This window comes from Phaeobacter italicus (assembly GCF_001258055.1).
GTDB lineage: Bacteria > Pseudomonadota > Alphaproteobacteria > Rhodobacterales > Rhodobacteraceae > Phaeobacter > Phaeobacter italicus.
This window is the reverse complement of sequence record NZ_CVRM01000031.1, coordinates 1-113050: the sequence shown is the minus strand read 5'-3', so window position 1 is coordinate 113050 and position 113050 is coordinate 1. Positions and strand designations below refer to the sequence as shown.

Sequence of the window (113050 nt, the reverse complement as noted above, 5' to 3'; positions counted from 1 at the left end):
GGTTCGACCATTTCGGCCAATGGTGGCCAATTCTTCGTCTGATCGCGACAGACCCCGAAAACGGCAAGGGCCGACCCGGCGGGTCGGCCCTTTTCCAATCCCGTAAGGACATGCGCGCTATGCCCAGCGGGAAATTCCAGTCTGCAGAACACCCGCACGGCGGGGGGCAAACAACCTGGCCCAGAACGCCCGCATCGCGCGGCCGCGCTCTTCATGTGCGCGTTCCATGGCCTGTTTCACGGCAGCAGTGGCTGTACATTCCATTTCTTCGGCCTCCATTCAGATCAACATCATTAACTTGACCTCAATATGATCCCTTACACACAGGCTGACAAACGAGACTTTTCAGAAGGTCAGTTAAGTATTACTTATGTGATATGTCTGATCGTCTCCCCCCTCTCACCGCCCTTCGCGCTTTTGAAGCAGCGGCCCGCCACATGTCCTTTGCCCGTGCGGCAGAGGAGCTGAATGTCACCCCTGCCGCCCTTTCGTTTCAGATCAAATCTCTGGAGGAACACCTCGGCACGCCTGTTTTTCGTCGGCTGAACCGGGCAGTCGAGCTGACAGAGGCAGGGCAGGTTCTGGCCCCCGGCACTTCAGATGCCTTTCAGGCGCTCAGCACAGCCTGGCGCGCAGCATTGCGGCTTCAGGACGAAGGCGCGCTGACCGTGACCGCGGGGCCTGCCTTTACCGCCAAATGGCTGGCGCCACGGTTTTATGAATTTGCTCGCGCCCACCCAGAAATCGACCTTCGGTTCTCAGCCAGCCTGCGGCGCGTTGACCTGGCCCGGGATGAGGTAGATGTTGCGATCCGCTTTGGATATGGGCCCTATCCGGATGTCTACTCGATGCGCCTGCCAGAGGAGTGGGTCATGCCGGTCATGACACCGGACATGGCACGCCAGTATGGCACCATCGAGGCATTGAAGAGCGCGCCGTTCATCCATGACGATTCGCTCAATTTCATGAATCCGCGACTGGATTGGCCCGCGTGGTTCCGCGCCGTCGGAGAGAGTTTTGAGCCCGCGCATGGCGCGCGGTTTTCGAACGCGGATCATGCGGTTGATGCAGCCCTCGCCGGGGCCGGCGTTGTTCTTGGCCGAAGGGCCCTGGTGGTCAAGGATCTGGCTGAGGGGCGCCTGGTTGCACCGTTCAAAACAGCCTTGACGGGCAAGGCGCATTTCAGCTTTCTCTGCCAGAAGGGGTCAGAAAACCGCCCGCAAATCGTGGCATTCCGCGACTGGATCGTGGCCGAAATCGAAAAGACTGCCGCCGTTTCCGAGGGGTTGAACATCGTGCCTGTGGTGACCGAAGAATGACCCGCCAACGCGCAACAGCCATCGGCTTTATCGCCGTCCTCCTTTGGGCGCTGCTTGCAGTGTTGACTGTTGGGACCGCCCCGGTTCCGCCACTGTTGCTCAATGCCATGTGCTTTACCCTTGGCGGCGGGCTTGGCCTGATCTGGTGCTGGCGAAGCGGTGGGTTGAGCCAGCTGAAATATGTCCCATGGCGTGTCTATGCCTTTGGCAGCATCGGGTTGTTTGGTTATCACGCGCTCTATTTTTCCGCGCTCCGCCTTGCGCCCGCAGCCGAAGCCGGTCTCATTGCGTACCTCTGGCCACTGCTGATCGTCTTATTTTCCGGGCTACTGCCAGGAGAGACGCTGCGGGCGGGGCATCTATTGGGAGCAGCTCTCGGCTTTGCTGGCGCGGCGACGATCATCACCGGAGGCGGCGCGAGCTTTGATCCTGCCGCCTTGCCCGGTTATGGGCTTGCACTTCTTTGCGCGCTTACCTGGTCAGGATACTCGGTTCTGGCTCGCAGGCTTGGTTCTGCACCAACCAGCACCGTTGCCGTGTTCTGCGTTGTGACCGCCCTGGCCTCATGGATCATGCACTTCGCGCTTGAGGAAACACTGTGGCCGCAGGGCGCGCTCGGATGGGGCTCGACCCTGGCGCTCGGACTGGGACCTGTTGGCCTGGCATTTTACGTCTGGGACATCGGCGTCAAACAAGGCGACATTCAAATGCTCGGAACCAGCTCATATGCTGCGCCCTTGTTGTCGACACTGGTCTTGGTTCTGGTTGGCATTGCCAGCCCCTCATGGACGCTCGCGATTGCCGCCTGCCTCATTACCGGCGGAGCGCTCCTCGCCGCTCGGGCAAGTGCGACCAAACCTGCCTGACCCTGCTATCTGTCCCATGCAAAAGGGCCATCAGCCGCGCTGATGACCCTTCACCTATCCTTCGTCTGTTTTCAGGGTGCACAGCCTTTCGGATCAGCCACCCCGACAGATTGTCAAAGCCCGCGCCTTAGGACGCTGTGAGACGCTCGATCTCTTCCTTCAGCTTCAACTTCTGCTTTTTCATTGATGCGATTTCCAATCGATCCGTCGAGGGCGATCGTTGGGCGTCTTCGACTACCATGCTCAGGTGCTCGTGTTTTTTCTTGAGTTCGGTCAGATGCGAGCTGAGGCTCATGTCATTCCTCCTTGTGAGCGTGTTGCGTACAGAACGAGTGGATCATAAGAAAATTGCGCTGTCACGCTGCAGGCGCATATATTTTGTCGCAAAACCGTCAAATAGGCGTGTCCTCGCCGATCTGCCCTGAAATCACATCCATACAGAGGGGCGCGCTCGTCGCATCACTTCGGCCAAGGCAGCGCGGCCCCCTCTCTCAGAACAGCCCGGATTTCAGGAACATAGCTTTCACGATCATCGGTGTGCCGGGCCCCTTCGTGCAGGACAAGCGGCGAATGCAAGCGAAAGTTGGCCCGCCCGCCTTTGCGCGCCCGCAAAAGCACCAGCTCCGCACCACGGCCAACCCGCGGGGAAAGCGGCAGCACCTCGACTGACCCCAATCGACCCAGACAGGCTGCAAGCATTTCCGGCAGGCGATCGGCCCGCTGGATCATATGCAGATAGCCCTTGTGCGCCAGCCGTCGGGCCGCAGCATCGAACCACAACTCAAGCGGGGTATCACCACCCAAAGCAATCTGCCGACCCGCATCCTGAGCCGGACTATGCGCGCCTGCCCGATAATAGGGCGGATTGGCAATCACGTGATCGAACTGCTGGTGTCGCAAATCAACGGGCAACGCGGACAGGTCGCCCTCAAACACTGACAGATCTGCTGCATTCAGCGCGGCATTGCGTCGCGCCAGATCGGCGTAATTGGCCTGCAGCTCCAGACCGCTGAGCGCCAACCCCGGCACCCGCGCCGCGAGGCACAGCAGCGCCTGCCCGCCCCCGCAGCCCAGTTCCAACACCCGCATACCCGACCGCGCAGGCACAGCCGCCGCCAACAACACCGGATCAACCCCGGCACGGTATCCCTGGCGCGGCTGCAATAGGCGAACCCGCCCGCCGAGGAAGTCATCCTGGCTCAGCTCTTCAGCAGAAAATCCGGCCATCACCGCAATGGAATTTCATTATCACGCATCACGCGTTCAGCCTGTGCATGATCTTCTTCCCGCACCATCAATCTTCGCGGGAAAATACCGATACCACCTTCAAGGATGCTCATATTTACGTCTATTTGAAAGCAGTCTATATCCTCTCCCTCAAGAAGGGCGGTGGCAAAGGCCATGATGGTTGGGTCGGTGCTGCGCAAAAGTTCCTTCATAGGGATGGATCTAAGGGCAAGGCCCGCGCCTTGTCGAGCCTTGCAAGCGGGAAAACGATGAATCAAATCCTGACGCAAAAGCCGCACGATATGCTGGCCGCGACACTCAGCGAAGAAATGGCAGCGGTTAACACGCTGATCCGGACGCGCATGGCGTCAAAACACGCGCCTCGCATTCCCGAGGTGACAGCCCATCTGGTCGAGGCCGGCGGCAAACGCCTGCGCCCGATGCTGACCCTCGCCGCTGCCCGCCTGTGTGGCTATAGCGGCGACAATCACGTCAAACTGGCGGCAACGGTGGAGTTCATCCACACCGCGACCCTGCTTCATGATGACGTGGTAGACGAAAGCGGCCAACGACGTGGCCGTCCGACCGCAAACCTGCTGTGGGACAACAAAAGCTCGGTTCTGGTGGGCGACTATCTGTTCGCCCGCAGTTTTCAGTTGATGGTCGAAACCGGTTCTTTGCGGGTTCTGGACATTCTGGCGAACGCCTCCGCCACCATTGCGGAAGGTGAAGTGCTGCAAATGACAGCCGCAAGTGACCTCGCCACGGATGAAGACATCTACCTGCAAGTTGTCCGCGGGAAGACCGCAGCGCTGTTTTCCGCCGCAACCCAGGCAGGTGGCGTCATCGCCGAGGCCAGCGAAGCGGAAGTTGATGCGCTTTATGCTTACGGGGATGCGCTCGGGATTGCGTTTCAGATCGCGGACGATCTTCTCGACTATCAAGGCGACAGCTCTGCAACCGGCAAAAACGTTGGTGACGATTTCCGCGAGCGCAAGCTAACGCTGCCGGTCATCAAGGCAGTTGCACAGGCCACAGCCGAAGAACGCGCTTTTTGGGTTCGCACCATCGAAAAGGGTCGGCAAGACGAGGGTGATCTGGATCACGCGCTGGCACTGATGGACAAATACGACACGCTTGGCGCAACTCGCCGTGATGCAATGGCTTGGGTGGCCAAGGCGCAGGATGCGCTGACTGCGCTTCCAGAGGATCCCATCCGTCAGATGCTGCATGATCTGGCCGACTATGTGGTGGCTCGTCTCGCCTGACCCAGTCCCTGGGGCAGGCACAGAAATCCAAAAAGCCAGCGCATCTGCGCTGGCTTTTTCGTTTGGAATTGTGGTCGTTCAGCGCAGCAACCGGCCCGCCCGCACCCACCATTCTGGATGATCAGCAAGCACAGCAGCACGTGCTGCACTTGCCGTTGCATCGTCGGCATAGAGACCATAGCAGGTCGCCCCCGAACCCGACATTGCGTGAAACAGTGCAGGCGTTGCAGCCAACGTCGCCAGCGCCTCGCCGATTATCGGCTCCAGGGCGACGGCTGGACCTTGAAGGTCATTGCGTTGCGCACGCAACCAATCAGCCAGCGCCTCTGTGGTTTGCCAAACTGGCAGCACATCTGCCATCGCAGGATTGTGACGGTTCTCCATCGCCCGAAAAATCGCGGGTGTCGCGACAGACACACCCGGATTGACCAGTACAATCGCGCAATCGGGCAAGGGCGGTAGCGCGTGCAACTCTTCCCCGATCCCCCGCATCCGCTGTGTTCGCGGTGTCATGCAAACCGGCAGGTCCGCCCCAAGCGAAAGCACATCTGCGGTCTCCGGCAGCGGCAGATCCCACACCTCACACAAAGCCCGAAGGGTTGCCGCCGCATCGGAGGACCCCCCGCCAATGCCCGAAGCCGGCGGCAGGTGTTTTTCCAACGTCAGCACCGCGCCCCGGCCAGCAGCAAACAGTTCAGCGGCCTTCATCATCAGGTTGCTGCCGTCCGTCGGCACCCCTGCCGCCATCGGGCCAGCCACCTGTAGGCTCAGCCCATCAGCGGGAGAGGCAGAAATCCGGTCTCCGATGTCAGCAAAGCCAACCAGCGAATCCAGCAGATGATATCCATCTGCACGCTGGCCGGTGACATGAAGGGTTAGATTGATCTTAGCGGGGGCAAAGGCCTCAACCGTCATTCGCAACCTTCAGCGGCTCGGCGCCTTCTTCCAGGAGAACCGCATCCAGACCGATCTCAAGCTTTCGGCGAATGCGTTCAGGGTCGGCCTCGCCGTCTGTATCTTCAGGGTCGATAAAGGAAAGCGCGCGTTTCCACTGGAATTCCGCTTCGCGGGCCCGCCCGACAGCCCAGTAGACATCACCCAGATGGTCATTCACCACCGGATCCACCGGCATCAGCTCGACGGCGGTTTCCATATGCCCCACCGCATCCTCGTACCGGCCAAGGCGGTAAAGCACCCAACCGAGGCTATCAACGATGTAGCCTGCATCTGGACGGGCGTCGACGGCCCGCTCGATCATCGACAGCGCCTCATCCAGCTTGATCTGCTTTTCCACCAGAGAGTAGCCAAGATAGTTCAGCACCTGCGGCTGGTCCGGACGGATTGCAAGAGCTGCGCGGAAATCGGCCTCTGCCTGGTCCCAATTCTTGAGCCGCTCATGACAGATGCCACGGGCATAAAGCAGGAACCAGCGGCCATCCTGTGCCTCGTCAATCAGGCCAAGGGCTGTGTCATAGGCCTTCACCGCACCGGCATAGTCCTCTTGCTGGCGCAGCAGATCGCCGAGGTTGGTGTAAACCGGCGCCTCGTTGGGGAAGTCGCGGGCAAGTTGCTGAAGCACTTCTGCGGCGGCATCCGGCTTCGCTGCACGGCGCAACGCCTCTGCCCGGCCCAGTTCAGCGGCGTGATAGTCCGGGTGGCCACGGGGCACCATCTTGTAGAGATCAATCGACAAGGCATAGCGGCCCAGCTTGTCGAACAGTTCAGCCGCCAAAAGGATCGCATCAACGTGATCTTCGCGCAGTGCAGCCGCAACACGGGCATACATCAGCACGTAGTCGTCAGCCATCTCCCCATTCAGCGCAGCCCCCATGGTAAAGAAAACCTCTGCGATACCGTCGCGAGGTGTGGCAGCCAGGGTGAAGGGCAGCGTCTCTCCCGCGTGCAGACGGTCCGACAGAGCCGTCAAACCAGGATCCAGCTGCCCGTCAAAAGCATCCGCCATGACCTGCAGCGCCTGCTCGTTTCGGCCAAGCTGAGACAGGATTTCCAGTCGCGCGATGACAGCCCGGCGGGAGGTATTGGTCAATTGACCATCGTCAGCTGCAAACAGCGCCTCAGCGCCTTCGTAGTCCCCGACAGAGGCAAGCGCCAAGGCACGGTGATATCGGGCAAAGAGGCCAAGACCGTCTTTCTTTCCCAGTTCATCAAACTGTGCGAGCGCGGCGCTGACGGACCCAGCCCCAAGATGCGCCCACCCCAAAATCAGTCCATCGACCAAACCGTTGATCTCGTATTGCGCGCCTTTGCGGTCGATGATGGCCTGAAAATCCTCTTTCAGGACTGTATCGGCGGCCATCACGATATTGGCGACCTGGCTGCGCGCACCCAATTCCCACAGGCGCGCGGCAACGGGCGCGGCACCTGCAACATCACCAAGGGCCAGTCGGGCAAATACCACGTGCTCCATCAGCAACGGATTTTGCGGATCCCTGACCAAAGCCCGGTTGTAGTAATCTGCCGATGCCTCGAAATCACTGTCGAGCGTTGCCGCCCGTGCGGCCAGATATGACCCCGCAAGACCATCCGCCTGCGCGATGGATGGCAGGGGCAAAGCGGCCGCAAGCGCGGCGGCACAGGTCAGGCTGCGAAGAACTGGGACGGGCACGCGGGGCCTCCTTCTTGGTGACTGGTCTATTTCTGCCTCGGTCCAAAGCGTAGAACGCCACCCCCTGACACGCAATGGGGCAGCCCGAAGGCTGCCCCCATATTACCGGCAATTCCTTGCCGAAACCATTCGCGCGGCGATCACATGTTCGGGTAGTTTGGCCCGTCACCACCTTGGGGCGTCGTCCAGGTGATGTTCTGCGACGGATCCTTGATGTCGCAGGTCTTGCAGTGAACGCAGTTCTGGAAGTTGACCACAAACTCTGGTTTGCCGTCTTTTTCGACCACTTCATACACACCCGCCGGGCAATAGCGCTGCGCCGGTTCCGCGTATTTCGGCAGGTTCACCTGAATCGGTGTATCCTGATTGCCAAGGCGCAGGTGGCAGGGCTGGCTTTCCTCGTGGTTGGTGGCCGCAAATGCCACGTTGGTCAGGCGGTCAAAGGACAGGACACCATCGGGCTTGGGGTAGTCGATCGGTTTGTGCTGATCTGCAGGCTCGGTCGCCTCAGCATCGTTCTTGCCGTGACCAATCGTTCCGAACAGGGAAAAACCAAATGTGTTGGTCCACATATCCAGACCACCCAGCATCAGAGACGCAGTCAGCCCCCACTTGGACCACATCGGTTTGACATTGCGCACCTTCTTGAGGTCCGCGCCAATCGCACCGTCGCGCACGCTGACTTCGTAGGCGGCCAGCTCGTCGCCCGAACGCTCTGCCTTGATGGCGTCAAAGGCCGCTTCCGCGGCGGCTTTACCGGACAGCATGGCGTTGTGGTTGCCCTTGATGCGCGGCACGTTGACCATACCCGCAGAACACCCCAGAAGCGCGACGCCTGGCGCCACCAGCTTGGGCATGGACTGATAACCGCCTTCGGTGATCGCACGGGCGCCATAAGCGACGCGTTTGCCACCCTTCAGCAGCTCTGCCACCATCGGGTGATGCTTGAAGCGCTGGAACTCCATGTAGGGATAGAGATGCGGGTTCTTGTAGTTCAGGTGAACCACAAAGCCGACATAAACCTGATTGTTGTCCAGGTGGTAGATGAACGAGCCACCGCCAGCATTGGAGCCAAGCGGCCAGCCCATGGTGTGGGTAACAGACCCCTCTTTGTGCTTGGCTGGATCGATCTCCCAGATCTCTTTCATGCCAACGCCGTATTTCTGCGGCTCCTTGCCATCAGACAGGCCGTATTTGGCGATCACTTCCTTGGACAGCGAACCGCGCACCCCCTCGGAGAGGAACACGTATTTGCCATGCAGCTCCATCCCCGGCTCGGTGTTGGGACCGTAGGAGCCATCAGCCTCCAGGCCGAAGACACCGGCAACCACGCCTTTGACTTCACCGTTGTCGCCGTAAACCAGCTCGGAACAGGCCATGCCGGGGAAGATCTCGACACCCAGCTCTTCCGCCTGCTCTGCCATCCAACGGCAGACATTGCCCATAGAGACAATATAGTTGCCGTGGTTGTTCATCAGCGGCGGCATGGGGAAATTCGGGATGCGGATCTGACCCGCTTCACCCAGCATGTAGAAATTGTCGTCCTTGACCGGCACGTTCAGCGGTGCGCCTTTTTCCTTCCAGTCAGGGATCAGCGCATCCAGACCACATGGGTCAAGCACTGCCCCTGACAGGATGTGCGCGCCCACTTCGGACCCTTTTTCCAGCACCACAACCTGCAGGTCGCTGTCCAGTTGCTTCAGTCGGATCGCAGCAGACAGACCAGCCGGGCCTGCCCCAACGATCACAACGTCGTATTCCATTGCTTCGCGTTCAATCTCGGCCATAGAAGGCTCCTTAGGCTGTGGCTCAGGACCAACCCATGCGGGCTGTGCGTCCTTGGCGTAATTTTCTTTCGCGGTTGCTTAGCGGGTGGCAGAGGTTCTGGTCAATCCAAACTCTACGTTACGGTGATCTAGAAACCTCAATTGCGACAAATGGTGCGTCAAATATCGTCATTTGGCGTTCTGTTCCCGTCTTTGGTCAAATCCGACGGCCGATCCCCCATCAAATACCGTGGCCCCTGCCCGTTTTGGGCTACCGCATCGTCGGGATTGTACAACTTGCAATTGGGCAGAGACAGGCAACCGCAGCCGATGCAGCCATCAAGATTGTCCCGCAGACGCTCCAGCGTCTCGATTCGGGCATTCAGATGATCGCGAAACTGCTCAGACAGGCGTGCCCAATCGGCCTTTGTCGGCGTCCGCCCACCCGGCAGACTTTTGAGAAAACCGTGGATCTCTGGCAGCGAGAAGCCAAACTTTTGTGCAACCATGACAAAACTCAGCCGCCGCAGGTCGGCGCGATGGAACCGCCGCTGTCCACCTGCATTGCGCCAGGGCTCAACCAGCCCCTGCGCCTCGTAGTAGCGAATTGCCGACACTGCGAGCCCGGTTCGCTCTGCCAGATAGCCGATCGACACACCTGCTGATTTCGCCATGACAGCCTCCCGCTCTACTAAAGATCTGTAATATAACGTCTATTCCCTATTCACCTGGCGCTCAAGAAAATGCTTGATCTCAAGTTAGGTTGAGAAATTAGCCTACAGGCAATCGATCCAAACTGACAAGCATCGGAGCCTGATATGACTGTACGTCTTGAACACGCAAACATCACTGTGACCTCGCCAAAAGCCACCGCAGCCTGGATGCAGGATGTGTTTGGCTGGACCATCCGCTGGCAGGGGGAGGCAATCAACGGCGGCTACAGCCTGCACGTAGGCGAAGCCGACAGCTACCTGGCCCTCTACTGCCCGCCAGAGCCACTGGCAAAGGCCCCAACCAGCTATGGTGTAAACGGTGGGCTCAATCACATTGCCGTTGTGGTGGATGATCTGGATGCGGTCGAGACACGTGTGCGCGCGGCCGGTTTCACTCCCGGTGAGCATCACGATTATGAGCCGGGTCGCCGGTTCTATTTCCGCGACCGCGACAACATCGAATTTGAGGTGGTGGAATATGATGCTTGATCTTCTCTGGCACAGCAGTCGCCCCCGCCGCGTTCTGCCCTTTCGCATCGAACAGACCCAGTCCGGCACGCATCTGCAGTCCAACAGCCATATCAAGGCGCTTCGCGTCCGGCAGCCGATTGCTGCATCGCTTGGCAAGATGTTTGCCACGCTGCGCCGGTTTGATCCGCGACCACGGGTTTCGCGCCACGGCTGGACGGGCCGCAGACCCGTCCCACCGCATGGCTAGGCCCACGACATCCGGCACACACCAACGGTCAGGGCGGCAGGTTTTCGCCCTGCCACAACCACGGCTGACACCATGCCCGACAGCTGGGGGCAGACCGTAAGTCGGTGCAGAAATGAGGCGATTTCCGCCGGCCTAAGCGAAAACGCTGTGGACAGTGCCTCTGGCCCCCTTGCAATCGACCGCCAGATTAGGTCAGGTATTTGGGACACAACCGGTTTGTCCTGCTGCCGTCACGGCGGTGGGACAACCGGTTTTCCTATAGACGCGAACCGCCAGGGATGCTGGCAAAACCTGACACGCTATTCTGGACACAGACATGGAAAAGATCCCGATGACCCCCACGGGTCACGCCGCCCTTGAAGCAGAGCTGAAAAACCTGAAGTCGGTGGAACGCCCCGCCATCATCCAGGCCATCGCCGAAGCCCGAGAGCTGGGCGATTTGTCCGAGAACGCTGAATACCATTCTGCGCGCGAAAAGCAGTCCTTCATCGAAGGCCGCATCAAGGAGCTGGAAGGCATCCTGTCGCTCGCAGATGTCATCAACCCGGCAAAACTGAGCGGATCGATCAAATTCGGCGCCAAGGTGACTGTGGTTGACGAAGACACCGACGAAGAAAAAACCTGGCAGATTGTTGGAGAGCATGAAGCCAATATCGAAGCCGGTCTTCTCAACATCAAATCCCCTATCGCCCGTGCCTTGATCGGCAAGGAAGAAGGCGACAGCGTCGAGGTCCGCACCCCGGGCGGGGAACGTTCTTACGAGATCCTGACGATCGTCTACGCCTAAGGCGTCTACACCCGTTGATGCCCGACACCAGCATCGGGCATCAGCACATTTCATCTGGCCCGTTTCCGAGCAACCGTTATGACCCGTTCCAACGCCACCTCTGCACCGCCGCCAACCAGTGCTCTTGAGAGCCCACCGGATCGGCCGGTTATCGGCGGGATCGAGGCGGCTGCCATCGGCATCAGCGCGATCTGGTTCCTCGTGGTTGTTGCGATCTACGTGCTTGGCGGCGATAGCCAGACGCCTGCGCAGGAACCAGCCAGCTGGTCCGATCATGTGCTTCTGGCCTCCGCCATCCTGCTGCCCGCCTTGTTGATCTGGGTCGGCGCTGTGGCGCTACGCTCATCTCAGGTGATGCGCGATGAATCCCAGCGCCTGCATGCCGCAATCGACGGGATGCGAAAGACCTATATCACCCACGCCCAGCAAGCGGCCTCTGTCGCCGAACCTTCGGTCACCCAAAAGCTGGAGGAAATCGCTGCCGCGACCCGCAAGACGGAAACCGCGCTCGCCACATTCCAAACCAGCCGACGCGACCGTCCGATCCCGGGCATGGCGATGCGCCCCAACGACAGCAGCGAAGCAACCGATCAGGGGCTGTTGGCGCTCGGCACCACGGCAGAGGATATAGCGGCCCCGCTGCCCTCTGCCCAGCTGATCCGCGCTCTGAACTTCCCTGAAACAGCCGAGGACGAAGAGGGCTTTGCAGCCCTGCGCCTCGCACTTCAGGACCGAAAGGCCGCACAGGTCATCCAAGCGGCACAGGATGTTCTGACCCTGCTCAGCCAAGACGGCATCTATATGGATGACCTGCGTCCTGACATGGCTCGCCCGGAAATCTGGCGCCAATTTGCCCAAGGCACCCGCGGGCGCGCCGTGGCGGCTCTTGGCGGCGTGCGTGATCGCAGCTCTCTGGCGCTGACCAATGCGCGCATGAAACAGGATCCGATCTTCCGCGATGCCGCGCATCATTTCCTGCGACGGTTCGACCAGATGCTTGCCAATTTCGAGGAAGAGGCAACAGATGCCGATATCTCGGCCTTGGGCGAAACACGCACAGCACGTGCGTTCATGCTTCTGGGCCGGGTTGCCGGAACCTTTGACTAGCCTGCTGCTGCGCTACATGCCAAAGCTCGCATAGGGAATAAACCGAACGGGTGTTCCAGGCGTGATATCAACCGCCCCATCAGGCAACTCGACCAGCCCTTCGGCCCAGCTGAGTGAACTGACGCGACCCGATCCTTCGGATTTGAACACCTCGACCTGACCGTCGCGCAGGCGCGCGCGCAGATACTCGCGCCGCCCCGGTTTCTTGCGCTTGCTGAACGCGGCTGGCAGCTCAAATCCTTGCGGCACCTGCCAGTCCGCCCCAGCCATGAGCCCCATTGCGGGACGGGCAAAGATCAGCGTGCAAACCATAGCAGCAACCGGATTGCCAGGCAGGCCAAAGACCGGCGTTCCCTGCCACATCCCAAGGGCCAGAGGCCGCCCCGGTTTCAGTGCGATACGCCACTGCTCCATTGCGCCATGCTCGCGCAGGATGGCCGACATGTGGTCTTCATCCCCCGCAGAAGCCCCGCCGCTGGTGAGGATCACATCAACACGTTCCGCCGCAGCGTCCAGATGCCCCCGCAACACTGCCCGGTCGTCCTCTGCTTTGCCGAGATCAATGGGCTCGAATCCCATTGTCGCCAGCAAGGCCAGCAGCATGGGCCGGTTCGCGTCAAAGATCTGCCCGGCAGCGGCAGGCTCTCCCGGCTCGACCAGCTCATCACCCGTCGACAGCACACCAACGCGCAGGGGTTTGCGGACCGCAAGATGTGAGACACCCGTCGCCGAGGCCAGCGCCAGGTCCGCAGGGGTGACAACGCGGCCCTTGCTCAGGATCACATCGCCCTCTGCTGCGTCCTCACCGGCCTTGCGCGTGTTGGCCCCTTGTTTCAGCGGCCCGTTGAACGCGATTTTCGCACCATCACAGGTCACATCTTCTTCGAGAATGACCGTGTCCACCCCTTCTGGCAGGGCAGCCCCCGTCAGAATACGGATCGCATATCCCGCAGGCACAGCATGGTCGTAGGTTAGCCCAGCAGCCGCGCGACCAGCGACCAGCGGCAAGACTTGCGCCCCGTCCGCGGCAGGCCCGGCAAATCCGTATCCATCCACCGCGGTATTCGGTTGCGGTGGATTGGACCGCCGCGCGACGACATCTTCCGCCAGCACCCGTCCCAAAGCCAAGGAAAGCGGCAGGGTTTCAACCGCCGTGACAGGATGCAACCGATCCCTGAGATGAGCGAGCGCGTCATCCACAGGCGTCCAATCCACACCCGCAGGCAGGGCGAAACAATCATTTCGCAAGGGCGGCGGTGCTAGGGTCATGTCTGCCTCTGTTGTTGCCAGACGGGCCTGCCGATCCAGGAGCTGACCACACCCAGCGCCAAGGATCCATGCTTCTTCCTTGGCCTCGGAACTGGGCGCGTCGAAAAGGGTGGAAAACGCCCGTTCATCCAAGCCCGACAAGGCCTGCGACAAAAGCCTGACCTGCACCTTGTCGCGGATTTCTTCCGCCGCACCGTTCGCAAGCGCCTGCTTTACCGCCCCCTCGATCAATCCCGGCCAAACCTCGGCAAAAACCAGTTGCGCGCCGTCAATGTCCTGAAACGGCCAGACAGCGGCCTGATGGCGCTTGCGCAACCGCTCAAGCGTCGGCAACCCCATCAGGAGCTGGCTTCCAACCGTCGGGTTGAAGAACAACTGAAAACAGGAAGACGCGGCCTTGGCAACGAGATCCGTTTTGCGCCGCTCTGCCACGAGGTCATAGATGATCCCGGACTTGCGATAGGGAATTTCTGGCCAGGAGTCTTCGCTCGGCTTCCCCCAAAGAGGCCCCGCACCCGGAAAGGCGCGGTTGATTTCGGATGCCACAGCAAAGCGGTTATTCTGCCCCTTCTCGTCATCTGTAATGCGCTGCGACACCCACTGCCAAACCGCAAATGGGTCATCCTGTCCCGTCAGCTGCCTTGCAAATCCCTTGGGGTAGCCAAAGGGGAAATCAAACCCCGCCAGGACCTTTCTGCCCGCAGAACGTTCAGATGCAAAGAACATGTCCAACCAGGCCTCGGCTTCAAGCCGGGTACGACAGTAGACCTGCTCCACCGCAAGGCCCGCACGCGCAACGCCAAGCCAGATCGCATCCTTGCTTTCCTTCACAGGCTTTCGCGTCGCCGCAGACCAATCGGCGATGAGGACCGTATCAAACACTGTCAAAGCTCCAGTTCCTGCGCGATGAAATCCGCAATTGCTGCCGTATCGTCCAGATCAAAAACCGGTCGGTCCAGCTCCAGCGGGCTATCGCTCGCGACGGCACGGATACTGGTGTCCTTCGGCGCAATGAGCGGCTGACCTGCTTCTTGCCGGTGGGCTTCGATCTTGGGGTGGGCCTCTCGCTTGAACCCCTCGACCAGCACCAGATCCACGGGTCGCAGTCGCGCCAGCAACGACTCAAACGATGGCTCGGGCGCGCCACGCAGCTCTTGCATGATCGCAACCCTGTTGGGAGAGGCCAATATCACCTCGGACGCCCCCGCCGTGCGATGGCGAAAACTGTCGGTTCCGGGGTGGTCGACATCGGTGCTGTGGTGGGCATGTTTCAACGTCGACACCGACAGGCCCCGCTCGCAGAACTCGGCGACGAGCCGCTCCATCAATCCGGTCTTGCCGCAGTTTTTCCAACCGGTGACACCGTAAATCTTCATTTCAGCAATGCCTCGGCACGGGCCAGATCCTCTGGCGTGTTCACATTGAAAAACGGATCAAACGGCTCTGCCTCAAACAGCGCCTCGCGACCACCGTGCTGATCGGTCCATAGCACCACCTTGCGCAAGCCGTTCTGCAGCGCGCCCCGCAGATCCTCGCGCAGCTCCACAGGCCAAAGCCCGAACGTCGGGTGCCGATTTACACGACGCCCCCCGCCCGATTTCAGCGCCTCTTCGCTTGTGCGCGGAGTGGTCGCCAGCACCAACGGATAACGCTGCCCCTCAGCCGCAGCCAGCAGCCGCTCTGCCAGATCCTGCGGAAAGAATGGCGTGTCAGCCGCAACAGTAACGATGGACGACGCCCCCTGCTCAGCGGCCCAGTCGAGACCTGCCAGAACCCCCGCCAGAGGACCAGCAAATCCGTCAATCGTATCGGCAATGACCGGCAGGCCAAGATCATCAAACCGCTGTGGGTCGCCATTGGCGTTTAGCGCGAGACCTGCGACCTGGGGTGCGATCCGGTCGACCACACGGGCCAGCAGGCTTTCGCCCCCAACCTGAAGCCGCCCCTTGTCGCCGCCGCCCATCCGGGTGGCGAGACCGCCTGCGAGGATTACGCCGAGGGGTTGGGTCATTTGTGGCCTCCTTCACAGGCATAGGCTCCAACGAACAGCCATCTGCATCGCTGCACTATTCCTTGCAGCGCATCAGAGACGTCGGACACCCCGCTCAAGATAACTTTCCGTGATACCGATCTGCCCATGACAGAAACCCCGAACTCCGCCGCGACCGGTCCCCCAAAGCGGAACATGGCCCAGAAGGCCAGAACACTCAGGACGAAGAATGATCCAAAGACCATTAGCGCCAGGTCAAGCGGGCTGCGTGCGTGGTCGCTCATTCAATGCCCCTGCGTCCGGCAAAATGCCGGGCAGCGCCCGTCCGCCCCCATGGGCGGGCGCTTCGCTTCCGCCCGCGGAACGGCTCTGCCCTTTGGTTTATTGAACCAGTCATGTTCCCGCACTCTTCCGCCGGTGTTTCTTGTCCTCAACCGGCGCGTCCTTGGGGTCCATGTCGCGCACCAGCCGTTCCTCCCCCGCAAGACAGACGAAACGCTGGCCGCGCATCCGCCCGATGAGCGTCAGGCCCACTTCCTGCGCGATTTCCACGCCCCACGCGGTAAAGCCTGAACGGGACGCCAGAACCGGGATCCCCATCATCGCGGTCTTGATCACCATTTCGGATGTAAGCCGCCCCGTCGTGTAGAGGATTTTATCCGACACATCCGCGCCGGTGCTCTGGATCCAGCCTGCAATCTTGTCCACCGCATTGTGGCGGCCCACGTCCTCCATGTAGACCAGCGGTCGATCTTGCTGACACAGCACGGTGCCATGAATGGCGCCCGCCTCCAGGTACAGCGACGGCGTGCGGTTGATCTTGTGCGCCAGCGCATAAAGCCAGGAGGTCTTCACCTCCACCTCAGGCAGGCGCACATCCTCCAGCCCCTCCATCATGTCACCAAAGACAGTGCCGACCGCGCAGCCCGACGTCCGCGTCTTTTTCTGGAGCTTCTCTTCATAGGACGTTTCGATCTCGGTGCGCACCACTACCGTTTCCAGCTCTTCGTCATAGTCGATACCGGTGATCACGTCGTCAGCGCGCAGCATGCCCTGATTGCGCAGAAAGCCAAGAGCAAGATACTCCGGATAATCCCCAATCGTCATCGCCGTGACGATTTCCTGTCGGTTCAGATAGATGGTCAGCGGGCGCTCTTCGACCACGGAAATTTCAGCCACCGCACCGGTGTGATCAAGACCTTTGACCCGCCGGGTCAGCCGTGCGTTTGTTGGGTTCGGCGCGATCAGATACTCGGCCACAACCGCAGCCTGATCTGCGTTTTCATCCATCATCGCCAATTGCAAACCTCCACCCACAGGCCTATGCCAATTGGGAACAACCTAGGACCAGATCATGGCAATCACCACCACGAAATCGGCATTTTGGAAGGGGTTTCGCGACGGCGCGCCCTTCCTGTTGGTGTCGGGACCATTTGGGCTCCTGTTTGGCGTTCTGGCCGCCGAAGCAGGACTGATTGTCCCCGAGGCGCTGGTGTTTTCGCTCTCTGTCTTTGCCGGTTCGGCCCAGTTCACGGCCCTCCAGCTGATGCAGGAAAACACGCCGACACTCATCATTCTGGTCTCAGCGCTCGCGGTGAACCTGCGGGTGGCGATGTATTCCGCATCCCTCACCCCCTATTTGGGAGAGGCCCCGCTTTGGCAACGCGCCTGCGCCGCCTATCTGACGGTTGACCAATCCTATGCCCTGTCGATTGTTCAGTTCGAAAACAACCCGCAGATGACCCTGTCACAGCGGCTGGCGTATTTCTTCGGCACCAACGGCTGCGTCGCGCCCGGCTGGATGGCGGCAACATTCATTGGCGCACTTCTGGGCGCACAGGTGCCTGACAGCTGGGGCCTCGACTTTGTGCTGCCACTGGCGTTTCTGGCGATGGTCGGCCCGATGCTGCGCACACCTGCGCATGTGGTCGCCTGCTTTGCCGCCGTCGCGACCGCGTTGCCCGCGACCGCCCTGCCCTACAACCTCGGCCTGATCGTTGCGGGTATGGTCGGCATGATGGCAGGGGCACAGGCCGAACTCTGGATTGAACAGCGCAAGACAGGAAAGGACGCAGCATGACACAGGCCCCTGACCCCACGCTGCTGTGGACCATCATCATCGGACTGGCTGTCGGCAGTTTTGCCCTGCGTTTTGCATTCATCGGGCTCATGGGCGGGCGCACGATGCCTGCCTGGCTGATGCGGCATCTGCGTTATACGGCGGTTGCGATCATTCCCGCATTGGTCGCCCCGCTCGTTGCCTGGCCCACCCCCACTGGTGGCACCCCCAGCCTGCCGCATGTCGCGGTCGCAGTGGCGGTTTTTGCGCTCGGCTATCTGACCCGCAATGTCCTGATCGCGATGGGGGCGGGCGCCTGTGGGTTTCTCCTGCTGTTCCTGTTTCATTGACGTTGCGACGCATAACGCAAAACAAAAGCCGCAGGACGACCTGCGGCTTTGTCATTTCAAGCATCTCACCATCATGCTTCTTCGGGCGGGACGGTCAGCTGCCAGCGCCTGCATTCAAAAGCGCATTGTTCTTTTCCAACCCTTCTTTCAGGTCCGCGCTGTCATTTTCGCGGTAAACTTGGGTGGAAACACCCGGAAGGGCTGCAAACTGTTCGGATAGTTTGCCGGGATAAAACGTGGTCTCGATCGACTCGAACCCCGGAATCTGCGCCAGAACAGACGAGGTCGCATTCGAGCAGAACGCCCCCGCAACACGGCCGTTGCGCGTCACCAGTTGATAGGCGAGCTGCGCTTGCTCCGGGCTGACCTCAACGGTTTGAACAACGACGTGATGGGTGCTGCGCGCATGTGACCCGCGATAGGCACGTTCAACCGCAGGCGTGATCCCGTAAAGGACATCATCACGCTCCGGCACCACATCAGCATAGAAAGATCCGGCAGGATCGAAAATCACCCGCTCAGAGGCATTCACCATCAGGGAGGTATGCGCGCCCTGACCCGTGCGGTTGTTGATCATGGTATAAAGCGTCAGCGACGGCGGGCCGTCGTGACGATAGGCCACTCTCTGCAACGTGGCATCATCTGCGTTGGGCTGTTGCGGCGCGGCACAGGCCACCAGCGCACCACACAGCAGCACCGCTGCAGTGGTGCGCGTCAGGCCAGCCACAGACCGGGCCCCCAGACGCCCCAGGCGATCCGAACCGGCCACGCGATCAGGTCGCGAAGATCGCCAGGAATACGGTAAAGATCGCCACTGCAATGCAGAAGCGCGTGGTGAATTTCAGGAAGCCTTCATAGGTCTTTTCCTGAACAGTGATGTCCATCGAACCGTGCTTGTGTTCAGCCATGTGTCCATTCCTATTCGCGTATGTTTGCTTGCTGGATACTGGATTTCGCCGCCACTGTCACCACGTCAATCGGGCGCATCCCTGCCAAAACTGTCGCGGTTTTGGCCTGCGCAGGTGGGATACCCGTACCCCCAGCGCCACGAGAGCCCGCTGCAGGGCCCACCTGCGAATCGAACAGCGCCGTAGACGGCTTTGCTGACAGTCCGGGCAAGCAGTGGATTGTCCTGCAATTGCGTCTCTACGCAGCGGCGCAGGCTCTGATCGGCGTCAAGGCGCGCCTGATAGCTTTGGACGGAGTCCCTGGCCTGTCCGGCAGCGTGATAGCTGCGATCGTGACGGATGCAGCAATGCTCAAACGGAGGGCCGTTGCCAGACCGTGACAGGTGTCGCCACAACTGGGACAACCCGCCGCTGCAGCCATCGGTCGTGAATGGCGAGGGTTCGTACCCCTGCGCCGCCATCACATCGTCCAGCAGCTGATACGCCGGGGCCTCCAACTGGCCCAGCCAACTGTCCTGTCCCCAGGCGACATCTGCTAGGAAACCACAGATCCCCGCGACCAGCACAGCTGACTTCACCCGTCTGACACGCTCAGCTCTCAGGCGCATCGCTCTCCAGATCAGAAACAAGCCGGAACCCGATCCGGTTGGCAGGCGCGGCTTCGTTCTGCTTTGGCAAGGCGCGCAGCATCACATTCAGTTGGCTCACGTGTTGCACCAACTGGGTGCGCGCGCCGCTGGTGTCAGAGCCGTAGTAGGTGATCATGTCGGGATCAAAATAACCCATGCCTTCGATCCGCATCACACCGGCGTCGCCACCAGCAAAACCCATCGCGACCTCGTGTTCGCTGTCCAGCTGCTCTTCGAAATTCTGGATGTATAGGATCAGCCGTTCATAGGCCCAGCGAGCCGGGCTCTTGCTTTCAACCGGCTTTTTCAGCTGCTCTGGCAGGGGCTTCAGCGGATGGCAGGCTTCTGGGTCTGAATGGACCTCGTGAACACATGGCAGGATCGCATCTTCTGCCGCTTCTGCGCTGGTTGCGATTTCATCGGACATGGTGTCTCCCCCGGTGACGGGGCAGATCACCCCTTACGCTGATAAAGCCAGGCCCCGTCATCCCGTCGGACGCGATCCACCTGACCGATATGATACAGATGATTTACATGGGCCACCGCCTCTACCAAGGCAAGACCATATTCCCCCGCACCAATCTTGCGCTTGAACAGAGGCGCAAAACACTCTGCCGCGCTGCGGGGCTCGTCCAGATGGTCAAGAAGCCGCGCAAGGGCTCCGTGATGATTGTCAATCAGCTGCGCCATGCGGTGTGGCAGACCAAGAAAGGGCAGCTTGTGCCCGCCCAGCGCAAGGTGATCGGGCCGCGCAAGCGGCGCAAGCCGTTCGCAGGCTTCCAGCCATTCAGCCACCGGGTCAGCCATTGGTTCGGTCGCGTAGACCCCGATATTGGGGCTGATCGAAGACAGGATCTGATCACCTGTGATCACCAGATTGTCATCGCGACTCCAGAATGTTGCGTGCTCTGGTGCGTGGCCGTTGCCCATGTGGATGTCCCAGTCGCGACCAGCCATACGCAACACGTCGCCCTGTTTGATGCGGGTAAACCCTAGCGGCATCGGATAGACCGTATCGGCAAAATTGAACGGCCGCTCTGCCACCCGTGCGTCATAGATCGCGGGATCCATACCCGCGCTGCGGTAGAACTCCAGCGTCTCTTCTGGCCAGCTTTCCTGCACATCAAGCGTCAGCATCCGCGCAAACAACCAGGCGGTGCGCGTCGTCACCAGTTCTGCACCATGTTCAGACTGAAACCAGCCAGCATTGCCGACGTGATCGGGGTGGTGATGCGTGACGACAACCCGCCTCACAGGCTTGCCGCCAAGCGGACCAGCCATCAGCCGCTCCCAGATGCGGCGGGTTTTGTTGGACGACATGCCGGTGTCAACAATGGTCCAGCCATCACCATCGTCCAGCGCGTAGACGTTCACATGGTCCAGCTTCATCGGCAGAGGCAGGCGCATCCACAGAACGCCGTCGGCCACCTCGATGGCCTCGCCCTCAGCGGGCGGTTCGCTCCACGGGCCGTCGGGGCGTTCGCTGCTCATCCGTCAGCCAGTTCATCCAGGGTCAGTGCGCGCGCGCCATCTGCACCCGCCTGCGCATGAGCCAGCAGGGCTGCGTGCTCTGGCAGCATCCGGTTGATGTAGAAGCGGGCCAATTTCTCACGTGGACCACCGACATCTGCCATCGCAGCCGCCAGATGATAGTGCCCGCCCAAGACGCGTGCAAAAGCATGCAGATACGGAACTGCCCCCGCGAAACGTTCGTCCATATTGCCCTGCGCCGTAAGCCACTCTGTCGCCTCGCGCAGCGACTCGCAGGCCTGCCAGACCGCTTCGGCCATGTTTGGATGGGTGGTGCGGGCCCGTTCGGCCTGCTCTTCGATCTCATCGATCAGACGGTGCGCCATGTCACCGCCGTCCATCATCTTGCGCCCCACCAGATCCATCGCCTGAATGCCGTTGGTGCCTTCGTAGATCGCGGTCACACGGACGTCGCGGTAGAACTGCGCTGCGCCGGTCTCTTCAATAAAGCCCATGCCACCGTGCACCTGCACCCCGGTTTCTGACACGCGCATCCCGGTTTCGGTGCCAAAAGCCTTGGCAATCGGCGTGAGGAACGCCGCCCGCGCAGCCCAGTCCTGCGCACCGGTTGCCGTCTGCATGTCGATAGCCTGCGAACACGCCAGCAGAATCGCGCGCGCAGCGAACAGATCGGCCTTCATCTCCATCAGCATCCGGCGCACATCGGCATGATCCACGATGGTGCCAGAAGCAGACTTGCCCTGTTTGCGCTCCAGTGCGTAGGCCAGTGCCTTCTGATAGGCCGCGCCTGCAACGCCCACGCCCTGACCCCCGACACCCAGACGGGCGTTGTTCATCATGGTGAACATCGCCGCGAGACCACCACCCGGCTTGCCAACCATCCAGCCGATGGCGCCGTCATACTGCATCACACAGGTCGGCGAACCATGCAGACCCATCTTGTGTTCCAGGCTCACGACTTTCAGCGAATTGGCTTTGCCGGGGTTGCCCTCGGCATCCGGCAGGAATTTGGGCACCAGGAAGAGAGAAATCCCCTTGGTCCCCGGCACCGCATCGGGCAGACGTGCCAGCACCAGATGGCAGACGTTCTGGGTGAAATCATTGTCACCCCAGGAGATATAGATCTTCTGCCCGCTGATGGCATAGGTGCCATCGTCCAGTGGCTCCGCCTTGGAGCTGAGCGCCCCCACATCAGAGCCTGCCTGAGGCTCGGTCAGATTCATGGTGCCAGACCACTCGCCCGAGATCAGCTTGGGCAGATACAGTTCTTTCAGGGCGTCACTGGCGTGATGCTCCAGCGCCTCGATCTGGCCTTGGCTCATCAGCGGGGCCAGCTGCAGCGAAAGGCACGCACCCGACATCATTTCGTTCACGGCCGTGGTCAGGGTCATCGGCAGGCCCATGCCACCGAAATCCTCTGCCGCACTCATGCCGATCCAACCCCCTTCAGAGATCGCCTGCCAGCCTTCTGCATATCCCGGAGAGGTGCGCAAAACGCCGTTCTCCAGATAGGCTGGCTGCAAATCCCCGCCTCTGTTCAACGGGGCCATCACCTCATCACAGAACTTGCCCGCTTCGGTCAGGATTGCGGTCACGACATCGTCGCTCGCTTCGCTGAACCGATCGGTCGCGGAAATCTCGCTGTAGCCAATGATGTGATTCAATAGAAACTGATACTCGGGAACGGGGGCACGGAAGGTCATGTCTGGCCTCTTTCAGAGAGAGCTGTTCGGGGCAGCTTGGCATCATTGCCCCGAGCCTTTATGTTGAACGTCTTGTCCGATTACCTAACCGGGCCCTTTTTTCAAGCAACCAAAACGCCGCGTCACCAGCCATGTCCAACTCTCCCACCCGCATCCTGACCGCTCAGCCGCAGGATATTCGTCAGGCTGCAGCGCTCTTGCAGGATGGACAGCTGGTCGCGTTTCCCACCGAAACGGTATACGGGCTTGGCGCGGATGCCCGTCAGGGAGAGGCCGTCGCCGCGCTTTATGCGGCGAAGGGACGACCCAGCTTCAACCCGCTGATTGCGCATGTTCATTCGATTGAGGCAGCAAAACGTCACGTCATCTGGACAGAGACCGCCAACAAGCTGGCAGAGGCGTTCTGGCCCGGCCCGCTAACACTGGTGCTGCCCCTGCGAGACGGGCATGACATCTCGCATCTTGTGACCGCGGGTCTTGAAACTCTTGGCGTGCGCATTCCCGCCCACCCTGCGGCCCGCGCCCTTTTGTCGGCTTTGGACGGCCCCGTTGCGGCCCCTTCGGCCAACCCATCCGGACGGATCAGCCCGACAACAGCGGCACATGTTGTCGCCGGTCTGGACGGGCGTATTGCGGCCATTGTCGATGACGGCCCCTGCGGCGTAGGCGTGGAATCCACCATCGTCGGGCTGTCGGGTGAGACACCCATTCTGCTGCGCCCCGGCGGGCTCGCTCAGGAAGATATCGAGACGGTGCTGGGTCACCCGCTGCAGCTGCGCGATGCGTCGGATCCTCTGACCGCGCCGGGGCAGTTGCTGTCACATTACGCCCCACGCGCCAAAGTCCGGCTGAATGTCACCACACCGGATCCGGCAGAGCTGTACCTTGGGTTTGGCACGATGTCCTGTGACCTGAACCTGTCTGACAGCGCTGATCTGGTAGAGGCGGCCGCCAATCTGTTTGGCCACCTGCATCAGCTAGATGCGATGGACAAACCGATCGCCGTGGCCCCGATCCCCGAGCACGGACTGGGCGCGGCAATCAACGACCGCCTGCGCCGCGCCGCTGCACCGCGCTGACCCCAGTCGACCGCATTGGGCCGATTATCAGGCGTGGCCCGCGCTTGTGGACAACGTCAGGGGGTCCACACCGATCTCCCGCAGCGCCGCTTCCCATTTTTCGTGGTCCGCCAGCTCAAACACAAGATCCGGCGTTGCTGGCGCGTTCAGCCAGCCATTAAGCGCGATCTCCGATTCGAGCTGCCCTGGCCCCCAGCCCGCATAGCCAAGCATGACCAGCTTTTGCGCAGGCCCCTGCCCGGCGCCGATATCTTCAAGCACATCAACTGTTGCAGTCATCGAAAACCCATCCGACACCCGCAGAGAACTGACGTTTGATTGATACTCGGGCGAGTGCAGTACAAATCCCCGCTGTGTCTCAACCGGGCCACCAAATCTGACCGGCTGATTGCCGTCGGTTTCATCCGCGACGCTGATGTCGAGCTGTTCCAGAAGATTGGACACGGCAACACCCGCCGCAGGTTTGTTCACAATCAGACCCATCGCCCCGGTATCGTCATGAGAACACAAAAGAATCAGTGAATGTTCAAACCGGGGATCCCCGATGCCTGGCATCGCTATCAGTAGTTGTCCGGAAAGATCCATCTGCACCTGTATTCCTTGTTGTGGAGGTGGGTTGGCGTAACGCCAGTTCCCTTTGCTCTTTATAATAAGATGGCGCGCAGCCTTTGCGTGTTCAAGGCCAAGTCTGTTTCTGTGTCGCGATCACCCGCCCCTGACCGTATCGTGACTTGGCTTTTACCTTCTGAATGCGCATCTATTCCTTATGACACAGTTTCACCCTGCCCCATCAAAGATGACGTTAAAATCATCCGCACTCCGCCGGGTCGTTTCGGCTGTGGCTTCTGCTGGGCGCCGCTGGCTGCGCGCCGCGCTCTCCGCGGCGATTGTACCGCTGACAGCCCTTCCCGCCGCTGCTCTGGCGGAGCGGATGGAGGATATCGTCCAGCTGGAGATCCTGGATGGCGGCATCACCCGTAGTGGCACCCATATGGGCGCGATCCGTCTGACCCTGTCAGAGGGGTGGAAAACATACTGGCGCGCGCCCGGTGACGCCGGAATTCCACCGCAATTCACCTGGGCGGGATCACAAAACGTGGGCGCTGTATCGATCAAATGGCCAACGCCTGACGTGTTTCTGACCTCAGGTTTCCGGACCATCGGCTATCACGATCAGCTGGTTCTTCCGGTTGAGATCACCCCTGCAAAGACCGGCGCGCCCATCAAGCTGAAAGGTCGGATGGAGTTGGGGATCTGCAAGGATGTTTGCATTCCATCCGAACTCACCTTCGAGCAGGCCCTGAACCCGAAGAGCAGCAAAAACCCCGCCATTGTCGCAGCCCTCGCCGATCAACCGCTTTCCGCGCGGGAAGCCGGTGTGCGCCGTGCCTCCTGCGACATTGTCCCAAGCCGCTACGGCATGCAGCTGACGGCCCGCATCGCCATGCCCTCCGCTGGCGGTGAGGAGGTCGTGGTCATCGAACCGGGCGCGCCCAATCTGGCCACAACGGAAACCACCACCACACGCAACGGCGACCAGCTGGTTGCGCAGACCGAAATCGTGTCGGCGGACGGGGGCATCTTTGCCATGGACCGTTCGCAGCTGCGGTTCACGGTCCTGGGGCGTAATCATGCAGTGGACATCCGGGGCTGCACTCGCCACTAATTCCGGCAACCCTGCCCCAACGTCGGAACCGTCATGTCCAGCTCTCCTGACCCAGTAGAACGTCCCGTGCTCGGGGCACTGGCGGTTGTCTGTCACCCACAAGGGGGACAGGATCACGTCATTCTGGTCCAACGAAAGAAACCGCCCAACGCTGGCTGGTGGGGGTTTCCCGGCGGTCACGTTGAATTGGGCGAAACCGCCTCAGAGGCCGCAGCCCGCGAGCTGTTGGAAGAAACGGGCGTGATCGCCACTCCGCGCAAGATCCTGACACATGTGGATGTCATGCTGCGGGATGACGCCGGTGCTGTGCAACGGCAGTATCTTCTGGTGGCCGTGCTCTGTGACTATGTCAGCGGCACACCGCACCCCGACGATGATGCCCTGCAGGCCAGCTGGGTGCCTGTTTCAGACCTTGCGCTGACGGGCACGCCATCGTCGTCCACTCCCGCCCGGCTGCTGATCGATCAAGTGGCCGAGGTCGCCCTGCTGGCACAGGCGGAACAACAGCTGGCGGAATAGCGCAACGGTTAGGGCGTCACAGGTGCCCCCTTAGGCCCTCTGGCCGCGCGCGCCCGACAGCCGGCCCAGCCCGTAGCCCGCAAGGCTGATCACAACAGCCCCCACCAGGAACAAGGCACCGCCAGCGCGGACCGGATCCATTTCAACCAGCGCCGGAACGCCAATCCGCAACGCAGGATGCAGCGCCCCAGCGGCCATTGCGTAGCCAAGGCTCAGCGCCAACCAGGCAAGCTGTGCACCAGCCAACCCAAAGGTGAGCCAACGCAAACGCCCCGCCCGGCCCTGCAGCCCGCGGCGCAGCGCGGTAAAGGGACGTGCGATATCTGCCTGAACGGCCACCAGTGCTGGCACCACCAAGAGCACAAGGAACATGCCAAACCCCAGCCCGTAGACCAGCGTAATCACCGTCGGCTTCAGGAACTGCGCCTGTTGTGAACCCTCATACATCAGCGGGGCCAGCCCCAGCACCGTCGTCAATGTGGTCAGCATGACCGGTCGCAGACGATCCGCCGCACCATCTATGATCGAAGGGATCAAACCGCGCTCTTCGGCGTATTCGTCGATCGTTGTCACCAGAACAATCGAGTCGTTGATGATGATCCCCGTCATCCCCAACAGACCGACCACAGTGAACATCGACAGCGGAACCTCCCAGAGGTAATGGCCCCAAATCGTGCCGACCAAGCCAAATGGAATGATTGCCATGACCACCAGCGGCCGGGTCCAGCTGGCAAAGATCCACGACAAAACCAGATAAATTCCCGTCAGGCAGAGAATAAGGCCGGTACGCGCGTCATTGAGAAAATCGCTTTCCTGTTCGCTCAACCCGGCCAGCCGCCAGTCTACCTGCCGCTCACTTGCGATTTTGGGCAGGATCTCTTCCTCTAGCGCGGTGACGATTTCTTGGGCACGGGCGGGGTCATCTTCGGAAATGTCACCGGTCACTGAAATCACCCGCACGCCGTTTTCCCGCCGCACCGTGGAAAACCCGGTGCGCTGGCTGACCGAGACGATGTCGGCCAGCGGCAGATAAATCCCCGCCGGGCTCCGCATCAGCGTGCGTTCCAGGAAATCCGCCGTCAGCTCACCGTCGGGCAGTTCCACCCGGATCTCGGCGCTGCGGGGACCGTCCGGATAGGTTGCTGCTTCAATACCATTCAGCCGCCCGCGCAGCGCCCGCCCCAAGGTCTCAACCGTGAATTCAAGCGCCCGCCCCTGCGGCGTCAGCTCCAGAACCAGCTCTTCCTTGTCGTATGCAAGGTTATCCTGCACCGCAGAGACTTCTGGATAGCGCAGAAGCGCGGTCTTCAGATCCTCCGATGCCGCCTTCAGCACGTCGACCGCAGCGCCACTGAACTCGACATCCAACGCATCCCCGCCCGGTCCAGACCGCCACCCCCGGAATGAGACCGTTTCCGTCAGCGGATGCCTGCGCACGCTGTCCTGCAATTCGGCGACAAAGGCAAAGCTGGAATAGGGGCGCAGATCCGCATCGATCAGCTCGATCGAAATCCCGCCCAACAGATCCGTATCCTTGGCATCCACTCCAGCGAGCCCACGTCCGGCGTTTCCACCAATTTCTGCCATGACGAAATCGACCGGATTGCGGCCATGGCGCTGTTCATATTCGGCGCCCAACGCCTCTACCGCGCGCTGCATCTCGCGCATCATGGCCAGCGTATCCTCGCGGCTTGCCCCCTCGACCATGGCAAAATTACCGGTGACCGAGCCCCGCTCCGGCGCATTGAAAAAGCGCCATTTGACATCCCCGCCGATAAACAGCGCCAGCTGGCTCGCAAGGATCACCAAAGCACCGGCCAACACCACGTAGCGGGCCCGCACGACCAGCGCCATCAGCGGGCGAAATGCCCGGTCGCGCACCTTGCGAAAGCCACGGTTCACCACCCGGCTGGGCAAATCATACCAGTGTTCCTTGGCACTATGCGCCAGTGCATGGGCAAGGTGATTGGGCAGGATCAGAAAACACTCAACGAGCGACCCCGCCAGAACGGCGATCACCGTCAATGGGATGTCGCGGATCAGCTCTCCAAAGCGACCGCCAATCGACACAAGCCCGAAAAAGGCAATCACCGTGGTCAGCGTCGCCGCAAAAACCGGCATCGCCATGCGCCGCGCGGCGTTCTCGGCGGCAGAGACAGGGTGTTCGCCCAGACGCCGCGCCCTGAAATCGGCATGTTCCCCCACGACGATGGCGTCATCCACCACGATACCCAGCGTGATGATGAGACCGAAGAGACTGATCATGTTGATGGTCAGCCCACCAAGGTACATCAGCGCAATCGCGGCAAACATGGCCGCCGGAATGCCCGCAGCCACCCAGAACGCGATGCGGGCATTAAGAAACAGGAACAACAAGGCCAGCACCAGACCAAGGCCCATCAGCCCATTGTCGATCAGAATATCAAGCCGCCCCGTGATGGCCTCTGCACGGGTCCGGATCAGGCTGGCGCTTACCCCTTCGGGCAGGCTTGCCTGCATTTCCTCGACCACATCCTCGACCTGGGCCTGAATGCCGATCGCATCGCCCTGATCAGAGCGGTCCACCCGGATCGACATCGCCGGGTTCTCGCCGACAAAATAGGACCGATTGCGATCGACACCTTCGATGCGGATTGTTGCGACATCCCCCACCGTCAACGCCGAACCGTCCGGGTTCGTGCGCAACACGATCCCTGCGAGCTCTCCAGGCGTCCGTTTTTCGCTGCCGGTGCGGATGCGGGCATTGGCCCCGCTTACATCGCCCGCCGGGTTCGCATCGACTTCTGCCGCAATAGCCGACGCGATGTCTGCCATCGCGATGTCATGCGCAATCAGGCTGGCAGAAGGCACCTCAACCAATGTCCGTGGTGCCGCGACGCCGCGAATGGTGGTGCGGGTGACGCCCGCCTCGAACAGACGATTGACCAGTTCGTCAGCAAACAGCCCAAGCTGGCGCGGCGCGATCGGACCGGTCAGCACGATATCCGTCACCCGGTCGCGCCAGGCTCCCCGACGCACGCTGGGCTCTTCGGCCTCTTCGGGAAGGGACGTGATGCCATCCACTGCGCTTTGCACATCATCGGCAGCACGGGCCATGTCCCAGCCCGGTTCGAAATCAAGCGAGATATTTGCCCGCCCTTCACGAGAGGTGGAGCTGGTGCTTTCCACCCCATCCACCGCAAGAAGCGCGGGCTCCATCAGCTGCACAATGGCGCTGTCGATATCTTCGGGACCTGCACCTTCCCATTCAACCGAGACAGAAACGCTCTCGACGATCACATCGGGAAAGAACTGCGCCCGCATGTTCGGGATCGCAGCAGCCCCCAGAACCAGCAGCAGAACAAGAAGAAGATTGGCCAGCGTGCGGTGACGGGTGAAGTAGCTCAGCAGGCCTCCGGCGGATTGGGGCAAATTGCGCAGCATGGCGCCTTAGCCTCCCATCCGGGTTTCGATCCGGTTGACCAGCTGCGCTGGAACCTTTGCTTCGGCCAGTTGCGCCAGCACCCGTGCCTTGGCCTCTTGCGGCATGCGGCTGTTTTGCTCGACCAATGCAACCAACCGGGCCCGGTGGTCATCGCTCAGCTCGATCATCTCTGCCTCGGCCGCGCGGGTTGTTGTCTCTGTGGCAGCGGCCTCAGCCCCTTGGCGCAATGGGCGCACCTTGATACCGGCCCCCAATAGCGGTGTGCGCCCCGTCACGACCTCGCGGCCCGCAAGCCCTTCGCCACGCAGCAAGACATCATCGCCCTGCCTGCGCACCAATGTGACCGCCAGCGTCTCCAAACGATCATCTGCGCCAATCACCAGGACCGTCCCATCCGACCCCAGAGCCGAGGCTGGCAAGCGGGCAACGTCTTCAACCACAGGCTCTTCGACATGGACTGTAACAAAGTCACCGGGTTTGAAGCCCGGCGCAGTGTCGAGGCGGGCATAGATCAGCCGCCCGGCCAAGCCCTCACCTGCAGCGCCACTGTCGCGGACGGCAACCCCCGTCGCCGTCAATGCCGCACCAGTTGCATCCAGCGTCACCCGAACCGGCGCCTCTATCAGCTTGCCCGATTGATCCAGCAGTCGGGCGAACTGCACCGTAGAAACACGAAAGGCGACCTCCAGCTGGGCCGGATCCACCAGATCCGCCAGCTTTTCATTGGTCGAAACCAGCCCTCCCTCAACCAGATTCACCGACTGCAGGGTTCCATCAAAAGCCGCGGTGATGGTGGTGTCATCCAAAGTGCGCTGCGCATCCTCTAGGGCAATGCGGGCCCGCGCAAGCCGCGTGGCGGCCTGATCGATGCGCGCCTCGGCAAGGGAAACCGCCTGTCTGCGCGAAATCACCGCCTGACGTGCCTGAGCTGCGGCCAGCTCAGCAACCTCTGCGGTTGCAGCCGAGCCCACCCCACGTTCCTGCAGGTTCTGCTGCCGCTCGAGGGCGCGCGCGCGCAACGCAGCCTGGTCCTGCGCAGCGGCCAGTTCATCCTGCGCCAGGGTCAGGCCGCGACGCGCCTCGCGGTCTTCAGCCTCTGCGTCCAGCATGTCGGCCTCTGCCCCCTCAAGGGCGGCCTGCGCGTCTGCGGGATCAATCTGCACCAGAACTGTGCCAGCGGTCACATCGCCGCCATCTTCAAAGCCAGGCGCCAGCGCAACGACACGACCAGCAGCCGCCGTGCGCAATTCCAGCCGTCGACGGCTTTCAACCCGACCAAAGGCCGTGAGCTGCGGGGTGACCGCGCCCAACTCTGCTTTGACGACATTGACGGCAAATACCCGTTCACGTGCGGGTGGGGCTTTGCGCTCGTCTGACAGACGGCTCTGGATCGCGGAGGCGACGATTTGCACCGCAAACAGCAGCAACGCCGCCGTCAGCGCCGCCAGGAAAACTCCGAACACCGTGTGCCGCAAAAAGCGCATCTCTCATCCTTTTCAGGCCGGCAAACCCGGCAAAGCACCAGATTTCAGGCGCCGAGTTTATCAGCTTGTCCAAAGCTATACGAGGTTACACGCCGCCGCGGATCATTTCCGTCTCACTTCCTGCGCAAATGTTCGTCAAGGCGGGGCATGATCTCGACGAAATTGCAGGGGCGGTGCCGATAGTCGAGCTGTTTGAGCAGAATTTCATCCCAGGCATCCTTGCAGGCGCCGGGGCTGCCCGGCAGCGCAAACAGATAGGTGCCCCCCGCCACACCGCCGGTTGCCCGCGACTGGATCGCCGACGTGCCGATTTTCTGCATCGACACGATGGTAAAGACGGTGCCAAAGGCATCGATCTCTTTCTCATAGACATCGCGATGGGCCTCAACGGTCACATCCCGTCCGGTCAGCCCGGTCCCGCCCGTTGAGATCACCACGTCCACGTCGGGATCCGCCACCCACGCACGCAGCTGATCTGCAATCTGGTCGCGCTCATCCGGCAGGATCTTGCGATCGGCCAGCACATGACCTGACGTCTCCAGCCGGTCGACCAGCACCTGGCCGGACCGGTCTTCGGAGAGGGAGCGACTGTCAGACACGGTCAACACCGCGATACGCACTGGAATGAACGCTTTGCCGTCGTCAATTTGTGCCATTCTGTCAGGCCTCTCTCACTGCTTTTTCGTCATGATTTTATGCACCTGCGCACAGGCAGGGTCAGCCAGCATCAAGCCGGGATTTGATATCAAGAAGATCAGACCACGCAGCCCGTTTCTGCAGCGGCTGGCGCAGCAGGTATGCGGGGTGGAACATCGGCATGACCGGCTTGCCCCAGGCCTCGCCCCATGTGCCGCGCAGACGGGTAATGCCGCGTTTACCCATCAAGGCATCGCAGCTGATGTTTCCCATGGCAATCAGGATATCCGGATTGGCCAGCGCCACATGGCGTTCCAGAAACGGGGTCATCATCGCAATCTCTGCAGGCAGCGGGTCGCGGTTCTGCGGCGGCCGCCAAGGCAACACATTGGTGATATAGACATTGTCCTGCCGCGACAGGCCGATGGCTGCCAGCATGCGGTCCAACAGCTGCCCTGCCCGCCCCACGAAGGGACGCCCTTCCAGATCCTCGTCGCGCCCCGGCGCCTCTCCGATCACCATAACCCGTGCACCGGGCTTGCCGTCGCTGAACACCAGATTGCGCGCGCCCTTCCTCAGGTCGCAGTGTTCGAATTGGGCCAGCGCAGCCTTGAGACCGGCCAAGTCCCGCACGCCGCGCGCGATGTCGCGTGCAACCTCAACCGGGTCGACTTCCTTGGGTTTGGGTGGCGGCGCCTCTGCCTGGCGGGCGGTCGGTTTGGGCTGGCGTGCCTCAAGCTCATAGCGGTTGACCGGCGCGTCACAGATCGCGTCCGTTGCCCCCAGCTCAATCTGCCAAGCCAAAAGCGCCCGCGCGCTGTGATAATCCAATGCCGATTCCATGCCCCAAGCTACCCCGCCCGGCGACAGATCAAAATACCTGCCGTGCATGCCGCAGCAATGCGCCACGCCACGCCGCTTGCCGCAGATCAAAGCCCTGCCTATAAGGACGCCAAACAGCGCGGAGCCAGCCCATGCCCAATGCCCCCACGTCGATTGATCCGATGTCCTTCAACCAACGGCATCTCTTGGGCATTGAGCCACTCAGGCCACATGAAATCACTGCCATTCTCGACCTTGCGGACAGCTATGTTGATCTGAACCGACGCGCGGAAAAACACGCCGAGGCTTTGCACGGTCTCACTCAGATCAACATGTTCTTCGAAAACTCGACCCGCACGCAGGCCTCGTTTGAGCTCGCAGGCAAACGGTTGGGTGCTGACGTGATGAACATGGCAATGCAGGCGTCCTCGATCAAAAAGGGGGAAACCCTGATCGACACGGCGATGACCCTCAATGCGATGCACCCCGATCTTCTCGTCGTGCGTCACCCCCATTCCGGCGCCGTCGACCTTTTGGCGCAAAAGGTGAACTGCGCGGTATTGAACGCAGGCGACGGGCGGCACGAGCACCCGACCCAGGCGCTGCTGGATGCGTTGACCATCCGGCGGGCCAAGGGACGACTGCACCGGCTGAACATTGCCATCTGCGGTGACGTTGCCCATTCCCGTGTGGCTCGATCGAATCTGATCCTGCTTGGCAAAATGGAAAACCGCATCCGGCTGATCGGTCCACCGACGCTGGTGCCCAGCCAGTTCGCTGAATTTGGTGCCGAGATCTATGACGACATGCGCGAAGGTCTGAAAGATGTGGACGTGGTCATGATGCTGCGCCTTCAGAAAGAAAGGATGGACGGTGGATTCATCCCCTCTGAGCGCGAGTACTACCACCGCTATGGTCTGGACGCCGATAAGCTGGCGCTGGCCAAACCCGACGCCATCGTCATGCACCCCGGCCCGATGAACCGAGGTGTGGAAATCGACGGAACCATCGCCGATGACATCAACCGTTCTGTCATTCAGGAACAGGTAGAGATGGGGGTCGCTGTGCGTATGGCCGCGATGGACCTGCTGGCCCGCAATCTCCGTGCAAGCCGCCAGGCAGACCAACACGGCGCGGCCTGAGCCATGACAGGTGAGCACGCAAAATCTCTCTTGATCCCGGCTGGCGAACAGCGGGTCATCCATCTTTTTGACCTCGACATGCGCGCTGAACAGGCCCGGTTCCTGCGAGAGCCCGGCGCGTTGGCCCAGGTTCTGGGCATTGATGACATCGACCTCGATCATGTGGAGGTCTTTCCTGTCAGCGATCTCGAAGAGCTGGGGCTGGAAGGCTACCTGCGTGTCGGCTGCGGCATCCCCGAAGACGCGCTGCGGCCCGATCGCGCCAAACTTGAAGCCATCGACGGCTATGTGCTGCTGATCCGTTCGCGGGCTCTGCGCGGAGAGGAAACCCATCTCACCCCGGCCGAACAGATCCACCATGTCGGCGATTATCGCGAAGCCGGGGCAGATTGGGCCGCGCGCCCGGCCAGCCCCGCAGAGACCCCGGAAAGCGCCAAGCCGTTCTCCGCGCCCCGCCCCTCCCCGCGGGAGGCCCGGTCGCGGGCACGACGAATTGGTGCGGCCTTGTTCTCTGTGGTGATGGCGCTGATTGTTCTTGTTGTTCTGCTGATGGTGCGCTGATGTCCGAAACCGTATTCACCCCCGACCGGATGGCCTATTGGCGCAGCCATGCCTGGCTGGCCGTGATTGCCATGGTGGGCGCGATGGGCATTCTATGGTTCATGGGTAACCCACATGTCTGGACCGGTGCCATCGGTGGTCTGGCGGCCATCGGCCTGCGCGGCGGTTATCTCGTCTCTGACGAAATGTCCCGCGTCTGGGCGCTGGATGGCACAACAATCAAAGGTCCGGATCAGCAAGCCATCCCGCTTGCCGATGTGGCTGAATTGAACCGCCTTGCCAGCACCGTGCAGATCGTCACTCACGCTGGGCACAAATACCTGATCAAGTACCAGCCTGATCCCGCCGCCACCATTGCAACCCTGCAAAACGCCATGTCCACCCTGCCCGAGAGTTCCCGCGCATGACCCTGCTTTTTACCAACGCCCGCCTGATCGACCCAGAAGCCGGAACCGACAGCATCGGCGCGGTTCTGGTACAGAACGGGCGCATTGCGGCGGTGGAAAAGAACGACACAAACCCTGACCAATTGTTTCGCACGCGAAACATTGGGGCAGAAGATGTGACCCTTGTTGATTGCGGGGGCAAATGCCTTGCACCCGGTATCGTCGACATCGGCGTCAAGGTTTGCGAACCCGGCGAGCGTCACAAGGAAAGCTATAAATCAGCCGGTCTCGCCGCGGCTGCTGGCGGCGTGACAACAATGATCACGCGCCCGGACACCACCCCCGCCATTGACAGCCCCGAAACGCTTGAGTTCGTCACCCGTCGCGCGCAGGCCGATGCGCCCGTCAACGTGCTGGCAATGGCCGCGCTCACCAAGGGGCGCGAAGGTCGGGAGATGACAGAAATCGGCTTCCTGATGGATGCAGGTGCCGTGGCCTTTACCGATTGCGATCATGTGGTGGCCGATACCAAAGTGTTCTCTCGCGCTCTGACCTATGCCCGCAGCTGCGGCGCGCTGGTCATCGCCCACCCGCAAGAGCCGGGCCTGAGCAAGGGCGCAGCCGCAACCGCCGGCAAATTCGCGGCCCTGCGCGGCCTGCCGTCGGTCACTCCGATGGCGGAGCGGATGGGACTGGACCGCGACATTGCCCTGCTGGAAATGACCGGTGCGAAATATCACGCGGATCAGATCACCACAGCCCGCGCCCTGCCTGCGCTGGAACGGGCCAAGGCAAATGGACTGGACATCACCGCGGGCACCTCGATCCACCATCTGACATTGAATGAACTGGACGTCGCGGACTACCGCACCTTCTTTAAGGTAAAGCCCCCCCTGCGGTCCGAAGAGGACAGGCTGGCCGTGATCGAAGCGGTGCGTGAGGGGCTTATCGACGTGATCTCCTCCATGCATACCCCGCAGGATGAAGAGAGCAAACGCCTGCCCTTCGAGGAGGCGGCCGCCGGGGCCGTGGCGATGGAAACGCTGTTGCCCGCTGCGCTGAGGCTTTATCACAACGACCAGCTAGACCTGCCAACGCTGTTCCGCGCCATGTCACTGAACCCTGCCAAACGTCTGGGCCTCGCCTGCGGTCGTCTGGCCGAGGGGGCGCCTGCGGATCTGGTGCTGTTTGATCCCGACAGCCCGTTTGTCATGGATCGCTTCGCGCTGAAGTCGAAGTCACAGAACACCCCATTTGACGGGCAGCGGATGCAAGGTAGGGTGCTGGAAACCTACGTGGCGGGTGAACCCGTCTACCGGAGAAACTGATGCCACCTATCGATTCCACTTTTGCGACACTGATGTTGTGGGCCGTTGTCGGATATGGCCTGGGCTCTATTCCCTTCGGCATGGTGCTGACCCGGATCATGGGCCTTGGCAACCTGCGCCAGATCGGCTCCGGCAACATCGGCACCACCAATGTGTTGCGCACCGGCTCCAAAAAGGCGGCGGCGCTGACCCTGCTGCTGGACGGGGGCAAGGGGGCCGCTGCGGTTCTGCTGGCCCGTGCCTTGGCGAGCGAAGACGCGGCACAGTTGGCCGGGCTTGCCGCATTTGCCGGGCATTGTTTCCCGGTTTGGCTCGGCTTCAAGGGCGGCAAGGGCGTCGCTACGTTTCTTGGGCTGATGCTGGCGCTTGCCTGGCCTGTCGGCATCGCCTGCTGCCTGACATGGCTGGCCGCAGCCTATCTGAGCAAGATCTCTTCAATGGGGGCGCTGGTGTCTGCCATTGCAGCGCCAGTGTGGTGTCTGCTGCTTGGTGCGCCGATGGCAACCGTTCTCGCCGCGCTTCTGGCAATTATTATTTTGTGGCGCCACAAGGAAAACATCGCACGTTTGCGCAACGGCACAGAGCCGAAGATCGGGCAGAAGTAGCCCGCCAACCCCAAATAACCATCTGAAATATATAGATAAAGCCCCTTTCCAACCGGAAGGGGCTTTTTTGTTCACGCAGATGTGCCTCCGCAGGAGCGCAAGGGTTCTGTGCATCTGTGCGCATTCAAAATCAGTTGTTTTGAATGTGAGCAGGAAAATCCCCAACTGCAGTTCATGGCCAAACAGGCCGCATTTCGAAGACCAGAATTTCAGTACGCACAAACTTACCCATTCCAACATAGGGCGCCCTGATCGCCCGACACATCGAAAGGCTCAAACCGATGACCAAAGCAAAATCTTTCCTGGGTGGTATCGCTCTCTCCGTCGCACTGGCAACCTCCGCACTGGCCGCTGGCGTGGATATCAACGCCTCCTCGACCGGCCTCGCAATGCAGGGCTATGACCCGGTTGCCTACTTCAACGCAGGTGAGCCCACCAAAGGCTCCTACAAGGTGACCTCGTCTTTTGACGATGCGACCTACTGGTTCGCAACCGAAGAAAACAAGGCCCTGTTCGAAGCCAACCCCGAAGCCTACATCCCGGCATACGGTGGCTACTGTGCCTTTGGTGCGGCGATGGGCTTCAAATTCGACGGCGACCCGAACCAGTGGAAAATTGTCGACGACGTTCTGTACCTGAACCTGTCCAAGGACATCCAGGAACGCTGGGCGCAGGACATCCCCGGTTTCATCGAGAAAGCAGACGTGAACTGGGACAACATCGAAGACAAATCTCCCGCAGAACTGCTGGAGCAGTAAGCCAAGGCTGAATGGCCCCACTCACGCATGTCTTACGGCGGCAGGATACCCTGCCGCCGTATTCTTTTCCCAACCGGGCTGGTGCTGTTGCAAGCCCGATTACTTGGACGCCAGTCGCTCGATCGCCTCAGCGGTGCGTTTGGTGTTGTTGTAGATCCCAAGCGCCAGATAGAGCGATCCTGCAATCAGGATCACATAGAGTGTCCCGATCACCAGAACGCCAAGCGCTGCGAGCACACCGCCGCCTCCAGGCTGCATCGCTGCCAGAACGGCGCCGCCAAGCACCGCAATCAGCAGAAGAACGACAACAACGCCGACCAGTTTCTCAAACGCTGAGATGAAGAAATTTCCCATATCAATATCTTTCAAGCCATAGACAGACCGCTCCTCTATGGCTCCCACGTCTGGCAGGCAAGACTCCGGTTGCGGGGAAAAGCAGGGGTTCTGCACCAATCACGGCAAAGAAAAAGGCGCCCATGAGGGCGCCCTTTGTACGTTTGCGTGCGGTCGACGGATCAGTAGCTGTAGTCCGCATAAATCCGTGTCAGATCGCCATTCCAATCGCCGTTATAGCGATCAAGCAGCTCGTCTGCGGGCACCTTGCCAGTTTCAATGCTGTCTTTCAGCGCGTTGAGGAAATGGGTCTCATCCGGCACCAAGCCCCCTGCGCCGGCGCGGCCACGGGCCTTCAGGCCGGCTTCGGAGATGGCAACCACTTCGCGGGCGAGGTCGTGCATGTTGATGGCACCGACCTGCGCCTGCAGGCCCTGCTCTGAGGCCGCAACCCGCAGCGCCTCGCGGGTCTCGGCATCCCAGCCCTTGACCAGATCCCAGGCCGCATCGAGGCTGGACTGATCGTACATCATCCCCACCCAGAATGCAGGCAGAGCACAAAGACGACGCCAGGGGCCACCATCAGCACCGCGCATTTCCATGTATTTCTTGATCCGCGCCTCGGGGAAGGCGGTGGTCAGGTGGTCGGCCCAATCACTGAGTGTCGGGGTTTCACCGGGAAGGGCGGGCAGCTCACCCTTGAGGAAATCGCGGAAGGACATGCCAAGTGCATCAATGTATTCGCCATCGCGGTAGACAAAATACATCGGCACATCGAGGGCATATTGCACCCAGCGTTCAAAGCCGAAGCCCTCTTCGAACACGAAAGGCACCATGCCGGTACGGTCTGCATCCAGATCGCGCCAGACGCGCGAGCGCCAGGATTTGTGATTGTTTGGTTTGCCTTCAAGGAAAGGGGAGTTGGCAAAAAGCGCCGTGGCGACAGGCTGCAGTGCGATGGCCACGCGCATTTTCTGCACCATGTCCGCCTCAGAACCAAAATCAAGATTCACCTGAACGGTACAGGTACGGCGCATCATGGTGCGTCCCATGGTGCCGACTTTGCCCATATAGGCATCCATCAGCTTATAGCGCCCCTTCGGCATCAACGGCATTTCGTCGTGCGACCAGATCGGCGCGGCGCCAAGGCCGATAAAGCCGACGCCAATTTCGTCGGCGATATCCTTTACCTCGCGCAGGTGGGTGTTCACCTCGTCGCAGGTTTCGTGGATCGTCTCTAGTGGGGCACCCGACAACTCCAGCGCGCCACCCGGCTCAAGCGAGACATTTGCACCGTCTTTTTCCAGACCGATCAGCTTGCCCGCTTCGCGTATCTCGGACCAGCCGTGACGATCCCGCAGACCTTCCAGAACGGCCACGATAGAGCGGGTTCCCTCAAACGGGAGCGGCTTCAGCGTGTCCTTGCAGTAGCCGAATTTCTCATGTTCGGTGCCGATGCGCCATTGATCGCGCGGTTTGCATCCCGATGCGAGATATTCCGCCAATTGCTCGTGCCGTTCGATCGGCCCGCCGCCGGATTGAGGGATAGACATCTGGGGCTCTCCGTGAGGTTATCCGTATTGAGGTGCCAGTCGTGGTCGCAATTTCGCGCGGTGTCAATGCAACCTGTGCTGGGCAGGTCTGGTTGAAGCGCGCTCCCAGATCACGACCTGGTGAGTGCCTTTGCCGTGCAATTCTGCCAGCATTCGCTCTACTCGCAAACCAGGCAGCGACGCAAAAGCATCAAAGAGCGCATCGCTGTTGGTTGCGTTGACCGGGATGGCCAAGGTGCCATGCCCCGGTTGCTCCAGCAGCCAATGTGCGGGTTTGGCGGTGTGGTCCAATGTCAAACGCTCCAGCTCGGACAGGGCAATGCCGCCGCCCGTCAAAGGACCGAAATATGCAACCTGCCCTTCATCCACCTGAACAACGCCAGGTCCCCCCGCCCCCAAACGAAAACGCAGCCGCTGCGCGCCGATCACTGCGATGATGACAGCGATCACGATCAGGGCCCACCCCGTCAGCGCCAGAACCCCGTACGACCCCAGCGCCCATGTCAGGCCCAGGAGGCCCGTGGAGCCCGCAAGGAGCAATTCACGCCAACGCCATAGGGCGGCGCGGGCCTCGGGACGGATGAAGCTCATGTTGATGGCTCCTTTGCCGCTGTGGCGTTGGACGGGTCAAACAAGACCAGAGAGTAGCCCTCAATCTGGCGAAAGCCAATTGCCTGATAGGCCCTGACAGCAGCGTCGCCTGCTGCAAAAAGCACCGCTTTTTCGGTGCCTTTGCGGGCGGCCTGCTGCAGGTGGAGAGCAAGGGCTGCCCGCGCGTAGCCGCGACCGCGCATGTCCGGGGGCGTGTAGACACCGCCGATCTGAACCACCCCGGGAAGTTGTGCGTTAAATCCCGTCATCGCAACCCATTTCGGCCCGACCGACAAAATGCGATGACTGTCACGCAGAAGATAGCTGTCGATATCCGCAGACGCCATCGCCACCGCCTCTGCTGCGGGGGTGCCCAGCACTTCCTGATGATACGCCGCGCGCCATTGCACCAGCATGGGTCGCGGTGCTGCCGAAATTGGCATTAGGACCGCGCCCGCCAGCGCCGGGCGGTTCAGGCACGTCAGGTCAAGATCCCCAAGGTCCAGCGCCAATCCGGGTTCATCGCGGTTCAGTCGCGTTGCGCGGGCTGCGAGCCCGGTGGCGGCAAGATAGCGGCGTAGCTGGTCGGTCGCGCCAAGAACCCCTGTCTGCGGTCGGCCTGCCAGCTGTGCCTCGACAAGGGCCTGCATTGACCGCCAGTCCGCGTCCGTGGCCATTGGCGCCTGAATAAGCAGCGTACCGTCATTGGTCAGCCCAGCGACACCATTGTTCGGCGCACCACGCAGCCAGACCTTCATGGCCTTGGGCGCGGTTCCAGAAAGGCCGTGATCGCGAAGGTTGGTGAGCGGGAACATGGAGCTGGCCACATGGCGGGAGAGAAACGCCTCAATCGCGCGCTGCTCCTCCGACTGTGCCAGACGCCATGTCACCCCCAGTCACCATAGGCTTGCTGCCAGATCGTCAGCGCTGCAACCGCTGCCGTATCCGCCCGCAAAATACGCGGCCCAAGGCTCACCACATGGGATTGGGGCAGACCATGAAGGCGTTTGCGCTCTTCCTCGGAAAAACCGCCCTCTGGTCCGATGACGATGGCCCACGGGGCCTTGGCGTGATCTGCGGCAGCAAGGGTCAGGGCCGTGCCGACCTCTGCCTCGTCACAGAACATCAGCTGTCGCTCCTGCGGCCATTGGTCCAGCACGCGTGACAGTTTCTGCAGCTCTGCCACCTCCGGCACATAGGTGCCGCCGCATTGTTCTGCGGCCTCTACGGCATGGGCTTGCAACCTGTCCTGGCGGATGCGGTCAGAGTTGGTGAAATCGGTCTGGACCGGCAGGATCCGTGCGGCCCCCATTTCAGCGGCTTTTTCCACGATGAAATCGGTGCGCGCCTTTTTGATCGGAGCAAACAGAAGCCACAGATCCGGCGGCAGCATCAAAGGCCGCGATTGCTCCTGACAGACGAGCAGCCCATTGCGCTTGCCTGCTTCGGCGATCTCGGCCCGCCACTCTCCATCGCGCCCATTGAACAGAGACACCTGTCCCCCAACCGCCTGCCGCATGACCCCAAAGAGATAATGCGCCTGATCGCGGTCCAGAGGAACCGATTGCCCTGCCCCCAGTGGGTGCTCTACATACAGTCTGATCTTTGCACTCATGAGGCATACATATGCAAGGCGGGACGCCAACACCAGATGGACAGGTCGCAGATGCTGTCAAAGACAATTGGGTCGACCGACGCGCACCCGCCTGGAGCCGCCCCTACCTGCGGCTGAGCAGGGCAGACCGGCCAATCGGCACATGGCTTTTGCTGATCCCCTGCTGGTGGGGTTTGGCACTGGCGATCCTGTGGGACCAAAGTCCGCGTTGGGAAGATCTTTGGATCTTTGTCGCCTGCGCGGCTGGATCCTGGCTGATGCGCGGCGCTGGCTGCACGTGGAATGACATCACCGACCGCAATTTCGACGGTCAGGTGGAGCGCACGCGCTCGCGCCCGATCCCGTCCGGTCAGGTCACGGTCAAAGGTGCCGTGATCTGGATGGGGCTACAGGCGCTGATTTCTTTCGCCATCTTGCTGAGCTTTAATCAGGCGACGGTCGCGATGGGTATTCTTGCCCTGTTCCCGGTTGCGATCTACCCATTTGCCAAACGCTTTACCTGGTGGCCCCAAGTGTTTCTGGGACTGGCGTTCAACTGGGGCGCCATGCTGGCGTGGGTTGCCCATACCGGAACGCTGAACTGGCCTGCCGTGGTTCTGTATTTGGCAGGCATTGCCTGGACGCTGTTTTATGACACGATCTATGCCCATCAGGACACCGAAGATGATGCGCTGATTGGCGTCAAATCCACGGCGCGCCTGTTTGGCACCGATACGCCAATGTGGCTGCGCCGCTTTATTGTCGCCACCGTAAGCCTGATGGCGCTGGCGGTCATCATGGCCGTACAGCCCAACGGCTCTGTGCTTGCCTTGGTCCTTGCGCTGGTTGGCCCCTGGGCGATGGGATGGCACATGACGTGGCAGCTGCGTGCCTTTGATGCCGAAAATGGTGACAGGCTTTTGCAACTGTTCCGGCTCAACCGCGATACCGGCTTGATTCCGCTCATCTTCTTTGCTGCAGCCTTGTTCGCGTGATTGAACCTGCCACATTGCCCCTGTAAGACTTCTGAAAGCCGTTTCTGCGGCCGCCAAACGGAGACCCGCTGACACATGCGTCTATCCTCGCTTCTTATATCTGGCCTGACCTTCACCGGAGCTGCGGCTCTGAGCCTGGTTGTGGCCGGGTTTGCCGTCACGGGGATCGAAGCAGGCAGTGAAACAGCCGTAAGGCGCGAGCTGGACAAGGCAGGATACACTTGGGCCGAAGTCACCGCCGATGGCCTGCGGGTCATTTTGAACGGCACCGCCCCGGACGAAGCCACCCGCTTTGGGGTGATCTCGCTTGTCGGTGGCGTGGTGGATGCGGCCCGCATCATTGACGACATGGAGGTCACCCCCTCCAAAGGCATCGCACCGCCCCGTTTTTCGGTTGAGATCCTGCGCAATGACAGCGGCGTGTCGATCATCGGCCTGATCCCGCGGGCGACCAACCGTGACGACGTGATCGAACGGCTGAACACCATTGCCGGTGCCGATCAGGTCGCGGACCTTTTGGAAACGGCAAACTACACGGCCCCCACCGGCTGGATGGATGCAGTTGAATTCGCCCTGGATGCGCTGAGCCTGCTGCCGCGTTCAAAGATCTCGGTTGAAGCGCAGGAGGTTTCGGTCACCGCGATTTCCGACAGCGCCGAGGCAAAGGAGCAGATCGAAAAGCGCCTGAACCGCATGGCACCTGCCGGTCTGCGGCTCTCGCTGGATATTGCGGCCCCGCGTCCGGTCATCACGCCGTTCACCCTGCGCTATAGCATTGACGAGAACGGCGGACAGTTTGACGCCTGCTCTGCCGAGAGCGAACTGAGCCGCGACCGTATTCTGCGGGCCGCGAAAAAGGCGGGATATGACGGCAGTTTCGACTGTGTGATCGGCATGGGTGTGCCCTCTCCCAATTGGGCACGTGCAGCAGAGCTGGGCATCGGCGCGCTGGCGGAACTGGGCGGCGGATCGGTGACGATTGCCAATGCAGACATGACGCTGGTCGCCGCCGAGGGTACGGCGCCTGCGTTGTTTGATACCGTGGTGGGCGAGCTGGAAAGCGCGCTGCCACAGGTTTTTGCCGTGCATGCAGTTCTGCCCGAGCCGGAAACGGATACGGCCCAAGGCCCCTCCGAGTTTGTTGCCACCCTCAGCCCGGAAGGGCAGGTTCAGCTGCGCGGACGGATTTCTGACGAGGCCCTGCGCGAGATTTCCACAAGCTATGCAAAGGCGCGGTTTGGCAGCGGCAACGTCTACAGCGCCACGCGGGTTGTCGATGACCTGCCTGTGGACTGGCCGGTGCGGGTATTGGCCGGGCTAGAGGCGCTGTCCTTTCTTGAGCGGGGCGCCGTGTCAGTCATGCCAGACAGTCTGCAGCTGACCGGCATGAGCCACCGAGAAGACGCCCCCACGGAAATCGCCAAACTGTTGTCCGAAAAACTGGGCGAAGCCGAAAGCTATGATCTGAACGTCACCTATGAAGAGCCTCCTGAACCTGCCGACAAACCGATGTCGCCAGAGCTGTGCGAGGCTGAACTGGCGGCGGTACAGACGGTTTCCAAGATCACCTTTGAGCCCGGTTCCGCCACGGTGGCCGCCGGCAGCCGTGATACCCTTGACCAGATCGCCGACATCTTGGCGCGCTGTGACGGCGTGCGACTGGAAATCCAGGGACACACCGACAGCCAGGGGCGCGAAGAGATGAACCAGAATCTCAGCCAGGCGCGCGCGCAATCGGTTCTGAACGAGTTGCGGGATCGACGCATCGTCACGTCCAGCTTTTCCGCCAAGGGCTATGGCGAAAGCACCCCAATTGCCACAAACGACACCGAAGAAGGTCGCGAAGCCAACCGTCGCATCGAATTCCGCCTGATCCGCCCGGCGGCGACAGACCCGACCAGCGAAACCACCCTTGATGCCGCGGCCTCAGCGCCGGAATCGGCTGACGACAGCGAATAGGAGAGACTTGGCCCAATGAACAGAACCGAGTTCATCATCACCACTGCCATCATCCTGTTTGTTGCTTTTGCGATGGGTTGGTTTGCCAACTGGCTGGTCCATCGTTTCACCCGGGTGAAGCAAAGCGATGTTGCCGATCTGGACCGGATGAGCCAGGAGCTGCATGAAGCAGAGGAAACCCGCGATCAGGCGATCACCTATCTGCAACAGCGGGAATCGGAGTTGTCCAACCAACTGGCACAGACCGAAGCAGAGCTGCGCGCTGCGATGGACGGTTTGCGTGATGCGCGACGCGAAGCGGAAGAACTACGCGCCCAGTTGCACAGCTGACGGCGATCTGATCTGACGAGATGGAAACGACGCGCGCCGCGGGCCTAGGCCCAGCGGTCCAGCGCCTCTTCGTCGCTGTCCTTTGCCTCGACCCAGTTCCCTGCCCCATCCTGCAACAGCTCTTTTTTCCAGAAAGGGGCGCGGGACTTCAGATAGTCCATCAGGAATTCAGCCGCCTCAAAGGCGTGCAGCCGGTGGCGCGACGCTGTGGCGACCATCATGATCTGTTCGCCGGGCACGAGACGGCCATGACGGTGAATGACCAGTACATCCGCAAGAGACCAACGAGCCATTGCCTCATCCGCAATCTTGCGGATCGCGCGTTCCGTCATCCCCGGATAATGCTCGATCTCCATCGCGACCATATCGCCGTTGTCCGATCCCCGCACCACGCCAGTAAAGGTCACGATGGCACCGGCATTGGCGCCACTGTCCGAGAGCCCCGCCGCAAAGCGGTTGCTTTCCTCTCCGATGTCGAAAAGACCATCCTGAACGGCAATGCGCATGGATCAGCCCCCGGTCATCGGCGGGAAGAAAGCCACTTCGCGGACGCCATCAAGCGGAGCGTCGAAATCAGAGAGATCCTGATCGAGAGCCACCCGTAGTGCGGACAGATCAGAAAAGGCCACGGCATAGCGGTCTTCACGCGCGCTCAGTTCCGCCACCAGTTCCCGCACAGTGGCGGCAGAGGTTTCCACCCGTTCTTTGGGGAGGCCAATGCGTTCACGCACCCAAGCGAAATAGAGAATATCCATCAACGGGTCTCCTTCAGATGCGGCATAGCCTTGCGCAGATAGTCCGCGCCGGTGATGAGGGTGAGCGCGGCGGCGATTGTCAGCAGGACAAGTCCGACACGTCCGGTCCAGACCATGCCTTCCAGCTTCCAGCGCAATCCAAGTTCATCACTGACCTGCCCACGCAGAATTTGGTCGATCAACAGATCATCCATCCCAAAGGACGACATCACCAGATAGTGCTCGAATATGCCCTGTGAAAACAGGGTCGCAATTGCGACCATCTGGGCGGTTGTCTTCCATTTGGCGAGGTTGGTGACCTTGAGCGTCCCCGCTGTGTCGCCCAGATATTCTCGCAGGCCGGACACAAAGACCTCGCGGAACAGGATGATCGTGGCAGGCAGCACCAGCCAGGGCGTCCAGTGTTCAGCCGAAAACCCGACAAGGATCATCAGAGCAATGACAACCATCGCCTTGTCCGCAATCGGATCCAACATCGCCCCCAGTTTGGTTTCCTGCTTCCAGGCACGTGCCAGGTAGCCGTCAAACCAATCCGTAATCGCAGCGCTCACGAACAGGATCAGGGCAAACCAATCCGCATAAGGCCGCGAGAAATACAGGAACATGATCGCAAGACCGGGGGCCGCAAGCAGCCGCATCAGGGTCAGGATATTCGGGACAGTCCATTTCATGGCTGCACACTAGCCCGCTGCGATGCAGGTGGAAAGCGCAACAAATCAAAATCTGCGCGAGATGGACATCCTGACGCAAAGCGATCTTTTGACCAGAAAGTCAGGGTCTTGCACCGGAATGATACAGGCGCCGCCCAAGGAGCCCATGCCATGTGGCAGTGCCTGTCCATCTGGTCAGCCCTGCGTGTGGAAGAAATCATAAATACGCTGGGCCAGCGCAGCCGAGACCCCCTCTACCGCGGTGAGATCCGCAAGGTTGGCGCGGCTCACGGCCTTGGCGCTGCCGAAATGCGCAAGAAGCGCCCGTTTGCGCGCGGCCCCCACTCCCGGCACCTCATCCAGCGGGTTCGCGCCCATTGCCTTGGCCCGTTTCGCCCGATGCGTGCCGATCGCGAATCTGTGGGCCTCGTCACGCAGGCGCTGCACGAAATAGAGCACCGGATCATTGCGTTGCAGCGCGAAAGGTCGCTCTCCGAGGCGATGGAATTCTTCCTTGCCGTGATCGCGATCCACCCCCTTGGCAACGCCAACCATGGGAATGTCGTCAACGCCGCGCTCTGCCATGATCTCTGCCACAGCAGAGACCTGCCCAGCCCCACCGTCGATCAGCAGCAGGTCCGGCCAGAGGCCTTTTTCCTTGTCGGGGTCTTCCTTGAGCAAGCGGGAAAAACGACGGTTCAGCACCTCTTTCATCATGCCAAAGTCATCGCCCGGCGTCAGCTCATCCCCCTTGATGTTGAATTTGCGGTAGGCGTTTTTCATGAAACCTTCGGGGCCAGAGACGATCATCGCCCCAACCGCATGGCTGCCCTGAATGTGCGAGTTGTCGTAGACTTCGATCCGCTGTGGCGGCCCCTCCAGTCCAAAGGCATCCGCAACGCCGCGCAGCAGTTTGGCCTGCGTCGCGCTTTCCGCCATCCGGCGAGCCAGCGATTCCCGTGCATTGCGCACGGCACCTGCCACCAGTTCGGTCTTTTCACCGCGCTGAGGCACAAGGATCTCTACTTTGCGGCCGGCCTTTTCACTGAGGGCCTGCTCCATCAGGTCACAATTTTCGATCTCATCCGACAGGATCAATTGCCGTGGCGGTTCCTTGTTGTCGTAGAACTGGCCCAGAAAGGCCTCCATCACCTCGGCCGCAGCGACATCACCGCTAAGGCGCGGGTAGAAATCCTGGTTGCCCCAGTTTTGATTGGCCCGAATGAAGAAGACCTGAACGCAGGCCTGACCGCTGTCTATATGCAGGCCGATCACATCAGCCTCTGCCACGCCGCGAGGGTTGATGCCCTGCGAGGTCTGCACTTGGGTCAGGGCCTTGATCCTGTCGCGCAGCGCGGCGGCGCGCTCGAATTCCATGGCTTCGGAGGCCTCGGCCATCTGCTCGGCCAGCTCTTCCTGGATCTTGGTTGAGCGCCCGGAAAGAAAGCGTTCTGCATCGCGGACAGAGGCTGCGTAGTCCTCTGCCGAGATTTCGCCGGTACAAGGCGCGGTGCAGCGTTTGATCTGATACTGCAGGCACGGCCGGGTGCGACTTTCAAACATCGCATTGCTGCAGTTGCGCAAAAGAAACGCCTTTTGCAGCTGATTGAGCGTTCGGTTCACCGCCCCGGCGCTGGCGAAGGGACCGAAATAGCTGCCCTTTTCCCGGCGCGTTCCGCGATGTTTCTTGATCTGGGGAAAGGCGTGATCCTTGGCCACCAGAATATTGGGAAAGCTCTTATCGTCGCGCAGCAGCACGTTGTACTTGGGCTTCAGCTGCTTGATCAGGTTCTGTTCCAGCAGCAGCGCCTCTGTTTCTGTCCGCGTGGTCAGGAACATCATGGAGGCGGTCAGCGAGATCATTTTCTCGATCCGCGGAGAATGGCCAGGCCGGGAATAGTTTGACACCCGCGCCCGCAGGTTGCGGGCTTTGCCCACATAAAGAACCCGGCTCTCGCTATCCAGCATGCGATACACGCCAGGCGAGTTGTCCAGAGTCTTGAGATAATCCTGGATCACGCCATAGCCGGTTCGCGGTGCTTTGCGCTCGGGTTCGGGTGCTGTGTCAGAGTGCTGTTCTGTCATGGCCGCAGATGTATGATTCCCCTTGTCGGTCTGCAATGTTCGGGCGGCAGGATCAACCGTGAACAAATCCACCAAAGCTGTGGATAAGTCTGGTAATATCTTATGGCTATCCGCCATTTTTCCTTATTTTTGGCCGGTTTCCATCGTTTGCACAAAAAATAGGCAGAAGTATAACCAGCTGTTTTAAAAGGAAACTTTTGTGGACATCGGACAAGTTTATGATTTCAAATGAGTTTCTGTAACGGTTTTGCGACTGCTTAATCCGACGTGCACAACTTCGGCGCTACCACTTTTGAACCGCCCTGTATTCTGGTCACTCCAACCCAACCACATCCGGGGTTTGCCAGCTCAGATGCTGACCGCTATCGACGCAGATCATTTGTCCAGTCACAGCTTTGGCATCCAGCAGATAAGCCAAGGCTGTGGTGATCTCATCCGGGTCGGCACCACGTTGCAAGAGCGTGCTGGCGCATTGTTTGGCGAACTGTTCCTCGCTCTGGCGGGGGCCACGCAGGGTTGGCCCGGGGCCAATTGCATTTACCCTTATCCGTGGCGCGAGCGCCTGAGCGCTGGTTTGCGTCAGGGTCCAAAGCGCTGACTTGGCGAGTGTGTAGGTCATGAACTCGGGCGTGAGTTTGCGCACCCGCTGATCAATCATGTTCACAACGAGAGCGGAGGCCAGCGGACGCCCATCCGCACTGTATTGCAAATGGAGATCCTGAGCAGCAAGCCGCTGGGTCAGGATGAACGGCGCGCGAAGATTGCTTTCCATGTGCCGGTCCCAGCTATCGCGGCTGGCGGTTTGGATATCGTCGAATTCAAAGATGGACGCGTTGTTGATGAGGCAGGTGATCGGGCCGCCCAGTGCCTCGGCTGCTGCGGGCAGCAGGGTTTCGGTCTCTGCCTCTTTCAGCAGGTCCGCACGAAGAGTTTGCGCATTGCAGCCCAGATCCCGAACATCTGCGGCAGTTTGTTCTGCCGCCTCCTGCGAACTGGCGTAATGCACGGCCACGTCATAGCCCCGTCGTGCCAGTTCCAGCGCCATGGCACGCCCGAGGCGTTTGCCTGCGCCTGTAACCAATGCCCGCATCCTGCTCTCCTCTTTTTCAGTCCGGGGTTGGCCCCGGACCTAAAAGCTAGAACAGCTGTACCAGGTAGACCACATAAATGGCCGACAAAATGATCCCCCAGGTGCGGGTAATGTCCTTTTTGAAAAAGACAAACGGCACCAGCACGAGAGACGCCCCAAGCATCACCCACAGATCCACGCGCAGGAATGCCGGATCCACGGTGATCGGACCCACAAAAGTCGCGATGCCAATGATCGCAAGCAGGTTGAACATGTTGGACCCGATGACATTGCCAAGCGCGACATCGGCCTGTCGGCGCAGCGCTGCCATAACGGTGGTGGCGAGTTCCGGCAGAGAGGTGCCGATAGCGACAAGCGTCAGGCCGATCACCGTGTCGGTGACGCCGTACATGCGGGCAATGATCGAGGCGTTGTCGACCAGGAGATCCGCACCAAGTGGCAGGCCAATCAGACCGAGGAGCAGATATATCCCGATCCGCCAATACGGCATGTCCGGATCGGCCTCTTCGATGTCATCAAGGTCGCTGTCCTTGCCATTCTTGCGATGCGCGCGGGCCTCGCGAAAGGCAACGCCCAGCACAAAGGCCAGCGCGGCAAGCAGGATCAGGCCGGACGTCACAGTGAACTCGCCTAGGAAAGCAAGCGCGATGAACAGAACCGAAGCCATCAGCATGAAGACATAGTTCTTGCGCGTGTCGCATTCGCTTGTGTGCAGGGCCCGCATCAGCGCGGGAATGCCCAGCACCAGCAGAATATTCGCCGTGTTAGAGCCAACGACATTGCCAAGCGCGATGCCGTCGGCGTTGTCCCCGACCGCGCTGATCGCGATCAGCAGTTCAGGCGCTGAGGTGCCAAAGGCAACGATGGTCAGACTGACGATCAGCGCAGGTACACCCAACCGCAGGCTGAGGTTCACCGCGCCACGCACCAACGCGTCCCCTGCCAAGAGCAGGATCACCAATCCGAGGGCAGAAAAAAGCCATGGCATCATTGCCGAGGCCCTCCATTCTTTTTGCAGGCACAGGGGCCTTTTCCGATCTTGAAGCGGCCGCAGCTGTTGCACCGCCGGGAGGCCAGTCGTTTCTGGCCGGGCAAGCGCAACTTGCCGAACATGGCCAACACGGCCATCACAACAAGGAACAGGGAAACAATCTTAAAAATCACGTCAGAGGCCAAACCGCGCAAACTCGGCGCGTTCCTCGATGCTGGACAGGGCATCCTGTGCCACCTGCATGCCAAGCCGCCCCAGAAGCGGCTTCTTGACCCCGTAGCGGCGCAAGCGGACCTTGTCGCCGAACCGTGCCTGCAGTTTTGGTCGCAGGTGATCGATCCCGTCGATCAAACCGAGGGAGACGGCACGACGCCCGAGCCAGATCTCGCCGGTAAAGAGATCCTGATCCTGAACCAGCTTGTCGCCGCGACGATCTTTGACGTGGGTGATGAAGTTCTCGTGGATGTCGCCCAGCAGCTCCTTGAGGCGGGCCACATCCTCGGGGTTTTCCGGGCGGAACGGGTCCAGCATGGATTTGCTCTTACCCGCGGTGTAGACGCGTCGCTCCACGCCTTGGCGGGCCAGCAGGACATGTGCCCCAAAGCCTGCGGAGATTACCCCGATAGAGCCCACAACAGAGCTGTCATCCGCATAGATTTCGTCTGCCGATGCCGCCAACCAGTAGCCGCCCGATGCCGCCACATCCTCGACAAAAGCGAGAGTTGGTACTTTCAGCTCTTGTGAGAGGCGGCGAATACGTGCGCCGATCAGCGCGCTCTGCACCGGCGACCCACCGGGAGAATTGATCTCAAATGCGACCGCCGCAGGTTTGCCCTTGCGGAACGCGCGCTCCAAAACCGGGGCCAGCGTCACATCATTCAACGCGCCGCGTCCGGCCATGCCAATGGCACCCTGAAGGCGCACGACAGCGACAAGCGGCGGTTTTTTCAAAAAGGGCAGAGTGAGCTTCATGGCGCCGATGTAGAATGCCGACTGCCCTGAAACAAGGGATGGCCCCGGAACGAACCGGGGCCATCAGCAAAAAAGCCACTATGATCCGGCAAATTTGCAACGCTGACGGGCGCATTGCGCGCAAACCTGCAAGATCGTCTGATTTTTGGCGCCTAGCGTGGTCAGGCGCGGATGCGCCATCCGGTTTTGAAGATCCACCAGATTGCCCCCAGACACAGCAGGGTAAAGCCCCCGATAGCCAACAGGCTAAAGCCGACCGGAACATCCGAAGTGCCAAAGAAGGACCAGCGGAAACCTGAGATCAGGTAGACCACGGGATTGAACAGGGTGATTTTCTGCCAGATCGTCGGCAACATCGAGATCGAGTAGAAAGAGCCCCCCAGGAAAACCAGCGGCGTGACAATCAAAAGCGGCACCAGCTGCAGCTGTTCAAAGTTCTTCGCCCAGACCCCGATGATAAACCCCAGCAGGGCAAAGCTCACGCAGGTCAGCACCAGGAACAGCATCATCGCGAACGGGTGGGCGATGGTCAGATCGACAAACAACGAAGCCGTGATCAGGATCACCACGCCAATGAACAGCGCCTTGGTTGCGGCGGCGCCGACATAGCCCAACACGATTTCGAGAAAGTTCACCGGTGCAGAGAGAAGTTCATAGATCGTGCCGATGAACTTTGGGAAATAGATCCCGAAAGACGCGTTTGATATCGCTTGGGTCATCACGCTCAGCATGATGAGCCCCGGCACAATAAAGGCCCCGTAGGCGACGCCTTCCACCTGATCGATGCGGCTGCCAATGGCCGCGCCGAACACCACGAAATAAAGTGAAGTGGACAAGACAGGCGACAGGAAGCTTTGCATCAGGGTGCGGAAAAAGCGCGCCATTTCAAATCGGTAGATTGCGGCTATTGCTGTCCAGTTCATGTGTTGTCTCCTGAAACCAGTCCAACAAAGATATCTTCAAGACTGGATTGGCGCGTCTGCACATCCGCAAGTGTCAGCCCAGCTGCGGCGACTTCGTTCAGCAAGGCGGTGATCCCTGTACGTTCGGCGTTGGTGTCATAAGTGTAGATGAGGGCGCGCCCGTCTTCGCGCAGACTGACGCCATAGGTGCGCAAGGGGTCTGGCACCTCGCTCAGGGTTTCCACCAACTGCACTTCCAGCTGTTTTTGCCCAAGCTGACGCATCAGCTGTTCTTTTTCCTGCACAAGAAGGATTTCGCCGCTGGTAATGACGCCAACTCGATCCGCGATCGCCTCCGCCTCTTCGATGTAGTGGGTCGTGAGAATGATCGTCACGCCATCGCGCTTCAACTCAGCCACCACATCCCACATGTCCTTGCGCAGTTCGACATCGACCCCTGCGGTCGGCTCGTCGAGAAACAGGATGCGCGGGTCGTGGCTCAGGGCTTTGGCGATAAGAACCCGGCGCTTCATGCCACCAGACAGTTCCTTGATCTGGCTCTTGCGTTTGTCCCAGAGGGACAGCTTGCGCAGGATCTCTTCGATGAGCGCGTCATTGCGAGGCTTGCCAAAGAGCCCACGGGAAAACCTGACAGAGTTCCAAACGGTTTCAAAGGGTTCCAGATTGATCTCCTGCGGCACCAGACCAATCAGGCTGCGCGCGGCGCGAAAATCTTCGAGAATGTCATGTCCACCAACGGTCACCGAGCCGGAGCTGGGCGTTGTGATACCGCAGATGGTTGAGATCAATGTGGTTTTGCCGGCACCATTGGGGCCCAGCAGAGCGAGAATCTCGCCCTCTTCGATATCCAGGTTCACGCCTTTGAGGGCCTGAAACCCGCCTTCATAAGTTTTTTGCAGATCTTTGATCGACAGGATGGCTGCCATGCTGGCCCCTTTCCGTATGTGTGTCGCGTCGGCGCAAGGTAGCGCCAACATCAGTTGGCGACCAGTCTGGATTGGCGCAACCCTGTGTACAGACGCGCATTGCACTGTGCAGTCGTGCAGGTCAATTTATCTCGACATCAAGACAACTATTCGCCACATATTATCTCGACATCAAGATAAAGAGGTTTCCAATGAAGATTTTGCTGCTCGGCGCAACTGGTGATGTGGGTCGTGCCACCCTTTGCCAGGCTGTTCAACGAGGCCACGTGATCACGGCTGTAGCCCGCCGCCCTGATGCGTTGGTCGCTGGCGCATCCAACCAGATCAAACAGGTGGCGCTGGATGTGCTGGATATGCAGGAAGACCTTGCAGATCTGGCGCGCAATCACGATGTGATCATCAGCGCATTGCGCCCAATCGAGGGACAGGAACCCCTGCTGATCCCCATGACCCGCGCCGCACTGGGGGCCGCATCAGCCGCAGATATTCCGATCCTTGTGACCGGAGGGGCTGCGCTGCTCAAGCTGGCCGATGGAAGTGGCCACACCGTCCTGAGCGCGCCTGATTTCCTGCCCGACAGCGTCCGCCCCATTGCCGAAGCCTGTGCCGCACAGGACGCGCTGCTGGACACACGCCCCGATGTTGCCTGGACCTGCCTGCGCCCGCCAGCAATGCTGCACGATGGTCCGCGCAAAGGGCGCTACACTTGGGGGCAGGATACCCTTGTCATCGACAGCGAGGGGCAGTCAGAAATTTCCTTTGCCGACTTCGGCAGTGCGTTGATTGATCTGGCAGAACAGAGCAGCAGACCCAATCGGCGCCTGACCGTCGCCTGGGGCATGGCTGCTTGAAGCATCAGTACGGCAATCCGACGTAGTTTTCCGCAAGCGAGGTCTGCGCCGCCTCCGAGGAAAACAGGTAATCCAGATCGGCCTGTTGCAACCGCAGATCTGCCGGGGACATATCCGGAAAGCGGTGCAGCAGGCTGGTCATCCACCAGCTGAAGCGCTCTGCCTTCCACACCCGGGCGAGCGCTTTGGCAGAATAGGAGTCGAGCCCGCCAGCCTCTCCGCGCAGGAAATAGTCCGCAAACCCTTCGTAAAGGTAGTGAATATCCGACGCCGCGAGGTTCAGCCCCTTCGCACCGGTTGGCGGAACGATATGAGCGGCGTCGCCAGCCAGAAACAATGCGCCATAGCGCATCGGCTCTGCCACGAAACTACGCAAGGGCGCGATGGATTTTTCGATGGAGGGGCCGGTTTCCATCTGCTCTGCGACAGCCTTCGGCAGACGGCGTTTCAGCTCCTGCCAGAACGCATCATCGCTCCAATCCTCCGCTTTGTCGCTCAGTGGGACCTGGATGTAATACCGGCTGAGGCGGGAATTGCGCATGGAGCAAAGCGCAAACCCGCGATCATGGCGGGCATAGATCAATTCAGGCGCGGCCGGTGCGGTCTCTGACAGAATGCCGAGCCAGCCAAAAGGATAGACCTTTTCATATTCCCGCAAGATATCAGCGGGGATCGATTTACGGCTGACACCGTGGAAACCGTCTGCCCCAACGATGAAGGTAGCATCGATCCGTCGTTCGGCGCCGTCGTGAATGAATGTCACATGAGGCTGCGCCCCCTTGAGATCGTGCAGAACCACATCCTGCACCTCATGCAGGACGCGCCCGCCCATCGCATCACGCGCCTCATACAGGTCGCGGGTGACTTCGGTCTGACCATAGACCATCACCGTCTGGCCCTGTGCGTGGCGGGCAAGATCAATCCGGTCCAGACGCCCCTGATGGGCGATGTGGAACCCATGATGGATCTCTCCCTCGCGGTCCATCCGCGCGCCCGCACCGGATTTGCGCAGCAGTTCGACAAACCCCGTCTCCAGCACCCCGGCCCGGATGCGACCCAGCACGTAATCGCGGGTCTGGCGCTCCAGCACGATCGTGTCGATCCCGGCTTTGTGGAGAAGCTGAGACAACAACAGGCCCGACGGCCCGCCGCCGATGATGGCTACCTGGGTGCTTTCTGTCTGCATGGGTATCTCCTGTTCGCCCTCCTACCCTGACCTGTAGCCGACGGTTTGCGAATAGACCTAACCGCCCATTTCTTGTATATTTCGCACATGTCAGCAGCCGCACATATCGACACATTCAGTCTGTTTGGAGAAACCGGAGAACTATCGGATCTGCTTCATATAGAGACTATTGAAGCCAGATCAGCCTTGCATGACTGGTCACTAACCCCACATCGCCATGATCGGCTACACCAGATCCTGATCCTGACAGAAGGTGGTGGAACCGCAAATATTGACGGAACAGACCACTCCCTCGCCCCACCTTGCCTTCTTAATCTGCCGCGAGGCGTTGTTCATGGGTTTCAATTTGAAAGCGACACAAATGGCTGGGTTCTGACGGTCACGTCGGATCTGCTTGACCACTGTCTGCGCCACAACGACCAACTGCGCACCGCGCTGGAGATGCCCGGCATCGCCCCCCTGCAACCAGGATTGCAGCAGATGATAGAGTGCATTGCCCATGAGCATGGTCAGCACGCCCCCTTTCGGGCGCCGGTTTTAACCGGGCTGGTTGGTGCCTGTGCCGGGATGGTGGTTCGCGCGATTTCAGCGCAGCAGCACAAAGGATCCGGGCCGCGCGGCCACAGGCTGTTTTTTCGCTTTCAGGAGTTGGTGGAGCAGGCGTTCCGCTGCCGCAAAGGCGTGGCTGAATATGCAGCGGAGCTTGCAGTGTCTCCCACTCATCTAAACCGGGTCTGTCATCGGGAGACGGGTAAATCCGCCTCTCATCTCATCAATGAACGGATGCTGCGCGAAGCGCGGCGGCTCTTGATCTACACAACGCTGAGCGCAGCAGAGGTGGCTTATGAGTTGGGGTTCAGCGACCCTGCCCATTTCAGCCGGGTCTTTGCAAAGGCAACAGGCCAGCCGCCCAGACGCTTTCGCCAGAAGATGACAGCAGGAGGCTAGGGTCAGCAGCGACGCCAAAAAGAAAAACCGCCCCCTTTATGGGAGCGGTTTCAATAGTTGGTTCACGCGGATTTGCGTTAGTCGGCCGGATCCAGCTTGGACAGCCCCTTCAGGATATCGATCGCATAGGCCAGCTGATAATCCTGCTCGCGGCGCTCTGCTGCGGCTTCGGCCTTGGCACGGTCTTCCTCGATCTGGCGGATCTCATCCTCGGACAGGCTGTCGTTGTTGAGACTACCACGCAGATCCGCTTCGGAACGGGAGCGGCGGCTGGTCGATGCATCCTCTTCCTCGGCCTCTGCGTTAGGGTTGCGACGCGGCTGTTCGACGACGATATCGGGCGACACGCCCAATGCCTGGATAGAACGGCCCGACGGCGTGTAGTAACGCGCGGTCGTCAGGCGCATCGCGCCATCGCCCTTCAGCGGCATGACGGTCTGAACCGACCCCTTACCAAAGGATTTGGTCCCAACAACAATCGCGCGACGATGATCCTGCAGCGCACCCGCAACAATTTCCGACGCCGATGCAGACCCGCCATTGATCAGCACCACAATCGGCTTGCCGTTCACCAAATCGCCCGGCGTCGCATTGAAGCGCTCTCCGTCTTCGGGGTCGCGACCACGGGTCGAGACGATTTCACCGCTGTCAAGGAAGGCATCAGCCACCTTGATCGCCTGCGTCAGCAGACCACCGGGGTTGTTGCGCAGGTCCAGTACGATGCCATTCACATTGTCGATGCCACCGGCTTCTTCCAGCTGCTTTTCCAGCCCCGCTTCCAGATTGGGGGTAGTCTGGTCATTGAAAGTGGTCAGGCGCAGCACGACGGTTTCGTCCTCAGTCCGGGCCCGGACTGCGGTCAGTTTGATCGTGTCGCGGATGATTGAGACGTCAAATGGCTCTGCCTCGCCTTCGCGCACGACGGTGATGACAATCTCCGAGCCGACCGGTCCGCGCATCAGATCGACCGCTTCGTCCAGCGCAAGCCCCAGAACGCTCTCACCGTCCACGTGGGTGATGAAATCGCCGGCTTCCATGCCCGCCTCATCCGCCGGGGTACCGTCGATCGGTGAGACAACTTTGACAAAGCCCTCTTCCTGCGTGACCTCGATGCCGAGGCCACCAAATTCACCCCGCGTCTGCACGCGCATGTTGGCCGCGTCGTCCGGCGACAGGTAACTGGAATGCGGGTCCAGAGAGGACAGCATGCCGCCGATGGCGGCTTCGATCAGCTCTGTTTCATCAACTTCTTCGACATATTGCACGCGGATGCGTTCAAAGATGTCCCCGAACAGGTCCAGCTGTTCGTAAACGCTGGCCTCTCGGCTGCCTTCCTGCGCCAGGAGCGGCTCAGCTACGTAGGTGGTGGCAAGGATCCCTGCCAGCGTGCCGCCCACTGCGGCCATCGCGAATTTTCTCATGAACTAATTTCCATCCTTGTCGGTGCGGAACCAGGTTTCGGGGTCCACCGGACTGTTGTCCATTCTCACTTCTATATAGAGCGTTTCTGTGCGGTCAGTTCCAGCCCCTTCACCGCTTAGTGACAATATGGCGCCGATTTCCGGGCTGTCGCCGCCCATCAGCCCAACAGGTGTTCCTGCCGGGATCACTTCACCCGCGCTGCCATAGACCTCTGCCAAGCCGGACAACACAAACAGCGTTTCGGGCTGCGGCTCCAGAATGACGACATTGCCCAAATCCAAAAGCGGCCCCTGATAGCGGATCGTAGCCGCTGTGGGAGAGACAACCAATGCGCGGGGGCGCGCAGCAACCAACCATCCGGGCCGCGCAATACCTGCGGCATCCTTTTCGCCATACCCCCGCAAGACCAGCCCTTCGACTGGCAGTGCGATATCGCCACGCAGGGCGCTGATATCGGCGTCGCTTTTGCTGATCTCACCCTCGGTAATCTCGGCCAGACCACTGGCAAAGCCGCTCAATGTCTCGGTCGAGGAGATCAGGATGGCGGTCCGCACAGGATCCTGCGTGAAGCGACGGGGCAAGCCGGTCCGGTCCGCAATCGCCGCAGACAGTTGCACGCGCGCGTCCTGCACGCCGTTCAACCCATCCTGCAACGTGTTGGCCGCGCTTTGCTGCAACACCCGCAAGGTCTGGACCTCTTGCAGATCCCGTTTCAGAGCAGTGGCGCGCGATTGCAGCGCAGGCGTCACCTCGGCCAGTGTCATCGCAGAACGCGCGGCCCCAAGCGGGCCAGAAGGGTGCAGCATCAAAACGGGCGGCGGCGAGGTTTCGATCATCTGCAGCACACCAAGCAGATCTGCCACGTCATCTTCACGCGCAGCCAGTTGCGCGGCCAGCTGGCTCTCGCGCTGCGCAACCCGACGCAAGCCGTCGCGCATGGCTGCCAACCCGGCTTCGTAGGCCCGTACCGTCTCGGTCAATGCGGCCACACGATCACGGGCGCTTTCTGCCTCTTGCAGCGCAATGGTTGCCGCTTCCAGCTGATCTGCTGCGGCCTGAGCGGCGCGCGCTGGATTGTCTGCCGCCTGTGCAGGTGTCAGCCCCATCAGCAGCGCAAGGCCAAGGCCTGCGCGGCACAGAAAGCCAGACAGGATCGCGGCTGTTCTGATCATGCCAGCAGGCTCTCCCCTGTCATTTCCTCGGGTTTTTCGAGCCCCATCAATGCCAACAAAGTCGGCGCGAGATCCGCAAGACGGCCATTGCGCAGCGATGCGCCTTCCGGGCCACCAACCAGTGCGACAGGAACCAGGTTGGTTGTATGCGCCGTATGTGCACCGCCGGTTTCAGGATCCACCATGACCTCGCAGTTGCCGTGGTCAGCGGTGACGATCATGGCGCCACCCGCGGCTTTGAGGGCGGCGACCACTTGTGTCAGCCCCTCATCCACCGCTTCACACGCCTTGATCGCAGCATCCAGATCACCGGTATGGCCGACCATATCGGGGTTTGCGTAATTGGTTACGATCAGATCGTATCCAGCCTCGATCGCCTCGACGAATTTCGCCGTGACTTCGGGGGCGGACATTTCGGGCTGCAGATCATAGGTCGCAACCTTGGGCGATTTGGGCATGTAACGGTCTTCGCCTTCTTCCGGCTGCTCCTTGCCGCCATTGAGAAAGAAGGTGACATGGGGGTATTTTTCCGTCTCGGCGAGGCGGAACTGGCGTTTGCCCTGTTTTGCGACCCATTCCCCCAGTGTGTTGACAATCTCACGCTTGGGATAGGCTGTGTTCATATAGGCATTGTGACCCGCCGAATATTCCACCATCCCCAAAAGCCCAGCCAGAGCAGGGCGCGGGCCGGTTTCGAATTCTGCGAAATCCGGTTCGCCAATGGCCCGCAGAATTTCCCGCGCCCGGTCTGCACGGAAGTTCAGGCAGAAGATGCCATCGCCATCGCGAACCCCCTCATAGCCGTCGATGACCGTGGCCTTGACGAATTCATCAAGCTCCTCGCGCCCATAGCTCGCCTCGACCGCAGCAATGGCGGAACTGGCCGTGAACTGCCCCTTCCCCTTGATCATCGCCTCATAGGCCTGGCTGACACGTTCCCAGCGGTTGTCCCGGTCCATGGCGTAGTAGCGGCCCGTTACAGTGGCAATGCGCGCGCCTTCTGCCATTTCGGTTTCCAGCTGCTCAAGATATCCCAGTGCAGATTTCGGGGCCACGTCCCGCCCGTCTGTCATCGCATGGAGCCACACCGGCACGCCCGCATCACGGATCGCCTTTATCGCCGCCAGTATGTGGGTCACATGGCCATGTACCCCCCCGTCGGAGACAAGCCCCATCAGATGGGCCGCACCACCGCTTGCCTTGAGCTCAGCGATAAAAGCCTGCAATGCCTCGTTGTCGTAAAAAGATCCGTCCTCGATCGCGAGGTCAATCTGCCCCAGATCCATCGCAACCACGCGGCCAGCGCCGATATTGGTGTGCCCAACCTCAGAGTTGCCCATTTGCCCGCTGGGCAGGCCAACATCGGGACCATGGGTGATCAGACGTGCCTGCGGACCCTTGGCCATGATGGCATCGAAGGTTGGCGTATTGGCCAAGACCGGTGCGTTGGCCGTTCCCACATCACTGCTGCCCCAGCCGTCAAGAATACACAGAACAACAGGTTTGGGGATCGACATCGCTATAGGCTCCACTTTGCGCTGGTGCGGGTCTGGCCGGATTGCTCGGGGCCATCCACAGACCGGGTTTACTGCCTTCTACAGCTTTGCCGGGCATTGGGAAACAGCGGAAGGCAGCCAAGACCCGCCGCGTGCCCTTGCCGTATGAAAAAATCTCCACCACCCCCTGACGCCAGTGACACGGACAAGCCTTTGATATCGAAATAAACCCCAGCCGAGCGCAGATGGGATGCACAAAAAAGCAGCAGAACAGCCTCTTTTCAAAGTGGAACAAATAGTGAACATATGGGAGCAAGATGATACGTGATTCCTCATATGGGCAGGTGATTCACCTGCCGCGGCCTCCCGCATCCGGGCCGCATTCGTCCGGCTCTGCGCCTGCGGATCAGGTAGGAAACCCGGCCAAGGAACCAGGGGCGGACCCGGTTCTGACAGATGTGCTGCTGGATGCCCCTTTTGATCCCGCTGCCACGGGGTTTGTATTGTCGCTGCTGCCGCGCGAAACACAGCCGCTCTTGTGGGTTCGTGATCGCGCATCGCAGCGGGAAAACGGCCAGATCTACACGCCCGGCCTGCGGCTGTTCGGGATCAGCTGCCCGGTTCTTCAGGTCACGGTCAGCCACCCTCGCGATGTTCTGTGGACGATGGAGGAAGGGGCTGCCTGCAGCGCGCTCTGCGCGGTTGTGGGGGAAATCCACGGCGCGCCAAGCGTGCTGGATTTCACAGCAACCAAGCGCTTGGCGATCAGGTCCGAAGCCTCTGGCGTGCCGCTCTACCTGATCCGAAGCGGAGACCCCGGCACGCTAAGCGCTGCGCGACAACGATGGCGGCTGGCCTCCCTGCCGTCCGAACCACACCCGGACGACCCGCAGGCCCCCGGCCAGCCCCGCTGGAGCGCAGAATTGTTTCGCGCCCGAAACAGGGCGCCAGGACATTGGGTTGCCCAATATGACACAGACACCTCCGTCTCGCATTGTCTCCGTCTGGTTCCCCGATCTCGCGATGGACAGATGGCGACAGATCATTCGCCAGCACCGCACCCTACCCAGCGACGACATCCCCGTCGTGCTGAGCCGTGATGGCACACATGGGCCTGTGATCCACGCCACCAGTACCACCGCGCGCACCCGTGGCATTGAGCCCGGCGCGCGCGTGGTTGATGTGCAGGCCATTCATCCGGACCTGCATGTGGAACCTGCCGACCCGGCGGGGGATCGCAGCTTTCTCGACCGGCTGGCGCTTTGGGCGCGGCGGTGGTCTCCCTGGACCGTGGCGGACCGGGACGACGGGCTGTTTCTGGACAGCCAAGGCGTCGCCCATCTCTTTGGCGGAGAAGCGGCCATGCTCAGCGATATTCAGCGACGCATGGCCATGCAGGGGCTGACGGCACATGTGGCAATGGCAGCGACCCCCGGCGCGGCGCAGGCGCTTGCGCGCTATGGCTCCATACAGATCTGCGATGACATTCCGGCCGCCCTCGCGCCCTTGCCCACGGCGGCGCTGCGGCTGGATGACACCACTGTCCAACTGCTCAACCGGCTTGGCCTGAAAACCATCGGTTCTCTGGCCGAGATGCCGCGCGTATCGCTGATGCGACGGTTTTCGACCCTTCCGGATGACCGCAATCCGCTGGTGTTGCTTGATCGGGCTGTCGGGCGCACTGCTGATCCATTGAATGCACCGGTCGACCCTCAGCAGTTCATAACCCGTAGCCGCCTGCCGGAACCGGTGATGGACGCCGCGCCACATATGGCCGATCTGGCGCGCCAACTGTGCCAGCAATTGGCCCAGGCCGAATACGGAGCCCGCAGCATAAGGCTGACGATCTACCGCATTGATGGCGAATGGCGACAACTGAGCCTGAACACGGCACGGGCCAGCCGAGACCCGGACCACATGCTGCGCCTGTTTCGGGACAAGCTGGAGCGGATTGATCCCGGTTTTGGCTTTGACCTGCTGACGTTGGAAGCCCTACAAGTCGAACCGCTTTCCCAGATCCAGCAGCGGCTGGATGGCCGCCGCGACAGTGATGCCGATCTGGCGGCCCTTCTGGATCGGCTGAGCGCACGGCTTGGTCAGGACAAGGTGAGCTGGTCCCGCTATGTGCAGACCCACAAACCCGAGGCCGTCGAACACCGGCAGCCCGCCATGGCGGGTGATCCCACACCGCCGCCTGCCCCACCAAGAGAGCGCCCCTTGCGCCTGCTTACACCCGCCGAAGAGGTTCAGGTGATCTATGCCGTGCCAGAAGGGCCTCCTTCGCAATTTCGCTGGCGCCGGGTTCTTTACAAAACCGCACGACATGAGGGGCCGGAACGGATCGCTCCGGAATGGTGGCGTGACCGCCCCGGCACCCGGTTGCGGGACTATTACAAGGTCGAAGTCCAAGATGGGCGCCGCTTCTGGCTCTATCGCGAGGGCGTTGTTCACGACGGGCGCGGGGATACCCCGCGCTGGTTTCTGCATGGGCTGTTTGCCTGATGCCTCTGCAGGAAGGACATAAGCGCAGACATCTTGCCACAGGTGCCGCAAACGGCACCCAAGGGGGCTCTGCGTCGGGGGCTGAGTTTGCCGCCCCCCCGCGCAGCCCCTATGTTGAATTCGGTCTCGCCAGTTGCTTCTCGTTTCTTCATGCGGCGTCTGATGCGGTGGATCTGACGGCCACGGCCCATGCCCTTGGTTATGACAGTCTGGGGATTGCGGATCGCAACACGCTGGCTGGTGTGGTGCGACTGTTTACCAAGGCTAGGACAGCCTGCATTCGCCCGATGATCGGTGCGAGACTGATCCTTATGTGCGGCTGCGATCTGCTCGCCTATCCGCAAGACCGTGCCGCCTACGGCAGGCTGTCGTCGCTTTTGTCGCGTGGCAAAATGCAGACTGCCGATGGCAACTGGCAGGACAAGGGCGCCACCCACCTGACGCTGGATATGCTGCGGGAACATGCCGACGGGCTACACCTGATCCTGATGCCACCGGATGATCATGCAACCACGCTTCATCAGCTTGCACGGCTGCTGCCCGTCCTGCCCCAGATGCGCCATATCGCGGCGCGCTATCTTTATCGCGGCGACGATCGGGCTCGGATCAACCGTCTGGACAGGCTCGCCAGACAGCACGGGCTGATGCTCTTGGCGACAAATGATGTTCTCTATCATCGTCCGGATCGCCGCCCGCTGCAGGATGTAATGACCTGTATCCGCAATGGGACCACCATCGCCAAGGCAGGGTATCTGTTGGAGGCAAACGCCGAACGGCATCTGAAATCTCCCGAGGAGATGTGTCGCCTGTTTGCAGACTGGCCCCATGCCATTCGCGCAACACGCAAGCTGGCAGATGACATCACCTTTCAGCTCAGTGACCTGAAATACGAATACCCCCATGAGATCGTCCCCCAAGGCCAGCAACCACTGGAGCGGCTGCAACAGCTGACGTGGGAGGGCGCAAAAGAGCGTTATCCGGCGGGGGTGCCAACAGATGTCCGCCTGCTGATCGAAAAGGAATTCGATCTGATCGACCGCAAAGGCATCGCGCGGTATTTCCTGACCATTCACGACATTGTCCGCTTTGCCCGCGAGGATGCAGAGCCGCCTATCCTATGCCAGGGACGCGGGTCCGCGGCAAATTCCGCCGTCTGTTACTGCCTGGGCATCACAGCGGTCGATCCAAGCCAAACAGATGTGCTGTTTGAGCGCTTTCTCAGTGAGGCCCGTGACGAACCACCCGACATCGACGTCGATTTCGAACACGAACGCCGTGAAGAGGTAATCCAATACATCTATCAGAAATATGGCCGCGCCCGCGCGGGTCTTTGCGCAACGGTGATCCATTACCGCCCCCGCTCTGCCATCCGCGAGGTAGGCAAGGCGATGGGCCTGTCCGAGGACGTGACCTCGAAACTGGCGGGCACAATCTGGGGCAGCTTCGAAGGTCAGATGGATGATGCCCGCGCGCGCGAGGCGGGCCTGGATCTGAGTGATCCCTATCTGCGTATGGTGCTGAAACTGGCCCGTGAGATGATCGGAATGCCCCGCCATCTGTCACAGCACGTTGGTGGTTTCATCCTGACAGAGCGCCCGTTGACGGAAATTGTTCCCATCGGCAATGGCGCCATGGCGGACCGCAGTTTTATCGAATGGGACAAGGACGACATTGATGCGCTGGGGATTTTCAAGGTCGACGTGCTCGCGCTTGGCATGTTGACCTGCATCGCCAAGGTATTTGGCCTGCTCGAAGCACATTACGGGCGACAACTGGATATGGCCTCTGTTCCGCCAGAGGACAAAGCCACCTATAAGATGCTGTGCGAAGGTGACAGCCTGGGCGTATTTCAGGTGGAAAGCCGGGCCCAGATGGCCATGCTGCCCAAACTGCGGCCCGACACGTTCTATGATCTGGTGATCGAGGTTGCGATCGTACGACCCGGCCCCATTCAGGGCGACATGGTCCACCCCTATCTGCGCAGGCGCCAGAAGCTGGAACCGGTCGACTATCCACGCCCCGGTCCTGAATATCCGCAAGACGAAATGGAGCGCATCCTGCACCGCACCATGGGCGTGCCGATCTTTCAGGAGCAGGCGATGAAGATCGCGATGGATGCGGCGCTGTTTTCCCCCGAAGAAAGCAACGCCCTGCGCAAGGCGATGGCCACGTTCCGTTCGCGCGGGACCATAGAAACGCTTCAGGACAAGATGGTCGGGCGCATGGTTGCGCGCGGGTATGATCCTGATTTCGCGCAGCGCTGCTTTGATCAGATCAAGGGGTTTGGTGAATACGGCTTTCCCGAAAGCCACGCCGCCAGTTTTGCCAAACTGGTCTATGTGTCCAGTTGGATGAAATGCCACTATCCCGCTGCTTTTGCCTGTGGGCTTTTGAACTCTCAGCCGATGGGGTTTTACGCCCCGGCCCAGATCGTCAGGGACGCAAGGGATCATGGCGTTGAGGTCCGCGCAGTGGATGTGAATTACTCAGACTGGGACTGCACATTGGAACCAACCGATCGCGGCTTTGCCCTGCGGCTGGGGATGCGGCAGGTCGACGGGATGCGGATGGATGCGGCGCAGCGGATCATGGCCGCTCGCGACAGCCCTTTTGCAGATGTTGCCGATCTAAAATCGCGCTGTCGGCTGGACGCGGGATCCCTGCGGCGTCTCGCGGCGGCCGATGCCTTGCGCAGCATGGGAATGGATCGACGGGCCGCGCTTTGGCAGACGCAGGCGCTGAAGGATGCCCCGTCCCTGCCGATTTTCGAACACGCCGAAACTGCCGCACACGGAACGGAGCCAGAGGTCCACCTTCCTGCCATGCCGCGGGCGGAACATGTGGTGGCGGACTATCAAACCCTCAGGCTGTCTCTCAAGGCCCATCCCATGCAGTTCTTTCGTGCCAGCCTGCATGCCCAGAGATTTCACCGCGCACAGGATCTGAAGGGCAGTCATCACGGTCAGCGTGTCTCGCTCGCCGGGCTGGTTCTGGTGCGTCAGAAACCCGGCAGCGCAAAAGGTGTCTGTTTCATCACGCTGGAAGATGAAACCGGCGTTGCCAACCTGGTGATCTGGCCCAAGCTGTTCACCCTGTTTCGCGCCACCATCATGTCCGCGCGACTGCTGGTCGTTCATGGCCGGGTGCAGACCGATGGCAAGGTGATCCATGTGGTCGCCGACCGGCTGGAGGACGCGACCGACCGACTGGAACGTCTTTCGACAACAGCATTGCCACCGACCACCACCCGTGGCGATCATCCGACCCATCCGCTGCCAGCCCAGGTCGGCGCCGCAAACGCACAACCCGGCGGTGGGCACCGCCATCCGCGCGATGTGCGCGTAATCCCGAAATCACGCGACTTTCACTGACCTGTCAGCACCCTCGTCCCAGCCGAAGTCCGACCCAGAACCTGACCAGATGCCGCGTTGTCGACCTGTCGGAACTGCCGTTCAATGTCCAGCAGGCGCTGCTTGCGCCAGAGACCACCACCATAGCCAGTCAACGCGCCATCCGCTCCGATCACCCTGTGGCAGGGCACCACCAGCGCAATTTGATTGGCCCCATTCGCCCGTGCCACGGCCCGCGTCGCAGACGGCCTGCCGATCTCGGCTGCGATCTGTGAATAGCTGCGGGTCTGCCCTGCCGGAATCTGGCGCAGCTGGTCCCAGACCGCGCGCGCAAAATCCGACCCGTGATAGGCCAGCGGTGTCTGAAACCGCGCGGAACGACCTGCGAAAAATTCCGCGAGCTCGGCTCTGATCTGCTCGGTCGGTGGCGCAGAGCCGACCCCCAGATCCCCTTTGACGGCCTTTTGCAGCTGATCCAGCTCACGCCGCAGAGCCTTGCGCTCCACGAACTCCAGAAGATGCAGTTCTGTTCGGCTGCTGACCGCAATCATGTCGCCAAGCGGTGTGGCAATCCAATCCGCAAGCAGAAGGCCCTCACGCCCAAGGCTCCCTGGCGGGCGCCCCAGCAAACGCGCAAATGCAGCCCGAAAGGCGCTGGGAGATTCAAATTGCGCGTCTACCTGCGCGTCGATGACCCGCGCCCCATCACAGAGGGCAACAAACCCCTCCCGCAAACGCCGCTGGCGGGCCATCTCAAGGAAAGTCATGCCGAATTGCCGTTTGAAGCTGCGCCGCACTGTCGAGAGGTCAAACCCGAAGCGAGTGATATCCGCTTCGCTCCAGCGATGTTCGGGCCGCTCTTCAAGCGCTGCGAGCAAGGTCGCCACAGCCGGATCTGCATCAGCCATTGGTCGCAACGGATGACAGCGTTTGCAGGGGCGAAACCCCGCGTCCAGACACTCTCCCACGCTTCCGAAGAACTGACAATTCTCCCGCTTGGGCTTGCGGGCCGGGCAGGTCAGTCGGCAAAAAATCCCGGTGCTGGAAACACAAACATAGGCCTGACCATCGAAACGGTCATCCCGGTCAACAAGCGCCTGATACAGCGCATCATGGTCAGGTAGATCAAACAACATGACACCATCCTACCATGTCGATCGAGACCTGCCGCCGGTAATCGGGCGCCTATTTCACAACACAGGCATAACAAAACAGGCAAAACGAAACAGCCGGGCTGTTGGCGGCCCGGCTGTCTTTGGCATGTAGGCTCAAGGCTCAGCTCAGGTCGAACTGGGCCCAGACCGCATCGTGATCGGACAGCGGTCGGTCGTTGCTATCAAGAGACGGCACCAATGCGCTGTCTGTGCTGCGCAAACCACGGATGCAGAACCAATCCAGTTTCATCACCCGATCCGGATGTGGGGTAATAAGGCTGGCGCGGGTGGTCATGCCGTCCGGTGTCGCGCTCCAGTCATAACCTCGGGATCTGGCCAGATCGAACAGGGTTTCACGCTTCCAGTCAAAGTCAGGTGGCAGATGGTTGCCAGTGTTGAGATCCCCGCCAATGACGACAGGCATGTCCGGCGCAAAATCATCCACTGCGTCCAGAAGCAGTTCGAATTGAGCATGGCGATGGGCCGCGTCCGCGTTGCTCTCCAGATGGGTGGAGACAAAGCAAACCGGGCCCGCATCCGTCGGAAGCACAGCAGCAATTGCCATTCGTCCGCCCAGTCGGGGCTGTTCCGGATCGGCCGGCACCTCGTCAGAGGAATACCAATGGCCATGATCATCCAGCCGGATCAGCCTGACCCGTTCTGGTTTCACGGCCGAGAGGATGGCGTTGCCATGCCAGCCGAGACTATTGAAATCATCCTTGCAAAAGGCCTGCTCGGTCGGGCCACCAAGATCCAACTCGTGAAACTCCACCCCAAAGAGATAGGTCATGCCCATCGCCTCGGCCATGGCTTCGGTGGTGTGGCGCTGGCCCGTGCGCGCCATACCGTGATCGACCTCGGACAACAGAACAACCTGGGGCGCGAAACGCTCCATATGCGCAGCAGTGTCTTCAGGAAACAGGCACCGTTCGACGTTCCAGGTCACGACAGAAACGCTGGCAGGCAGCGACGTGCGCTGTGCCGTGCCCCCCGCCTGCAGCGCGTTCATCGCTGGGACCTCTGCCATCAAAGCGCGATGAGACGCTGCCGTGCGAGGCGCGGATTTGATCCGCGCCTGCATCTCTGCCGTTACAGACGGCAGCTTTTCAACAATCTGTGTCAAAGACGCATTCCCGACGCTGCATCAAACAGACAGATCGCGGCCGGATCGACAGAGATCTGATGCGCACCCGGATCTACCGGAATATCCTTCAGCACATGGATCGTGAACGGCTGGCCGCCCAGTTTACCATGCAGCAGGCGATGCGCGCCCAGTTCTTCGATCAGTTCCACGTTGATGGACACACCACCCTCGCTGACCAGCTGCACGTCTTCCGGACGAATGCCCAGCTTGACTGCGCCCTGCGCAGAGGTCTGCAGCGCCCCCATGGCCACACCATCTGCCAATGTGACCTGACCGCCAGTGATGGTGGCATCAATCAGGTTCATCGGCGGAGCCCCCATGAAAGACGCAACAAAGACAGACGCTGGATTATGATAGATTTCGGACGGTGTGCCGATCTGCTCAATGCGACCACCGTTCAGAACGATGATCCGATCCGCCATTGTCATGGCTTCGACCTGATCGTGGGTCACGTAGATCGAAGTCACCCCCAAACGACGCTGGAGGGCCTTGATCTCAATCCGCATCTGGTTGCGCAGCTTTGCATCCAGGTTCGACAGCGGTTCGTCAAACAGGAACAAAGCCGGATCGCGCACGATCGCACGTCCCATTGCGACACGTTGACGTTGACCACCAGACAACTGAGACGGCTTGCGTTCCAGATACTCTTCGAGGTTCAGCATCTTGGCGGCCTCGGCCACCTTGCGCTCGATCTCATCCGCAGGGGTTTTGCGGTTTTTCAGACCATAGGCGATGTTCTTGCGCACCGTCATATGCGGATAAAGCGCATAGTTCTGGAACACCATCGCGATATCGCGATCGGCCGGATCCACGTTGTTCACCACCCGGTCGCCGATTTCCAGCGTGCCTTCGGTGATATCCTCAAGACCTGCGATCATGCGCAGCAGTGTGGACTTGCCACAGCCGGACGGGCCGACCAGGACGACGAATTCGCCGTCCTCGATCTTGAAGCTGGAGGAAGTAACGGCCTCAACCCCATTGGGGTAGACCTTGCGTACAGAATTCAGGGTAACCTGAGCCATTGTGTGAAGTCCTTACTTATCGGATTCCGTCAGGCCCTTGACGAACCAGCTTTGGAAGAAAATGACGACTGCCACAGGGGGCAGGATGGCGATGACCGCGAGAAGGTTGGCGCGACCGAATTCGGGCACATTGGTCCCTTCGAGGGTCTGGGTGATCTGCTTGATCCCACGCACCAGCGTATACATGTCCTCTTCGGTGGTGATCATGGTGGGCCACAGATACTGGTTCCAACCAAAGACAAACATGATGATGAACATCGCAGCGATCATGGTTTTGGACAGCGGCACAAGGATATCGATGAAGAATTTCACCGGCCCCGCCCCATCAATGCGCGCCGCTTCTACCAGCTCTTCGGGTACAGAGCGGAAGAACTGACGGAAAAAGAAGGTCGCTGTTGCCGAGGCGATCAGCGGAATGATCAGACCCTGATAGGTGTTGAGCATGCCCAGCTGCTGGACCACCTCGTAAGAGGGCAGAATACGTACCTCCAGCGGCAGAAGCAGCGTGGTGAAGATCACCCAGAACGCCAGCGTTGCAAAACGCAGGCGGAAATAGACGATGGCATAGGCCGCCATCATGGCGATCAGAATTTTACCCAGCGCAAAACCGATGCCCAGCACGAAGGAGTTGAACAGCATCCGCATGCCGGTATTGGCCCCGGAGAAGCCAGAGGCCTCAAACATGGCCTTTTCAAAGTTGTCGTCGAACTGGTCGCCGATCTTCAGTTGCGGGCCGTATTTGATGATGTCCACATCCGGCACGGTTGTGGTCAGAACCACCATGATCAGCGGCACCAGCATGAACAGCGAGCCGAGGATCAGAACGGTGTGGTCGCCAATCGCCCCCCAATTGATGGAGCGGCGCGGCGTTTGAACGTGTGTTTGGTCTGCCATGTCAGCCCCCTCAGGTATAGTGAATCCGACGATCGATCAGCCGGAACTGAAAGACCGTGAGCGCCAGAACAAGGACCATCAGGATCACGGACTGCGCCGAGGAACCACCCAGATCGTTACCGCGGAAACCGTCGACATAAACCTTGTAGACAAGGGTCATCGGGTTGTTACCCGGCTCGCCCTTTACCAGGGTGTCAACGATGCCGAAGGTGTCGAACAGCGCATATGTGATATTGATGATCAGCAGGAAAAAGCCGGTCGGCGCCAGCAGCGGGAACGTCACATCCCAGAACCGCCCCGTGGCCGACCCGTTGTCGATCAGCGCCGCTTCGCGCACCGAACGCGGAATGGACTGCAGGCCGGACAGGAAAAAGATGAAGTTGACCGGAATCTGTTTCCAGACGGACACCAGAACCATGGCCGCCGCCGTATCATTGAAGTTCACGCCCAGAACAAAGTCCCAGCCGAAGAACCCAGCCAGGCGTGTCAACGGCCCCCAGCTCTGGTCGAACATGATAAGACCAATGAACCCCGCGACCGGTGGTGCAACCGCATAGACCCACATCAAAAGCGTCCGGTAGGTGCGGGCACCGCGCAGAACATTATCCGCCTTGACCGCCAGCAACAGCGCGATTGCCAGCGAGAAGAAGGTCACCAGCACAGTGAACACCAGCGTAAACAGCGCAACCCGGCGATACTCGGAATTGCCGAGCAGGTCGGTGTAATTCTCCAGGCCCACAAATGTGGAGCCAAACCCGAACGGATCTTGCAGGTAGAACGATGACTGAATTGCGTGCCATGCAGGCCAGTAGAAGAAAATAGCGATGATGACGAGCTGCGGCATCAGCAGCATGATCGGCATCCACTTGGTTGAGAACCCGGCGCGTTTCACGGTGAACCTCTTAGTTTGAATGCGTTACGGCCGCAGAGGCTGCGGCCGTAACAAAGTGGGGAAAGCCCCGCGAAATTAGCCTTGGGTCTTGGCAAAGCGTGCCAGCAGGTTGTTCGCTTCGTCCTCGATGGTCTTGAACGCGTCTTCAACCGAGGTCTCGCCGGTCAGGATGCGGCCGTACTCACGGTTCATCACGTCGCGGATCTGAACATAAAAGCCCATGCGGTAGCCTTTGGTGTTGTCACCGCCCGGCAGCGACAGCTGCTGGATGCCAACTTCAGCGGCAGGCGCACGATCATAGTGACCATCTGCTTTTGCCATTTCATAGGCCGCTTCGGTGATCGGCACATAGCCGGTTTCCTTGTGCCAGAAGTACTGAACTTCGGCAGAGGTCAGGAAGTCGAAGAACGCCGCAGTTGCTTTGTTTTCTTCTGCATCATGGCCAGCCATTGCAAACAGAGACGCACCACCGATGAAGGTCTGGGTCGGCTCTTTGGTCACACCTTCCCAATAGGGCAGCATGGTTGCGGAGAAATCAAACGGCAGGTCTTTCTTGCTCAGGCCCCCAAAAGAACCGGAAGACCCCAGCCACATGGCAACTTTGCCTTCTTCGAAGGGGGTCTGGTTGTCGCCCCAACCGGTGCCGAACCATTCGAAATAACCGTTGTCTTTCCAGTCTTTGACAGCGCTGAAATGCGCTTTGATCGCGTCATTGTTGACCAGGATCTGAGTGTCGGTGCCGTCATAGCCGTTGTTGTTGGTTGCGAACGGCAGGTTGTGGCGGGAGTGGAAGTTTTCGGTAAAGATCCACGGCAGGTGCGACTGGGACAGGGCGGTATAGCCTGCCTCTTTCAGAGCCGGAGCGGTGACTGTCTGGAATTCTTCCCAGGTTTTCGGTGCGCTTACGCCCGCTTTTTCCAGCGCCTGAACATTGAAATACATGATCGGCGTGGAGGAGTTGAACGGCATACCGATCATCTTGCCATCGCTGTCGGCGTAGAAATAGCGCACACCAGCAATGTAGTCGTTGATGTCAAAATCAACGCCGTTGTCGGCCAGCAGATCTTGAACAGGAATGGTTGCGCCCTTCGCACCGATCACGGTTGCAGCACCGGCATCGAACACCTGCATCACATTGGGCTGCTCGCCTGCGCGGAAGGCCGCGATGCCAGCGGTGAGGGTCTCTTCATAGGTGCCCTTGAAAACCGGGGTGATCTTGTATTCATCCTGGCTTGCGTTGAAGTCGGACGCGATCTGGTTGACGGTGTCACCCAGCGCGCCGCCCATGGCGTGCCACCAGGTAATTTCTGTTTCAGCAAAAGCAGCATTGGCAGCGAATGCCAGCGTGGCAGCGGTTGTAAACGCAATACGTTTCATCTTCTGTCTCCGGTCCTCCGTCACCCGATGCGGGCAGACGGTTCCAATTTGAACCACGGCGACCGGTTCAGTCCACCGCGGTATTTTGAATTGGCCTCCCCTTAGGCCAGTGAGTTCTGCTGCAGCAGCGCTTGAAGCGCTTTTGTTTCAGGAACGAGTCCGTTGCACCAGATCTGCACACGTGTTCATATAGGGGCGGTATGTAACGTTTGTGTCAAGGGTTTCGATGTTTCACAAAAAAAACATCAAATCCGAAAGGGGCATCCGATGAAGCGACCCAGCCCGGATATCACCAAGCGAAAACCCCGTGCAACTGCGGCGGATGTTGCTGAAATTGCTGGGGTTTCTCGGTCAGCCGTGTCTCGTGCATTTACGCCCGGCGCCTACCTTGATCAGGAAAAACGCGAACGCATCCTGCTCGCAGCGCATGAATTGGGCTACCAGCCAAACGCCCTCGCGGCGACCTTGCAGGGGGCGCGCTCGAATCTGGTGGCGGTCTTTGCAGGCGAGATGCGCAACGAATATGACAAGGAGGCCACGGCCGCATTGATCGCCGGGCTGAATGCCGTCGGCAAGTGGCCCGTCGTCATCGCCGGAGGCGGCGACACCGCCCGCGAAGCGGTAACCCAAGTGCTGCGATACCCCCTGGATGCCATGATTTTGCGCAGCGGCAGCATTGCCTCTGAAATCGTCGAGCTATGCAGCAAGCTGAACATACCGGTTATCGCGTCAGGGCGGATTATTGAGGCCAAAGGCGTCGACAACATCTGCCTGCTCAACCATGACGCAGCTGCCCTGGCGGCAGACCTGTTGGCAGAACGGGGCCGCAGCCGCATCGCGCTTGTCGGCGGGCCAGGTGATTTTGGCGCCACCGGCGAGCGGCGCAGCGGCTTCCTCAACGGACTGGATCGCCACGGGCTGACCTTGGTGGGCGAGTATGCAGGCAATTACACCACGGAGAGCGGCTATTTCGCGACAGAGCGCCTTCTTGAGCACGCTGAATTCGACGGCATATTCTGTGCAAATGACGCCATGGCCATCGGCGCACTGGGTGCGCTGCGCGATGCAGGAAAATGTATCCCCACCGATGTGTCGGTTGTGGGCTTTGACGACATCGAGATGGCGCGCTGGCCCGGCGTGCGCCTGACAACGCTACGCAATCCGATTGACGATATGGTAGATGCAGTCCTGTCGAGTCTTGACCGCCGTCTCGCAGATCCGAATGCAAGCGAACAAACCACACGGCTCCACGCAGAAATCATCCTGCGCGACACCCACTAACCCGCATAGATCGCAAAAGCGCCAAACCACGCATCACGCTCAAGAGCGGCTGGTCACCAGATTTTTCTGAAAGGCCGATGGCTGGGGTGGTAGGATTCGAACCTACGATACACGGTACCAAAAACCGCTGCCTTACCACTTGGCTACACCCCATCGGTGAGCGGCTGTCTAAAGCGTGTTCCGGGGGGGTGCAAGAGGGTTTTTGGAAAAAAATGCAGTTTTGTTGGCTTACCCTATGATTCCTTTGATTTCCGTAGCTTGCAGCTAATCTGACAGGTGCTGAAGAGAGGCCATATCCTGCGTCATGGTTGGGTCTTGACCAGAATCGCCCCGCGTCGCTTTCCCTGCTCCACGGCCTGATGCGCCTTTGCGGTGTCCTCTAACGCGAAGATCTCAGCGATCGGGAAAGCGATGGCACCGTCTTGGATCGCGGCGGTGAGTTGCGTGATTGCGGCCTCACGGATCTTGTCTGGCAAAAGATAGACCAAAGCCATTTCCAACGTCACTGATTTGAACATCAACGGATAAAACGGCAAGGTCGGCGTCATGTCCTTGGCAGACCCATAGGCCGTGATCCGACCATTTTGCGCGACGACGGCCGTGTCGACCTGGCAGTTTCTGCCAAATTCGACCTCGACGATGCGCTCGACCGGCTGCCCGGCATTCGCCTCCAGGATCTGATCTGCAAGATCGCACGCCTGGTAATCCAGAACAGCATCCGCCCCAGCGGCAAGGACATGAGATTTGTCTTGGGGTGAGCAGGTCGCGATGACACGTGCGCCGCCCCATTTGGCCAGCTGAACCGCCAGATACCCAACCGTTCCTGCCCCGCCCTGTACCAAAACGGTTTCACCTGCAACCGGTCCTCCGGAAAATACAGTATGCGCTGCGGTAAGTCCGGGAATGCCCAATATGGCACCTGCTGCCATATCCAGGCCTTCAGGCATCAAGACAGCCTGTTTCGCAGGCAAGGTGATCGATTGCGCAGCTGTACCGAATGGGCGTTGCCACTGGCCGTTCCAGATCCAGACACGCTGGCCAAGTCGCGCCGGATCAACCCCCTGCCCCACCTCGACAATCACACCGGACCCGTCGCTATGTGGCACAATTGCGGGATAAGGAAGTTCGCTCACGCCCGCCCGCGCGCCAGCCCGCGCTTTGACATCTGAGGGGTTCACGCCAGAATAGTGCAAATCCACCCGCACCTCGCCCGGACCAGCGGGCACGTCTGCGTGCTCTTCCACAGACAGGACAGATTCGGCTGGACCAAACTTTCGGTACGTGACGGCTTTCATAGAGATCTCCGGGGTGATCGAATTGGCAGTGGGTTCACCACAGGAAACAGAAGGCCGCACAAGGGGGCAACCCCTGTGCGGCCAATCTTTGGATCGAACCGGACGTTCGCCGGAAAACGAGCCGCCTACCAGCTGTCAGATATCAGGCAGGAACCCCGGCAGCCCGTAGCGCGCGGCTCCATTCTTTGCCAAAGGGGGCATTGGAGGCCGCATAGTCACGCTGATAGCTCGTGATTGTGAAATCGGGCTGCACTGCCAACAGCGCTTGCACCACATCCCGCGCCTTGTCGGTATGCCCTGTTTCGTGAAGCGCAATCGCCTTTGTGCGCAGTGTCGATGGAAAGGTCGGATTAGCTTGCAGCGAACGGTCCGCCAGGGAAATCGCCCGCGCATAATCGCGCGCGCCCAGGTTTGCCGTTGCCGACATCGCGTCGAAATAATACCGCTGCGGCCCCAAGGGGGACAGGCGACGGGCTGCATCTGTCAGACGCACCGCCTCCTTGGGCATATTCTGATAAGCGTGTGTCGTTCCCTTCAACAAAAGAGCCAGCGCCTCGTTCGGATTGTCCTTCAGCGCCAAGTCGTAGGAATCCTGCGCCAGATCAAAGCGAAACATCAGATGGCTGGAGATCAGCCCCCGAACTGTCAGGGCAAGCGAAAAGGAAGGGTCCTGGCTCAGCGCGCCGGCCACCATCTGGTTGGCCAAATGCGCATCCAGCTGTCGATCCTTAGAGAACCCCTTTTGCACACGCATCACGTGCCACATCGCCATCCACGTCAGTGCAACAGGATGCTGCGCCTCGCGCTCCAGCAGCACCGATAGGATTTCCTGTGCCTGATTGAACTGCGGCAACTGCATATCCTGCATCAGCGCGATCGCCGCCATCAGCAACGTGTGGCTATCGTGTTTGATCAGAGGGCGGAACCCGACAAGGCGTACTGCCTCGCCTACCACCGTCCAGCCGATCTGTGCTGTCACATCGCGCAAAGCCTGACTGCTCCCGGTGGTCAACCCCGACAGCGCGTCACGGTATTCACGCGACCAGATCACCTTTTCCCGTTCGGTGTCATGCAGGTCCACCTGCAATCTGTATTGCTGACCCGTCACCGTAACAGTGCCCGAAACCAGATAGTTGGCCCCAGCAACGGAATAGACATCACTTGGGCGGACCTGATGCGGATCGAACTGGCGGGACGCGAGATAGGACGTGACGCAAAACGCGTGGCTGCGGGACAGATGACGCACCAGTTCTTCTGATATCAGCGCACCAAGGGGCGATTTCGCCTCTCCCGGTGTGCGATGAACGAAAGGCAACACCGTAATTGGCGGCAGCAAGCTGTCCAGCACCGCGCGGCTGTAGTCATGCAGCATGCCGGTTGCCGCGCGATTGCGTGCATCTGCGCGACACAGTTCATTGCGCTGCTGTTCAAGCCAGACCGCAAAGGTCGATTCATGAGGGAGTTCAAAGCCTTCCATGAACTCGCCTTTTGCAGGATCGGCCTCAATCTCGACCTGCTCGAGATCCAGCACAACCCGCTCCCTGTTGGCAGAAAGGGCCTTCGAAACGTCAGGGCCGAGGTGTCGCCGAAGAGTAGACAGCGCCGTGCGAAGGCTTGCCTTGGCCTGTTCCGGCTGGGCAAGGCTCCAAAGTGTGCGCTCAAGGAAGGCGCGTGTTCTCACTCCGCCTTCAGCTGTCGACAACAAGGCCAGCAAAGCCTGATGCTTCGAGCCGAGGAGGACACTTTCTCCGTTCGGGAGAAAGACGCCGAATGCGCCGAATTGACGTATCTTCAAATGATCTGTCATGTTCCAAACCCATTACTTGAAGCAATGCAATCGGATCCTGAAACCCCTCACCCCGACTGAATTGGTTACCCACGCTTAACCATCACACACCAAAAAATGATTGTCACGAAGAAAAAAACAACCCATGCGGTCTCCGTAAATTCTCCGCAAAAACTGCAAAATTGCCTGCATTTACAGGCGAAACGCGGCCATCAAGAGAACGGAACTCTCCACAAGATGGCGGCAGAGCAAACATTATACAACCTTTGATTGTTTATTTATTTACATCGGCACAAAGACATATTCCTTGTTGATCCTGTCGATCCATCCCATTCCACCAAACGGGAGATGATAGCCAATCACGCGGGTTTTTTCCGAATGGATCTGATCCAACAATCCAACCCTGACACCTGCTGCCGCAGCGGGGTCCTGATCCGATGGCAGCTCCAACTCGGGGCGTGCGAGACTGATATGGTGGTTGGACACGCTATCCCCCAGAACCATCAGGCTTTCACCGCCTTGACGCAGTTCAAACGACATATGCCCAGGCGAATGCCCAAAGGTCGCCCGCGCCGCAACCCCAGAGAGGATTTCCTCACCATCACCAAAGAAGACGATGCGATCTTCCAGCGCCTCCATCCGGCGCCGTGCACCGACGGCCATGCTGGCCCGGTCCGCACCTATCTGATCAACGGTGGCAGGGTTAAACCAATAGTCCCATTCGCGGCGTCCCATCAAATGGGTCGCGTTGGCAAACATCGGATCATCGAAATCATCCAGCACACCCCAAAGATGGTCGGGATGACAATGCGTGAAAACAACATGCGTTACGTCATCAGGCGCAATGCCGACAGCGTCCAACGCATCCGGCAACAGCCCCGTCCCATCCATGAAGGATGTACCAGCACCTGTATCAAACAGGATGACCCTGCCCGCATCGCGAAGCAGGGTGACATTTACCTCTGGCTGCAAAGGAGAAGACAGGTCCATTCCATGCTGATCCAGAACCGGCTGGACCACATCAGGGTCCAAACCGCCAAACTGAAACGAAGATGGCAGAACCATACGCCCGTCGGACAGGCTGAGAACCTCGGCCTGTCCCAGCGACATCCGGGCTTCAGCCCAAAGCCGACCTGTACCACCAACTGCCAGTCCCGCACCGGCGGTGGCTTGCAGAAAATTCCGTCGTGAAATCATGAGCTCCCCCACCTCTTCACACGAAATGGTTTTATACGAATATCTGCATAATAAGAAGCAGCAATTGACCCTAGGGCAGCCTAGGATCAATGGACGGGGCGCCTGTGACGCCCCGTCATGTGGAGAACAACCTCACTTACGGCTCAACTCTTTCCACAACCCGTTTTCGACGACAGAAATCACGATGTCGTCTGCACCCCGGTGATCCTCCGGACCATAGGTGATCTGGGTGTCCGTCAGAGCGTCAAAATAGTTCAGCGTTTCCATCGCCTTGATAAAACTCTCTTGCGTCAGATCCGGACCTGCGGCTTCCAATGCGTTGACCACCGTATTGGCTGCGCTGTAGCCGAGCATCGCAAAACCACCTGCTGGCTGGCCGAACTTGGCTTCGTAGTCGGCCATGAATTTGGCAGGCGCCTCATCATCAGCGCGCGCGATCAGGTCTGCCCAACCGGCGGCTGCATACAACCCGTCGGTCACACCACCCGGGACAGCTGCCACAACTTCTAGGAAACCAGCAGAGGTATTGAGAAACTTGACGTCCTCCCAGCCAAGTTTCTTGGCAGTCCCCACAACAGTGATCCCCTGCCGAACTCCCAGAGCCATTGTGACGATGTCACAGCCCTCCGCCTTCAGCTTGGTCAGGGAGCCAACAAAATCCAGCTCATCCGGTTTGTGCGTGGTCTCTGCCGCATAGGTCAGCCCCAGCTCAGCGGCGATATCAACCGTGCCTTCCTTGATCTCTTTCCCGAAATCTGAGGGGATATGCATTGAACAGACTTCCTTGGCATCGAATTCTTCTGCCAAATAGGTGACCCCTGCACGGACCTGATCGTAATAGCTTGAAAAGCCGATGAATTTATTGTCGACCGGCTCTTGCAACATCTGCCGGGCAGCGGTGAGCGGGCTGACGTTCGGTATTCCCTTCGGATCCAAGAGCTTGAACCCCGCGATGTTCATCGGGGTGCCAAGGGACAGCAGCATGGCAAAGACCTGGTCGCGGTTCAGCAGCTTGTTGTAGCCCTGCATTGCGCGCGGGATCTGATACCCGTTGTCTTCGACCACAAAGCGGATCTGACGGCCATGCACGCCGCCATTTGCATTGGCTTCCTCAAAGCGCAGGTTGGCGCCATTTACAGCGGGCACACCCACCGCCGCAAAAATCCCGCTGAGATCATTGACGGAACCCAGCACAACCTCTGTCTCGCTCACTCCCTGAGCCTGCGCCGCGACCTCGCTGGCCGCCGCTGAAATCACGCCCCCTGCAAGTGCAATGCCAAGCAGGCTCGATGTCATCCTCTTCATCTGCGTTTCCTCCCTATTGCCCGCCTCCGCGGGTCAGTACATCTGGTCGATCAAATTCTTATGTTTCTTCTCCACCAACCCGCGTTTCAGCTTCATGGTCGCGGTTAATTCATCATCTTCAGCGGTGAGCAGCACATTGATCAGGCGGAAGTCCTTGATTTGCTCTACCCGCGCAAAATCCCGGTTTACCGCCTCCACCTCCGCGCGGATCAGTTCCACCACAGGGTCCGCGGCGCAAAGGGAGGCAAAGTCACTAAACGGGATTTTGCGATCCTGGGCAAATTTCTCGACGTTTTCCTGATCGATCATGATCAGGCATGTCAGATATTTGCGTTGGTCTCCGATCACGACGGCATCCGCGATGTAGTGGCTGAATTTCAGGCGGCTCTCGATCTCCGCCGGGGTGATGTTCTTTCCTCCCGCAGTGATGATGATGTCCTTGATCCGGCCGGTAATCCGCAGGAAGCCATCGTCATCCAATTCCCCCACATCACCGGTCCGCAACCAGCCATCCGCGGTAAATGTCTCTGCCGTTTTGTCAGGCTTGCCCCAATACCCCTGAAAGTTGTTGCATCCCCAAAGCTGGATTTCCCCATCATCTGCAATGCGGATGGTGACGCCGGGAACAGCCTGCCCGACAGTGCCCGGTTTGTGCGCGTCGACCTGATTGACCGATGTAAGGCCTGCGTTCTCGGTCATGCCGTAGCCCTCGATCAACGGCACACCGACAGACCAATACCAGCGAAGAAGATCAGGCGAAATCGGAGCGGCCCCTGTCCCGCCCCGCCGCAGCCGATCAAGCCCCAGCATACGTCGCAGATTGCGCAGGACCAGATGGTCCCAGATCCAGTAGCGCAGCGCGATCGACTTCGGAACCGGGCGCCCCGACAGCAGATAGCCTGCGCGCGCTTCTCCCGCTGCGACCGCCCTTGAAAAAGCCCATCGCCCAAGCGCTGTGGCCTCTTGCGCCAGGACCAGCACGCGGGAATAGACCTTTTCCCAGACCCGTGGCACGGCAAAGAACGTTGCTGGAGAAACCTCCTGCATGTTTTCAAACACCGTTTCAGGGCTTTCTGCAAAATTCACCGTACTGCCCGCCGCCATCGGCAAATAAACGGAGACGTTGCGCTCCAGAATATGACAGAGCGGCAGGAAACACAGCTGTTCGTCCGATCTGAGACACTCAAGCGATCTGGCACCGGATTCCATGGTCGCAAGGATATTCTCATGCGACAGCATGGCCCCCTTGGGCTGACCCGTCGTGCCTGATGTATAGATAAGCAAGGCCGTTTGATCCGGGCGCGACTGTGCAACTGCAATCTCAAAGGCATCGGGATTGGCCACGCGGTATGCTGCCCCCTGATCATAAAGCTGATCAAGGAAACGGCATTTCTCGTGTTGCAGATCGTGCAGACCGTCGCGGTCTAGAATAATCACATGCCTCAGGTCTGGAACGTCGGCTTCGATCTCCAGAAACTTGTCCAGCTGTTCATCGTTTTCGACAATCAGGAACCGGCTGCCGCTGTCGTTGATAAGATAGGCCAACTGCTGCGCTGAATCTGTGGTGTAAACACCAGAGGCAATGCCGCCAGCTCCCTGGATGCCCATATCAAGATAGAGCCATTCCTTGCGGTCCTCGCTCAGGATGGAAACAACCTCGCCCCGTTGCAACCCAAGAGACATAAGGCCCAGACCAATCTTCTCTGCGTGGTCCCAGTAATCCCGCCAGGAATAGCTCTTCCAGATGCCCATGTCCTTTTCGCGGTGGGCCGTGCGGTCAGACATCTGCTGGCAGCGGACAGAAAACAGTTTGGGAATAGTGTCGCAGCCATCCACCAGTATCGGTCGCTGACCTGGGGTTGCATTGTAGCTGACACCGTTCAGCTCCACCTGGGGGGAGCCTATGTCCGCCCCTGTCGGTTGCGCCCGGTCCTGCGCCCGTGTCTGCATCGGTGTTCGGCTCGTCATATGTGCAACTCTTTTCTGCCACTCCTGAACCACGTCGCCAAAATACAGGCTCTAACGTGGGGCTATCTCCATGTTTTCTTCCGCTTCCAGCGCTTTTCGCTGCGCTGGCCTGCCTCCTGCTGACCCAGATAAAAGGCCTTGATATCCTCGCTCTGCATCAACCGATCTGCATCGCCATTCATCACGATCCTGCCGATCTCCATGACATAACCGACATGCGCCAGTTCCAATGCGATCCGGGCGTTTTGCTCTACCAGCATCATGGTCACGCCTTCCTCGCGGTTCAGTCGACCAAGGATGGCAAAGATCTCCTGCACCAACAGGGGCGACAGCCCCAAGCTTGGTTCATCCAGCAACATGATACGCGGCCTCAGCATCAGACCGCGGCCAATCGCAAGCATCTGTTGTTGTCCCCCTGAAAGGGTTCCGGCCTCTTGGTGGCGTCGCTCCGCGAGAATTGGGAAGTACTCGAACACCATCTCGCGATCCCGCTCGATCGCGCTGCGATCCTTGCGCGTATAGGCGCCGAGAGACAGGTTTTCATCCACACTCAACAGGGGAAATACCTCGCGTCCCTCTGGCACATGCACAATGCCCCGGCTCACAATCCGATGTGGCTCCTCCCCCTGGATTTCGGCCCCATCAAAAGACACGCTGCCCTTTTCGGGGTCCATTATCCCGGAAATGGTCTTGAGCAAGGTGGACTTCCCAGCCCCGTTTGCCCCCAGAACCGTGACGATCTGGCCCTCCTCAACACTCAGAGAAACACCCCGGATCGCCATGATGGGGCCGTAAAAGCTCTCCAGATTGCGAACTTCGAGCAAAGGCGCCCCCATCATGCCGCCCCCGCCCCAAGGTAGGCCTCGATCACGGCGGGGTCAGATTGCACCTCTGCTGGTGTGCCCTCTGCCAGCTTGGCGCCATCGGCCAGCGCAAGCACCCGGTCAGAAACCCCGGACACCAGCCCCATGTCATGCTCGACCATCAAAACGGTAATGCCCATCTGCTTGCGGATATCATCTATCCACCAGCGCATGTCCTGGGTCTCCTCGACCGACAGGCCGGACGCGGGTTCATCCAGCAAAAGCAACCGGGGACCGGACGCCAGCGCACGGCCCAGCTCCACCACCTTGCGCACCCCATAGGGTAGACCCGCAATCATCTTGTCGCGATAGGGCTGGAGGTCGAGAAAATCGATCACCTCTTCGACGGCAGCCCGGTGGTGACGTTCTTCCTGGCGGACGCGCGGCGCGAAAAACAACTCTTCAATCAGGGTGGTGCGCCGATGGCGGTGGCGCCCAACCAACAAATTCTGCAACACCGTCGCGTGGTCGAACAGTTCAATGTTCTGGAAGGTCCGCGCAATACCAAGATCTGCCACCTCATCCGGCTTGCAGCTCAGCAGATCCTGCCCATCAAAGGAAAAACGCCCGGCATATGGCTGGTAGAACCGCGAGACCAGGTTGAAAACCGTCGACTTTCCCGCACCATTCGGACCCACGATGGCATAAACCTCGCCCTCGTTCACAGAAAAGCTCAGGTCGTTGACGGCGACCACACCGCCGAACTTCAGCGTCGCGTTTTCCACCTTGAGAAGACTCATCTCAGCCGCTCCGTCTTGAGGTAAGATTTTTGCCTGCGGAACATGTCCTTGCGGGCAAAGGGGAACAGCTCAAACCAGATGCGGATCTTCAACCACCTGCCATAAAGCCCCATCGGTTCGAACAGGATGAACAGGATCAGGATCATCCCGAAAACCCCGGTTTCCAAGCCGGGGATCGCCACACCGCTGCCCAGAACACTGTCCTTCAGGATTGACAGGCCCTGCGGCAGGAAGGCGACAACCACCGCACCGAAAAAGGCTCCATGGATCGAACCCAGCCCACCGATCACGATCATCATCAGCAAGGTGATCGAGATCACCAGCGAAAACGTCTCGTTGTTGAAGGCGCCCGCATAGTAACCCATCAACGCGCCCGCCCATCCGGTGATCATACAGCTGAGCCCAAATGCCGTTGCCTTCGTGCGCGCGATATGAACGCCCATTGCTGTTGCGCTGACTTCACTGTCGCGCACCGCGTCAAAGGCCCGACCCAGCGGAGAGCGCAGAATATTCCGATAGAACAGGGTGCACATCACGGCCACAGCCAAGACCAGATAGTAAAACCGCACCGGCATGGTCCAGCGCTCGATCTCCATGCCGAACACCCGGATCACATCCGGGAACTTCCCGGATACGCCGCCGGTCCAAGGCTCCAGCAGGACGATGATGTCATCTGCGAGGATGGACAGGGCGATAGTTGCGATGGCCAGATAAATCCCATGCAACCGCAGCGCTGGGATGGCGATGATCGCCCCAACGACCCCCGTGATCACCCCCGCCAGCGGAAAGGCCAACAGAAAGGGCAGACCCTGCTCTATCAGGATCGTGTTGGTATAACAGCCAATCGCCAGAAACGCGGCATGACCAAGGCTGGCTTGACCGGTCTGTCCAGTCAGCAACATCAGCCCCAGACCCGCAATGGCCCAGATCAGAACGTTTGTGACCTCTCCGATATAGAACTCGTTGATCAAAAACGGCAACACCAGCGCCAGCAGGATCAGGGCTCCGTAGACGATCAGACTGTGGCGGTCGGGAAAGAGGCGGATGTCATGATCATAGCTTGTCTTGAACTGAATCCGCATCGCATCACACCTTCTTGGTCCGGACCTGGCTGAACAGCCCATGAGGGCGGAACACCAGAACCGCGAGCAACAGCGCATAGGGTGCAATCTGCGAATACCCCGCTGCCAGATAGCGCGCGGCAAAAGGTTCGATCACGCCGACAATCAACCCACCGGCCAACGCCCCCGGCAAAGAGCCAAAACCACCAATCACTGCCGCAGCAAAGGCTTTGATCCCCAAAAGCCCCGCATTAGGGTCGATTGCGCCCTTTGATGCAAAGAGGATTCCTGCAACGGCAGCTGTCGCACCCGAAAGACCCCAAATCAGCCCCTGCACCCGTTTAACCGGGATCCCCATGAAATAGGCAGCCATCTGGTTTTGACTGGCAGCCTGCATCGCCAACCCCAGCTTTGTGCGCTGGAAGAACTGGTACAACGACCAAGTCAGCAGGACCGTGACCACGATAACCGCCACATCCGCCATACCCAGTACAACGCCTCCCAACGAGACATCACCAAAAGCCAGCGGGCTTTCCAAGGTCTGCGGCTCATGGCCCCAGATGACCCCGGCAACGAAGCGAATAACAAACCCCAGCGCGATGGTGAGAATGACAACAGCGGTTTGGCTCTGGCCGAACAGATGACGCAGGATCAGAAGGTCCAGCAGGTAGCCAAAAAACGCCATGATCAAGATCGCCAAAGGCGCGGCAATCCAGAATGGCAAATGCAGATATTCGGCATTGGTCAAGCCGAGTGTCACAAACGCACCCAGCATCATGAAATCGCCCTGCGCGAAATTGACTGCTTCGGTCGCCTTGTAGATCAGCACAAACCCAAGCGCGATCAGGCCGTATACGCAGCCATTCGCGAGGCCACTGACCAGCAGTTGCACTCCGTCCAAACTGTCCTCCCCCGCCCCAATTCAGGGCGCTCTCACGCAGTTTTTTCGGTCCCAGGCCTCCTCAAACCCGGACCGTCCTGCGGCTAAACCCAGAGTAGAGAGGATGTTTTTCACCTGTCAATCCGCAAGACCCAGCGTCAACCGCACAAAAACAGGCTACCAGAATTTGGCCCGCCGCCTATCATGCGCGACTGTGAGAAAGCGGTCAGCCGCATTGATCCTTGAGCGTTGCACAAAACCGCGCGGCCGCCGGACTGAGCTGATGTTCAGTCCGCAAGCACAACCCAACCGGCCCACGGGTTCCGCCAGTATCAAGCGGCAAACGCACCAGATGCCCGTCCGCAAGATCCTGGGCCACGACACCATGGCTGATGACCCAGACCGCCTGATGATCCAGCGTAAATCGGCGCCCGAACGTGGACGAGACCGTCTCGATGGCCGTCATCGGCATCTGTATTCCATGTTCCAGAAAAAGTCGCTCCACTGCGGGGCGGATGATTGACGCCTCAGCCGGGATCAAAACCGGAAATTCGCCAAAGAGCGCTTGCGGCAACTGTGCCTTGGATACTGTCGTCAGGGGATGATCCGGTGCAACCACCACCGTCACGGTTTCGTAAAACAGCGGATCGAAATCGAGGCCTACCATATTTTCCGGTGCAGGAAGCCGCCCAACCACCACGTCCAGCTGCCCCCTGCGCAAAAGATCCAAGAGGTGCTGATTGTCGCCGGTCAAAACCGAAAACCTGTTGCGTCCACCTTGTTCCCAGATGGCAGCCAGCGCCTTTGGGACGACCGTCGCCGATACCGTCGGTAGCGCGCCGATCGCCACCTTTGGTCCTTCGGCCTCGTCCAGCGCACGCAGCATTTTCACGCCATCCCGCGTCAGCGCGAGGCTGCGCCCGGCATAGTCGCGAAACATCTCACCATACGCAGACAAGCGGATCCCGCGGCCATCCTTTTCCACCAGCGGCTTGTTGCAGATTGCCTCCAACTCTCTCAGCGCGCGGGTAACGGCTGGTTGTGTCATACCCAACCGCTCCGCAGCTTGCGTCACGCTCTTGCGGCGGGCAACCTCCACAAAGACCTCAAGATGGCGCAGTTTCAGCTGTGACGAGAGAAGCATATCGAAAACAATATAATTACATCCAGAATGAGGGATTATACAGACCATTTATGGTATGAAATAAGTCATACTCAAAGGAGATTACCATGCGCAACCCGCAGTATGACGCAGGCATGGAGGTCCGCCGCCAGGTTTTGGGAGACGACCATGTCGCCCGCGCCGAGGCCGCCAAGACGCCGTTAGATGCCCCGTTCCAGCAGCTCATCACCGAAACAGCCTGGGGTACCGTTTGGGCATCCGACGCCATTTCGCGTCGAGAACGCTCCATGCTGACGCTGGCTCTGCTCGCTGCCACTGGCAATTTTGACGAAATCCCGATGCACATCCGCGCCACGGCAAACACTGGGGCGACCCCGCAGGACATTGCCGAAGTGTTCCAACATGTGGCGATCTATGCAGGTGTGCCCCGCGCCAATAGGGCATTGAAGCTTGCCAAGGAAACCCTGGCCGATATGGCTACCGGAGACAGCGATGACACGACCCAAACCGACTGATTACTACGCCCGCGACCGGCGCTGGCATCCGCCGGCCTACGCGCCAGACTACAAAACCTCTGTCAGTCGATCCCCACGGCTTCCTCTGCTGAGCCTGGAAAACACCGCCAGCGAAATCACCGGTCCGACCTTCGGGCAAAATGACATCGCAGTCGGCGACAATGACCTACTGAGCAATTTCGCCCGCCCCGGCGAAAACCCAATCGGAGAGCGCATCTTGCTGCACGGTCGTGTTCTTGATGAAAACGCCCGCCCGGTGCCCAATACGCTGGTTGAAATCTGGCAGGCCAATGCGTCGGGGCGCTATCGACACAAGAAAGACGGCTATATAGGCGCGTTAGACCCTAATTTTGGCGGCTGCGGACGTACCTTGACCGACGATCAAGGGGCCTATGCCTTTCGCACGATCAAGCCAGGAGCCTATCCCTGGCGCAACGGGCTGAACGACTGGCGCCCTGCGCATATCCATGTTTCGGTCTTTGGCCACGCCTTCGCTCAGCGGTTGATTACACAGCTCTATTTCGAAGGCGATCCGTTAATCGCGCGCTGCCCGATCGTGAACACGATTCCGGATCCAGCTGCGGTTCAACAGCTCATTGCCCGTCTCGACATCAACGAAACATTGCCTCTGGACATGATCGCATACCGGTTCGACATCGTGCTGCGCGGCAGACGCTCGACCTTGTTTGAAAACCGGATGGAGGGAAATTGATGACGCTGCCATATAGACCGCACTTCCTGCAGCAGTCCCTGACCCCGCTCAAGGAAACGCCCTCGCAAACGGCCGGCCCCTACGTCCACATCGGCCTTGCGCCAGGGGATGCCGGATTTCAGATCTACGACACCGAACTGGGGCAGGATATCGCCGGGCCCAATGCAGCAGGCGACCGGATCCGCGTTGAGGGCCGAGTGTTTGATGGCACCGGTGCACCGGTCCGGGATGTGCTGATTGAAGTCTGGCAAGCCAATGCCGCGGGTCTTTACCCCCATCCTGAAACCCCAGGCACAGGTGACGGCGGGCCGGAGAGCACAGAAAACGGATTTCGTGGCTGGGGCCGGGTGATTTCCAACTTCGAAAGCGGCAGCTGGTCCTTTGACACAATCAAACCAGGGGGTGTTGCCGGGCGGAACGGTCGATCAATGGCGCCACATATCAACCTGTGGATCGTTGCACGTGGTATCAACGTCGGCCTGAACACGCGGCTTTATTTCGCAGACGAACCCGACGCCAATGCCTCCGATCCGGTTTTGAACCTCATCGAACAGACTGACCGCCGGGCGACACTGCTGGCCCAGCCCGTTTCCGGGACCGGGAGCGCCCAGAACCCGCGGGTTTATCAATTCGACATTCACCTGCAAGGGCCGGGCGAAACCGTGTTCTTTGACATCTGAGGAGCGACCAATGACACAGCCCTGTATCATCTGCGTGGCCATCACTGGCTCAGTGCCGCGAAAGGCCCATAACCCTGCCGTGCCCATCAGCATCGCAGAACAGGTCGAGAGCACCCACGCAGCATTTGAAGCTGGCGCCAGCATTGCGCACTGCCACGTCCGCCAAGAGGACGAAACACCCACCTCCGACCCGGAGCGTTTTCAACAGCTGATGGAAGGCATACAAAAACACTGCCCCGGCATGATCGTGCAGCTTTCCACCGGCGGCAGGTCCGGCGCAGGTCGTGAACGTGGGGGGATGCTCTCTCTTCGTCCGGACATGGCATCGCTGTCGGTGGGATCCAACAACTTTCCCACCCGCGTCTACGAGAACCCACCGGATCTGGTTGATTGGCTTGCTTCGGAAATGCAGACCCATGACGTCAAACCTGAAATCGAGGCCTTTGACCTCTCCCATATCCATCAGGCCGTTGCGATGTCCAATGATGGTCGGCTGCAAAAACCGCTGTATGTGCAGTTCGTCATGGGCGTGAAAAACGCCATGCCCGTAGACCGGGATGTGTTCGACTATTACGTCAAGACGATGGAGCGCCTTGCACCCGATGCGCAGTGGTGCGCGGCTGGCATCGGGCCTGGGCAGATCCTTGTGAATGAATGGGCGATTGCCGCAGGCGGCCACACAAGGACCGGGTTGGAGGACAACCTGCGCCTAGATCGCAATACGCTTGCTCCGTCAAATGCCGCTCTGGTCGAGCGCACGGTGGCCTTGTGTGAGAAATACGAACGCCCTGTCGCCACCTGTGCCGAGGCCCGCGAGATCCTGCAACTGCGCCCGGCATAAGACTGCAGGGGTAAGCTGCGTCATCCTGTCCCCCTCGCTTGCAAGGGGGCAGGCAGTACCCCATCTGTCAGAGGCGCGCGACGCATTCGCAGCATGAGCCGCTCCTCCCTCGGCTGCTGTAGCCTATCCGGCGGATCTCCTCCTCCCAAAGCCTGCCAGATGGTGTGAATGCGGAGCGCGTTTAACTCTCCGCATTCCAAGGCGCCTTGAATTCACCGCTGTTCGGCCAGATCGGCAGGATCAGTCGCGTGCGTCGTCCGCTGGTTGGGACAGATCCCGCAGGATCGGGCAGTCTGGCCTGTTGTCGCCCGCACAGCACTGGACCAGCTCTGATAAGGTGCCGTGCATCGCCTGAAGATCTGCGATCTTGGCGCTGATCTTGTCCAAGTGTTCCTGCGCCAGTTGTTTCACGTCTGCGCTTGCGCGGCTCTCATCCTCGTAAAGCGCCATCAGGGTCCGACAATCCTCGATGGTAAAGCCCAGCGCCCGCGCCCGGCCCAGGAATGCCAGCTTGTGCAGATCGCTCTCGGCGAAATGACGATAGCCATTCTCGCTCCGACGCGGTTTGATGAGGCCGATATCTTCGTAGTAGCGGATGGTTTTGGCTGGCAGACCCGAGCGGGTTGCGACGTCTCCAATATTCATGCGCGCGCCTTTCGTTCCAGTTCGCCGGAGCCGGTGAACGCCCCGTCTGACTTTTGTTCATTTATGCCCGATTTCAGCCGTCGCAAGCGCAGCGCATTGCTCAGCACAAAGACACTCGACAAAGCCATCGCCCCTGCCGCAAGGCCCGGAGACAAAAGTGGGCCACCAAATGGGACCAGCACCCCCGCCGCGACCGGCACAAGAAGAATGTTATAGCCAAAGGCCCAGCCAAGGTTCTGGCGAATATTGCGCAGGGTTGCGCGGCTGACGGTGAATGCATTTACCACGCCACGCAAATCACCAGACACCAACACAACATCCGCGGCTTCTATCGCCACATCTGTACCGGTGCCGATCGCCAGGCCCACATCCGCAGCCGCCAGCGCAGGCGCGTCATTGATGCCATCACCGACGAATGCCAGTGTACCATGTTCGCCCTGCAGTCGCTGAATGGCCTGGACCTTATCTGCTGGCAGGCAGTTGGCCTCCACGATGTCGATGCCCAGATCCGCGGCAATGGCCTTGGCCGTGGCCTGGCCATCACCGGTCAACATGGCCACCTTCAGCCCCTGCGCCTGCATTGCGGCAACAGCGGCACGGCTGCCTGCCTTTACCGGATCGGTCACCGCGATCAACGCTGCAGAAGCCCCGTCAATTGCTGCGAAAAGCACTGTTGCGCCCCTGCCAGCCAGCGTCTCGGCCTCCTCAAGGAAGGGCGACACATCGATCCCCTCCTGCTCCATCAGGCGCTTTGCACCGACCAACACGTCCTGACCGGCCACCTTGGCCCGCAATCCGAAACCGGGGATAGCCTCTACGGACTCTGCCTCTGGCAGTTCCCCTTCCACCGCCGCGACAATAGCGCGGGCAATGGGGTGTTCGGACTGTGCCTCGGCTGCGGCAACCAGCGGCAACACCTCGGCCCGGTCCCTTCCGTCCACGCAGCGCATCAGCGTCAGGGATGGGCGTCCCTCCGTCAGGGTGCCGGTCTTGTCCAACGCGACCACCCGTGCCTCCTGCAGGCGCTGCAGCGCATCCCCTTTGCGAAACAGCACCCCCATCTGTGCTGCCCTGCCAATCCCCACCATGATGGACGTCGGCGTCGCGAGACCCATGGCGCAAGGGCAGGCAATAATCAGCACGGACACAGCAGCCACAATGGCAAAGGGCAACGCAGGCGCGGGCCCAGCCAACAGCCAGACGGCAAAGGTCAACAAAGCAGTCACGATAACTGCGGGTACAAACCAAAGCGTGATCCGATCCACCAGTGCCTGCACCGGAAGTTTCGCCCCCTGCGCCTGCTCCACCATGCGGATGATCTGAGCCAAGAGAGTATCTGCGCCAACATGGGTCGCACGATAATCCAACACGGCCGAACCGTTGATCGTGCCTGCACTCAACTCAGCACCTTCGGATTTCTCAATCGGAACCGGCTCGCCGCTGATCATGCTCTCGTCAACAAAAGACTGCCCCGACAGGACGACCCCATCCACAGCGATGCGCTCTCCCGGTCGGGCACGCAGATGATCGCCTTCCTTCAGATCCGATACCGCACGCTCTTCGGTACTTGTTCCGGTCACGACCAAGGCCACTTTTGGCTGCAGACCGACAAGCGCCTTGATTGCCGCACCGGTGCGTCCCTTCGCACGCGCCTCCAACCAGCGGCCAAGCAAGATCAGTGTCACGATAACGGCGGCAGCCTCGTAGTAGACATTCGCCGTCCCTGCAGGGAGCAATCCCGGCGCAAATGTAGAGACAACAGAGAACCCATAGGCCGCCGCCGTCCCCAGCGCGACCAACGCATTCATGTCCGGCGCCCCACGCAGCAACGCTGGCAACCCCAGACGATAGAACCGCATGCCAGGACCAAACAGAACAAGTGTCGTCAGAACAAACTGCAGGATATGGCTGTTGCCGGTGCCGATTGTGCGCGCCACCCAGTGATGGAGCGCCGGAATCATGTGCCCGCCCATCTCGATCACAAACACCGGCAGCGTCAGGACGGCCGCAAGCAAGACCTGTCGGCCCAAGGCCGTGATCTCGTCTGCCTTCTCGGCCTCCCGAGCAGCGGTATCATCCTCGGCAGATCCCCGGCGATGCGCTGGGTATCCTGCGCTGTCGCTTGCCTTTAGCAGATCTTCAATTCGAACTGCGCCGCTCAGATACCGCACATGGGCCTGCTCCTGCGCCAGGTTGACCTCGGCGGACACCACACCTGGAACTGCAGACAACGCGCGTTCGACCCGACCAACGCAGCTGGCGCAGGTCAGGTGGTCGATATCCAGATCAACTTCCCCTTCTCCCGCAGGGTAGCCTGCTTGCGCCAACGCATCGCGCAAAGCCATGACATCCAGATCTGCTTTACCGCTTACGACAGCGGCACTGTTTGCAAGGTTGACTGAGGCCTCTGTTACGCCCTCGACACCCGCCAGCGCGCGCTCTGCACGGCCTGCGCACCCTGCACAATTGAGGCCAGTGACCTCGAGGCTCAGTTCGGTCTCGTTGCTTTTTGCGTGCATCTTTCGCCTTCCTTCGGGTGGCGGTTTTTCATCGATGTGCTGGATATGGAGGTTCCAGTCAGGGGAAGGTCAAGACCCTTCGCACCTCTTTTGTCCCCCGCCAGCTGCGACGCAAAATGACGGGAACGACAGACCCGCTGTCGCATTCCTAAAAGGCGACAGCAGACGACATCGATAAATTCGGGATAGCACGCAGCAGGTTGGTTTACGCCCCCCTCTCCGTCTGCCAATATGCCGCGGAAATACAACTGGCGCCTGACGCCCAGACAAACAAAGGAATTTCGCCATGATCCGTACCCGTGCCGCTGTGGCCGTTGCCCCCGGGAAACCGCTTGAGGTGATGGAGGTCAATCTGGAAGGCCCGAAGAAGGGTGAAGTCCTGGTTGAAATCAAGGCAACCGGCCTGTGCCATACTGACGAATTCACCCGTTCCGGGGATGACCCCGAAGGCATCTTTCCTGCCATTCTGGGCCATGAGGGCGCAGGTGTGGTTGTCGAGGTCGGTGAAGGCGTCACCACGCTTGAAGTCGGCGATCACGTTATTCCACTCTACACGCCTGAGTGCCGCGAGTGCGAATACTGCCTGAACCCGAAAACCAACCTCTGCCAGGCAATCCGCTCCACCCAGGGTCAGGGCCTGCTGCCTGACGGCTCCACCCGGTTCTCCATGCTGGATGGCACCCCCATCCACCACTACATGGGCTGCTCCACCTTTGCCAACCACACCGTGGTGCCGGAAATCGCGCTGGCAAAGGTGCGCAAGGACGCGCCCTTTGACAAGATCTGCTACATCGGTTGCGGCGTGACCACCGGCATCGGCGCGGTCATCAACACAGCAAAGGTCGAGATTGGCTCCCGCGCGATCGTCTTTGGTCTGGGTGGCATCGGTCTGAACGTGATCCAGGGCCTGCGTCTGGCAGGTGCGGATCAGATCGTCGGTGTTGACCTCAACCCCGGCAAGGTCGAGATGGCCAAGCACTTTGGCATGACCGACTTCGTGAACCCGGCAGAGGTTGAGGGCGATCTGGTTGCTCATCTGGTCGAACTGACCGGCGGTGGCGCAGACTATACCTTTGATGCCACCGGCAACGTCAATGTCATGCGCACCGCTCTGGAAGCGGCACACAAGGGCTGGGGTGAATCCATCATCATCGGCGTGGCGCCTGCAGGTGCCGAAATCTCTACCCGCCCGTTCCAGCTGGTGACCGGTCGTTCCTGGCGCGGTACTGCCTTTGGTGGCGCGTCTGGCCGGACAGATGTGCCCAAGATCGTGGACTGGTACATGGATGGCAAAATCGAGATCGACCCGATGATCACCCACAAGTTGTCCCTGGATCAGATCAACGAGGGTTTCGAGCTGATGCATGAAGGCAAGTCGATCCGCGCCGTCGTGGAATTCTGATTTCCGCTTCATGGCTGACACAGAAACGCAGGTCGCAAACGGCCTGCGTTTTTGTTTTCACAAAGGCTACATCCCGCTGGCAGCAGCTTGATGACAGCGGCATACTGGGCCCATTGCCCTGCTGTGGAAAAGGAACCCGGGTTTGAAGTTTCAGGCCGTTGATATCTCCAAAACGGAAACAGCCGCGACGATCATCTTTCGCGCGCTCCGCAAGGCGATCATCGAGGGTGAGCTGAAAGACGGCACACCGCTGCGCCAGGATGACATTGCCAAGGCCTTTAAGACCTCTCGCTATCCCGTCCGCGAAGCCATCGCCCGCCTCGAACAGCAGGGGCTTGTCACAGTTCAGCGCTACAAGGGCGCTGTCGTTGCCACCCTGTCGATGCAGGACGCAGCAGAGATATTTGATCTGCGCGCGAAACTGGAAGCCGACATAGTCCGTGCAGCGGTGCCTCAGATGACCGCCGAGGTTCTGCAAACAGCCGAAGCGCATCTGGATGCCTTTCTGCGCTGTCGCGATCCGATGCGTTGGGGCCGCATCAACCGTGATTTTCACGCCACGCTCTACAGCGTCAGCGGCCTGCCCTATCACGTGGAAATCGTCGAAGCCTCGATGGATCGGATCGACCGATATCTACGCGCTCAACTTGTGATGAGCGATGGGATGTCCCGGACAGACCAGGAGCATCGCGCAATCCTGCAAGCCTGCCAGGAGGGTGACGCAGACCGCGCTGCCACGTTGACAGCCCAGCACATCCTGGGTGCCAAGGCCTCTCTCGAGCAGCAGCTGCGATCAGATCCCGCCTAAGCCCATCCGGCAATGCGGGGCAATCTAGCTGTCCTGATCGACCGCATTCAGGCTGACGTCATAACCCCAAAGCCTGCGCAGATGCTTGAGAACCTCATCCTTGTCCTCCTCTGCCAGATGGATGCCATCGCGCACCGTGTGGGTCAGCTTCAACTCCCTGTCGCCCTTCAAATCGGCATCCGTGACCTGAATATCAGGCTCTAAATAGGCCAGATCGTATGATCGCGCCAAATCCCGCCGCACAGCGCGATAGCCGCTTTTGTTGTGGATCTGGCTGACGATCAGATGCGACTGTTCTGCATCATCAGCCAGGGTGAACAGCTTGAACTTGCGGATGAGATGCGGTGACAGGAATTGCTGAATGAAACTCTCATCCCGATAATTGGCCCAGGCATCGCGCAGAACACGCCGCCAGTCCGGGTCACCTGCAAAGTCGGGGAACCATTCGCGGTCCTCTTCTGTCGGGTTTTTGCAGATACGCCGGATATCCTGCATCATGGCAAAACCCAGGGCATAGGGGTTTATGCCAGAATACCGGGGGTCGTCGAACTCGGGCTGCAGCACAACATTGGTGTGACTGTGCATCATCTCCATGTAGGCGCCTTCGGTCAGACGGCCCTGCTCGAACAGCTTGTTGATGATGTAGTAGTGCACAAAGGTTGCGCAGCCCTCGTTCATCACCTTGGTCTGTTTCTGCGGATAGAGATATTGCGCCAGCATCCGCACGATGCGCAGGATCTCGCATTGCCAAGGCTCCAGAACCGGGCTGTGTTTTTCCAAAAAGTAGAGCAGATTTTCCTGCGGCAGGTTCATCTGTTTGCGCCTGCTGCTCGCTTCCGGATCGAAATCCGCATCTTCCTCGCGGTTCCGCCCAAGCGTTGCATCTGTCCATAATTCCAGAATGCTCATCCCTGTTTGATGACCCTCGCGCACCCGTTGCATCGCCTCACGCTCGGCAATGGTGGGTTTTGGGGGGCGGCCATAGCGAAACACCCCTTGTGCCTGCAGCGCATGGGCGGCATCCAGCACCTCTTCTACCGCAGTCAGCCCATAGCGTTCTTCGCAGGCCGCGATGTAGTTCTTGGCGAAGGCCAAGTAGTCATGGATACCTGCCGCATCGGTCCACTGCTGGAACAGGTAGTTGTTCTTGAAAAAGTGGTTATGACCAAAGGCCGCATGCGCCATCACCAGCGTCTGCATCGCCATGGTGTTTTCTTCCATGTTGTAGCTGATGCAAGGGTTGGAGTTGATGACGATTTCATAGGCCAAGCCCTGGCGACCCGTTCGATACAGGGCCTCGTCCCGGGCAAAATGCTTGCCGAAGGACCAATGCTGATACATCAGCGGCAGGCCGACACAGGAATATGCATCCAGCATCTGCTCGGCCGAGATGATTTCAATCTGGTTGGGGTACACATCCAGTCCAAGATCACCCAATGCGATCTCTTCGATCGCATCCCGCGCCACCTCCAACAGTTCAAATGTCCATTCCGGACCCGTAAAGAGCGGCATGGCCGCTGTGTCAGCTGCCTGCATGCTGGCCCCCTTGCGCCTTGGGGAGGAAAAACTCCCTGAAGATCGGATAGATGTGTGATGGCTGTGACACCCGCTGCATCTCAAAATGAGCAGCCTGCGCTTTGACTTCACGGAAGTTCTGCCAGAGATCCTCTCCGACCTCTGGATTGTTCAGCAACATGTCTGCGTTTTCGTCGACGATCTCGACATAAGCGTAGAACTGACAGACCGGCAAAAGATCCTCCAGCAGGAGCGTTTTGCATCGGATGGAGTCATTGCCAAAGTTTTCACCGTCCGAGGCCTGCGCCCCATAGATGTTCCATTCATCCGGTGGATAGCGCTCAGCTATGATCTCCTTCATCTTCTCCAGGGCTGTCGACACGATCGTGCCGCCAGTTTCCCGCGCGTAAAAGAAGGTTTCTTCGTCCACCTCTTGCGCGTGGTGAGTGTGGCGCACGAAAACCAGCTCGGTGTGTTCATAGCTGCGTGTCAGGAACAGGTGCAGCAACAGAAAAAAGCGTTTCGCAAGGTCCTTTTCCCGCTCTTGCATGGATCCCGACACATCCATCAGGCAAAAGACCACAGCGCGAGAGTTGCGGATCTTTTCCGGCACATATGTGTCGTAGCGCAGATCCAGCGGATCGATGTAGCCGACCACCCTGCGCTTGCGTTCCAGCACCTCCAGCCTCTGCCGCAGTTCCGCCAGTTGCGCGTCCTGATCCGGAGTGCGGGCCTCGATCTCCTCCAGTTCGTTGATCTGCTGTTCCAAATCGGAAATGCTCTTGGCCGAGGGGCGCTGCAACGCGATCCGACGCCCCAAGGAATTGCGCATTGTGCGCACGAGGTTGAGGTTATTGGGCGTGCCCGCAGTGGTGAGCCCAGCGCGGCGCGTGCCAATGGTTTCGGTTTCTACCGTCGCCTTCTCGACAAGATCCGGAAGCTCCAGACCGTCAAACAGGATCTCGAGATATTCGTCCCGCGTCAGAGTAAAGGAAAACTCGTCTGACCCGTCTCCGTCCTCAGAGGCCTTCTTGCCTCCCTCCCCGGCCCCGCCTTGGGGGCGTTTCAATGTGTCACCAACAACAAAATCCTTGTTGCCGGGCAACACATGGCGTCGGCGCCCCCCCTTGGAAGAGTGGTGAAAGCGAGGTTCCTTCAACCCTCGCGAGGGGATCGTGACCTTTTCCCCCTCTGCGGGGATCCCACCGCCATCCTTGATTGATTTTTCCCGGACGGAACGATCTACGCGTTCCTTGATGCTGTCGCGGGCGCGTTCGAGGAACCGTTGCCGGTTCCCCAAACTTTTCCCCTTGGGGTTGGCGCGCCTGTCAATGAAGTGATGCATCAGCCTCCCACCTTTGTTGTTAGCCCGCCTTGTTCACACGCATGTACCATTCCACCAGCCTGCGAACCTGCCGGTCGGTGTAGCCGTGGCTGCGCATACGTTCGACGAACTCCTGGTGTTTGCCTTCGGTTTTGCTGTCCTTTTTTGAACCAAAGGAAATCACCGGCAGCAGCTCTTCGACCTGGCTGAACATGTGTTTTTCAATCACATCTCGCAGCTTCTCGTAGGAATTCCAGGCTGGATTGGCCCCGGTATTTGCCCGGTGACGCAGAGCAAATTTGACAACCTCGTTGCGGAAGTCCTTGGGGTTTGCGATGCCCACCGGCTTTTCAATCTTGCTCAGCTCGGCGTCCAGAACCTCGCGGTCGTAAAGCTGGCCGGTATCGGGATCTTTATAGTCCTGTTCTTCGATCCAGGCGTCAGCATAGGCGATATAGCGGTCAAAGACGTTCTGGCCGTATTCAGTATAGCTCTCGAGGTAGGCTTTCTGAATTTCGTTGCCGATGAACTCCTCATAGCGCGGCGCGAGCTCTGTCTTGATGAAGGCGAGATATTTTGCCTCGGTCTCGGCCGGGAACTGTTCCCGTTTGATCATCTGCTCCAGCACGTACATCAAATGGACCGGATCGGCGGCGACCTCATCGGTATCGAAATTGAATGTACTCGACAGAACCTTAAAGGCGAACCGGGTCGATATCCCATTCATCCCCTCATCCACACCCGCGCGGTCCTGATATTCCTGCACGGTCTTTGCCTTGGGGTCGGTGTCTTTCAGGCTCTCACCATCATAGACGCGCAGTTTGGAATAGAGGTTTGAGTTCTCGTGCGGCTTGAGCCGTGTCAGAACAGAAAAGCGGGACAGGATCTTCAGCGTTTCGGGCGCGCAAGGGGCGTTCGCCAGTTCACTATGCTCAATCAGTTTGTCATAGATCTTAGCCTCTTCTGTCACCCGCAGGCAGTAGGGAACTTTGACAATCGAAACACGGTCAATGAACGCCTCGTTGTTCTTGTTGTTCTTGAACTGCTGCCACTCGGATTCATTGGAGTGGGCCAGGATAAGCCCGGTGAAGGGGATCGCGCCAAAGCTCTCTGTCCCCATGTAGTTGCCTTCCTGCGTTGCTGTCAGCAACGGGTGCAGCATCTTGATCGGCGCCTTGAACATTTCGACAAACTCAAGAATGCCCTGGGTCGCGCGGTTCAAGCCACCAGAGAAGGAATAGGCATCCGGGTTGTCCTGGCTGAAATGTTCCAGCTGGCGGATGTCGACCTTGCCCACCAAAGTGGAAATATCCTGGTTGTTCTCGTCACCCGGCTCAACCTTGGCGACGCAGATGCGGCGCAAGCGCGATGGATACATGCGAACAACCGAAAACCTGTTGATGTCACCATCGAATTCATCCAGCCGCTGAACCGCCCAAGGTGACATCAGGCCCGGCAGGCGATGCTGCGCAATGCCGTATTCATCCTGCAGCAGCTTGCCCATGCGCACCGGATCAAACAGGCCCAGCGGGCTCTCGAAAATGGGAGACAGCTGATTTCCGGCCTTGAGCACGTAGATCGGCTGATCCTCGACCAGACGCTTCAATCGCTCCGCAAGAGAGGATTTACCGCCCCCGACCGGCCCAAGGAGATAGAGGATCTGCTTGCGTTCTTCCAACCCCTGCGCGGCATGACGGAAATAGCCCACGATCCGTTCGATCGTGTCTTCCATTCCGTAAAAGTCCTTGAAGGCGGCATATCGCTTGATGGTTCGGTTCTGAAAGATGGGGCCAAGACGCGAGTCCTTTGAGGTATCGACCAGCTCCTCGTCCCCGATCGCCTTGAGCATCCGCTCGGCAACATTGGCGTACATGCCCGGATCCTCACGGCAGGCGTTCAGATACTCCTGCAGTGACATCTCTTGCTCGCGCGTCTCGCCGTATTGTTCGGCAAATATTTCGGCAATGTCTTTCATCTGGCTCTAGCCTCCTAGCTTACTGCGCGCCATTCCTCCTGGGGTTCAAGTTTGCACACGGACAGAGGGAGCCCAGCGCGAGGGCCAAGGGTGTCCGCGTCAAATTATTCGTCTGAATTCTGCTCGGCGCCGAGACCGGCGGAGACAAGACCAGCGGGTCACTCTGATCGGTGACATTCCGGCTGGGGCCTGGGTTTCGGCGTCGTCTACTTACGTTCAACTCTACACCAATTTGGGTCTTCATCCTATCTGAAACTGGTGTGTTTTTGGTTAATTGCCAGTAGGTTTTAATAGAACACTTGTTCACACATCAGCGATTTCACCGTGACGTCCGCTGCTCAAATGTGGGGCTTTAACCCGGACGAAAAGCGCTGCTTTTGCGGGTTTCGGCCATAAAACACAAGCATTTCACCGCCATGCGAATCGTAAACGCAGCGCAAGAAATTCGTTAACGCCCCTCGCCGCAGCAGCCCCATCGAAAAGCGCACAATAAACAAGCACTAAAATTGAATACAAATTAGCCACACCTGCGCGTTTTCAGGAAAAACCGCGACAACAGAACCTAGACAAGATCATAAGCCCAGCCCCATTATGGCAGCAATATGGCCGCGAAGACGGTCGAGTTGAGCAAACATAACAGGCACCCAAGCGCTCCGTATTAGAGCGCCGTGGTCTATTGACGAGCGGTATATAAAAATGAGCACGGTTGGATACATCACCCGCGACATGGCGGGCACTAAGCAGCATGGCACTTCTGTTGAGGCACCCCAGGCTGCAATTGCAGTGGCTCACGCCAAAGATATTTCCCTCAATCTCGGCCCTTCTGACGTTGAGAGCTACGCCCGCCGCGGCAGTGATCTGCACATCACGCTGATCGACGGCCAGGTCATTGTGCTCGACGGGTTTTATGACACCGGCGCCACCGGCGGCAAGAACCTGTTCCTCAGCGAAGAAGGCAACTTCATCGAGGTTGTCCTCGAAGACCGCACCGACGGCATGCTGTTTGCCAGCTACGAACCCCTCGATCTGAGCGGCAAGTGGAGCGCCTATGATGACATGGTGTTCCTTGACGTTGAGCGCATCGAACCGGTTGTCGCACCTCTCGTTGCACCGTTGGTTGGCGGCCTCGGCACTGCTGGTGCTGCGGCTGGTGTAGCTGGCGCGGCCGTCCTTGTCGGCGGTGGTGGCGGCGGCGGCGGTGGTGGCGGGTCGACAACCCCCACGGTCGACAATCCTGATGCAACCTATCCCGTGGCCAGCGCCACAACCGATGATGTCGTCGTCAGCGGCACAGGCGCGCCGGGTTCGGTGGTAGAAGTCACCCTTGGCACCATCGTCGCGACAACCACCGTCAAGGACGATGGCACCTGGGTTGTGAACTTCCCTGTGACCAATCTGCCACCGGATGGTGACTACGAAACCACCGTCTATGTGAAAGATCCGCAAGGCACCGAGTTCAATCTCGACGGGCCGTCGGTCATTATTGACACCACCCCCCCGCCGATTGCCGTCAACACCGTCGAAGGTGACGATCACGTCAACTACATCGAAGTGGCAGATGGCGTTCAGATCAACGGCACCGGCGAAGCGGGCGCAAGCGTCAGCGTGGTCTTTCAGGGTGTGACCCGCACAACCACGGTTGCCCAGGATGGCACCTGGTCCGTGAACTACGGCGTGAACGAAGTGGCCACCGGCATCTACACCTCGACAATCGAAGTGACGAGCGCCGATGCCTTTGGCAACACCAGCACAACCACGCACACCATCAATGTCGACACCGAAACCCGCGTGACAATCAACACGCAGGTCGGCGACGACCACATCATCAGCGGCGCAGAACAGGCCACCGGCATTACTCTGACCGGCACGGCCGAAGCTGGCTCTTCCGTTGTCGTCACCTTCCAAGGTGTCAGCCGCACCGTGCAGGCTGATGGTGCAGGAAACTGGTCAGCAAGCTATCTCAGCTCCGAAATCGCAACCGGCACCTATAACGCGGCGGTCTCTGCTGTTGCGACAGATATTCACGGCAACGTCAGCTCTGCCTCGACCTTTATTCCCGTTGATACGGAAACAACTGCGGCACTGGATGCGGTTCAGGCCACCGACGGCGTTATTTCTGCACCCGAAGCAGCCGCAGGCGTGACCCTCACCGGCACCGCCGAGGCCGGCGCAACTGTCGCCGTGACGCTCGAGGGGACAACACGGACCGTCACGGCGGATGCTCAGGGTAAATGGAGTGCGGATTTCACCTCTAGCGAAATCCCCACCGGCGAATACGACGCCAATGTTTCGGTCACCGCGACCGATGCCGTTGGCAACACCGCCTCGACCACAGGCACCGTCCGTGTCGATACAGAAACCACTGTGGCCCTCAGCAATCCGCTGGCGGGTGACAACTTGATCAACGGCGTAGAGGCCAGCAACGGTCTGAACCTGACCGGCACCGCAGAACCCGGCGCATCGGTTGTTGTGACACTGGGCAACGCAAGCCGTACCGTGACGGCAGACCAGCAAGGCAACTGGACCGCAACCTTTGTCGGTTCGGATATTGCCGACGGCGCTTATGACACGACAGTCACGGCAACTGCGACGGACGCTTATGGCAACACAGCGACCACCAGCAGCAGCATCCGCGTCGACACCACGACCACTGTCGGCATTGATCCGGGCCAAGCTGGCGGGGATGACCTTCTGAACGGCGCCGAAGCCTCTGGTGGTCTCACCCTGACTGGCACAGCAGAGGCCGGTGCCTCCGTCGCTGTCACGTTCCAAGGGATCACCCGCACTGTCACTGCGGATGCACAGGGCCGCTGGAGCGCGCCTTATGGCGCAAACGAGATTACACAATCTGCAACCCCCTATGACTCTCCCATCAGCGTCACCGCGACCGATCTGGCGGGCAACACCGAGACCGCAACAGGCACGCTGCGGGTGGACACCTCCACTTCGGTCACCATCGACCCCAATCAGGCGGGCGACGATATTGTCAACGCAGCAGAAGCCCAGGCGGGCGTCACCCTCACGGGCGCGGCAGAGCCCGGCTCCAGCGTTCAGGTCACCGTTGCAGGTGTCACACGTACAGCGACCGTTGCCCAGAATGGTACATGGTCCGCACTGTTTGAACCGGGCGCGCTGACAGGTGGTGAATACAATACCTCGGTCACAGTGTCGGCGACGGACGCGGCGGGTAACACCGCCTCGACCTCCTCTGCCCTGCGGGTGGATACCGTTGCCGGCACTGTGGCGCTATCTCCTGACCCGATTGAAATCGACGACGTCATCAACGCGACAGAACGCGCAGACGGTGTCGAAATCAGCGGTACGGCAACGCCGGGTCTGGTGGTGACAGTTGGCCTAGGCACTGCAAGTCGCCAGGTCACTGCGGACAATGCTGGCAACTGGTCAACCACCTTCCCGGCTGGCGATATCCCCACCGGTGAAACCACGCTGCCGATCACCGCTTCGATCGTGGACGACGCAGGCAACACGGCAAGTGTGTCCGACACCGTTGAGCTTGATACCCATGTTGTACCTCTCACCGTTCAGCCGAACCAGACCGCGGATGATGTGATCACCAAGGCAGAGCAGCAAGCTGGTGTTACCTTCAACGGGACAGTTGAAGCCGGATCGGCAGTCAAAGTCATCGTTGATGGTAAGGAAGTGACTGCAACGGTTGACGCATCTGGCAATTGGAGTGCGACGCTCAATGATGCGGACCTGCCTGATGGCGACCGCACCGTGATCGCGACTATTTCAGCGACCGATGCAGCCGGAAACACCGAGACTGTGACCGAGCAGTTCGACATTGATACAGTGGTCGATCCCGCGTCCATCTACGCGCTCAAAATCACGGGTCAAGGGATCCTTGAACTCGAAACAAAAGACGCCACCGACAACTACACGGTGAACACGCTTAATCCCGCCGGTACAGTGAGCTCACCCGCTGCCACCAAAACGGTAGATCCGCAAGACGGAACCGAGTTCGAATTCGGCGCGCCGATCCCGGACGGCACTCACCTCGTGCTGTCGCGGTCGGATGCTGTTGGCAACACGTCCAGCACGCTTGTTATTTTCGATGACAATGCCACCAACTCTGGCACCCTTGATCATGCCAAGCTTGGCGACTTCAACATCGACAACCTTGATCTGCAATTCTCCACTGACGTCCAACTGACGTTGAGCGAAGCTGATATCAAAGCTCTGTCAAACAACTCTGACACGCTGACCATTCACGGCAGTGATAATGACAATGATCGCATCACACTGACAGGTGGCAACGCTACAAGCGCAGGAACACGCGTTGTGGATGGCGAGGTGTATAATGTCTACACGATCGGAAACGACGGCACGACCCTGGTGGTCGATAACGATGTTCAGGTGATCATCTAATCCGAAAACAGGTCGACCGGGGGCCGGTCAAACACTATAGCTGGCCCTCGACCAAATACCCGGACACAAGGGTAAGGACACAGGCAATGCGAGGGGGCAGAATGCAGCTGGGACGACCCATTGGCGTGGTGGCACTTTTGTGTTGCCTGTCCGGGTGCATGCAATCCCTGCCCTTTGCCAAAGCTGGCGAAGACGAAAATGTGAACCGTCGTGCCAGCAGCTTTGCCCAACCGGACGCAGAAAACCCGTCGCAGGTGATTTCAACGCTGATGCAACGCCGCTCTCTCCTGGAGGACGGAAGCATCTATGACACGGTCGCTCGGTCCGCCATCGATGCCTCGGCACGCGCCTCGGAGGCAGAGCTGACAAGCGCCAAACTCCGGGCGGAGGCGAAGTCCAAGAACTGGCTACCCACAATCGGTCCTTCGGTCAGCCTGACCGACCTTGGCGATCTGGTGGCTGGCATCCTGATCGAACAGGTGCTGTTCGACAACGGCAGGCGCAAGGCTGAACGCGCCTTTGCTGCAGCAGATGTCGAAGTCGCGGCCGTGAACCTGTCCATCGACATGAACAGCCGGGTGGAAAGCGCCCTTGGTCTTTACGTGTCGGGACTTCGCGGCCAAGAGAAAGCTGCCGTCGGCAGCCGGGCCCTGTCGCGGATGTACGAATTCGAACGGATTGTGCAGGGCCGCGTTGATGGCGGCGTCTCGGATCGCTCTGACCTCAATGTTGTCCGCAGCAAAATCAACGGGATGCGCTCTGCGGTCGCGACAGCCAATGATGCCACAGCCGCTGCCCATGCAGAACTGAAGGCCCTCACCGGTCAGACATTCGAACAAAAGCCCGCACGGCTTCAGCTGACCACACCTCCCGATGGTAGCGGCTATCTGACAGTTCTGAAGGCCGAAGCAGAAGCCACCCGCAGCGTCGAACAGGCCAAGATGGAACGCGCGGGCCTTCTGCCGCAGGTCTCGGCTGCAGGGAATGTAACCAGCGACGGCTCTGGTGCGGGTCTGACACTGGATCTTGCCCAACCCTTTGGTCTTGGCACCCCCGCCGCCCTCAAGGCGATCGAGGCAACGAAGGAAGTTGCCAAGCGCCAGGTGGCAGAAGTCGAAGAAGATGCCCGACGTGACTACAGTCGGCAGATGCAGCGCCTTGCCTCCTACCAGCGTCAGGAAGCCGAGGCCGCCGCCCTGGCCCAGACCAGCCGCGAGACCTACCGCCTGTTCCAGGCCCAATTCAAAGCCGGTCAGCGTTCCGTGATGGATGTCGTGTCGATCTACGAAGAGGTCGTGCGCAGGGAGCAGGCGCATATTGACGCAAAATACGAAGTCGTCCTGATCCAGCTTGCGCTGGCACGCGACATGGGCCTTTTGGCAGATGGGGACCGGATTTGAGCAACTCCAATCGTCCAACGGATCAAACGATGCTGCGCTCCGTTCCCCCTGCGCCCCGCGATGGCAAGCCCGCGCTGCGTGCAGTTGATACAGACGCAGGCCATCACCCAAGCCACGCCGTTTCCCCATCCGCCCCGCAACAAGCGCCCGGAAATCTTGATCTGACGGGCCTGCTGGATGATGGCAACGTGGGAGAAGTCAGCGCACTGATCGAGGACGCAACCGCCCGGATCCAACATCGTGCGGCACTGATTGCGACCTTTGCATCGCTCAAGGGCACCAATGTTCCGCTGAGTGATGTCGCTGAGTTCATGTGGCGCAACGACCCGAGCGATGTCTCCGTTGATTCACTGGCGCGCGCATTGCAGACCACGGGGATGCAGGCCCAGATCAACCACAACGTACCCCTCGTTGCGGAAAGCTGGCCTGCGCTCGCGATGATGAACAACGGCCAATGCGTTCTGGTCATCTCGCAAAGCCGCGATACGGTCGTCATCTATGACACCACATGCCATGACAACCAGGCCGAAGTCCCGGTTGGCGAGTTTGGCCCGTATTTCACCGGCACGACCCTGGGCGCACGCAATTCTCTCAAACAGATTGCCGCGCGCCACACTCCGCAGCTTGAAAGCGATCACTGGTTCTGGGGAGAATTCCCCAAATATCGCCGTCAGGTGGGCGAGATCATGCTTGGCTCGTTGGTTGCGAATATCCTTGCTGTGTCAGTCGCCTTGTTTTCGCTGCAAGTTTATGACCGGGTCGTTCCGCATCAGTCGCACGCCACGCTGTGGGTGCTGGCGATCGGCGCCTTTCTGGCGATCATGCTGGAGGCCCTGCTGAAGCTTGCTCGTGCCCGCTTGACCGATGCGGCAGGCAGACAGATCGAATTGTCTGTGCAAAACAACCTGATGCGCCGCCTGATCGGTATGCGTTCGGACAAAAAACCCCTGCCACCATCCGGTCTTTTTGCTGCGATGCGGGATTTCGGCTCGGTTCGGGAGTTCTTTACGTCCACCACAATCTCAACCCTAGCAGACATTCCGTTCATCGCCGTGTTCCTGCTGCTGGTTGCCTCTATCGCGGGACCAATTGTCTGGATCATTATCGCAGGCGGCGTTTTGATGCTTTTGCCTGCGTATTTCATGCAGAAGCGCATGATTGCGCTGACCCGCCAGACCCAAGGCGCAAATGCCAAGGCAGGTCGGCTTTTGCATGAGGTGGTCAACGAGCTGGACACGTTGAAGAGCCAACGTGGCGAAGACCGAGTGCTGCGTCTGTGGGATGAGCTGAACACCCTGTCGACCCATGCCGCAACCGAGCAGCGTCGACTGGCGAGCGCCCTAACCCATTGGTCGCAGGGCGTCCAGCAGGCCACCTATATCGGCTCTGTTGTTGTTGGCACATTGATGGTGTTCGCCGGAGAGTTCACAGTCGGGACAATCATTGCCACCGGCATTCTGACCAGCCGCACGCTTGCGCCCCTGACACAGTTCGCCGCGACATTGGCCCGCTGGAGCAACGTCAAGGCCGCACTGGAAGGGCTCGACGCGATCGCGAATTCGGCTCAGGAAAAAGAAGACGAGCGCACCTATCTGCGCCGGGACAGCCTGCAAGGCCGGTTTGAACTGCGCGAGGTCATGTTCCGTTATGACGAAGATGGCGCACCCACTCTGGATGTGCCGGGAGTTGCGGTGACACCGGGTCAGCGCGTCGCCGTTCTTGGCGTCAATGGTTCCGGAAAATCCACATTGCTCAAGCTGATGTCAGGCCTTTACGCCCCGGACCGGGGCCGGGTCATGATCGATGGCACCGACATGAGCCAGATCGACCCTCGCGACCTGCGTCGCCACATTGGCTATCTCAGCCAGGACGTGCGCCTGTTTGCAGGCACCCTGCGCGAGAACCTCAACCTGAACCAGCTGGAACGCGATGACGAACGGCTGATGACCGCCCTGGATTTCGCTGGCCTTGGTGCACATGTACGCAATCACCACAAGGGGCTTGATCTTGAAATCCTCGACGGCGGTGGCGGCCTGTCCATCGGTCAGCGTCAGTCCATTGGCTGGGCGCGCCTGTGGCTGCAAAACCCGTCGATCGTCTTGCTGGATGAGCCGACAGCGGCACTGGACCAGACGCTGGAACGGACATTGGTAAGCAGGCTGGAGACTTGGCTAGAAGGGCGCACGACCGTGATCGCGACCCACCGCATGCCCATTCTCTCCCTCACCAATCGCACGCTGATCTTGCAGTCTGGCCGAATGGTTGTGGATGGCCCGCGTGATCAGGTTCTGGCGCATCTGGCCGCCGGGGAAGGCAAATGACGTCGACAGAATTCGATCTCAACGAAAGCTCCCGCGGGGCCAGCCGCATCATCTATCTGGTGGCAGGAGCGTTGGTTGTTTTCCTGCTTTGGGCAAGCTTTGCCTGGGTCGATGAAATCGTGCGCGCCGATGGCGAAGTGGTCTCCTCCTCGCGTTCCCAGATTGTGCAGAACCTTGAAGGCGGCATTCTTGCAGAGCTGCACGTCCATCAGGGCGATGAGGTCAAAGCCGGTCAGATCCTCGCACGGCTGCAGGACACCAAGTTCAGAGCCGCCGCCGACGACCTCCAGGACCGCATCGACGCACTGGAGATCAAGCAGTACCGGCTGGAAGCTGAACTGGAAGGCGCGTTTGATTTTGATGTTCCTCAAGAGCTCGCCGATCGCTCGCCTGGCATCTACACCTCAGAGCGCGCCCTTTTGAACGCGCGTCAGACGGATTTCACCAGCCGCCGGGAAAGCGCGCGTGAAATCCTGGACCAACTGAAAGACGAACACGCGAACATGCAGCGGCTCTACAAGAAAGAGATCGTTGCGCTGATCGAAGTGAACCGGGCCCAGAAGGCCGTCAGCGACGCACAGGCGAAATACAATGAAATCGGCACGCAATCTGAATTGGAGTTGGCGGAAGACTACTCCAAAACCCTGCGCGAGCTGACATCGTACCGGCAGGAACTGCGACTGGCGCGTGACCAACTGGAGCGGACTGTCATCACCTCCCCCATGGCTGGTATCGTCAACAGCCTGTCGGTCACCACCATCGGAGGCGTCATCCGTCCCGGCGAGGAGATCCTCGAAATCATCCCACTGGGCGAGGAGATGTTCGTCGAAGCGCGGGTGAAGCCAGAAAACATCGCAAGTGTTCAGCCAGGCCAGGACGCAACGATCAAGCTTTCGGCCTATGACTACACCATTTACGGCTCTCTACGGGGCAAGGTGGATTTTGTCTCTGCTGACACTTTTGAAGATGAACGCAATCCACGTGCCGAACCCTATTACCGAGTGACGGTAAAAGTGGACCGTTCTCAGTTCACTGAACGCCAGCAGGAAATCGAGATCCGCCCCGGAATGCGCGCCACCGCCGAGCTGCAGACCGGAACAAAGACCATCCTGCAGTACTTGCTGAAACCGCTCTACAAATCGCGCGAGGCGCTGCGGGAACCCTGAATCAAAACAGCTGCGCATCAGACGATACGCAGCTGCAAAAGAGTGGGCATTGAAATGGGGTCAGCTGGCTGAGCGCATCATCGCGTGAACTGTTTGATCAAACGTCGTCCCAATCGAGACACGGCGCTTTCCCATAGCTGCCTTGGCAGAGATCACAGAAACCAACTGCGGTTTGCGCCCTGGCGTGACAGAGAACACAGGAGCGCCGGATGCTCCGAAATCAACCCGGCATGTCATCACGACCGTTTGGTTTTGCCGTGCGAGCACTTCACAGCCTTTTTCCAGATTTGGGCGGTCCTGTTGTGCCATCGAATACGACAGGACATCCACGGCAGCACCACGCGCGGGTTGGCCTGCCAGTTTGAATGGTTGGATCATCAACCGGGAAATCGGGCTATCAAGGCGTAGAATTGCAATGTCATGCCCCAGTTGGGCGTCTGCGTTGCGTTTGTATTGATAGCCCGGGTGCAAAACAGCCTTGACGACAGACCGCGCCGCCTTGGCCCGGCGACCGTTCAGCCCCGCCTCAAAGCGGATACCGTTTGGATTGACCTGCTGGCCCGTGACCGGATCAAACAGGCAATGCGCAGCAGTCACAACAAGATCCGGCGCGACAAGCGCACCGGTGCACATGTTGCGACCGGAAATATTGAGACGGCCAACGGCCTCCCAACCCACCACGGTTTTAACACTTGGCTGCACCTCCTGTGCAGCCACATCTTCAGGCATGCCAAATAGCAGACATGCCGCCAAAGCAGCAAAAATGCGTTTCATCGCCCACTCCAAATTCCCACTTCCTCACCTTGTTTCAAGGCTAGGGCTGGAATGAGACGCAATGCTGCTGAACATGGCCGAAACCATGTGCAGAATAAGACACCACTAACAAATCGTTAACCCCCCCGGGTTTTGATGCCCCATCATCGCAAAAAAAACGCAGATTACCCACTTTTTCTCGTTAAATCCGTAAAATTTCTTATAACTAACTGATTTTTAATAAAACTATCCCGACGACTTCGGCGCCCTCCCCTTTTCGGTTGCCCGGATTTAGGCATTGCCGTGTCAGTCGCGCCACAATCGATCGCGACGCCCCAGAAGCGCCCACGGGAGATAGGCTTCATGGGCCGCATTAGATTTCAGATTTTGAAAACTTCGGAATCCCGAAACAATCCGTTTCCTGCGCCCACGTTAACCAAACGAGCCCAGAACGCCTGAAAACAAGGGGGAAAAACCCTCTCGGGGAATCGCTATAGGTATTTGGTTGTGAAAGCAGTTTTTGGTTTGGGCACCGGAATTGGCCTGAATGCGGGTGGACAAGAAACGCCATCGCGCCATCTGCAGCTGCAAGCAATATTATTTGTTACGATTGATCAGGACACAGAACCGAATGCCAGAGAGAAGCAGCGAGACAAAGGGTGGCCGAGTTGGATCGCAATCCGACAAAGCACAGGAACAGACACATGTGGCGGCGCTCGCGGCGACAAAGCTGGCTGATGGACTGATTGACCCCAAGCTAGTTTTGGCCTGGCTCTTGAATGCCATCGGCGCACCCGGCTTTTTGATCGGCATCCTTGTGCCAGTCCGAGAGGCGGGCTCTCTCCTGCCGCAACTGGCTCTGGCCCGCCACATCGAGAGGCGGCGGATCCGAAAACCCTTTTGGGCGGGCGGATCCGCGATACAGGGGATGGCCGCCCTTGGGATCGCCGCAGCGGCGATTGCCCTGCCCGGCACGGCAGCGGGTTGGGTCATCCTCGGCCTTCTTGCCGTGCTGGCCGTCGCGCGTGCAGCGTGCTCCAGCAGCTACAAGGATATTCTGGCCCGCACGGTGCCAAAGGGGCGCAGGGGATCGGTTTCGGGAACCGCGGGCACAATCGGCGCAGGAGGAGTGCTGGTGTTTGCTCTGTGGCTTGGGGCAGACATCCTGCCACGAACCACCGGCTCGATCTCGGTTGTCATTGCCTGTGCCGGTCTTCTGTGGATTGGCGCGGCTTTCATTTTTCTGCGGCTGGACGAACCAGAGGCAGATCCAGACCCCGACAGTGATTTTCAACTGGAAGAGCTGGTGAAACCACTACAACAGGATGACGAATTCCGTACCTATATCGGGACACGGGCCCTGATGATCTCTACCGCGTTGGCACCACCGTTTCTTGTAATGTTGGGCGGGCAGTCCAGCGAAACTGGCGTTGCGAACCTCGGCATGTTGATGCTCGCATCTTCGATCGCGGCGATCACATCTTCCTATATCTGGGGTCGGTTTTCCGATCGCTCTAGCCGGAAGACGCTCATGACATCGGGCGCTCTCTGTGCGGCGGTTCTGGGCCTTGCGGCGGCACTTGGTGGGCTTGGCGACAATCCTATCTCAAGCTGGGTTTTGGCCTCTCTCTTGTTCTTGGCCCAGCTGGCCTATCAAGGGGCGCGTGCAGGGCGGAAAACACATCTCACGGATATGGACACCCACGGGCACACTTCTCTCTACACGGCGCTCTCGAACTCGATGATCGGTGTTCTCTTGCTCTGCGGCGGCGCATTCGGCTGGCTCGCAGATGCCTTTGGTCCGGCGCTGGTATTGGCCGTTCTGGCGGCAATGGCAGGAGCGGGCGCCGCTTTGGGCGCGCGCCTGTCAGAGGTGCAGGACGATCCCAGCTGACGACGGATCAGGCCCTGTGCTCTGGCCGCTCAGCGTCAATCCCGGCGCCATACAACACCACAAAAGCAGAGAGCCACATCCAGGTCAGCAGCAGGACAACCCCCGACAAGGTGCCAAATGTCTCGCTATAGCTGCCAAAAACCCGCACGTAATAGCTAAACCCGATGCTACCCGCGACCCACAGACTACAGCTGACAAAGGCGCCGGGTGTGATGCGGTGCCACTCTTCGCCCCGTCTGTCAGGTCCAAACCTATACAAAAGAGAGATCCCCACCATCCCGCTGACAAACATTAAAGGCCAGCGAACAACCTGGGCGATGTCACTCAAAAGCGGCGAATCCCCGAAAAGCGCAAGCGCCGCCGGGATAGCCGCGACCACAAGCACCAAAAACAGCGCGCCCACAATGGCGGCAAAGGTGATGATCAACTGCCGAATATAAAGCATGACCATGCCGCGCCGCTCTGCCCGATTATAGATGACATTCAACCCCTGCATCAGGCTGTTGGCAGCACGGGACGCGGACCAGAAAGCAATAGAGATGGACAAGATCGCGGCCCATCCCAGCCGATCCGGCCGCTCCATCGCGACGTCTACCAGCTGGCCATTCAACAGATCAGCCGCAGAGGGGGGCAACAGCCGCGTCAGCCACGCAGACTGTTCCGTAATGACCGTAGGGTCGGCAAACATGCCAAAAAGCGCGACCGCTGCTGTCATACCGGGAAAAACCGACAATAGCCCGTAGAACGCAACCCCGGCCGCCAATAGGCCGCCCTTCGCACGGTCCATCCGCTGCCAGGCATGCCACATCAGCCGGGCCCAACGGGGAAGACGTCGCAACCAGGCTGGATCCTTCTCAGCCACGGGGCGGTGCGGACGTGAGGCCTCATCAACCTGCTGTGGGGCGGCTTTGGTGATATTGTCCGTATTTCCGTCCACCTCAAGCCTCCATCAAAATCTATGAGTATCCAGCGCCGCCCAGCAGGGGCCTGCGCCATCAGCCGCCAGCCAAACCAGATGCTGGATCAGTCTCGCCACCCGTCAGTCACACAGCGTGCGATCAATAAGTGCAAGCCCAAGAAAAAACATCGAACCCAGAAAGACGATATTTGCCACACCGGCCACAGCCCCTGCAGCCCCACCAAACGCCAAGACACCAGCGCCCATCGCGATCATTGCAAAAAAGATAGCCCAGTTCATCGTTCTTTCCTTTTCTAACCACTCGAAAGGAAAACGCGGAACCTGGCTGCAAGGTTCCGCTTTGGCTGAAACGGGTTGGTCAGCCCCTGATCTCCGGGCGGATCTGGGCATAGGTCAACAGGGTAAAGACCACCGTCCCACCGATGACATTGCCGATGAGAACCGGAAGGAAGAACCCAAAGACCGCCTGACCAATCCCCAACTCTCCAAGAAGAAGCAGCAAAGCCATTTCCACAGACCCCGCAACAATATGGGTAAAGTCCCCCGCTGCGATCAGCCAGGTGAAGATCACGACCAGGACAATCTTGTTATTGGGCGCAGAGGGCATCATCCAAACAATGGCTGCGATCAAGATACCAGAGGGGATGCCGCTGATCAGCCCGATCATCGGCTCCATTCCCGTGGCATGTTCGCTGATCTTGATCATCGCCTCCAGCAACTCCGGCTTCAGCACAGGGGTGAGGCCGAAGAAGGCAGCGATGACAAAGGCCCCGACAACATTTGCGCCCAGCACAATGCCCCACAATCGCGCCGTCCGGACAAAACTGTTCATATCCTGTCTCAGGACGACTGGAACCACGGTCGTGATTGTGTTTTCGGTAAACAGTTGCATCCGGCCAAGGATGACCATCAAAAACCCAAGCGAGTAGCCAAGGTTTTCCACAAGCGGCGTCCAGTCGGCCTCCGGCAGATAGGCCCGAAAGAGCGATTTTCCCAAAACCGAGAAGCTGATCAGAATACCGGCGGCGATTCCAGACCACCAAAGCGCCCTGACCGGCCGCTCCAGCTCTTCTTCCCCTTCCCGGCGGATGGTCTCGAATATCAGACGGGGAGAGATCCCGACACCTTCTTCGACAATCTCTCGTTCTGCCTCTTCTTCGATCAGTTCGTCAGTCTGGGGCGCAATCGCCATCTCATTCCCCCGCAGCTACACCGGGAGAAAACGCACAAAGGCGGCTTTTTGTTCCCTTGGTCCTGCGGAGTGTGTCCTGGGGATTGATTCCGCCTTGTTGGCCTTCACAAACAGAAATAACCCCGCCGGAGCGAGGTTAGGAGCATTGGTATTTTGTTGTATATTGGTTGCGGGAGTAGGATTTGAACCTACGACCTTCAGGTTATGAGCCTGACGAG

Annotated in this window: 106 protein-coding genes, 1 tRNA gene and 1 pseudogene (1 of these 108 cut by a window edge); 39 read left to right on the top strand and 69 right to left on the bottom strand. The window is 59.6% G+C overall.

From position 1 onward, the window contains the following. Positions 1-42 carry the final stretch of an acetoacetyl-CoA reductase gene (phbB, locus tag NIT7645_RS11875; protein ID WP_008560328.1) on the top strand. 681 nt of this gene lie to the left of the window's left edge, so 42 of the gene's 723 nt are visible here — the last part of the coding sequence; its start codon lies beyond the left edge, outside the window; its stop codon occupies positions 40-42. A 75-nt stretch (positions 43-117) separates the two neighbouring features. Here phbB and NIT7645_RS19525 read toward each other — a convergent pair whose 3' ends face one another. Beyond that, the gene (locus tag NIT7645_RS19525; protein ID WP_008561730.1) at positions 118-279 is read right to left on the bottom strand and encodes a hypothetical protein; all 162 of its coding nucleotides are present in this window, start codon (positions 277-279) and stop codon (positions 118-120) included. A gap of 98 nt (positions 280-377) precedes the next feature. On the opposite strand from NIT7645_RS19525, the gene NIT7645_RS11870 reads away from it, so the two are divergent. Then, positions 378-1319, top strand: coding sequence for a transcriptional regulator GcvA (locus NIT7645_RS11870; protein WP_050687192.1), 942 nt, complete (start codon positions 378-380; stop codon positions 1317-1319). Continuing rightward, entirely contained in the window at positions 1316-2185 is an 870-nt protein-coding gene (gene yddG, locus NIT7645_RS11865; protein WP_008559983.1) for an aromatic amino acid exporter YddG, read from the top strand. Before NIT7645_RS11870 ends, yddG begins: the two co-directional genes overlap by 4 nt. A gap of 127 nt (positions 2186-2312) precedes the next feature. Here yddG and NIT7645_RS19330 read toward each other — a convergent pair whose 3' ends face one another. From NIT7645_RS19330 to NIT7645_RS19325, 3 genes are all read right to left on the bottom strand, one after another. Continuing rightward, positions 2313-2480, bottom strand: coding sequence for a YdcH family protein (locus NIT7645_RS19330; protein ID WP_008561393.1), 168 nt, complete (start codon positions 2478-2480; stop codon positions 2313-2315). A gap of 164 nt (positions 2481-2644) precedes the next feature. Continuing rightward, positions 2645-3412 (bottom strand): tRNA1(Val) (adenine(37)-N6)-methyltransferase, encoded by a 768-nt coding sequence (locus tag NIT7645_RS11860; protein WP_037302573.1) that lies wholly within the window; start codon positions 3410-3412, stop codon positions 2645-2647. After that, positions 3412-3624 carry a putative signal transducing protein gene (locus NIT7645_RS19325; RefSeq protein WP_074964252.1) on the bottom strand — a complete coding sequence of 71 codons (213 nt, stop codon included), beginning with the start codon at positions 3622-3624 and terminating at the stop codon, positions 3412-3414. The genes NIT7645_RS11860 and NIT7645_RS19325 overlap by 1 nt, the downstream gene beginning before the upstream one ends. Positions 3625-3681: 57 nt before the next feature. Here NIT7645_RS19325 and NIT7645_RS11855 point away from each other — a divergent pair, with 57 nt between their 5' ends. Further along, positions 3682-4680, top strand: a complete 999-nt coding sequence (locus NIT7645_RS11855) for a polyprenyl synthetase family protein (RefSeq protein ID WP_037302985.1) — start codon at positions 3682-3684, stop codon at positions 4678-4680. Between the two features lie 78 nt (positions 4681-4758). On the opposite strand, the gene NIT7645_RS11850 is transcribed toward NIT7645_RS11855, so the two are convergent. The 4 genes from NIT7645_RS11850 to soxR form a co-directional block, all read right to left on the bottom strand. Beyond that, positions 4759-5595 carry a 4-(cytidine 5'-diphospho)-2-C-methyl-D-erythritol kinase gene (locus tag NIT7645_RS11850; protein ID WP_008562656.1) on the bottom strand — a complete coding sequence of 279 codons (837 nt, stop codon included), beginning with the start codon at positions 5593-5595 and terminating at the stop codon, positions 4759-4761. Then, positions 5585-7306, bottom strand: a complete 1722-nt coding sequence (locus NIT7645_RS11845; protein ID WP_050687190.1) for a tetratricopeptide repeat protein — start codon at positions 7304-7306, stop codon at positions 5585-5587. The genes NIT7645_RS11850 and NIT7645_RS11845 overlap by 11 nt, the downstream gene beginning before the upstream one ends. A gap of 140 nt (positions 7307-7446) precedes the next feature. Then, a complete protein-coding gene (locus NIT7645_RS11840; protein WP_008562818.1) occupies positions 7447-9093 on the bottom strand; it encodes an electron transfer flavoprotein-ubiquinone oxidoreductase in 1647 nt (548 codons plus the stop codon). 158 nt (positions 9094-9251) lie between these two features. After that, positions 9252-9746, bottom strand: a complete 495-nt coding sequence (gene soxR, locus NIT7645_RS11835; RefSeq protein ID WP_008560882.1) for a redox-sensitive transcriptional activator SoxR — start codon at positions 9744-9746, stop codon at positions 9252-9254. A 144-nt stretch (positions 9747-9890) separates the two neighbouring features. On the opposite strand from soxR, the gene NIT7645_RS11830 reads away from it, so the two are divergent. From NIT7645_RS11830 to NIT7645_RS11815, 4 genes are all read left to right on the top strand, one after another. Then, positions 9891-10274: a VOC family protein gene (locus NIT7645_RS11830; protein WP_008559832.1), complete on the top strand. Its 384-nt coding sequence runs from the start codon at positions 9891-9893 to the stop codon at positions 10272-10274. After that, the gene (locus NIT7645_RS11825; RefSeq protein ID WP_037302574.1) at positions 10264-10503 is read left to right on the top strand and encodes a hypothetical protein; all 240 of its coding nucleotides are present in this window, start codon (positions 10264-10266) and stop codon (positions 10501-10503) included. Before NIT7645_RS11830 ends, NIT7645_RS11825 begins: the two co-directional genes overlap by 11 nt. 316 nt (positions 10504-10819) lie before the next feature. Beyond that, on the top strand, positions 10820-11290 hold the full coding sequence (gene greA / locus NIT7645_RS11820) for a transcription elongation factor GreA (RefSeq protein WP_008561504.1): 471 nt from the start codon (positions 10820-10822) through the stop codon (positions 11288-11290). A 78-nt stretch (positions 11291-11368) separates the two neighbouring features. Then, complete coding sequence (locus tag NIT7645_RS11815; RefSeq protein ID WP_008559860.1) at positions 11369-12397, top strand: hypothetical protein; 1029 nt, start codon at positions 11369-11371, stop codon at positions 12395-12397. Positions 12398-12409: 12 nt separating this feature from the next. Here NIT7645_RS11815 and NIT7645_RS11810 read toward each other — a convergent pair whose 3' ends face one another. From NIT7645_RS11810 to fdhD, 5 genes are all read right to left on the bottom strand, one after another. Continuing rightward, on the bottom strand, positions 12410-14554 hold the full coding sequence (locus tag NIT7645_RS11810) for a molybdenum cofactor synthesis domain-containing protein (RefSeq protein WP_050687188.1): 2145 nt from the start codon (positions 14552-14554) through the stop codon (positions 12410-12412). Next, positions 14551-15042 (bottom strand): molybdopterin-guanine dinucleotide biosynthesis protein B, encoded by a 492-nt coding sequence (gene mobB, locus NIT7645_RS11805; RefSeq protein ID WP_008561127.1) that lies wholly within the window; start codon positions 15040-15042, stop codon positions 14551-14553. Before mobB ends, NIT7645_RS11810 begins: the two co-directional genes overlap by 4 nt. Then, a complete protein-coding gene (mobA, locus tag NIT7645_RS11800; protein WP_050687186.1) occupies positions 15039-15677 on the bottom strand; it encodes a molybdenum cofactor guanylyltransferase MobA in 639 nt (212 codons plus the stop codon). The genes mobB and mobA overlap by 4 nt, the downstream gene beginning before the upstream one ends. Beyond that, a complete protein-coding gene (locus NIT7645_RS11795; RefSeq protein ID WP_037302575.1) occupies positions 15674-15940 on the bottom strand; it encodes a hypothetical protein in 267 nt (88 codons plus the stop codon). Before NIT7645_RS11795 ends, mobA begins: the two co-directional genes overlap by 4 nt. A 109-nt stretch (positions 15941-16049) precedes the next feature. Next, entirely contained in the window at positions 16050-16946 is an 897-nt protein-coding gene (gene fdhD / locus NIT7645_RS11790; RefSeq protein ID WP_173644465.1) for a formate dehydrogenase accessory sulfurtransferase FdhD, read from the bottom strand. A 64-nt stretch (positions 16947-17010) separates the two neighbouring features. On the opposite strand from fdhD, the gene NIT7645_RS11785 reads away from it, so the two are divergent. Together NIT7645_RS11785 and NIT7645_RS11780 are read left to right on the top strand one after the other, a co-directional pair. Further along, positions 17011-17736 (top strand): AzlC family ABC transporter permease, encoded by a 726-nt coding sequence (locus NIT7645_RS11785; protein ID WP_008559956.1) that lies wholly within the window; start codon positions 17011-17013, stop codon positions 17734-17736. Then, entirely contained in the window at positions 17733-18065 is a 333-nt protein-coding gene (locus tag NIT7645_RS11780; RefSeq protein ID WP_008561718.1) for an AzlD domain-containing protein, read from the top strand. The genes NIT7645_RS11785 and NIT7645_RS11780 overlap by 4 nt, the downstream gene beginning before the upstream one ends. A 94-nt stretch (positions 18066-18159) precedes the next feature. Here NIT7645_RS11780 and NIT7645_RS11775 read toward each other — a convergent pair whose 3' ends face one another. The 6 genes from NIT7645_RS11775 to NIT7645_RS11750 form a co-directional block, all read right to left on the bottom strand. After that, the gene (locus NIT7645_RS11775; protein ID WP_008559722.1) at positions 18160-18792 is read right to left on the bottom strand and encodes a hypothetical protein; all 633 of its coding nucleotides are present in this window, start codon (positions 18790-18792) and stop codon (positions 18160-18162) included. Positions 18793-18838: 46 nt separating this feature from the next. Beyond that, complete coding sequence (locus NIT7645_RS11770; protein WP_008562087.1) at positions 18839-18973, bottom strand: aa3-type cytochrome c oxidase subunit IV; 135 nt, start codon at positions 18971-18973, stop codon at positions 18839-18841. A gap of 65 nt (positions 18974-19038) precedes the next feature. Then, positions 19039-19581 (bottom strand): hypothetical protein, encoded by a 543-nt coding sequence (locus NIT7645_RS11765; RefSeq protein WP_242656101.1) that lies wholly within the window; start codon positions 19579-19581, stop codon positions 19039-19041. Further along, positions 19565-20029, bottom strand: coding sequence for a DUF6173 family protein (locus tag NIT7645_RS11760; RefSeq protein WP_008561494.1), 465 nt, complete (start codon positions 20027-20029; stop codon positions 19565-19567). The genes NIT7645_RS11765 and NIT7645_RS11760 overlap by 17 nt, the downstream gene beginning before the upstream one ends. A gap of 26 nt (positions 20030-20055) precedes the next feature. Continuing rightward, complete coding sequence (locus tag NIT7645_RS11755) at positions 20056-21093, bottom strand: MBL fold metallo-hydrolase (RefSeq protein WP_008561686.1); 1038 nt, start codon at positions 21091-21093, stop codon at positions 20056-20058. Further along, complete coding sequence (locus tag NIT7645_RS11750; protein WP_008562176.1) at positions 21090-22796, bottom strand: acyl-CoA dehydrogenase family protein; 1707 nt, start codon at positions 22794-22796, stop codon at positions 21090-21092. The genes NIT7645_RS11755 and NIT7645_RS11750 overlap by 4 nt, the downstream gene beginning before the upstream one ends. Positions 22797-22927: 131 nt before the next feature. On the opposite strand from NIT7645_RS11750, the gene NIT7645_RS11745 reads away from it, so the two are divergent. Next, the gene (locus tag NIT7645_RS11745) at positions 22928-23875 is read left to right on the top strand and encodes an L-threonylcarbamoyladenylate synthase (protein WP_008561741.1); all 948 of its coding nucleotides are present in this window, start codon (positions 22928-22930) and stop codon (positions 23873-23875) included. Positions 23876-23902: 27 nt separating this feature from the next. Here the strand turns inward: NIT7645_RS11745 and NIT7645_RS11740 are convergent, their stop codons facing one another. Then, entirely contained in the window at positions 23903-24460 is a 558-nt protein-coding gene (locus tag NIT7645_RS11740) for a YqgE/AlgH family protein (RefSeq protein WP_037302578.1), read from the bottom strand. A gap of 181 nt (positions 24461-24641) precedes the next feature. Here NIT7645_RS11740 and NIT7645_RS11735 point away from each other — a divergent pair, with 181 nt between their 5' ends. Continuing rightward, on the top strand, positions 24642-25541 hold the full coding sequence (locus NIT7645_RS11735) for a protein-disulfide reductase DsbD domain-containing protein (RefSeq protein ID WP_008559047.1): 900 nt from the start codon (positions 24642-24644) through the stop codon (positions 25539-25541). A gap of 33 nt (positions 25542-25574) precedes the next feature. Further along, positions 25575-26060 carry an NUDIX hydrolase gene (locus NIT7645_RS11730; protein ID WP_037302580.1) on the top strand — a complete coding sequence of 162 codons (486 nt, stop codon included), beginning with the start codon at positions 25575-25577 and terminating at the stop codon, positions 26058-26060. Between the two features lie 30 nt (positions 26061-26090). Here NIT7645_RS11730 and NIT7645_RS11725 read toward each other — a convergent pair whose 3' ends face one another. The 4 genes from NIT7645_RS11725 to NIT7645_RS11710 all read right to left on the bottom strand — a co-directional run bounded on the left by NIT7645_RS11725 (position 26091) and on the right by NIT7645_RS11710 (position 32447). Beyond that, the gene (locus NIT7645_RS11725) at positions 26091-29483 is read right to left on the bottom strand and encodes an efflux RND transporter permease subunit (protein WP_050687184.1); all 3393 of its coding nucleotides are present in this window, start codon (positions 29481-29483) and stop codon (positions 26091-26093) included. A 6-nt stretch (positions 29484-29489) separates the two neighbouring features. Continuing rightward, positions 29490-30968, bottom strand: coding sequence for an efflux RND transporter periplasmic adaptor subunit (locus NIT7645_RS11720; protein ID WP_008559484.1), 1479 nt, complete (start codon positions 30966-30968; stop codon positions 29490-29492). A gap of 113 nt (positions 30969-31081) precedes the next feature. After that, positions 31082-31624: a molybdenum cofactor biosynthesis protein B gene (moaB, locus tag NIT7645_RS11715; protein WP_008560592.1), complete on the bottom strand. Its 543-nt coding sequence runs from the start codon at positions 31622-31624 to the stop codon at positions 31082-31084. A 61-nt stretch (positions 31625-31685) separates the two neighbouring features. Further along, positions 31686-32447 carry a uracil-DNA glycosylase gene (locus NIT7645_RS11710; RefSeq protein WP_037302581.1) on the bottom strand — a complete coding sequence of 254 codons (762 nt, stop codon included), beginning with the start codon at positions 32445-32447 and terminating at the stop codon, positions 31686-31688. Between the two features lie 131 nt (positions 32448-32578). On the opposite strand from NIT7645_RS11710, the gene NIT7645_RS11705 reads away from it, so the two are divergent. The 6 genes from NIT7645_RS11705 to NIT7645_RS11680 all read left to right on the top strand — a co-directional run bounded on the left by NIT7645_RS11705 (position 32579) and on the right by NIT7645_RS11680 (position 37206). Further along, entirely contained in the window at positions 32579-33568 is a 990-nt protein-coding gene (locus tag NIT7645_RS11705; RefSeq protein ID WP_008559192.1) for an aspartate carbamoyltransferase catalytic subunit, read from the top strand. A 3-nt stretch (positions 33569-33571) separates the two neighbouring features. After that, positions 33572-34129 (top strand): hypothetical protein, encoded by a 558-nt coding sequence (locus NIT7645_RS11700; protein ID WP_008561723.1) that lies wholly within the window; start codon positions 33572-33574, stop codon positions 34127-34129. After that, positions 34129-34536 carry a hypothetical protein gene (locus NIT7645_RS11695; protein WP_008560616.1) on the top strand — a complete coding sequence of 136 codons (408 nt, stop codon included), beginning with the start codon at positions 34129-34131 and terminating at the stop codon, positions 34534-34536. The genes NIT7645_RS11700 and NIT7645_RS11695 overlap by 1 nt, the downstream gene beginning before the upstream one ends. Further along, on the top strand, positions 34533-35843 hold the full coding sequence (gene pyrC, locus NIT7645_RS11690; RefSeq protein WP_008560628.1) for a dihydroorotase: 1311 nt from the start codon (positions 34533-34535) through the stop codon (positions 35841-35843). The genes NIT7645_RS11695 and pyrC overlap by 4 nt, the downstream gene beginning before the upstream one ends. After that, complete coding sequence (plsY, locus tag NIT7645_RS11685; protein ID WP_008560756.1) at positions 35843-36448, top strand: glycerol-3-phosphate 1-O-acyltransferase PlsY; 606 nt, start codon at positions 35843-35845, stop codon at positions 36446-36448. The genes pyrC and plsY overlap by 1 nt, the downstream gene beginning before the upstream one ends. Before the next feature lie 281 nt (positions 36449-36729). Continuing rightward, a complete protein-coding gene (locus NIT7645_RS11680; RefSeq protein WP_008562461.1) occupies positions 36730-37206 on the top strand; it encodes a YHS domain-containing (seleno)protein in 477 nt (158 codons plus the stop codon). Positions 37207-37305: 99 nt separating this feature from the next. Here the strand turns inward: NIT7645_RS11680 and NIT7645_RS11675 are convergent, their stop codons facing one another. The 5 genes from NIT7645_RS11675 to NIT7645_RS11655 all read right to left on the bottom strand — a co-directional run bounded on the left by NIT7645_RS11675 (position 37306) and on the right by NIT7645_RS11655 (position 41298). Continuing rightward, positions 37306-37560 (bottom strand): hypothetical protein, encoded by a 255-nt coding sequence (locus tag NIT7645_RS11675; RefSeq protein ID WP_008560287.1) that lies wholly within the window; start codon positions 37558-37560, stop codon positions 37306-37308. A gap of 161 nt (positions 37561-37721) precedes the next feature. Next, positions 37722-39092 carry a glutamate--cysteine ligase gene (locus NIT7645_RS11670; protein WP_008561563.1) on the bottom strand — a complete coding sequence of 457 codons (1371 nt, stop codon included), beginning with the start codon at positions 39090-39092 and terminating at the stop codon, positions 37722-37724. A gap of 63 nt (positions 39093-39155) precedes the next feature. After that, a complete protein-coding gene (locus NIT7645_RS11665; protein WP_008559828.1) occupies positions 39156-39683 on the bottom strand; it encodes a hypothetical protein in 528 nt (175 codons plus the stop codon). Further along, positions 39680-40573: a GNAT family N-acetyltransferase gene (locus NIT7645_RS11660; RefSeq protein ID WP_050687182.1), complete on the bottom strand. Its 894-nt coding sequence runs from the start codon at positions 40571-40573 to the stop codon at positions 39680-39682. Before NIT7645_RS11660 ends, NIT7645_RS11665 begins: the two co-directional genes overlap by 4 nt. Beyond that, the gene (locus NIT7645_RS11655; RefSeq protein WP_050687180.1) at positions 40570-41298 is read right to left on the bottom strand and encodes a 16S rRNA (uracil(1498)-N(3))-methyltransferase; all 729 of its coding nucleotides are present in this window, start codon (positions 41296-41298) and stop codon (positions 40570-40572) included. The genes NIT7645_RS11660 and NIT7645_RS11655 overlap by 4 nt, the downstream gene beginning before the upstream one ends. 11 nt (positions 41299-41309) lie before the next feature. On the opposite strand from NIT7645_RS11655, the gene ubiA reads away from it, so the two are divergent. The 3 genes from ubiA to NIT7645_RS11640 all read left to right on the top strand — a co-directional run bounded on the left by ubiA (position 41310) and on the right by NIT7645_RS11640 (position 44561). Beyond that, entirely contained in the window at positions 41310-42272 is a 963-nt protein-coding gene (ubiA, locus tag NIT7645_RS11650) for a 4-hydroxybenzoate octaprenyltransferase (RefSeq protein WP_008558773.1), read from the top strand. Between the two features lie 75 nt (positions 42273-42347). Next, positions 42348-44231, top strand: a complete 1884-nt coding sequence (locus NIT7645_RS11645) for an OmpA family protein (protein WP_008560115.1) — start codon at positions 42348-42350, stop codon at positions 44229-44231. A gap of 15 nt (positions 44232-44246) precedes the next feature. Further along, positions 44247-44561 carry a hypothetical protein gene (locus tag NIT7645_RS11640; RefSeq protein ID WP_008560517.1) on the top strand — a complete coding sequence of 105 codons (315 nt, stop codon included), beginning with the start codon at positions 44247-44249 and terminating at the stop codon, positions 44559-44561. A 44-nt stretch (positions 44562-44605) separates the two neighbouring features. On the opposite strand, the gene NIT7645_RS11635 is transcribed toward NIT7645_RS11640, so the two are convergent. The 9 genes and pseudogenes from NIT7645_RS11635 to NIT7645_RS11590 all read right to left on the bottom strand — a co-directional run bounded on the left by NIT7645_RS11635 (position 44606) and on the right by NIT7645_RS11590 (position 52953). Continuing rightward, a complete protein-coding gene (locus tag NIT7645_RS11635; RefSeq protein ID WP_008560206.1) occupies positions 44606-45067 on the bottom strand; it encodes a molybdenum cofactor biosynthesis protein MoaE in 462 nt (153 codons plus the stop codon). A 3-nt stretch (positions 45068-45070) separates the two neighbouring features. Continuing rightward, positions 45071-45316 (bottom strand): molybdopterin converting factor subunit 1, encoded by a 246-nt coding sequence (gene moaD, locus NIT7645_RS11630; protein ID WP_008559796.1) that lies wholly within the window; start codon positions 45314-45316, stop codon positions 45071-45073. Next, positions 45316-45987 (bottom strand): CDP-diacylglycerol--glycerol-3-phosphate 3-phosphatidyltransferase, encoded by a 672-nt coding sequence (pgsA, locus tag NIT7645_RS11625; protein WP_008562034.1) that lies wholly within the window; start codon positions 45985-45987, stop codon positions 45316-45318. Before pgsA ends, moaD begins: the two co-directional genes overlap by 1 nt. 174 nt (positions 45988-46161) lie before the next feature. After that, positions 46162-48051: an excinuclease ABC subunit UvrC gene (gene uvrC, locus NIT7645_RS11620; protein ID WP_037302987.1), complete on the bottom strand. Its 1890-nt coding sequence runs from the start codon at positions 48049-48051 to the stop codon at positions 46162-46164. 313 nt (positions 48052-48364) lie between these two features. Further along, positions 48365-49150: pseudogene (locus NIT7645_RS11615) on the bottom strand (SDR family oxidoreductase); the annotation flags it as partial. Between the two features lie 37 nt (positions 49151-49187). Further along, complete coding sequence (locus NIT7645_RS11610; protein WP_008561879.1) at positions 49188-50132, bottom strand: calcium/sodium antiporter; 945 nt, start codon at positions 50130-50132, stop codon at positions 49188-49190. Between the two features lie 174 nt (positions 50133-50306). Further along, entirely contained in the window at positions 50307-51104 is a 798-nt protein-coding gene (locus NIT7645_RS11600) for a S49 family peptidase (protein ID WP_008561487.1), read from the bottom strand. A 161-nt stretch (positions 51105-51265) separates the two neighbouring features. Next, a complete protein-coding gene (locus tag NIT7645_RS11595; RefSeq protein WP_008561051.1) occupies positions 51266-52027 on the bottom strand; it encodes an ABC transporter permease in 762 nt (253 codons plus the stop codon). Further along, entirely contained in the window at positions 52024-52953 is a 930-nt protein-coding gene (locus NIT7645_RS11590) for an ABC transporter ATP-binding protein (RefSeq protein ID WP_008561676.1), read from the bottom strand. The genes NIT7645_RS11595 and NIT7645_RS11590 overlap by 4 nt, the downstream gene beginning before the upstream one ends. A gap of 191 nt (positions 52954-53144) precedes the next feature. Between NIT7645_RS11590 and NIT7645_RS11585 the strand changes: the two genes are divergently transcribed. After that, positions 53145-53804, top strand: coding sequence for an NAD(P)-dependent oxidoreductase (locus tag NIT7645_RS11585; RefSeq protein WP_008562095.1), 660 nt, complete (start codon positions 53145-53147; stop codon positions 53802-53804). Positions 53805-53808: 4 nt separating this feature from the next. Here NIT7645_RS11585 and pobA read toward each other — a convergent pair whose 3' ends face one another. Next, the gene (pobA, locus tag NIT7645_RS11580) at positions 53809-54990 is read right to left on the bottom strand and encodes a 4-hydroxybenzoate 3-monooxygenase (protein WP_008562026.1); all 1182 of its coding nucleotides are present in this window, start codon (positions 54988-54990) and stop codon (positions 53809-53811) included. Between the two features lie 87 nt (positions 54991-55077). Here pobA and NIT7645_RS11575 point away from each other — a divergent pair, with 87 nt between their 5' ends. Then, the gene (locus tag NIT7645_RS11575) at positions 55078-55938 is read left to right on the top strand and encodes a helix-turn-helix domain-containing protein (RefSeq protein WP_050687178.1); all 861 of its coding nucleotides are present in this window, start codon (positions 55078-55080) and stop codon (positions 55936-55938) included. Between the two features lie 77 nt (positions 55939-56015). On the opposite strand, the gene NIT7645_RS11570 is transcribed toward NIT7645_RS11575, so the two are convergent. Genes NIT7645_RS11570 through gpmI form a run of 3 tightly spaced genes read right to left on the bottom strand, consistent with a single transcriptional unit; the run spans position 56016 to position 60049 of the window. Beyond that, on the bottom strand, positions 56016-57359 hold the full coding sequence (locus NIT7645_RS11570; RefSeq protein ID WP_037302584.1) for a S41 family peptidase: 1344 nt from the start codon (positions 57357-57359) through the stop codon (positions 56016-56018). Positions 57360-57362: 3 nt separating this feature from the next. Further along, a complete protein-coding gene (locus NIT7645_RS11565; RefSeq protein WP_050687176.1) occupies positions 57363-58532 on the bottom strand; it encodes a murein hydrolase activator EnvC family protein in 1170 nt (389 codons plus the stop codon). Next, a complete protein-coding gene (gene gpmI / locus NIT7645_RS11560; protein ID WP_008561013.1) occupies positions 58529-60049 on the bottom strand; it encodes a 2,3-bisphosphoglycerate-independent phosphoglycerate mutase in 1521 nt (506 codons plus the stop codon). Before gpmI ends, NIT7645_RS11565 begins: the two co-directional genes overlap by 4 nt. Positions 60050-60345: 296 nt before the next feature. On the opposite strand from gpmI, the gene NIT7645_RS19590 reads away from it, so the two are divergent. The 3 genes from NIT7645_RS19590 to NIT7645_RS11550 are packed head-to-tail and all read left to right on the top strand — an operon-like array spanning position 60346 to position 65901. After that, a complete protein-coding gene (locus tag NIT7645_RS19590) occupies positions 60346-61128 on the top strand; it encodes an ImuA family protein (protein ID WP_008559252.1) in 783 nt (260 codons plus the stop codon). Beyond that, entirely contained in the window at positions 61052-62530 is a 1479-nt protein-coding gene (locus NIT7645_RS11555; RefSeq protein WP_082204882.1) for a Y-family DNA polymerase, read from the top strand. Before NIT7645_RS19590 ends, NIT7645_RS11555 begins: the two co-directional genes overlap by 77 nt. Beyond that, the gene (locus tag NIT7645_RS11550) at positions 62530-65901 is read left to right on the top strand and encodes an error-prone DNA polymerase (RefSeq protein WP_008562169.1); all 3372 of its coding nucleotides are present in this window, start codon (positions 62530-62532) and stop codon (positions 65899-65901) included. The genes NIT7645_RS11555 and NIT7645_RS11550 overlap by 1 nt, the downstream gene beginning before the upstream one ends. Here the strand turns inward: NIT7645_RS11550 and NIT7645_RS11545 are convergent. From NIT7645_RS11545 to NIT7645_RS11520, 6 genes are all read right to left on the bottom strand, one after another. Beyond that, the gene (locus tag NIT7645_RS11545) at positions 65895-67016 is read right to left on the bottom strand and encodes a bifunctional transcriptional activator/DNA repair enzyme AdaA (RefSeq protein WP_008559438.1); all 1122 of its coding nucleotides are present in this window, start codon (positions 67014-67016) and stop codon (positions 65895-65897) included. The genes NIT7645_RS11550 and NIT7645_RS11545 overlap by 7 nt on opposite strands. A gap of 139 nt (positions 67017-67155) precedes the next feature. Next, on the bottom strand, positions 67156-68157 hold the full coding sequence (locus NIT7645_RS11540; protein ID WP_008559310.1) for an endonuclease/exonuclease/phosphatase family protein: 1002 nt from the start codon (positions 68155-68157) through the stop codon (positions 67156-67158). Continuing rightward, positions 68154-69200, bottom strand: coding sequence for an ABC transporter ATP-binding protein (locus NIT7645_RS11535; protein ID WP_008559245.1), 1047 nt, complete (start codon positions 69198-69200; stop codon positions 68154-68156). Before NIT7645_RS11535 ends, NIT7645_RS11540 begins: the two co-directional genes overlap by 4 nt. 12 nt (positions 69201-69212) lie before the next feature. After that, entirely contained in the window at positions 69213-70094 is an 882-nt protein-coding gene (locus tag NIT7645_RS11530) for an ABC transporter permease subunit (protein WP_046210542.1), read from the bottom strand. Between the two features lie 10 nt (positions 70095-70104). Then, the gene (locus NIT7645_RS11525; protein WP_008559337.1) at positions 70105-70986 is read right to left on the bottom strand and encodes an ABC transporter permease subunit; all 882 of its coding nucleotides are present in this window, start codon (positions 70984-70986) and stop codon (positions 70105-70107) included. A gap of 75 nt (positions 70987-71061) precedes the next feature. Next, positions 71062-72363, bottom strand: coding sequence for an extracellular solute-binding protein (locus NIT7645_RS11520; RefSeq protein WP_008561864.1), 1302 nt, complete (start codon positions 72361-72363; stop codon positions 71062-71064). 267 nt (positions 72364-72630) lie between these two features. Here NIT7645_RS11520 and NIT7645_RS11515 point away from each other — a divergent pair, with 267 nt between their 5' ends. Next, positions 72631-73644 carry a LacI family DNA-binding transcriptional regulator gene (locus tag NIT7645_RS11515; protein WP_008559061.1) on the top strand — a complete coding sequence of 338 codons (1014 nt, stop codon included), beginning with the start codon at positions 72631-72633 and terminating at the stop codon, positions 73642-73644. A gap of 78 nt (positions 73645-73722) precedes the next feature. Here NIT7645_RS11515 and NIT7645_RS11510 read toward each other — a convergent pair. The 11 genes from NIT7645_RS11510 to pcaQ all read right to left on the bottom strand — a co-directional run bounded on the left by NIT7645_RS11510 (position 73723) and on the right by pcaQ (position 85883). Further along, positions 73723-73797: transfer RNA gene (locus tag NIT7645_RS11510), tRNA-Gln, on the bottom strand. Between the two features lie 149 nt (positions 73798-73946). Further along, positions 73947-74939 (bottom strand): NADPH:quinone reductase, encoded by a 993-nt coding sequence (locus NIT7645_RS11505; protein ID WP_037302586.1) that lies wholly within the window; start codon positions 74937-74939, stop codon positions 73947-73949. A 142-nt stretch (positions 74940-75081) separates the two neighbouring features. Beyond that, positions 75082-76746: a tetratricopeptide repeat protein gene (locus NIT7645_RS11500; protein ID WP_037302587.1), complete on the bottom strand. Its 1665-nt coding sequence runs from the start codon at positions 76744-76746 to the stop codon at positions 75082-75084. 261 nt (positions 76747-77007) lie between these two features. After that, the gene (locus NIT7645_RS11495) at positions 77008-77922 is read right to left on the bottom strand and encodes an MBL fold metallo-hydrolase (protein ID WP_008561721.1); all 915 of its coding nucleotides are present in this window, start codon (positions 77920-77922) and stop codon (positions 77008-77010) included. 132 nt (positions 77923-78054) lie between these two features. Further along, entirely contained in the window at positions 78055-79227 is a 1173-nt protein-coding gene (locus NIT7645_RS11490) for an ABC transporter substrate-binding protein (RefSeq protein ID WP_008559989.1), read from the bottom strand. Positions 79228-79260: 33 nt separating this feature from the next. Next, complete coding sequence (locus NIT7645_RS11485; protein WP_050687174.1) at positions 79261-81177, bottom strand: AMP-dependent synthetase/ligase; 1917 nt, start codon at positions 81175-81177, stop codon at positions 79261-79263. Positions 81178-81257: 80 nt separating this feature from the next. After that, positions 81258-82031 (bottom strand): ABC transporter ATP-binding protein, encoded by a 774-nt coding sequence (locus NIT7645_RS11480; RefSeq protein ID WP_037302991.1) that lies wholly within the window; start codon positions 82029-82031, stop codon positions 81258-81260. Then, complete coding sequence (locus NIT7645_RS11475) at positions 82031-82798, bottom strand: ABC transporter ATP-binding protein (RefSeq protein ID WP_008560039.1); 768 nt, start codon at positions 82796-82798, stop codon at positions 82031-82033. Before NIT7645_RS11475 ends, NIT7645_RS11480 begins: the two co-directional genes overlap by 1 nt. Beyond that, complete coding sequence (locus NIT7645_RS11470) at positions 82795-83880, bottom strand: branched-chain amino acid ABC transporter permease (RefSeq protein ID WP_050687171.1); 1086 nt, start codon at positions 83878-83880, stop codon at positions 82795-82797. Before NIT7645_RS11470 ends, NIT7645_RS11475 begins: the two co-directional genes overlap by 4 nt. 4 nt (positions 83881-83884) lie before the next feature. Next, positions 83885-84760 carry a branched-chain amino acid ABC transporter permease gene (locus tag NIT7645_RS11465; RefSeq protein WP_037302588.1) on the bottom strand — a complete coding sequence of 292 codons (876 nt, stop codon included), beginning with the start codon at positions 84758-84760 and terminating at the stop codon, positions 83885-83887. Positions 84761-84965: 205 nt separating this feature from the next. After that, positions 84966-85883, bottom strand: a complete 918-nt coding sequence (pcaQ, locus tag NIT7645_RS11460; RefSeq protein WP_008562040.1) for a pca operon transcription factor PcaQ — start codon at positions 85881-85883, stop codon at positions 84966-84968. Positions 85884-85969: 86 nt separating this feature from the next. Here pcaQ and pcaC point away from each other — a divergent pair, with 86 nt between their 5' ends. The 4 genes from pcaC to NIT7645_RS11440 are packed head-to-tail and all read left to right on the top strand — an operon-like array spanning position 85970 to position 88610. Further along, positions 85970-86377 carry a 4-carboxymuconolactone decarboxylase gene (pcaC, locus tag NIT7645_RS11455; RefSeq protein WP_008560652.1) on the top strand — a complete coding sequence of 136 codons (408 nt, stop codon included), beginning with the start codon at positions 85970-85972 and terminating at the stop codon, positions 86375-86377. Next, positions 86355-87089 carry a protocatechuate 3,4-dioxygenase subunit beta gene (gene pcaH / locus NIT7645_RS11450; RefSeq protein ID WP_008560505.1) on the top strand — a complete coding sequence of 245 codons (735 nt, stop codon included), beginning with the start codon at positions 86355-86357 and terminating at the stop codon, positions 87087-87089. The genes pcaC and pcaH overlap by 23 nt, the downstream gene beginning before the upstream one ends. Continuing rightward, positions 87089-87769 (top strand): protocatechuate 3,4-dioxygenase subunit alpha, encoded by a 681-nt coding sequence (gene pcaG, locus NIT7645_RS11445; protein WP_008562857.1) that lies wholly within the window; start codon positions 87089-87091, stop codon positions 87767-87769. Before pcaH ends, pcaG begins: the two co-directional genes overlap by 1 nt. A 10-nt stretch (positions 87770-87779) precedes the next feature. Beyond that, positions 87780-88610, top strand: a complete 831-nt coding sequence (locus NIT7645_RS11440; RefSeq protein WP_008562057.1) for a 3-oxoadipate:acetyl-CoA acetyltransferase — start codon at positions 87780-87782, stop codon at positions 88608-88610. A gap of 240 nt (positions 88611-88850) precedes the next feature. On the opposite strand, the gene cueR is transcribed toward NIT7645_RS11440, so the two are convergent. Together cueR and NIT7645_RS11430 are read right to left on the bottom strand one after the other, a co-directional pair. Then, the gene (cueR, locus tag NIT7645_RS11435) at positions 88851-89255 is read right to left on the bottom strand and encodes a Cu(I)-responsive transcriptional regulator (protein WP_008562345.1); all 405 of its coding nucleotides are present in this window, start codon (positions 89253-89255) and stop codon (positions 88851-88853) included. Beyond that, a complete protein-coding gene (locus tag NIT7645_RS11430) occupies positions 89252-91774 on the bottom strand; it encodes a heavy metal translocating P-type ATPase (protein WP_008561327.1) in 2523 nt (840 codons plus the stop codon). Before NIT7645_RS11430 ends, cueR begins: the two co-directional genes overlap by 4 nt. Before the next feature lie 286 nt (positions 91775-92060). Between NIT7645_RS11430 and NIT7645_RS11425 the strand changes: the two genes are divergently transcribed. Beyond that, complete coding sequence (locus NIT7645_RS11425) at positions 92061-93176, top strand: S-(hydroxymethyl)glutathione dehydrogenase/class III alcohol dehydrogenase (protein ID WP_244998242.1); 1116 nt, start codon at positions 92061-92063, stop codon at positions 93174-93176. A gap of 142 nt (positions 93177-93318) precedes the next feature. Further along, positions 93319-93984, top strand: coding sequence for a GntR family transcriptional regulator (locus NIT7645_RS11420; protein WP_008558927.1), 666 nt, complete (start codon positions 93319-93321; stop codon positions 93982-93984). A 24-nt stretch (positions 93985-94008) separates the two neighbouring features. Here NIT7645_RS11420 and NIT7645_RS11415 read toward each other — a convergent pair whose 3' ends face one another. The 3 genes from NIT7645_RS11415 to NIT7645_RS11405 are packed head-to-tail and all read right to left on the bottom strand — an operon-like array spanning position 94009 to position 98798. Next, positions 94009-95520: a SpoVR family protein gene (locus tag NIT7645_RS11415; protein WP_008560393.1), complete on the bottom strand. Its 1512-nt coding sequence runs from the start codon at positions 95518-95520 to the stop codon at positions 94009-94011. Beyond that, a complete protein-coding gene (locus NIT7645_RS11410; protein ID WP_037302589.1) occupies positions 95507-96844 on the bottom strand; it encodes a YeaH/YhbH family protein in 1338 nt (445 codons plus the stop codon). Before NIT7645_RS11410 ends, NIT7645_RS11415 begins: the two co-directional genes overlap by 14 nt. A 19-nt stretch (positions 96845-96863) precedes the next feature. Next, positions 96864-98798, bottom strand: coding sequence for a PrkA family serine protein kinase (locus tag NIT7645_RS11405; RefSeq protein ID WP_008560796.1), 1935 nt, complete (start codon positions 98796-98798; stop codon positions 96864-96866). A gap of 696 nt (positions 98799-99494) precedes the next feature. On the opposite strand from NIT7645_RS11405, the gene NIT7645_RS11400 reads away from it, so the two are divergent. The 4 genes from NIT7645_RS11400 (at position 99495) to NIT7645_RS11385 (ending at position 108074) form a co-directional block, all read left to right on the top strand. Beyond that, the gene (locus tag NIT7645_RS11400) at positions 99495-103187 is read left to right on the top strand and encodes an Ig-like domain-containing protein (protein ID WP_050687169.1); all 3693 of its coding nucleotides are present in this window, start codon (positions 99495-99497) and stop codon (positions 103185-103187) included. Positions 103188-103288: 101 nt separating this feature from the next. Next, positions 103289-104587, top strand: a complete 1299-nt coding sequence (locus tag NIT7645_RS11395) for a TolC family protein (protein WP_046210526.1) — start codon at positions 103289-103291, stop codon at positions 104585-104587. A gap of 29 nt (positions 104588-104616) precedes the next feature. Continuing rightward, the gene (locus tag NIT7645_RS11390) at positions 104617-106908 is read left to right on the top strand and encodes an ATP-binding cassette domain-containing protein (protein ID WP_008561125.1); all 2292 of its coding nucleotides are present in this window, start codon (positions 104617-104619) and stop codon (positions 106906-106908) included. Continuing rightward, positions 106905-108074: an HlyD family type I secretion periplasmic adaptor subunit gene (locus NIT7645_RS11385; RefSeq protein ID WP_008562937.1), complete on the top strand. Its 1170-nt coding sequence runs from the start codon at positions 106905-106907 to the stop codon at positions 108072-108074. The genes NIT7645_RS11390 and NIT7645_RS11385 overlap by 4 nt, the downstream gene beginning before the upstream one ends. 60 nt (positions 108075-108134) lie before the next feature. Here the strand turns inward: NIT7645_RS11385 and NIT7645_RS11380 are convergent, their stop codons facing one another. Continuing rightward, positions 108135-108848 carry a trypsin-like serine peptidase gene (locus NIT7645_RS11380; protein WP_037302591.1) on the bottom strand — a complete coding sequence of 238 codons (714 nt, stop codon included), beginning with the start codon at positions 108846-108848 and terminating at the stop codon, positions 108135-108137. Between the two features lie 610 nt (positions 108849-109458). On the opposite strand from NIT7645_RS11380, the gene NIT7645_RS11375 reads away from it, so the two are divergent. After that, a complete protein-coding gene (locus NIT7645_RS11375) occupies positions 109459-110721 on the top strand; it encodes an MFS transporter (protein WP_008561598.1) in 1263 nt (420 codons plus the stop codon). A gap of 7 nt (positions 110722-110728) precedes the next feature. On the opposite strand, the gene NIT7645_RS11370 is transcribed toward NIT7645_RS11375, so the two are convergent. From NIT7645_RS11370 to NIT7645_RS19605, 4 genes are all read right to left on the bottom strand, one after another. Beyond that, positions 110729-111658 carry a YihY/virulence factor BrkB family protein gene (locus NIT7645_RS11370; protein WP_008560932.1) on the bottom strand — a complete coding sequence of 310 codons (930 nt, stop codon included), beginning with the start codon at positions 111656-111658 and terminating at the stop codon, positions 110729-110731. A gap of 102 nt (positions 111659-111760) precedes the next feature. After that, a complete protein-coding gene (locus NIT7645_RS19420) occupies positions 111761-111919 on the bottom strand; it encodes a hypothetical protein (protein WP_008561189.1) in 159 nt (52 codons plus the stop codon). A gap of 79 nt (positions 111920-111998) precedes the next feature. After that, positions 111999-112832 carry a formate/nitrite transporter family protein gene (locus NIT7645_RS11365; protein ID WP_008561110.1) on the bottom strand — a complete coding sequence of 278 codons (834 nt, stop codon included), beginning with the start codon at positions 112830-112832 and terminating at the stop codon, positions 111999-112001. Positions 112833-112847: 15 nt separating this feature from the next. Further along, positions 112848-113050: hypothetical protein (locus NIT7645_RS19605; RefSeq protein WP_216818306.1), on the bottom strand; the 203-nt coding region annotated here is incomplete at its 5' end.

Excerpts from the sequence above, each read along its gene's own strand:
- NIT7645_RS11710 (WP_037302581.1), bottom strand. The coding sequence starts at position 32,447 with ATGGAATCGGCATTGGATTATCACAGCGCGCGGGCGCTTTTGGCTTGG.
- NIT7645_RS11485 (WP_050687174.1), bottom strand. The coding sequence starts at position 81,177 with ATGCAGACACGGGCGCAGGACCGGGCGCAACCGACAGGGGCGGACATA.
- NIT7645_RS11655 (WP_050687180.1), bottom strand. The coding sequence starts at position 41,298 with ATGAGTGCAAAGATCAGACTGTATGTAGAGCACCCACTGGGGGCAGGG.
- NIT7645_RS11500 (WP_037302587.1), bottom strand. The coding sequence starts at position 76,746 with ATGACAGATCATTTGAAGATACGTCAATTCGGCGCATTCGGCGTCTTT.
- NIT7645_RS11425 (WP_244998242.1), top strand. The coding sequence starts at position 92,061 with ATGATCCGTACCCGTGCCGCTGTGGCCGTTGCCCCCGGGAAACCGCTT.
- NIT7645_RS11585 (WP_008562095.1), top strand. The coding sequence starts at position 53,145 with ATGAAGATTTTGCTGCTCGGCGCAACTGGTGATGTGGGTCGTGCCACC.
- pcaC (WP_008560652.1), top strand. The coding sequence starts at position 85,970 with ATGCGCAACCCGCAGTATGACGCAGGCATGGAGGTCCGCCGCCAGGTT.
- NIT7645_RS11575 (WP_050687178.1), top strand. The coding sequence starts at position 55,078 with ATGTCAGCAGCCGCACATATCGACACATTCAGTCTGTTTGGAGAAACC.
- moaD (WP_008559796.1), bottom strand. The coding sequence starts at position 45,316 with ATGGATATTCTCTATTTCGCTTGGGTGCGTGAACGCATTGGCCTCCCC.
- NIT7645_RS11440 (WP_008562057.1), top strand. The coding sequence starts at position 87,780 with ATGACACAGCCCTGTATCATCTGCGTGGCCATCACTGGCTCAGTGCCG.
- NIT7645_RS11430 (WP_008561327.1), bottom strand. The coding sequence starts at position 91,774 with ATGCACGCAAAAAGCAACGAGACCGAACTGAGCCTCGAGGTCACTGGC.
- pcaH (WP_008560505.1), top strand. The coding sequence starts at position 86,355 with ATGACACGACCCAAACCGACTGATTACTACGCCCGCGACCGGCGCTGG.
- NIT7645_RS11530 (WP_046210542.1), bottom strand. The coding sequence starts at position 70,094 with ATGGCAGACCAAACACACGTTCAAACGCCGCGCCGCTCCATCAATTGG.
- NIT7645_RS11765 (WP_242656101.1), bottom strand. The coding sequence starts at position 19,581 with ATGCGCCTGAGAGCTGAGCGTGTCAGACGGGTGAAGTCAGCTGTGCTG.
- NIT7645_RS11850 (WP_008562656.1), bottom strand. The coding sequence starts at position 5,595 with ATGACGGTTGAGGCCTTTGCCCCCGCTAAGATCAATCTAACCCTTCAT.
- NIT7645_RS11555 (WP_082204882.1), top strand. The coding sequence starts at position 61,052 with ATGGACAGATGGCGACAGATCATTCGCCAGCACCGCACCCTACCCAGC.
- NIT7645_RS11480 (WP_037302991.1), bottom strand. The coding sequence starts at position 82,031 with ATGGGGGCGCCTTTGCTCGAAGTTCGCAATCTGGAGAGCTTTTACGGC.
- NIT7645_RS11600 (WP_008561487.1), bottom strand. The coding sequence starts at position 51,104 with ATGAAGCTCACTCTGCCCTTTTTGAAAAAACCGCCGCTTGTCGCTGTC.
- NIT7645_RS11725 (WP_050687184.1), bottom strand. The coding sequence starts at position 29,483 with ATGCTGCGCAATTTGCCCCAATCCGCCGGAGGCCTGCTGAGCTACTTC.
- NIT7645_RS11365 (WP_008561110.1), bottom strand. The coding sequence starts at position 112,832 with ATGGCGATTGCGCCCCAGACTGACGAACTGATCGAAGAAGAGGCAGAA.
- NIT7645_RS11495 (WP_008561721.1), bottom strand. The coding sequence starts at position 77,922 with ATGATTTCACGACGGAATTTTCTGCAAGCCACCGCCGGTGCGGGACTG.
- NIT7645_RS11640 (WP_008560517.1), top strand. The coding sequence starts at position 44,247 with ATGAACAGAACCGAGTTCATCATCACCACTGCCATCATCCTGTTTGTT.
- pobA (WP_008562026.1), bottom strand. The coding sequence starts at position 54,990 with ATGCAGACAGAAAGCACCCAGGTAGCCATCATCGGCGGCGGGCCGTCG.
- NIT7645_RS11675 (WP_008560287.1), bottom strand. The coding sequence starts at position 37,560 with ATGGGAAATTTCTTCATCTCAGCGTTTGAGAAACTGGTCGGCGTTGTT.
- pcaG (WP_008562857.1), top strand. The coding sequence starts at position 87,089 with ATGACGCTGCCATATAGACCGCACTTCCTGCAGCAGTCCCTGACCCCG.
- NIT7645_RS11680 (WP_008562461.1), top strand. The coding sequence starts at position 36,730 with ATGACCAAAGCAAAATCTTTCCTGGGTGGTATCGCTCTCTCCGTCGCA.
- NIT7645_RS11390 (WP_008561125.1), top strand. The coding sequence starts at position 104,617 with ATGCTGCGCTCCGTTCCCCCTGCGCCCCGCGATGGCAAGCCCGCGCTG.
- uvrC (WP_037302987.1), bottom strand. The coding sequence starts at position 48,051 with ATGACAGAACAGCACTCTGACACAGCACCCGAACCCGAGCGCAAAGCA.
- gpmI (WP_008561013.1), bottom strand. The coding sequence starts at position 60,049 with ATGTCGATCCCCAAACCTGTTGTTCTGTGTATTCTTGACGGCTGGGGC.
- yddG (WP_008559983.1), top strand. The coding sequence starts at position 1,316 with ATGACCCGCCAACGCGCAACAGCCATCGGCTTTATCGCCGTCCTCCTT.
- NIT7645_RS11670 (WP_008561563.1), bottom strand. The coding sequence starts at position 39,092 with ATGTCTATCCCTCAATCCGGCGGCGGGCCGATCGAACGGCACGAGCAA.
- NIT7645_RS11860 (WP_037302573.1), bottom strand. The coding sequence starts at position 3,412 with ATGGCCGGATTTTCTGCTGAAGAGCTGAGCCAGGATGACTTCCTCGGC.
- NIT7645_RS11405 (WP_008560796.1), bottom strand. The coding sequence starts at position 98,798 with ATGAAAGACATTGCCGAAATATTTGCCGAACAATACGGCGAGACGCGC.
- NIT7645_RS19525 (WP_008561730.1), bottom strand. The coding sequence starts at position 279 with ATGGAGGCCGAAGAAATGGAATGTACAGCCACTGCTGCCGTGAAACAG.
- NIT7645_RS11610 (WP_008561879.1), bottom strand. The coding sequence starts at position 50,132 with ATGATGCCATGGCTTTTTTCTGCCCTCGGATTGGTGATCCTGCTCTTG.
- NIT7645_RS11380 (WP_037302591.1), bottom strand. The coding sequence starts at position 108,848 with ATGAAACGCATTTTTGCTGCTTTGGCGGCATGTCTGCTATTTGGCATG.
- NIT7645_RS11415 (WP_008560393.1), bottom strand. The coding sequence starts at position 95,520 with ATGCAGGCAGCTGACACAGCGGCCATGCCGCTCTTTACGGGTCCGGAA.
- NIT7645_RS19325 (WP_074964252.1), bottom strand. The coding sequence starts at position 3,624 with ATGAAGGAACTTTTGCGCAGCACCGACCCAACCATCATGGCCTTTGCC.
- pyrC (WP_008560628.1), top strand. The coding sequence starts at position 34,533 with ATGACCCTGCTTTTTACCAACGCCCGCCTGATCGACCCAGAAGCCGGA.
- NIT7645_RS11645 (WP_008560115.1), top strand. The coding sequence starts at position 42,348 with ATGCGTCTATCCTCGCTTCTTATATCTGGCCTGACCTTCACCGGAGCT.
- NIT7645_RS11825 (WP_037302574.1), top strand. The coding sequence starts at position 10,264 with ATGATGCTTGATCTTCTCTGGCACAGCAGTCGCCCCCGCCGCGTTCTG.
- pgsA (WP_008562034.1), bottom strand. The coding sequence starts at position 45,987 with ATGAAATGGACTGTCCCGAATATCCTGACCCTGATGCGGCTGCTTGCG.
- NIT7645_RS11385 (WP_008562937.1), top strand. The coding sequence starts at position 106,905 with ATGACGTCGACAGAATTCGATCTCAACGAAAGCTCCCGCGGGGCCAGC.
- NIT7645_RS11840 (WP_008562818.1), bottom strand. The coding sequence starts at position 9,093 with ATGGCCGAGATTGAACGCGAAGCAATGGAATACGACGTTGTGATCGTT.
- mobA (WP_050687186.1), bottom strand. The coding sequence starts at position 15,677 with ATGACCCAACCCCTCGGCGTAATCCTCGCAGGCGGTCTCGCCACCCGG.
- NIT7645_RS11410 (WP_037302589.1), bottom strand. The coding sequence starts at position 96,844 with ATGCATCACTTCATTGACAGGCGCGCCAACCCCAAGGGGAAAAGTTTG.
- NIT7645_RS11730 (WP_037302580.1), top strand. The coding sequence starts at position 25,575 with ATGTCCAGCTCTCCTGACCCAGTAGAACGTCCCGTGCTCGGGGCACTG.
- NIT7645_RS11590 (WP_008561676.1), bottom strand. The coding sequence starts at position 52,953 with ATGGCAGCCATCCTGTCGATCAAAGATCTGCAAAAAACTTATGAAGGC.
- NIT7645_RS11665 (WP_008559828.1), bottom strand. The coding sequence starts at position 39,683 with ATGAGCTTCATCCGTCCCGAGGCCCGCGCCGCCCTATGGCGTTGGCGT.
- NIT7645_RS11870 (WP_050687192.1), top strand. The coding sequence starts at position 378 with ATGTCTGATCGTCTCCCCCCTCTCACCGCCCTTCGCGCTTTTGAAGCA.
- NIT7645_RS11735 (WP_008559047.1), top strand. The coding sequence starts at position 24,642 with ATGACACAGTTTCACCCTGCCCCATCAAAGATGACGTTAAAATCATCC.
- NIT7645_RS11795 (WP_037302575.1), bottom strand. The coding sequence starts at position 15,940 with ATGAGCGACCACGCACGCAGCCCGCTTGACCTGGCGCTAATGGTCTTT.
- NIT7645_RS11515 (WP_008559061.1), top strand. The coding sequence starts at position 72,631 with ATGAAGCGACCCAGCCCGGATATCACCAAGCGAAAACCCCGTGCAACT.
- pcaQ (WP_008562040.1), bottom strand. The coding sequence starts at position 85,883 with ATGCTTCTCTCGTCACAGCTGAAACTGCGCCATCTTGAGGTCTTTGTG.
- NIT7645_RS19420 (WP_008561189.1), bottom strand. The coding sequence starts at position 111,919 with ATGAACTGGGCTATCTTTTTTGCAATGATCGCGATGGGCGCTGGTGTC.
- NIT7645_RS11395 (WP_046210526.1), top strand. The coding sequence starts at position 103,289 with ATGCAGCTGGGACGACCCATTGGCGTGGTGGCACTTTTGTGTTGCCTG.
- greA (WP_008561504.1), top strand. The coding sequence starts at position 10,820 with ATGGAAAAGATCCCGATGACCCCCACGGGTCACGCCGCCCTTGAAGCA.
- moaB (WP_008560592.1), bottom strand. The coding sequence starts at position 31,624 with ATGGCACAAATTGACGACGGCAAAGCGTTCATTCCAGTGCGTATCGCG.
- NIT7645_RS11565 (WP_050687176.1), bottom strand. The coding sequence starts at position 58,532 with ATGATCAGAACAGCCGCGATCCTGTCTGGCTTTCTGTGCCGCGCAGGC.
- NIT7645_RS11375 (WP_008561598.1), top strand. The coding sequence starts at position 109,459 with ATGCCAGAGAGAAGCAGCGAGACAAAGGGTGGCCGAGTTGGATCGCAA.
- cueR (WP_008562345.1), bottom strand. The coding sequence starts at position 89,255 with ATGAATATTGGAGACGTCGCAACCCGCTCGGGTCTGCCAGCCAAAACC.
- NIT7645_RS11780 (WP_008561718.1), top strand. The coding sequence starts at position 17,733 with ATGACACAGGCCCCTGACCCCACGCTGCTGTGGACCATCATCATCGGA.
- NIT7645_RS19590 (WP_008559252.1), top strand. The coding sequence starts at position 60,346 with ATGATACGTGATTCCTCATATGGGCAGGTGATTCACCTGCCGCGGCCT.
- NIT7645_RS11830 (WP_008559832.1), top strand. The coding sequence starts at position 9,891 with ATGACTGTACGTCTTGAACACGCAAACATCACTGTGACCTCGCCAAAA.
- NIT7645_RS11770 (WP_008562087.1), bottom strand. The coding sequence starts at position 18,973 with ATGGCTGAACACAAGCACGGTTCGATGGACATCACTGTTCAGGAAAAG.
- NIT7645_RS11815 (WP_008559860.1), top strand. The coding sequence starts at position 11,369 with ATGACCCGTTCCAACGCCACCTCTGCACCGCCGCCAACCAGTGCTCTT.
- NIT7645_RS11475 (WP_008560039.1), bottom strand. The coding sequence starts at position 82,798 with ATGAGTCTTCTCAAGGTGGAAAACGCGACGCTGAAGTTCGGCGGTGTG.
- NIT7645_RS11700 (WP_008561723.1), top strand. The coding sequence starts at position 33,572 with ATGACAGGTGAGCACGCAAAATCTCTCTTGATCCCGGCTGGCGAACAG.
- NIT7645_RS11505 (WP_037302586.1), bottom strand. The coding sequence starts at position 74,939 with ATGAAAGCCGTCACGTACCGAAAGTTTGGTCCAGCCGAATCTGTCCTG.
- plsY (WP_008560756.1), top strand. The coding sequence starts at position 35,843 with ATGCCACCTATCGATTCCACTTTTGCGACACTGATGTTGTGGGCCGTT.
- NIT7645_RS11750 (WP_008562176.1), bottom strand. The coding sequence starts at position 22,796 with ATGACCTTCCGTGCCCCCGTTCCCGAGTATCAGTTTCTATTGAATCAC.
- soxR (WP_008560882.1), bottom strand. The coding sequence starts at position 9,746 with ATGGCGAAATCAGCAGGTGTGTCGATCGGCTATCTGGCAGAGCGAACC.
- NIT7645_RS11550 (WP_008562169.1), top strand. The coding sequence starts at position 62,530 with ATGCCTCTGCAGGAAGGACATAAGCGCAGACATCTTGCCACAGGTGCC.
- NIT7645_RS11855 (WP_037302985.1), top strand. The coding sequence starts at position 3,682 with ATGAATCAAATCCTGACGCAAAAGCCGCACGATATGCTGGCCGCGACA.
- NIT7645_RS11745 (WP_008561741.1), top strand. The coding sequence starts at position 22,928 with ATGTCCAACTCTCCCACCCGCATCCTGACCGCTCAGCCGCAGGATATT.
- NIT7645_RS11570 (WP_037302584.1), bottom strand. The coding sequence starts at position 57,359 with ATGAGAAAATTCGCGATGGCCGCAGTGGGCGGCACGCTGGCAGGGATC.
- NIT7645_RS11545 (WP_008559438.1), bottom strand. The coding sequence starts at position 67,016 with ATGTTGTTTGATCTACCTGACCATGATGCGCTGTATCAGGCGCTTGTT.
- NIT7645_RS11470 (WP_050687171.1), bottom strand. The coding sequence starts at position 83,880 with ATGCGGATTCAGTTCAAGACAAGCTATGATCATGACATCCGCCTCTTT.
- NIT7645_RS11635 (WP_008560206.1), bottom strand. The coding sequence starts at position 45,067 with ATGCGCATTGCCGTTCAGGATGGTCTTTTCGACATCGGAGAGGAAAGC.
- NIT7645_RS11400 (WP_050687169.1), top strand. The coding sequence starts at position 99,495 with ATGAGCACGGTTGGATACATCACCCGCGACATGGCGGGCACTAAGCAG.
- mobB (WP_008561127.1), bottom strand. The coding sequence starts at position 15,042 with ATGAAGATTTACGGTGTCACCGGTTGGAAAAACTGCGGCAAGACCGGA.
- NIT7645_RS11705 (WP_008559192.1), top strand. The coding sequence starts at position 32,579 with ATGCCCAATGCCCCCACGTCGATTGATCCGATGTCCTTCAACCAACGG.
- NIT7645_RS11740 (WP_037302578.1), bottom strand. The coding sequence starts at position 24,460 with ATGGATCTTTCCGGACAACTACTGATAGCGATGCCAGGCATCGGGGAT.
- NIT7645_RS11720 (WP_008559484.1), bottom strand. The coding sequence starts at position 30,968 with ATGCGCTTTTTGCGGCACACGGTGTTCGGAGTTTTCCTGGCGGCGCTG.
- NIT7645_RS11785 (WP_008559956.1), top strand. The coding sequence starts at position 17,011 with ATGGCAATCACCACCACGAAATCGGCATTTTGGAAGGGGTTTCGCGAC.
- NIT7645_RS19330 (WP_008561393.1), bottom strand. The coding sequence starts at position 2,480 with ATGAGCCTCAGCTCGCATCTGACCGAACTCAAGAAAAAACACGAGCAC.
- NIT7645_RS11755 (WP_008561686.1), bottom strand. The coding sequence starts at position 21,093 with ATGAGCAGCGAACGCCCCGACGGCCCGTGGAGCGAACCGCCCGCTGAG.
- NIT7645_RS11535 (WP_008559245.1), bottom strand. The coding sequence starts at position 69,200 with ATGGCTCAGGTTACCCTGAATTCTGTACGCAAGGTCTACCCCAATGGG.
- ubiA (WP_008558773.1), top strand. The coding sequence starts at position 41,310 with ATGCAAGGCGGGACGCCAACACCAGATGGACAGGTCGCAGATGCTGTC.
- NIT7645_RS11760 (WP_008561494.1), bottom strand. The coding sequence starts at position 20,029 with ATGTCCGATGAAATCGCAACCAGCGCAGAAGCGGCAGAAGATGCGATC.
- fdhD (WP_173644465.1), bottom strand. The coding sequence starts at position 16,946 with ATGGATGAAAACGCAGATCAGGCTGCGGTTGTGGCCGAGTATCTGATC.
- NIT7645_RS11520 (WP_008561864.1), bottom strand. The coding sequence starts at position 72,363 with ATGAAACGTATTGCGTTTACAACCGCTGCCACGCTGGCATTCGCTGCC.
- NIT7645_RS11595 (WP_008561051.1), bottom strand. The coding sequence starts at position 52,027 with ATGAACTGGACAGCAATAGCCGCAATCTACCGATTTGAAATGGCGCGC.
- NIT7645_RS11490 (WP_008559989.1), bottom strand. The coding sequence starts at position 79,227 with ATGAAGAGGATGACATCGAGCCTGCTTGGCATTGCACTTGCAGGGGGC.
- NIT7645_RS11695 (WP_008560616.1), top strand. The coding sequence starts at position 34,129 with ATGTCCGAAACCGTATTCACCCCCGACCGGATGGCCTATTGGCGCAGC.